Raw genomic sequence first — 111,300 nt, forward strand, 5'->3', positions numbered from 1 at the left:
CTGGCTGCGCCGCAGGCGCCGCATCCTCGAAGCCCGCGTCCCGCTGCGCGCCGCCCGCGACGCCTTCGACGCGCTCGGCCATCTCGCGCTCGGTGAGAAGGCCAGACACGAACTGCGGGCCTCAGGGGAGTCCAGCGACCTCCGGGCGCCCGAGACCGCCGACGCCCTGACGCCCCAGGAGCTGCACATCGCCCGGCTCGCCGCCGCGGGCCTCACCAACCGGGAGATAGGCCAGCAGCTCTACCTGTCGCACCGGACCGTCAGCACCCACCTGTACCGGCTGTTCCCCAAACTCGGCATCACCTCGCGGGCCCAGCTGCGCGACGCGCTCGGCGACGAACGACGTACGTCACCCTACTGATACCGCGGCGGCCGCCTTGCGCCGTACTTTCGCAGGCATGTGCTCATCCGCCGAGGAAGTCGAGGACGATCCGGTTCCACTGGTCCTGGTGGGTGTGCGACGCACCGTGGGGAGCGCCGGGAATCGTCGTGAGCACGCCGCCGCCGATCGCCGCCGCGACGCGGGCCGCGCCGTCCTCGGGCAGCACCAGCGCGTCGTCGGACGCCGCCAGCACGAGGACGGGCAGGGCGAGCCGGGCCAGGTCGGGCGAAGGGTCGGCGGCGCTCCACGCGGCGAGCGCGCCGAGCGTCGCGCGCGGCGAGGCGTCCTCGGCGGAGCGCAGCAGGTAGCGGCGGGTCGGCTCGTCCAGCGCGGGCTGCCCGGCGACGGCGAACATCCGGCGCAGCACGTCGTCGAGCACCGGCACCCTGTGCCGTTGCGCGGCCTCGCGCAGCTCGCCGGCGAGCGCGTCGGAGAACAGGACGGGGGCGGCGAGCACGAGCCGCGAGACGCGCCCCGGCGACGCGGCATAGGCGACCGCCTCGGCACAACCCGTCGAGAAGGCGACGACGGCGGGCCGGACGAGCCCCAGATGCGCCACCAGCGCGGCGAGATCGGCGGTGCGGTCGGCGACGCCGTGGCCGTCCCACGGCCGGTCCGAGCAGCCGAAGCCGCGCGGATCGTACGTCACCACCCGGTGGCCGGCGGCGGCGAACGCGGCGACCTGCGGCTCCCAGAAGCGCTGGGACATCGGCCACCCCGCCACGAGGACGACGGGGGCGCCTCCGCCCACGTCCTCGTAGGCGAGGCCCACTCGGCTTCCCGTTTCGAATCGAGGCACCGCCCCAGCATGGCCGCCGGCCGGGCTCCGGCAATCGGTCGAATGACTGCATCAGGAGAACAGCGATGGAGATGATCGGACGTGAGCGCGAGCTCGCGGCGTTGCGGCGGGCGATCGACAGGGCCCCGGGGGAGCTGCCGAACGTCGTGCTGCACGGTGACCCGGGCGTCGGCAAGTCGGTGCTGCTCCAGGCGGGCGTCGGCTACGCGCGGGAGCGTGGGGTGCGGGTCGTCGGCGGCAACGGCTTCGAAAGCGAGGCGAAGCTCGCGTTCGCCGGGCTGCACCAGCTGTTCGCGCCCGTCATGGAGTACCTCGACAAGGTCGAGCCGTTCCACCGCGACACCCTCCGCCGGGTCCTCGGCATGTCCGAAGGGCCCGCCCCCGACAGGCTCGCGGTGTCGGTGGCGTCGCTGGCCGTCATGGCGAAGGTCGCCGAGGACGGGCCGGTCCTCATCGCGGTCGAGGACGCGCACTGGGTGGACGTCCCGACCCGCGAGACCATGATGTTCATCCTGCTGCGGCTGCACCCCTATGACCTGCGGGCGATCTTCGCGCGCAGGCCGCTGACCGCGACCGAGCGGGTCACCCCCGGCATCAACATGATCGAGGTCCAGCCGCTCGACGCGGAGGCGTCCGGCCGGCTCCTCGACCTGCTGCACCCGGGGCTGCCGCCGTCCGTGCGCGCGCGGGTGCTCGACGAGGCGGCCGGCAACCCCCTCGCGATCACCGAGCTGCCCCAGACGTCGGTCGGGGTGGAGATGCTGCCCGCGGGCACCCCCCTGCGGACCAGGCTGGAGACCGGGTTCGCCGGGCGGCTCCTCGCCCTCGACCCGCACGTTCGCGAGACGCTGCTGGTCGCCGCGCTCGACGGCGACCGGCTGGAGCACCGGGCCGAGCTCACCGCGCACGACCTGGTCGAGGTCGAGCGGGCCGGGCTCGTCACCCGCGACTCCACCCCCTCCGGCCTGCGCTTCCGGCACCCGCTCGTCAGGTCGGCGATCACCCGGACCGCCTCGCCGGAGGAGACCCGCGCCGCGCACGCCACCCTCGCCGAGCAGCACCGCACCGACCCCGAACTGCGCATGTGGCACCTGGCCGCCGCGACCGTCGAGCCGGACGAGGGGGTCGCCGCCGAGATCGAGAAGGCGGCCCTCGCGGTGAGCCTGCGCGGCGGGAGCGGGCTGGCCGTCAAGGCGCTCCAGCGGGCCGCCGAGCTGACGCCCGACCCTTCGGCGCGCGCCATCCGCCTCGGCAACGCCGCCGAGCTCGCCGGGGAGTCCGGCCAGCTCGACCTCGCCCAGCGGCTCCTCGACGAGGCGCGCCGCCACCTCGACGACCCGTCCCGCGCGCTCGCCCTGCGCGCCCAGATCCTCATGCTCCGCGACGGCGACCTCGACGCCGCCCGCCGCCTCCTGCGCGGCGCGCCCGGCGCGGGCCCCCTTGTGCGCGTCATGGCCGCCTCCTACACCCAGGACCCCGCCGAATGGGAAGAGGTCGGCGGCGTCCTCGAAGGCTCCGACGACGAGCACGCGCGGCTCCTGCACGACGTGTTCCTCGGCAAAGGCACCGCCGACAGGGTGCGCGACGCGTTCGCCCGACTCCCCGACGAGGCGCCCGCCGGCCGCGTCGCGGCGCTCTGCCGCGCCGCGACCTGGCTCGACCTGCTGCCCGAGTACCGGCCGCGCATCCGCGCGCTCACCGAACGCGAGTCCGGGCAGGGCGCCGTCACGCACGCCGCCAGCGGCTTCTGGCTCGCCGCCCACGACGACTTCCTCGCCGGCCGCTGGGACGACGCCGAGACCGCCGCGAACGCAGGACTCGACCTGTGCGTCCGGCACGACCTGGAACTCCTCGCGCACGACCTGCGGTGCAGCCTCGGGTGGGTCGCCGCCGCGCGCGGCGACACCGAGACCGTCCGGGAGTACAGCCGGACCGTCGACCGGTGGGCCGCCCCGCGCGGCAGCGGCCTGCACCTGTCGCTGTCGGCCCGCAACCTCGCGCTCGCCGCGATGGCCCACGGCGACTACGAGGCGGCGTACGCCTACTGGACCGAGGTCGGCCCGCCCGGCGCGTTCCCGTCGCACGCGGCGTTCGCCCAGTGGGCGGTGTTCGACCTCGTCGAGTCGGCCGTGCGGGCGGGCCGGACGGCCGAGGCGCGGGCGCACGCCGAAGCCGCCGGGGCGCTCGCCGAACGGGCCACCCGGATGCGGCTGCACGTCATGGCGGCCCGCGCGCTGGTCGCGCCCGAAGAGGAGGCGGTCGGGCTGTTCAAGGCGGCGCTCGCGCTTCCGCGCGTCGAACGCTGGCCGTTCGACCACGCAAGGGTCCGCCTCGCCTTGGGCGAGCTGCACCGGCGGCGTCTCCAGCCCGGCGAGGCCCGCCCCGAACTGCGCAGAGCCGCCGACCTCTTCGCCGCGATGGGCGCGACGGTCTGGCAGCGCCGCGCCGAGCAGGAACTCCGGGCGACCGGCGTCGCCGTATCCCGCCGCGAGGGTGCCGCCCACGGCCTGACCTCCCAGCAGCTCGAAGTGGCCAGGCTCGCCGCCTCCGGCCTCAGCAACAAGGAGATCGGCGAGCGCCTCTTCCTCTCCGCCCGCACGGTGAGCGCCCACCTCTACCGGATCTTCCCCAAACTCGGCATCACCTCCCGCGCCGCCCTCCGCGACGCGTTGGAAGGCGCCGAGGGGGACGAGCCCCCCTGATCGGTGCTCCGCGGGCGGCCTCGCCTCCCGCCTCCGACCAGTCCTGCGCGAGGTCCTCGCCGCCCGTGCCGTGACCCGGCGGCGGGCGTCCGGCCCGGTATCCCGCCCGTCCCTGCGGCGCGGTGTTCCCTCCGCCGGCCGGATCTGCGGCGGGAGGCGTTGCCCGAGGTGAGAGCCCGCCGGTGGGGGTAGGGGACCGGAGAGGAAGATCGCGGAGGGGACGCCGAATGAGGGACACGATGCGCGCTGTCGCTTACACGCGCAGCCTGCCGGTTGACGACCCGGGCTGCCTCGTCGACGTGGAGCAGCCCGTTCCGCGGCCGGGCCCCCGCGATCTGCTGGTGCGGATCGAGGCGGTCGCGGTCAACCCCGTCGACGCCAAGACCCGCCTGGGCGACGACCCCGGAGGCGTGCCACGGATCCTCGGCTACGACGCCGCGGGCACCGTCGTGGAGGTCGGCGACGCCGTCGAGCTGTTCGCGCCGGGCGACGAGGTGTACTACGCGGGCGCGCTGGACCGGCCGGGCGCGAACGCCGAGTACCACGCGGTCGACGAGCGGCTCGTCGGCAGGAAACCGGCGACTCTGGCGTGGCACGAGGCCGCGGCGCTGCCGCTCACGTCGCTCACCGCCTGGGAGGGCCTGTTCGAGCGGCTCGGCCTCGCGGAGACGGGCGGCGCGGGAGTCCTGCTGGTGACCGCGGCGGCGGGCGGGGTGGGCGCGATGGTCGTGCAGCTCGCGCGGAGGCTGACGGGCCTCACCGTCATCGGCACCGCCTCCCGCAAGGAGACCGCGGAGTTCGCGCGGGAGATGGGCGCCCACCACGTCGTCGACCACCACAGGCCGCTGGTTCCGCAGCTGCGCGACCTCGCCCCGGACGGCGTCACGCACATCTTCGGCACGGCCGGGACCGCCCGGAACCTGCCCGCCTACGCCGAGGTCCTGCGGCCGTTCGGCGCGGTCGTCGCCATCGATGATGACACGACGCTGGAGCTCGGCGTCCTCAAGCGCAAGAGCGCGTCGTTCCACTGGGAGCTGATGTTCACCCGCTCCCTGTTCCAGACGCCCGACCGGGCGCTGCAGGGCCACTACCTCACCCGGGTCGCCGACCTCGTGGACGAGGGCGTCCTGCGCACGACCGCCCGGCGCGACCTCGGCCCGCTCACCGCGGCCTCGCTCCGCGAGGCCCACCGGCTCCAGGAGTCCGGCGCCTCGATCGGTAAGACGACCCTCACCGGCTTTCCCTGAGCGGCCCGGTGCGAGGCGGACGAGGTCTTTGCCCGTTCGCGGGGTGTGGCGGGCGCGGAGCGCGCCGCGCGGTTGATGGGCTGGGCGGGGGCGAGCGAAGGGCGGAGGGAAGTGGTCGGGGAGCCGGGGGCCGCGGCGATGTCCGCGGGGCGGGCGGCCGCGTCGCGCGCGAACGCGGCGGGCGCCGTGCTGCTCGCGGCGATGGTCGCCGCGCAGGTCGCCACCGGGATCGCCGAGCCGTCCGGCGAGGGGGTCGCGGCGGTGGTGGCACTGCTGGCGGGATGCGCGCTCGCCTTCACCGCGGCGTCGGCGGGCTGGCCGCGGGCGCTCGGCGCGTTCGGCGCGGCGGGGGCCGTCGGCTTCGCCGCCGAGTGGATCGGCACCAGGACGGGGCTCCCGTTCGGGGACTACGCGTACGGCGACGTGCTCGGCGGGAAGATCCTCGGCGTCCCTGCCGCGGTCGTCGCCGCGTGGGCGGGCATGGGGCTCGCGGCCTACGCCGTGGCCCCGGGCGAGGGCTGGAAGCGGATCGCGGCGGGCGCGGCGGCCCTCACCGCCTGGGACCTGTTCCTCGACCCGCAGATGGTCCGGCTGGGCGCCTGGAGCTGGGCCGACGGCGGCCCGTACCGGGGCGTCCCCTTGAGCAACTTCGCGGGCTGGCTCCTGGTCTCGGCGGTGGTGATGGCCGTGCTGGACCGGACGGGCGCGCGCCGGGCCGCGGGCGCGACGGGCCTCCTCGCGCTGTACACGGCCATGGCCGTCATGGAGACGGTCGGGTTCACCGCGGTGTTCCGGCCGCCCGACCGGCTCGTCGCGATCCTCGGCGGGGTCGCGATGGGCGTCTTCGCGGTGTGCGCCTGGCGCGCGAGGGCGCGCGGGAAAGGGAGGCTCGATGGTTGACACCGTGGTCGTGGGCGGCGGGGTCGGCGGCATGGTCGCCGCCCTGCTCCTGGCCCGCGACGGGCACGCGGTCCGCCTGCACGAGCGGCTGCCGCGCCTGGGCGGCAAGCTCGCGGAGCACCGCAGGGACGGATTCGCCTTCTCCCTCGGCCCATCACTGCTCACCCTCCCCGAGGTGTTCGCCGATCTCGGCGTCACCCGCCGGTTCGTCGAGCCCGCGCTCCTGGCCGACTACCGCTTCGCCGACGGGTCGCGCCTCGCCGCGCCGCGCGACCCGCGCCTGATGGCCGCCGCCGTCGACCGCCTCGCGCCCGGCGAGGGAGCGCGCTGGACCGCCTTCCACTCCTGGGCGCGCGGCTGCTGGGAGGCCTCGGCCCGGACGTTCTTCGCGGGCCCGCTCTTCGGCAAGGCCGCGGACGGCTTCCGGCCCGCCGACCTGCGCGCGATCGCGCCCGGACGCACCCTCGCCGGCCTGGCATATCGCGCCTTCGAAGACCCGCGCCTGCGCCAGTACGTCGGCAGGTACGCCACCTACGCGGGCTCCGACCCCTACCGGGCTCCCGCGGCGCTCGGCTGCGTCCCGGCGATCGAGCACGACTTCGGCGGCTGGTATGTGCCCGGCGGGCTGCCCTCCCTCGCCGACGACCTCGCCGAACTGCTCAAGGAGGCGGGCGTCGAGATCCACCTCGGCTCCGGGGTGGCGGAGGTCATCGCCGACACGTCCCGCGTGCGCGGCGTCCGCCTGGACGACGGCGAGGCGGTCCGCGCCGACGCGGTCGTCGCGAACATCGACGCCGCCGCGCTGTACGCCCGGCTGCTGCCCGACCGCCGCAGGCTCCGCCGGATCGCCGCGCTGGGCCCGTCGTCCTCGGCGTTCCTGCTGCTCGCCGGGGTCGAGGGCAGGACCGAGGGCCTCGCCCACCACACCGTCCTCTTCTCGGCCGACTACCGTGCCGAGTTCACCGACATCTTCCGGCGCGGGCGCCCGCCCGCCGACCCGACCCTCTACGTCGGGTGCTCGGCCGTCGACGACCCGGGCCAGGCCCCCGAAGGCTGCGAGAACTGGACGGTCCTGGTCAACGTGCCCGCCCGCGACCCCGGGCAGTGGGATCGGCCGCCGGAGGCCTACCGCGATCTCGTGCTGGAGCGGCTCGCCGAGCGCGGCCTCGACCTGGCCGGACGGCTGCGGTTCGCCGACCTGTTCACCCCCGCGGATCTGCGCGACCGCTACTCGGCATGGAACGGCGCCATCTACGGCACGGCCTGCAACGGGGTGCTCGCCCCGCTGCGCCGCCCCGGCAACCGCGGGCCCCGGCGCGGCCTGTACCTCGTCGGCGGCTCCGCCCACCCCGGCGGCGGTCTGCCGCTCGTGGCGATGGGCGGGCGCATCGCCGCCGCGCTCGTCGCCGAGGACTTCGGGACGGCGCGGTGAAGGCCGCCCGCGCCGCCGCGGTGCTGCTGACCGCGGCCCAGGCCGGAGCCGCCCTGACGGCCTGGACCCGGCTCGCCCGGGGACGCGACAGGCTGCCGCCGCTCGCCCCCGCGCACGCGCCCCCGGCGAAGGTGTCGGTGGTGATCCCGGCGCGCGACGAGGAGGCCAGGCTCGGCCCCTGCCTGCGCGCGGTGCTCGCCGATCCGCATGTCGCCGAGGCGGTCGTGGTCGACGACGGCTCGACCGACGGCACCGCCGCGCTCGCCGCCTCACTCGGCGCCCGCGTCGTGCCCGGCGCCCCACCGCCGCCGGGCTGGGTGGGCAAGCAGTGGGCGCTGCGCCAGGGCGTCGAGGCGGCGCGCGGCCCCGTCGTGGTCGCGCTCGACGCCGACACCCGGCCGCGCCCCGGGCTGGTGTCCGCGCTGTGCGCCGCCCTGGAGCGCCACGACCTGGTGAGCGCAGCGCCGCGCTTCGTCTGCGCCGGTCCGGTGGCCCAGGCGCTCCAGGCGGCCTTCCTCACCACCCTGGTGTACCGGTTCGGCCCGGTCGGGGCCGCCGTGCCGCCGCCCGCGCACCGGATGCTCGCCAACGGCCAGTGCACCGCCTTCCGCCGCGAGGAGATGCGCGCCGCGGACGGCTACACCGCGATCCGCGGGAACCTCACCGACGACGTCGCGCTCGCCCGCGCGTTGGCCCGCGGCGGCTGGCGGGTCGGGTTCCTCGACGCCGGGGGCCTGCTCGACGTGGAGATGTACGCCTCGCCCCGAGAGATCTGGCGGGAGTGGCCCCGCTCCCTGCCGCTGCGCGATGTCACCTCGCCCGTGGCCCTCGCGGGGGACCTCGCCGTCGTCTGGCTGACGTGCGGCCTACCCGTCGTGAGGCTGTTCGGCCGCCGGGCCGAGCCCCTCGACCTGGCCCTTCTGGCCACCCGCCTCCTGCTCACCGCGGCCCTGCGCGGCTCGTTCGCGCGGCCGGGCCCCGGCGTGTGGCTCTCGCCCCTCCTCGACCCGCTCGCCGCCGCCCGCCTCACCTGGACCGCCGTCCGGCCCGTCCGGACCTGGCGCGGCCGCGCCTACCCCGCGCCGGGGCGGCACCGGGCCGCCGCGCGCGCCGGGCGGCGAGGGCGGCCTGGCCGAACCGGAGCCCGATGAGGCACATGAGCAGGCCCGTCGCCGCGACCTCGGCCACGGGCGCGAACAGCAGTTGCAGCACCGGGAGCGCGAAGACCGCGACGCGGGCGCCCGCCGTGAACGACCACAGGGCGCCCACCGCCGCCAGCAGCACCAGGCCCAGCAGGAACGCCGGCGGGCAGAGGACCGCGAAGCCGCCCGCGAACGTCAAAATCGACCGCCCGCCCCGGAACCCGGCGAAGACCGGCCAGGCGTGCCCGGCCATCGCGGCGCCGACGGCCAGGTACACCGGGGCCTTGCCCGAGCCGGGCCACAGATCCGTGGGCAGGTCGCCGAGCACGCCCGCGGCCGCGCCCAGCAGACCCGCGGCCGCGCCCTTCAGCAGATCGCCCGCGAACACCGGCGCCGAGGACCGGGGACCGAGCTGCCGCTTCATGTTCCAGAAGCCGGGATTTCGGTCGCCGACGCGGCGCGGGTCGAACCCGTGCGCCCGCGCGACGAGCACCGCCACCGGCACCGAGCCGAGGAGATAACCGCCGATGACGGCAGCGGCCAGCCACACCATCGCGTCCTTCCACCTCCTGCGCTACGCCGATCTCCGGGCCGTCAAGCACATGGGCCTGGACCGCCCGGTGCTCGCCCGCACCCCCGGGCTGATGTTCTGGAAGCTGCTGGGCACCGGCAAGGGGGCCGCGGTGACGCTCGGGGCTGACCCGCGCCGGTGGGCGCTGCTCGCGGTCTGGCGTGCCGAAGCCGATCTCGACGCCTTCCTGGACCGCTCGCCGATCCCCCGCCGCTGGGCGGCCGAGGCGGTGGAGCGCTGGCAGGTCAGGCTCGTCCCGCTCGCCTCGCGCGGCACCTGGGGCGGCACCGACCCGTTCGGGCCCGGCCGCGGCGGCGCCGGATCCGGCGGGCCGGTCGCGGTCCTCACCCGGGCCTCGATCCGCCCGTCCCGGCTGCCCGCCTTCTACCGGTCGGCCGGCCGCGTCCAGCGCGCACTGCCGGCGCAGGAAGGGCGGCTGGCCTCGGTCGGGATGGGGGAGTGGCCGCTCCTGCGGCAGGCGACGTTCTCGCTGTGGCGCGATGCCGAGGCGGTCCGCGGCTTCGCCTACGCGGGGCCCGAGCATCGGGACGTCGTCCGCCGCGCGCACGCCGAGCGCTGGTACCGAGAAGATCTTTTCGCCCGGTTCGCCCCCTATGCCAGCGAGGGAGCCTGGGACGGCGCCGACCCCCTCGCCTGAGCCCGTCACCGGGCCGCCATCCGGGGCGGCGCGGCCGAGGCGAGGTCGTGCGCGACGACGCAGGCCCGCGCCAGGGTCGCCGCCTCCGACGCGCCGTGCGCGACGACGACCGTGCCGGCCAGGCCCAGGAGAGCGGCTCCGCCGTGCGTCTCGGGGTGGTAGCGGCGGGCGACCTCCGCCAGCGTCGCGGCCGCGGCGGGGTCCGCCGCCGCGGTCAGCGCGAGCAGCGTTCGCACCGTGCCCTCCACGTTCTTCAGCACCACGTTGCCGGTGAAGCCGTCGGTGACGACGACGTCGACCACGCCGGTCAGCAGGTCGTGCCCCTCGACGTTGCCGTGGAAGCGGACGGGCGCGTGCGGCAGGAGCGCGGCGGTGGCACGGGCCAGGCGGTTGCCCTTGCCGGGCTCGGCCCCGATCGTCAGCAGCCCCACCGCCGGGTCGGGCACCCCGAGGACCCGGCGGGCGTATTCGGCGCCCAGCGCGGCGAACTGGACGACCATGGGCGCGCTCGGATCGGCGGTGGCCCCGGCGTCGACCAGCACGGTCGCGCCGCCCGCGAGGTTCGGCAGCGCCACCGCGAGCGCGGGCCGCAGCACCCCTTCGGCGAGGCCGATGACCCGGACCGCGCAGCCGACGACCGCGCCGGTGGATCCGGCCGACACGAAGGCCGCGCCCTTGCCGTCGCGGACGAGGCCGCAGCCGACGGAGATGCCGCACGTCGGCGGGACGCCGGCGCCGCCCCGCGCGGCCATGGGCACCTCGTCGGGCGCCTCCACCACGCCGATCTCCCCGGCCGCGCCCGCAGCGGCGAGTTCGGCGCGCACCGCCGCGGTCCGCCCCACGAGGACCACCGGCACGCCGTGCTCGCGCAGGGCGGCCACCGCGCCCCGCACGGCCGCGGCCGGGCCGTGGTCGCCGCCCATGGCGTCCACCACCACGGGCGGCCCGCTCAGGCCCACTGCGGCGCCTCGCGTCCCGCCCTGCGGTCGGCGCGTCCGGCGAACGAGGCCGCGGCGAGGTGCCGCGCGAAGAGCGCGGCCCGGCGACGGCGCGGCACTCTGGCGCGGCGTGCCAGCACCTCATAGCCCGAGCGCTCGATCTCGGTGAGGATTCCGCCGTACAGCGCGTGCGCGGCCTGGACGCAGGGCCGCGACGACGGCGCGAGCATGGCGAGGCCGGGCAGCGCCGCGGCGTAGTGGGCCCGCGCCCGGTCGGCCTCGAACTCCAGGAGCGCCCGCAGGCCGGGGGACGCCTGCGGGGCGGCGAGGTCGGCCGCGGTCACCCCGAAGCGGGCCATGTCGTCGGCGGGCAGGTAGATCCTGCCGCGTTCGAGATCCTCGCGCACGTCGCGCAGGAAGTTGGTGAGCTGGAAGGCGAGGCCCAGCTGCCGAGCCGGCTCGCGCGCCGCGCGCTCCAGGCCGGGCAGCGGCTCCAGCACCGGAAGGGTCATCGTGCCGATGACGGCGGCGGAGCCCTCCATGTACTCCAGCAGCGCCTCGTAGGAGGTGTACCGGGCGACGGTGACGTCGGCGCGCATCGAGCGCAGGAACGCCTCGATGTCGGCGCGCGCTATCCCGAAGGACCGGACCGTGTGCACGAAAGCGGGCAGGACGCCGTCCCCGGCCGGGCCGCCGTCCAGGGCGTCGGCGGCCCGCTCGGCGAACGACGCCAGCGCCGCCCCGCGGTCGCCGCCGCCCGCCGCGTCGACGATCTCGTCGGCGTGCCGGGCGAACCCGTAGAGCGCGTGCACGTGCCTGCGCTTCCACGCGGGGAGCAGCAGGGTGGCCAGGTAATAGGAGCGCCCGAACCGCGCGTGCAGCACGCGGCAGGTCTCGTAGCTGGCGGTGAGCGTCATCGTCCCTCCCGCAGGACGCGCTGCGCGGCGAGCCTGCCGGAGACCAGCACGGGAGGCACCCCGACGCCCGGGGCCGTGTGCATCCCGGCGAAGTGGAGGCCGGGGACGCGGCGGGCCCTGCCGGACGGGCGGAACCACGCGGTCTGGGTGAAGCGGTGGTCCAGGGCGAAGGGCGTGCCCGCCGAGTGGCCCTCCCGCGCCCAGCCCCGCGGGTCCTGCACGAGCAGGAGGGAGTCCGACAGGTCGCCGTGGCCGAGGCGGTCGAGCCTGGCCAGCATCCTGTCGACGATCCGGGCGGTGCGCCCGTCCGGCCAGCCGCGGGCCAGGTTCGGCGCGGGCTCCAGCACGCTCAGCGTCGTCCCGCCCTGCGGAGCGGACTCGCCGTCGGGGGCCGGGCAGGTGACCAGCAGGCTCGGGTCGGGCTGGGGCAGGCCGTGGCGCAGCGCGTCGAAGGTCTCGTGCCAGCGCTCGCCGAAGTGCAGGGTGTGGTGGGCCTGGCCGCGGGGCGCGGCCTGGAGCCCGAAGTGCGCCACGACGCAGGACGGCGAGAAGCGGGGGCGGCGCAGCCGCCAGTCCCGCGCCGCCTCGGGCAGCAGCCGCTCGGCGTGCGCCGCGGGCAGATCGCAGGCGACGACGGCGCTCCGCGCGGCGAGCAGCTCCCCGGTGGCGAGCCGGACCCCGGTGACGCCGGAGCCGTCGGCCAGCACCTCGGCGGCCCGCGTCCCGTAGCGCAGCACCGCGCCCTTCTTCTCGGCGAGCGCGGCGAGCGCCCGGGGGATCGCGTGCATCCCGCCGGCCTCCGGGAAGTAGACGCCGCCGACGGTGTCCATGTGCGCGATGGAGGCGTACACGCCGAGCGCCCGCCGAGGACCGAGGCCCACGTACAGGGACTGGAAGGTGTGGGCGCGGATCAGGCGCTCGTCGGTGAGGTGGGACCGCACCAGCGCGTCCAGACGCCGGAAGCCGCCGAGCCTCGCGAGCCGCAGCAGCGCGACGGGGCGGGCCAGATCGCGCAGCGAGGTCATGTCCCGGTCGATGAAGTGCGCCCACTCCGCCTGGAACATCGCGCCGAGCAGTTCGCGGAACCTCAGGTAGCGGGCGGCCTCCTCGGGGCCGCACAGGGCGCGCACCTCTTCCGCCATCGCGCCGCGGTCGGCGTGGACGTCCAGCGCCGAGCCGTCGTGGAAGCGCAGCCGGTACGACGGGTCGAGGCGGCGCAGCGGAAGCCAGGACCCCATCTCCTCGCCTGCCGCGCCGAAGACGTCGGCGAGCACGGCGGGCAGGGTCAGCACCGACGGCCCGGTGTCGAACCGGTACGGTCCGGCCGCCGCGGTGCCGCAGCAGCCGCCCGGCCTTCCGCCCGCCTCCACGACGGTCACCTCCCGGCCCTCCGCCGCCAGCCGCACCGCGGCGGCGAGCCCGCCGAGGCCCGCCCCGATGACGACCGTCGCGCCCGCTCCCACCGTCACCGAGGTCCCCCGCTCGTCAGGCCTCGCCGGACGCGCCCCCGCCCCCGGTGAGATGATCTTGCTGTCTAGGGTTGCCCCGGGGAGAGCCGGTAAACGGTGCGGAGGGCCTCGGATTCAGGAAGGCGGGAACCTGCGGCGCGCCCAGGCCCGGACCCCGTAGGCCGCGGCCAGCAGCACGGCGGCGACGGCGAACCACGGCCAGTCCCCGGGTCCGTCGTACTGGTAGATGCCCACGATGAGCAGGATCATGGAGGCCCAGAACAGGACGGCCCCCAGAATGGTCGACCAGTGCACACGCCCACCCCCCTCGCTTCCACCCTAGACACCCGCTTCCCGGCACGGCCCCGCTGCCCCGGCCGGACGCCGGGACACCTTAGGGCGCCGAGGTCCCGGGCCCCCGGCCGCACCGGTCCGCGAGGGCGGGACGGAGCCGATGCGGCGCGAGGCGTGCCGGGTCAGCGGAGCCAGACCGCCGTGTCCCGGGGCAGGACGCCGTCGGGGACCGGGGCGCTGGACAGCAGCACTTCGCCGGTGAAGGGGACGGGTGCGGGGCCCAGGTTCACCAGGCAGGTGAGGCCGGACTCGCGAGTGAAGGCCAGGACGTCGGGGCCGCGGTCGAGCCAGGTGAGCGAGCCGTCCCCGAGGAGGTCGCGGCGCAGGTGGAGCGCGGTGCGGTAGAGGGCGAGCATCGAGTCAGGATCGGACTTCTGGGCCTCGACGGTGAGGGCCTTCCACTCGGCGGGCTGGGGGAGCCAGGGGGCGCCGCCGAACCCGAACGGGGACGCGTCGCCGGACCAGGGCAGGGGCACCCGGCAGCCGTCCCGGCCCCGGTCGGTGTGGCCGGAGCGGGTCCAGATGGGGTCGTCCAAGACGTCGTCCGGCAGGTCCTCGACCTCGGGCAGGCCCAGTTCCTCTCCCTGGTAGACGTAGACGCTGCCGGGCAGCGCCAGCGCCAGCAGCGCCGCCGCGCGGGCGCGCCGCAGGCCGAGCGCGAGGTCGGTGGGCCTGCCGTGGCCCCGGTCGGCGTGGTCGAACGACGTGTCGGCGCGGCCGTAGCGGGTGACGGGCCTCGTCACGTCGTGGTTCGACAGCACCCACGTCGCGGGGGCGTCGCCGAGCGTCGCGAAGGTGTCGTCGATGACGGCGCGCAGCGCGGGAGCGTTCCAGGGCGCGCCGAGGAACGGGAAGTTGAAGACGGTGTGCAGCTCATCGGGGCGCAGATAGCGCGCCAGGCGCTCGGCGTCGGGGAGCCACACCTCGCCGATGAGCATCCTGCCCTCGTAGGTGTCGGTGAGGGCGCGCCACGCTCGGTAGATGTCGTGGCAGCCGTCCCGGTCGGTGTACGGGTCGAGGCCGTCGGGCGCGGCGTCGGGGTCCTTGACGAGGACGGCCGCGGAGTCGATCCGGATGCCGTCGACGCCCCGGTCGAACCAGAACCGCAGCACGTCGAGGAAGTCGGCGTGCACGTCGGGGTGGGTCCAGTTGAAGTCGGGCTGCTCGGGCGCGAACAGGTGCAGGTACCACTCGCCGTCCGGCACCCGCGTCCAGGCGGGTCCGCCGAAGATCGACCGCCAGTCGTTGGGCGGCCCGTCGCCGACGCCGGGACGGAACCAGAACCTGGCCCGCTCGGGGGATCCAGGCCCGGCCGCGAGGGCCTCCTGGAACCAGGCGCTCTGCTCGGACGTGTGGTTCGGCACCACGTCGACGATGATCCGGATGCCGCTGCCGTGCGCCTCGGCGATCAGCGCCTCGGCCTCGGCGAGGGTGCCGAACGACGGGTGGATGCCGCGGTAGTCGGCCACGTCGTACCCGCCGTCGGCCAGCGGGGACGGGTACCAGGGGTTGAGCCAGATCGCGTCGATCCCGAGGTCGGCCAGGTAGGGGAGGCGGGCGCGCAGCCCCGCGAGGTCGCCGACGCCGTCGCCGTTCCCGTCGGCGAAGCTGCGCGGGTAGACCTGGTAGATCGCGGCTCCCCGCCACCACGTTTCGGGCATGCTGCCGCCTTCCATTCTGCGAGAGGAGTGGGTTCGCAAGGGCCGGGGCTCAGCCCTTGAGGCTGCCGGCGGTGAGGCCGGCCATGATGTGCCGCTGGAACGCCAGGAACACCACGATCGTCGGGATGCTGGCGATCACGAGCGCCGCCGTCATCGTCGTCTGCGGCATGTTGAACCGCAGCGAGGCGATGCCGACGCTGATCGTCATCCGCTCCGGGTCGGGCAGCACCAGCAGCGGCCACACGAAGTCCCGCCACACGTTGGTGACGGTGAGGATCGACACGACGCCGAGGATCGGCCGGGAGACCGGGAGCACGATCGAGCGCAGGATCCGCAGGGACGACGCCCCGTCGATCTGGGCGGCCTCGATGAGCTCGCGCGGGATCCCGTCGAAGAACCGCTTGAGCAGGAACACGGTGAACCCGTTGGCGACGGTCGGCAGCCAGATCGCCCAGGGGGTGTTGAGCAGGTCGAGTTGGACGAGCGGCAGGTCCTTCACCGTCAGGTAGGCCGGGAGGAGGATCACCGTCGGCGGGATCATCAGGGTGGCGAGCATCGCGAGCAGGACGGCGTTGCCGAAGACCGGGCGCAGCTTCGACAGCGCGTAGGCGGCGGCCACGTCGAACGCCAGCGTGAACGCGAGCGCGCCGAACGCGTACTGGAACGTGTTGAGCAGGAACTTCCCGAGCCCCATCAGCTCCCAGGCCTGCCGGTAGCTGTCGAGCGTCCAGTCCGACGGGAAGTAGGTGGGCGGCAGCCGCAGGAACTCCTCCTGCGTCTTCATCGCGCCCGTCATCATCCAGTACAGCGGGAACAGGAAGACCAGCGTGAACACGACGAGGACGAACGCCAGGACCGTCCAGTAGATCCGGCGGCCCCACAGCGTGTTCAGGTGGTGCGGGGAGACGACCGTGCGGTGCTCGGAGCCGAACGCCTTGCGCGGCTTTCGTGGCCCGCGCTCGGCCTGGGGTCGGGTGGCGGCGAGGCTCATGACCGCTCCTGGGGGTCGTCGCGGGAGAAGCGCAGATAGGCGGCGGAGAACACCAGCAGCACCAGCATCAGCATGACGCCGAGGGCGCTGCCCGCGCCGAAGTCGTCGTAGACGAAGGCGTACTGGTACATCAGGTAGACGACGCTCATGGTCGCGTCCTCCGGGCCGCCCCCGGTGAGGAGGTAGGGCTCGATGAAGACCTGCATCGTCGCGATGATCTGGAGCAGCAGCATGACGAGCAGGATCAGCCGGGTCTGCGGGACCGTCACATGCCAGATGCGGCGGAAGAAGCCCGCCCCGTCCAGTTCGGCCGCCTCGTACAGCTCGCCGGGGACGGTCTGGAGCGCGGCAAGGTAGATGAGCGTGCCCGTGCCGAGGTTCATCCACGTCGAGACCAGGACGAGCGAGACCAGCGCCGTCGAGGACGAGTCGAGCCAGCTCAGGCCGGGCAGCCCGACGAGGCCGAGGACCTGGTTGAACAGGCCGGGGCCCGGGTCGTAGAACCACTTGAACAGCAGCACCGCGACGGCCGGGGGCAGCATCACCGGCAGGTACACCACGAACCTGAGGTAGCCGCGCGCGTGCCGCAGCTCGTTCAGCACGAGCGCGACGACGAACGGCACCACGTACCCGCACAGCAGGGCCAGCAGCGTGTAGACGAGCGTGTTGACCCAGGCGGTCTGGAAGACGGGGTCGGCGAAGACCGTCCGGTAGTTGTCGAGGCCGACCCACTCGGGCGGGTCGACGAAGTTGCTGTGCTGGAGGCTCAGCACGAACCCCCGGACCATCGGGTACCAGGAGAAGAACGCGAAGCAGATCAGCGCCCCGCTGAGGAACCCGTAGGCGGTGAGGTTGCGGCGCACCGCGCGGCCCCACCGGCTGCCCGGTCGGGCCTTGCCGCGCGGGCTGCCGCTCTGCGGACCGGCCCCGCGGGGCCTGGTGGCGACGGCCATCGTCATCCCTTGCGTGCGGCTGGAGGCGCCTTCGCGGCGCCCCCGGCGGATTCGAGGAGGATCACCCGGGGACGGGCCCGGGGCGGCGGTCCCGCGCGCGGGACCGCCGGTCTACCGGGTCACTTCGTGCGGGCGAGGATCGCGTTGACCTTCTTCTCGGCCTCGGCGAGCAGCTCGTCGATGTCGGCGTCCTCCCGGGTGAGCACCGCGGACATCACCGAGTCGAGGACCGCGTACACGGCCTGGGCTTGCGGCGGCTCGGTCTTCGGTGGGATCGTCGCCGAACCCTGCTCGTAGGCGGCGAAGTTGCCCGGCGGGACCGTCGCGAACTGCTGCCGGAGCTCCTTCTCCTTCTTGCCCGAGGCGTTGTCGCCCCACAGGATGTTCTCCGGGATGCCGACGGGCCTGCCGCTCGCCTTGTTGCGCTCGTGGTTGAACTGGCCCTCACCGACGGTCAGCTCGTGGAACGACAGCCAGAGGATCGCGGCCTTGATCTGGTCCGGCGACGCCTTCGGGTTGATCATGTAGCCGTCACCGCCGAGCAGTGACGCCTTGGCCTCCGGCAGGGAGGTGGTGCCGAGGTCGTCGGCCTTGGCGCCGAAGTTGTTGAACGCCTCGGTCACCACGTCGGGCGCGCCGACCATCATGCCGAGCTTGCCGGACCCGAGGAGGCGCATCAGATCCTCCCAGCGGTGGCCCTGCTTGGCGCCCATCGAGTCGTCCGTCCAGCGCATGTCCTTGAGGTTCTGCAGGACGGTGCGGGCCTCGGGGGTGTTGAACGCGGCGCTCTTGCCGTCCGCCGACGCGATGGAGCCGCCCTGTCCGTACAGCAGCGACGTGAAGTGCCAGCCGCCCGTGTTGGCCGCGCTGTACTCGCCGTAGCCGACGGTGCCGTTCCCGAGCGCGGAGATCTTCTTGGCCGCGTCGCGGACCTCCGCCCACGTCTTCGGCGGCGCGTCGGGGTTCAGGCCGGCCTGGGCGAACAGCTTGCGGTTGTAGACCAGGCCCATGGTGTAGGCCTTGCGGGGCAGGCCGTACAGGCGGCCGCTCTCGTCCTTCAGCGTCTGGAGGAACAGGGGGTTGACGTCCTTCACGTTCTGGACGTTCGCCGTGTAGTCGGTGATGTCGGCGGCCTGCTTGTTGGCGATGATGCTCTGCGCGTCGGTGTAGTAGACGTAGTACACGTCCTCCATCTGGCCGCCCGCGAGCTTCGCCTGGAACGTCTCGGGGACGATGCAGGGGAACGCGTCCTTGCTGTCGATCGTGATGTTCGGGTACTTCGCCTGGAAGGCCTGCACGTCGGCGTCCCAGTCCGCCCGGAACTCCTTCGCCGTCTTCGGCGGCTGGCAGCCGACCGAGATCGTCACCTTCGTGTTCGGGTCGAGCGGCTCGGCCGCTTCGGCCGCCGCGCCCGACACCGCCTTGTCGTCCTTCTTGCTGGACTTGACGCCGCAGGCGCTCCCGGACAGGGCGAGGGCCGCGACGGTGAACAGCGCCGCCGCCTGACGTGATCTCATTCGGTTCCTCCTGGGGGGTGGATGCGAGGAACATACAGAGACGGGCATCGCATGGCAAGATCCGTGCATATCACTGCAAATTCGCGACATCAGCTCGCAGGGAATCGATTTTCGCAGGTGAAAAGCAGGAAGGCCGCCGACCGGGAGGCGGTCGGCGGCCTTCCGAGGCGCCGGATCAGGTCGTCACAATCACGTAACGGGCGAACGCGCGGGCGCCCCGTCCGCGGCGGGGCGCGCGGGCGCGGCGGAGCCGGGGGAGATGGGCCGGGCGGGCGCGGCGGAGCCGGCGGGCCGGGCGGGCGCCGTGGAGCCGCGCACGACGAGTTCGGGTTCGTACAGCAGCTCCTCGGCGGGCACGGAGCCGCGCTCGATCTGGCTCACCAGCATCGTCACCGCGGCCCGGCCCATCGCCTCGATCGGCTGGCGCACCGTGGTGAGCGGCGGATGGGTGCAGTTGATGAACGCCGAGTCGTCGAAGCCGACCACAGAGAGGTCCTCCGGCGCCGACAGCCCCGCCCGGCGGACGGCGCGGATCGCGCCGAGCGCGAGCACGTCCGAGGCGCAGATGACGCCCGTGTACCCGTCCTCGATGATCCGGGCCGTCACCGAGTGGCCGCCCTCGATGGAGAACATCGCGTGCCGGACCGCCCCCTCGTCGAAGACCAGGCCGGCGGCGGCGCCCACCGCGCGGAACGCGGCCAGCTTGCGCTGCGACGGGATGTGGTCCTCCGGCCCGAGCAGCAGCGCGACCCGCTCGTGGCCCAGCGAGGTCAGGTGCGTGAACGCCTGCTCGACCGCCACCGCGTCGTCGGTCGACACGCGCGGGAACGCAAGGTCCGGCACCGCCCCGTTGACGAGCACGACGGGCAGGCCGAGCTCCATCAGCCGGAAGTAGTGCTCGTGCGGCGAGTCCAGTTCCGCGTAGTGCCCGCCCGCGAACACCATCCCCGACACGTGCTGGTCGACCAGCATGTCCACATAGTCGGCCTCCGACAGCCCGCCCGCCGTCCGCGTGCACAGCACCGGCGTGAACCCGCGCTGCGCGAGAGCGCCCCCGATCACCTCGGCCAGCGCCGGGAAGATCGGGTTGCCCAGCTCCGGCAGCACCAGCCCGACCAGCCGCGCCCGCTCCCCCCGCAGCTGCGTGGGCCGCTCGTACCCGAGCACGTCCAGCGCCGTCAGCACCGCGGCCCGGGTCGCCTCCGAAACCCCCGGCCGCCCGTTGAGCACCCGGCTCACCGTCGCCTCGCTGACCCCTACCTTCTTCGCGACCTCCGCCAACCGCCGCGTCTTGGCCGACTCTCCCGTTCCCATCCCGCAAACATAGCGCCAAAACCCCGCAATTAACCGACAGGATTCCCCCTCTCCTCCGAAAACCTTGCACCTCCTCCGAAACCCGCCCCACCCTCAGCGTCCCCGCCCCGCCCGAGACCCGTCACCCGGGCCCCGTCCACTCGCCGACGGAGAGCGTGTAGCCGACTTCGCCATTGCCGCTGCCGCCCGCGCCGGTTCCTTCCTCCTTGCGGGCCGCGCTGTTTCCGCTGTCGTGGTCGGCCGCGCCGTCACCGCCGTCACCGCTGACGGTGTCGGTCCCGCCGGTTGCGGCGTGGGGTTCGGGGGTGAAGCCGAGGCGGGCGGCGAGCGCGCGGCTGCGGTGGTTGCCCGCCTCGGTGCTCAGGCGCACCTGACGCAGGCCCAGCTCGGTGAACCCGTAGTCGAGCAGCCCGGCCACCGCCCTGCGCGCCACACCCTTGCCCTCGACCTCCTGGCCGACCCAGTACCCGACCTCGGCCGTGCCCCGCCGCCCCACCCGAAGCGAGGCCCCGCCCACGATCCGCCACCCTTCCCCCTCCCGCACCACGATCGCCACCGGCACCCGCGTGCCCGCCAGCGCCGCGAAGGCGTCCAGCTCCATCCGCTCCCGCACCTTCGCCGCGGTCAACGGCTCCGGCATCGCCCCCGGATCCCACCTCAGCAGCCTCTCCCGATTCCGGACCAGCGCCCGGAAGTACTCCTCCGCCATCCCCGGCCCCCGCACCACGATCCCCACACCGCCCCCGACCTCCCGCACCCGACCGGACACCGCACCGCACCTCCCCGCTCACGCGCTTCCCACCTCACCGCTTTCCCTACTTCACCGCTTTCCCCACTTCACCGCTTTCCCCTCCTCACCGCATTCCCCTCCTCGCGGCTTCTTCTCACCGCTGCTCCGGCCCGGCCCTCGTCCCACTCCTACCCTCCACCCCGCGCCGCGCCTCTCGCCTCCCTCAGCTGAGGGAGATCGGGCGGGGCGGCCGGATCGTGTCAGGAAGGCGGTTCCGACTGCGCGCTTAGCGGGAGGGCGTCAGGCGCGCTAGAAATCTGTCCCACGGGCCCGTGTGCCCTTGCGGGGGAAGGGGCATCGCCGAGATGTTCATTCCGTGCTTCCCGCACTTCGTGTCCCGCACTTCCCGTCCCCCAGGAGGTTCCGTGTCGTCCGTGCAGCGCCCCCTTCCGGCTTCCCCGTTCATCGACACTCGGTGTCGCACTCCGCCCGGATCTGGGACTACTGGCTGGGCGGTACCGAGAACTACCCCGTCGCGGCCCGTTGCGTCTCGTCGCTTCGGGCCCGGAGCGTGCCCGCCCCCGCAAGAGTGCTGCCGAGTACTCCGGCGTTGGAAGGGCCCCATGTCACCGTCTCCCGGCACAGGCGAGCGCTCCGCGGACGGACCGCGGGACGGCGCGGAACGGACCCTGGCCCTCCTGCTGACGACCCACTGGATGCTGGTGACCGGACGCCGCCTGGCGGGACCGCCTCTGCTGCACCACCTGGACCGGGGAGCCCTCGAGGAGTTCTGGTGCGGCGGGTGAGCGCGGTCAGACGGTGATGGTGATGTCCAGGGCGGAGGCGAGGGTGTGGAGGAGGGAGTGGGCGTCTGAGGGGTCGATGGTGGCGCCGGCCAGGGAGGTGACGCCGGAGAGGGCGGTGAGGTCGCAGCGGGTGAAGGTGGCTGAGGTGAGGGTGGCGCCGCTGAACTGGGCGGAGGTGAGGGCGCAGTTCTCGAAGCGGGTGCCGGTGAGGTCGGCGTTCTGGAAGTTCGCCTCGGTGAGGGCGCAGTCGCGGAAGACGACGTTGCGGAAGCGGGAGAAGCGGAAGGAGGCCAGGTCGACGCGGCAGCCTTCGAAGAGGACGTCGCGGAACGAGGCCTCGGTGAAGGCCGCGCCCGTCAGGCGGGACTCCCTGACCTCGGCGTTGGCCACGAGCGTGTCGGCGAAGCGGGCGTTCGCGAGGTCCACGCCGGCGAAGACCACGTCGGTGAACTCGGCGCGGCGGGCCCGCAGGCCGGACAGGGCGGTGCCGTCGAACCTGCAGCGGACGAACTCGGCGGAGCCGACATCGCGGGCGCGCAGGTCATGGGCCCCGAACTCCTGGGACAGGTGCACCCGGTCGGGACCGTCCCCGACCGTCGCGGGGTCGGCCGGGACCAGCGCTCCGGGCAGTTTCGGGGCGGTCGGCTCGCGCACGGCCCGGGCGCCGCGCCTGCTGTTCGTGGACACCCGCCGACCCTACCGAGGGCCGACGGGTGCCTTGGCCGTGCCGGAGGGTCAGCGCGGTGTGTAGACGACGCCGAGCCTGTCGACCGCGGAGCCCGCGCGGCCGTGGAACCCGGCGATGCGCCAGCCCGCGGGAGCGGTACGGGTGACGCAGTCGGACGTCGTCGCGCCGCCCGTAAGGGTCCGGCCCAGCGACGTGGTGAGGGTCAGTGAGAAGACCCGCACGCTGCCGCTGTAGGTCCCCCGGCAGATCGTCGCGGACGTCACGTGCTCGCCCGCGCCGAGCGTCAGCGTCTGCGCCGTGCCGCCGGTGCCGCCATGCGCGAGCGTCGCGCCTCCGGCCAGTGCGACGGACACCTGGTCGAGCCGGGAGCCGCCGCGCACGGAGAAGGCCGTGGGCGCCCCGGTGAAGGCTGCCACGTCAGTGAAGGGCGTGCCTCCGGTGCCGCCGTACGGGTCGCTCTGCTGGACGGCGGGGTTGGTCGTCCAGGAGAGGGTCGTCGCGATGGGGTGGTGGTCGGAGAGCATGAGCCCGGTGCCCGCCTCGCGGAACAGGGCGCTCTCGTTGCGGTAGTCGGTGGCGGTCAGCGACACGGCGGCGTCGCCCCGGTAGAGGATCTTGTCCACGGTCTCGCAGGTGTCCGCGGGCGCGGCGTCGTCGCAGACCAGGGCCGCGGAGCCCTCGGCGGGCGCGGAGCCGCCGCGCTCCAGCTGCACCCACGCGTCGGTGAGCCCGTTGGCGGCGGCGAAGGCCGCGATGCCGTCTCCCGTGCGCGTGTAGCGCGTGTTGGTGTCGCCCATGACGATGACGGCCTTGCCCGCCGAGTACGTCTGGATGTAGGAGGTGACCTGCGCGAGGTTCTTGGCGCGCGCGCTGATGTCGGCGCTCTCCGAGCCCGCGTCCGCGTGCAGGTTGTACACGTCGACGTACACGCCCTCGGCGAGCCGGACGCGCAGGAAGGTGAACCCCTTGGGCGTCAGGCAGTCTCCGGAGCCGAGCGCGCAGTCCGCCCACTTGGTCCGGGACAGCTCGTCGAAGGGGTAGGACGACAGGGTGTTGAGCCCGCTGCCGATGCCGGCGCCGCCCGTCGTCGCCGTCCGGTACGGGTGCCCGTCGGCGGCGTAGAGGGCGGCGTGGTAGTTGAAGTCCTCCTGGACGTTGACGATCTCGTACGGCCCGATCCGCTGTCCGATCGCGGTGTGCGAGGTGGTCCGGTCGGTGGCGGCGCTGGAGAGGATCTCCGGCAGCCCCGCGACGTTGTAGGTGAGGACGTCGAAGACGCCGGCCTGTGCGGAGGCGGCGCCGGGTACCGCGAGTGCGGTGAGACATGACGACAGCAACAGAAGGGCCGCGAGGAACGCGCGGCGCATCGTGTGACCCATGTCTCTTATGTCAGAGGATGTGAAACTCTTTCGCAAGACCTCTCGGACGACCGTCACCGGCCGTTTTGAGAACGTTCTTCGGGCGGCACGGCCGCGGGGCCCGCGCTCGGTCGCGCGGGCCCCGCGGCCGTGCCGCGGCCGGATTACAGCAGCGGCTTCTTCTCGCGGATCACGATCTTCTTGAGCCTGGGCTTCTTGTGGCGCTTCTCGTGCTTCACGTGGTGGTGCGGGCGGCCGTGGTGGCGCGGCTTGCGGTGGTGGCGCTTGAAGCACGGCTTGCCGTCGTGCCAGTGCTTGCCGTGCCAGTTCTTGCCGTGCCAGTTCTTGCCGTGCCAGTGCGTGCCGTGCCAGTGCGTGCCGTGCGACGGACGGCCTTGGTCGCAGAACCCACCGAGGTACCAGGGCATGTCCCGGCAGGGCTCGAACCGCGGCTTGCACGGGCCGTCGTCCTCGCACGACGGGCGCGCGGTGATCCGGACCGTCGCCGTCGACGGGTTCGACCGCACCGGGGTCATGCCGCTGGTCGCGGTCGCGTGCGCGGTGTTGACGACGAGGCCCGCCCGCACGTCCGCCTCGGTGAGCTCGTAGGTGCCGGTGCAGTTCGCGGCCTCACCCGGCTCGAGGACCTCGCTCGGGGCCGGGCAGTCGATGTCGGTGATCAGCGGATCGGTCACGGCGAGGTTGGCGAGATCGGTGTCGCCGGAGTTGGTGAGCGTGAAGGTGTAGTCGACGTCGTCGCCCGCCTCCAGGCGGCCCTTCGGCGGCGTCGCCCGCTTCACGAGGCTGAGCGAGGCGGCCTCCTGCTGGGTCGTGCGGTCCTCCTCGACGACCTTCGGCGTCGCGGGCGCCGCGGGCCTCTCGGGCGCGGCGGGAGCCGCGGGAGCAGCCGGCGGGGTGAGGACGGGCACCTCGGTGGACGTCTGCCCGGTCGCGACGACCACGTTGCGGATGGTCGGGGCCGCGGCGAGCAGGCAGCCGCAGCCGGCGAACCCGATGTTGTACAGGTTCGGCACCGCGGCCGGAAGCTGCGTGGCCAGGGCGTTCTGGAACCCCACGCCGTCGCGCCGGTCGATGTCGACCGACAGCACCGGCACCGGGTCCGAGCTCACCGTGACCCGGACGGTCTGCGCCCCGGTGTCCGCCGGAAGGTAGACGAGCGGGGAGGCGGCCTGCGCCCCCGCCTGAACGGCGGTCTTGCCCTCGGAGAGCGCGTCGAGCCAGCAGTACCCGGTGGAGCCGTCGCCCGGGTCGGCCGCGGCGGCCGGACGGGGCATCAGCACGACGGTCCCGGCGGGGGACTGGCGGGAGCAGCCTGACGCCTGCGCCTGCCAGTCGCCGAGCGCCTTCAGGGTGTCCTGCGGGGCCGCCTGCACGGGAGCGGCGGGAGCCTGGGCGGTGGCCGCAGGCTGGGCGTCCGCGGCCTGCGGCGTGTCCAGCTCCGGCGTGTCCGCCTGGGGCGCGTTCACCTGCGGTGCGTTCGGTGTCGGCTGCGCGTCCGGCGCGGCCGGTGCCTCGGCGGACGCGGAGGCCGCCTTAGGTGCGAGGAACAGCCCGACGCCCTCGTCGGCGCTCCCCGCCTGCGTCGCCGCTCCCGTGCCGGCCCGCTCGAACGTCACCTGCACGCCGTCGTCGGCGCGCACCGTCTGGCCGACGATCACCGCCTCGTCCTCGACCGCCGCCCCCGCGGCGGTCCCGGCCACCCGGGTGCCCGTGCCGGAACCCGACGAGGACGAGCTGGAGCCGCCCGTCACGGGCCGCGATGCGACCAGGCAGTTCGCCAGGTCCTGGACCGGCTCCGTCACCGGGCAGTCGGCCGATCCGCCGCCGTCCGCCTGCGCCGCCGTCGCCGCGGGCGCGGCGACGACGGAACCGGCGAGCGCGGCGGCCAGCGCCACCCCTGCTACTCGACGTCTGTGCACTCTTCTGACCTCCCCGTCGTGGTCTGACGGGGGCACCTCTACCCGGCTGTCGATCAAGGTCACGGGGCGGCGGGTCAAGTCTCCGCCACTCCCGGTGTCGTCTTGGGAGGAGCGGGTAGAAAGGGCCCGGACCGGTGGTCCAGGGCCTATTCGGTCAGAACGGGTAGCGCTCGATCTGCGACTGGACGGTCACCCACTGGACCTCGGTGAAGGTGTCCAGGGTGGCCCGCCCGCCGAACCTGCCGCCCGTGCCCGAGGCCTTGGTGCCGCCGAACGGGGCGACCGCCTCGTCGTCGACGGTCTGGTCGTTGATGTGCACGGCGCCGGACTTGATCCGGTCGGCCAGCTCGTAGGCGGCGTACGGGTTGCCGGTGAGGATGGACACCGACAACCCGAACTCGGAGGAGTTGATGATCTCCAGCGCCTCCTCGACCGTCTCGTAGACCGTCACGGGCGCGACCGGGCCGAAGATCTCCTCGGTGAACGCGCGGGAGTCGCGCGGCACGTCGGTGAGGACCGTCGGGCGGTAGTACAGGTCCTCGTAGGTGCCGCCCGCGGCCAGCGTCGCGCCCTGCGCGACGGACTCGGTGACGATCTCGTGGATCTTGTCGCGCTGTCCGGCGTCGATGATGGGGCCGAGCGCGTTCGCCGGGTCGGTCGGGTCGCCGACGGGGATGTGCTTCGCCTTCTCGGCCAGCAGCTCGGTGTACTTCCCGGCGAGCGAGGAGTGCACGAGGTGGCGTCCTGTGGTCATGCAGATCTGGCCCTGGTGCAGGAACGAGCCCCACGCGCCCGCCGAGGCCGCGGCCTCCACGTCGGCGTCGGGCAGCACGAGCAGCGCGTTGTTGCCGCCCAGCTCCAGGTGGACCTTCTTCAGCAGCGGGGCCGCCGCCGTGGCGATCGCCCGGCCGGCCGGGGTCGAGCCGGTGAAGGAGACGCACGGGACGTCCGGGTGCGCGACCAGCGCCGCGCCCACGTCCGCGCCGCCCGGAAGGACGTGCAGGACGCCCTCGGGCAGGCCCGCCTCGGCGAGCAGTTCGGCCAGCGCCAGGCCGCCCGCGATCGGGGTGCGGGGGTCGGGCTTGAGCACCACCGCGTTGCCGACGGCCAGGGCCGGGGCGACGGAGCGCAGCGCGAGGATCGCGGGGAAGTTGAACGGCGAGATCACGCCGACGACGCCGATCGGCACCCGCCGCGCGACCGACAGCCGCGGCTTGACGCTGCGCAGGATCTCGCCGTAGGGCTCGGACGCGAGGGCGGCGCACTCGGCGAGTTCGGAGACCAGCAGGCCCACCTCGAAGGCGGCCTTGCCCTGCCCGGAGCCCGACTCGGGCACCAGCCAGCGGGCGATGCGCGAAGGGTCGCCCTCCAGCAGCGACGCCGCCTTGCGCAGGATCCCCGCGCGCTTGTCGTAGGTGAGGGCGCCCCACTCGCGCTGCGCCTTCTTGGCGGCGGCGACGGACCGGTCGAGGTCGGCCGCGGTCGCGTTGCCGACGGTGCCGACGAGCGCGCCGTCGGCCGGCGCGGTGACCTCGATGACGCCGCCGGACGCCTCGGTCCACGTGCCGTCGAAGATCTTGCCCTCCCAGACGGGAGCGGCGGGTGCCGGGGTGGTCATGGATGTCTCCTCGTTGAGAGATCGGGTGGGTGGGATCGGGCCGTCCGGTCAGACCAGCTCGTCGAGGCCGGGCATGGGCGGGCCGGTGTAGTTCTCGGCCAGCGAGGTGGCCGCGGCCTCGGACGTCGCGATGTACTCCAGCTGGGAGAGCTGGAGGCGGTGGTCGAACGCGTCGTCGTCGGGGGAGGTGTGCAGCATCGACGTCATCGAGTACGAGAAGTGCTCGGCGCGCCAGATGCGGCGCAGGGCCGTCGCGGAGTAGGCGTCGAGGCCCGAGGCGTCGCCGGAGGAGTGGTGCCGGACCAGCGCGGCGGCCAGCAGGGTGACGTCGGCGGCGGCGAGGTTCAGGCCCTTGGCGCCGGTCGGCGGCACGATGTGCGCGGCGTCGCCCGCCAAGAACAGCCGCCCGTGCCGCATCGGCTCGGTGACGAAGCTGCGCATGGGCGTGATGCCCTTCTCGGTGATCGGGCCGGTCTCCAGCTTCCAGCCGTCGGTCGCGAAGCGGCGGGCGAGCGCGTCCCAGATCCGGTCGTCGGACCACTGCGCGAGGTCGGTGTCGGGCGGCACCTGGAGGTACAGGCGGCTCACCTGCGGGGAGCGCATGCTGTGCAGCGCGAAGCCCTCTGCGCTGTGCGCGTAGATGAGTTCGTCGCAGGAGGGCGGGACGTCGGCGAGGACGCCGAGCCAGGAGAACGGGTAGACGCGCTCGAAGGTGCGCTTGCCCGCCTCGGGCATGACCTTGCGGCCGATGCCGTGGAAGCCGTCGCAGGCCACGACGTGATCGGCGGTGAGGGTGTGCTCCGCGCCCCCGCTCCGGTAGCGGATCTGCGGGGCTTCGCCCTCGATGCCGGAGATGTCGAGTGCCTCGGTCTCGAACGCCAGCGGCGCGCCGGCCTCCAGGCGCAGCGCGATGAGGTCCTTGACGACCTCGGTCTGCGCGTAGACCATCACCGAGCGGCCGGTCAGGGCCGGGAAGTCGATCCGGTGGGCCTGGCCGTCGAAGCGCAGTTCGATGCCGTCGTGGCGCAGGCCGCGGGCGTCCATCCCGGCCGCGGCGCCGGTGGCGCGCAGCACGTCGACGGTGCCCTGCTCCAGGATTCCGGCGCGCTGGCGCCGCTCCACGTAGGCGCGGTCCCGGTTCTCCAGGATGACGGTGTCGACGCCCTTGCGGTGCAGCAGGTGGCCGAGCAGCAGCCCGGCCGGGCCCGCGCCGATGATGGCGACCTGGGTGCGGGCGGGGATGGGGTGGGTCATGATTCTTCCTCGATCTCGTCCAGCACCCGCTGGGCGACGGCGAACGCTGAATTGGCTGCGGGGACGCCGCAGTAGATGGCGGACTGGAGCAGGACCTCCTTGATCTCCTGAGGGCTCAGTCCGTTGGTGACGGCGGCCCGCACGTGCATGGCCAGTTCGTCGTGGTGGCCGCGCGCGATCAGCGCGGTCATCGTGATGGCGCTGCGGGTGCGGCGGTCCAGGCCCGGCCGCGTCCAGATCCCGCCCCACGCGTAGCGGGTGATGAAGTCCTGGAAGTCGGCGGTGAAGGCGGTCTTGCGGGAGTTCGCCCGGTCCACGTGCGCGTCGCCGAGCACGGACCGGCGCACGGCCATGCCCGCGCGGTACCGCTCCTCGGCCCCGCGCTCGTCGACCCAGCCGCTCTGCGCGCCCGCGCCGTTCGTCTCGTCGCCCGCGCCGTCGGCCGCGTCGGCCTGTTCGGCGGCGGTGAGGTGGGCGAGGAGGGCGGCGGCGGAGGCGGCGGGGCGGTCGACGGGGGCCAGGTGGGCGGCGCGGGGGAGTTCGACCAGGGTCGCGCCGACGATGCCGTCGGCGAGTTCGCGGGCGTGCGCGGACGGGGTCGCCGGGTCGGCCTTGCCGCCGAGGATCAGGACCGGGCCCGTGATGCGGCCGAGGTCGGCGCGCACGTCGTAGCCGCCGAGCGCCTCGCAGCAGGCGGCGTAGCCCTCGTCGTCGGCGGCGGCGAGGTCGGCGAGCAGCCGGGCGCCGAGCGCGCCGGGCTCGCCCGCGAACCACTTGGGCGCGGTGCTCTGCGGCATGACGCCCGTGCCGTTCTCCCGGACGATCCCCGCCCGCTCCTTCCACGCGGCGGGCTCGCCGAACCTGGCCGAGGAGCACACCATCGCCAGGGAGGCGATCCGCTGCGGGGCGGTGAGCGCGAGGGTCGCCCCGATCGCGCCGCCGAGGGAGACGCCCGCGTAGTGGAAGCGCGTGAAGCCCGCCCGGTCCGCGGCCTCCAGGACGAGGCCGGCGAGCCCGTCCATGGTGGCGGTGCCGGGGACGGCGGGGGACTCGCCGTGCCCGGGCAGGTCGAACCGCAGCACCCGGTGGGTGCGGGTGAGCTCGCCGAGCACGGCGTCCCACACGTGCAGGGAGCAGCCGAGGGAGGGCCCGAGGACGAGCGGGACGCCCCCTTCGGGGCCGTCGAGCCGGTAGTGGAGCGTCATGAGTCTGCCTCGCGGGTCAGGGCGGCGTCGACGAGCGCGGGCGCCGCGCCGAGATAGGTGGTCGGATCGGGATCGAACGGGGCCTCGGTGCCGGGCGGCAGCAGCGCCGCGACGGCCTCGGCCAGCGGCACGCCGGTCGTGGCGGCGCGCGCGGAGGCCTCCTCCAGCAGGGCGCGGGCGGTGTCGCGGCCGAGCGAGGCGGCGAGCTGCGCCGCGGCGCGCTCGGACACGATCAGCCCATGGGTGAGGCCGAGATCGGCGCGCATCTTGTCCGGGTGCACGACGAGCCCCTCGACGAGGCCGCGCGCGGCCTCCGCCGCGCCGCCCGCGAGCCGCAGCGCCTCGCGCAGCGGCTGCCACTCGGCGTGCCAGGCCCCGGCGGGCCGCTCGTCCTCGGCCGCCAGCGCCCCCAGCAGCACCCCGGCGAGCGCCGGGAGCTGCCGCGCCGCCGCGGCGATCAACGTCGCCCGCACGGGGTTGCTCTTGTGCGGCATGGCCGACGACCCCCCGCCGCTCCCTTCGGCCACCTCCGCGACCTCGGTCCGCGCCAGCACCAGCACGTCGGCGGCGACCTTCCCGAGCGCCCCTCCGGCGAACGCCAGCGCGGACCCGAGGTCCGCCACCGGCGTCCGCAACGTGTGCCACGGGATCAACGGAACCGCCAACCCCGCCTCGGCCGCATAACCCGCGACCAGCCGCACCACGTCCTCCGACCCCCCAAGGCTCGCTCCGGCTTCGGCGGCGTCGTCGCCGGGCTCGCGGGTTCCGGAGGGTGCGGCGGGGGCGAAGGTGGTGAAGGCGGCGAGGGTGCCTGCGGCGCCGCCGAGCTGTGCGGGGAGCGAGCGGGCCGTCGCGAGGAGGCGGGCGTGGGCGTCGAGGACGAGGTGGCGCCAGCCCGCGGCCTTCAGGCCGAACGTCGTGGGGACGGCGTGCTGGGTGAGGGTGCGGCCGGGCATCGGGGTGGCGCGATGCGCGGCGGCCAGGGCGCGCAGGGCCGCCGCCGTCGCGGTGAGATCGGCGAGGACGGGGGCCAGCGCGCGCTGGGCGACGAGCATCAGGGCGGTGTCCATGATGTCCTGGCTTGTCGCGCCGCGGTGGACATAAGGCGAGGCCTCCGGGCCGACCGCCCGCTTCAGGTCCTTGACGAACGGGATGACCGGGTTGCCGCCGGAGCGGGCGCGCAGCGCGAGGTCCCGGGCGTCGAAGGAGTCCGGGGACAGCGCGTCGAGGGCTTCCGCCGCCGAGCGCGGCGCGAGCCCGAGCGCGGCCTGCGCCCGGGTCAGCGCCGCCTCGGCGTCCAGCAGGGCGCGCAGCACCGCGCCGTCGCCGGTGGCCGCCTCCACGGCGGCACCGGCGACGACCGGCGACAGCAGGCCGGAGTCCGCCGGATCAGGCGAAGTCAAGGAAGACCGTCTCCTCTCCCGCCCCGCCCTGGAGCCGGATGTCGAACCGGTACACGCCGGGCCGCTCCCCGACGGCGACGAGGGTCCGCCGCCGCTCCTCGGGCAGCCCACCGAACACCGGGTCGGCGGCCAGCGCAGCGGCGTGCTCCGGCAGGTGGATCCGGGTGAACAGGTGGTGCAGCAGGCCGCGCGCGAACACGCACACCGACAGGTACGGCGCCGCGCCCTCGCGGTGCGCCCCCGGCGCGAGCGTGCGGACGAACCAGCGGCCCGTCGCGTCGGTGGCGATCCGGGCGAACCCGGTGAAGTCCACCCCGTTGCGGCCGAGCACGCCGCCCGTCACCGGATCACGGCGCAGCGAGCCCGGGGCGCCCTCCAGGGAGCCCGTCTCGTCGGCCTGCCAGATCTCGACGAGCGCGTCGGGCACGGGCGCGCCCGCGCCGTCGTAGACGTACCCGTGGACGGTGATCGTGCCCGGGTGGCCCACCGGGGCGAGTTCCTCGCCGCCGGCGAAGGGCAGCGCGTACCCGTAGAACGGGCCGACCGTCTGCGAAGGGGTCGGCTCCAGCGGGGCCGGGGAAGTCGGGGTGCCCATCAGCGTCCCTCCTCGATCCAGGTGGCGGCGGGCCCGTCCAGCACGATGTCCCAGCGGAAGCCGAGCGACCACTCGGGCACCGACAGGTCGTGGTCGTAGGTGGAGATGAGACGGTTGCGCGCCGCCTCTTCCGTCACCGACTGCAGGATCGGGTCGTAGGGGAACAGCGGATCGCCCGGGAAGTACATCTGGGTGACCAGCCGCTGGGTGAAGGCCTGCCCGAACAGCGAGAAGTGGATGTGGGCGGGCCGCCAGGCGTTGGTGTGGTTGCGCCACGGGTAGGGGCCCGGCTTGATCGTCGTGAAGGAGTAGCGGCCTTCGTCGTCGGTCAGGCAGCGGCCGGCGCCCGTGAAGTTCGGGTCCAGCGGGGCCGGGTGGTCGTCGCGCTGGTGGGCGTAGCGGCCCGCGGCGTTGGCCTGCCAGATCTCCACGAGCTGGCCCCGCACGGGGCGGCCGTCGCGGTCGAGGACGCGGCCGGTGACCGTCATCCGCTCGCCCAGCGGCTCGCCGTGGTGCTGACGGGTGAGGTCGGCGTCCAGGTCGGTGATGTCGCTGACGCCGAACGCCGGGCCGGTGAGCTCGACCGCCTCGGGGTCCTTGACGACCACGAGCGGCTTGCCCGGGTGGCGCAGCACGCTGCTGCGGTACGGCGCGTATCCGCGGTCGGGATGGGCGAGTCCGGGACGGGAGCCGCTCAGCGCCGCGATCTCGGCGTTGATCTCCGCCTGGGTGGGCGTTTGCGGAGGAGCCATGTCCGGCCTCCTTTCGATGGGCAGGTGCGTGAGTGCGTGGGATGGACGCGCTCGCCGGGAGCGCGTGGGATTTCAGCGTTCGAGGACCAGCGCGAGCCCTTGGCCCACGCCGATGCACAGGGACGCGACGCCGACGCCGCTTCCCCGGGCGGCGAGCTGGTGCGCCACCGCCCCGGTGATGCGGGCGCCGGACGCGCCGAGCGGATGCCCGAGCGCGATCGCGCCGCCGCGCGGGTTGACGATCGACGGGTCGAGCCCTGGCAGCGCGGCGAGGCAGCCCAGCGCCTGGGCGGCGAACGCCTCGTTCAGCTCGACGACGTCCAGGGCGTCGAGGCCGACGCCGGCGCGGCCGAGGGCCTTGGTGACCGCGTCGACGGGGCCGAGCCCGAAGTACTGCGGCTCCAGCGCGGTGACGGCGCTCGCCCTGATCCGGGCCAGCGGCTCGCGGCCGAGTGCGGCAAGGCCCGCCTCGTCGGCCAGCAGCAGCGCCGCGGCGCCGTCGTTCAATGGGGAGGCGTTGCCCGCGGTGACGGTGCCGCCCTCGCGGAAGACCGGCTTGAGCCGCGCCATGGACTCCAGGGTGCCGCCCGGCCGGATCGTCTCGTCGCGGGTGAGGTCGGCACCCGCCACCGGGACGACCTCGGCGTCGTACAGGCCGGCGTGCCAGGCGGCGTCGGCCTTGGCGTGGCTGGACAGCGCGAAGGCGTCCTGCGCCTCGCGGCCGATCGCGTACTTGTCGGCGACGAGTTCGGCGCCTTCGCCCAGCGCGACCGTCCACTCTTCGCGCATCGCCGGGTTGACCAGCCGCCAGCCGAGCGTCGTGGACACCAGCTGCTGGTTGCCCGCGGGGAAGGCCCGTTCGGGCTTCGGCAGCACCCAGGGCGCGCGGCTCATCGACTCCACGCCGCCCGCGACCATGATCGAGGCGTCCCCGACGGCGATCGCGCGGTACGCCTGGATGACGGCCTCCATGCCCGAGCCGCACAGCCGGTTCACCGTCGCGCCCGGCACGCCGACGGGCAGGCCCGCCAGCAGCACGGCCATGCGCGCGACGTCCCGGTTCTCCTCCCCGGCGCCGTTGGCGTTGCCGTAGATCACGTCGTCGATCCGCGCGGGATCGAGGCTCGGGCTGCGCTCGACCAGGGCGCGCAGCACCCCGGCCGCCAGATCGTCCGGGCGGACGCCGGAGAGCGCCCCGGCGTACTTGCCGATCGGCGTACGGACCGCGTCGACGATGTAGACGTCGCCCATCACAGCACTCCTTCCGGCACGCGGACCTTCGCCCCCGTGCGCTCGACGACCTCGGCGACGGTGACGCCCGGGGCCGTCTCGACCAGCGCGAAGCCCTCGGACGTGACGTCCAGGACCGCGATGTCGGTGATCACCCGGTGCACACAGGCCTTCCCGGTGAGCGGCAGATCGCACTCCTCGACGAGCTTCGCGGACCCGTTCTTGGCGTTGTGCGTGGTCATGACGATGACGCGGCCCGCGCCGTGCACGAGGTCCATCGCGCCGCCCATGCCCTTGACCATCGCGCCCGGGATCATCCAGTTCGCGAGGTCGCCGCGGGCGGAGACCTGCATGGCGCCGAGGATCGCGGTGTCGATGTGGCCGCCGCGGATCATGCCGAACGACAGCGCGGAGTCGAAGAAGCTCGCGCCGGGCAGGACCGTGACGGTCTCCTTGCCCGCGTTGATGAGATCGGGATCGACCTCGGCCTCGCGGGGGTAGGGGCCGACGCCGAGCAGGCCGTTCTCGGAGTGCAGCACGACGTCGACGCCCGCGGGCACGAACCCCGGGACCAGGGTCGGCAGGCCGATGCCCAGGTTCACATAGGAGCCGTCGGTCAGCTCCAGCGCGGCGCGGGCCGCCATCTCGTTCTTGGACCAGGCCATCAGACGCGCACCGTCCTCTTCTCGATGCCCTTGTTCGCGGCCTGCTCAGGGGTGAGCGCCACGACCCGCTGGACGAACACGCCCGGCAGGTGGACCTCCTCGGGGTCGAGCCCGCCCGGCTCGACCAGTTCCTCGACCTCCGCGATGGTGATCCTCCCGGCCATCGCGGCGAGCGGGTTGAAGTTGCGGCTCGCCTTGGCGAAGACGAGGTTGCCGTGGCGGTCGCCCTTCACCGCGTGCACGAGGGCGAAATCGGTGGTGATGCCCTCTTCGAGGACGTGGTCCTTGCCGCCGAACTCGCGGACCTCCTTGGCCGGGGAGGAGACCGCGACCGAGCCGTCGGCCGCGTACCTCCAGGGCAGGCCGCCGTCGGCGACCGCGGTGCCGACGCCGGCCGGGGTGTAGAAGGCCGGGATGCCGCAGCCGCCCGCGCGCAGGCGCTCGGCGAGCGTGCCCTGCGGGATCAGCTCGACCTCGATCTCGCCGCCCAGGTACTTGCGGGCGAACGCCTTGTTCTCGCCGATGTAGGAGCCGGTGACCCGCACGATCTGCCCGGCCTCCAGCAGGATGCCCAGGCCCCCGCCGTCGACGCCGCAGTTGTTGGAGACGACCCGCAGCCCCCCTGGGCCCGCGCGGTGCAGCGCCTCGATCAGCACGTTCGGCACCCCGCTCAGCCCGAAGCCGCCGACGGCCAGGGACGCGCCCTCACCGACGTCGCGGACGGCCTCCTCCGCGCTCGCCACCACCTTGTCCATCGCCGTACCTCGATCTCCGTGCACCGGGATCCCGGATCCCGTGAGGGGTTGTTCGACTCAGCCTGTTCGCCTGGCACTTGTCAGGCCCGGAAACTTCGCCAGGCCCTGGCACTTGTTCGCTGGGTGAACTTTAGTTCATAATCGTGCCAGGTCAGTTTCCGCCGTCCGCTCGGGCGATGTCAAGAGCGCGGCGGTCGATAATGTGATCGGCGACACGAGAGGGGTGCCCAGATGGGGCTGGAGACGCCGCGCGCCGGGTCCTCGCGGATCGAGCCGGGCGCCGGACCGGGTGTCGGATCGGGCGTCGGATCGGGTGCCGAGTCCGGCGCGACGGGGCCGCTGGAGCGCGGTCTCGAGGTGATCAACCTCCTCGGCCGGGCGCGATATCCTCAGCGGCCCGCCGATCTCGTGAAGTCCACCGGGCTGGTCCGCTCGACCGTCGACAGGGTGGTGGGCACTCTCGTCCAGATCGGTTACGCGCGCTGGCAGGGCCGCGAGGTCGTCGTCGCGCCGCGGCTGATGGAACTGGGGAACGCCTATCTGGCGGGGGCAGGGTTGGCCGAGTCGCTCGGCCCGCTGGCCGCCGCGCTCGCCGACGAACTGGACGAATCGGTCTCGGTTGCGGTGCCGGACGGCGACGGCGTCCGCTTCGTCGTGCAGTCGACCCGGCGGCGGGCCATGTCGGTGGCCTTCCGCGTCGGCGATCTGCTGCCCGCCGAGCGCTGCGCGCCGGGGCCGATCTTCGCAGCGGACTGGAACGAGGCCCGCTGGGCCCGCTTCGAACGCAGGTTGAGCGGTGAGGGGGCCGAAGCGGAGGACACGCGGTACTCGGTGCCCGCGTTCCCGCCGGAGGGCGGCGTCGAGGGCTTCCGGCGCCGTGCCGAGGCCGCCGCGCGCGCGGGCTGGGCCGCCGACGACCAGCTCATCGAGCCGGGGCTGATCGCGGTGGCGGTGCCCCTGCGGGGGCCCTCGGGCGCGGTGGAGTGCGCGCTCAGCGTCGTCAGCCACACCAGCAGGCACGATGTGGAGTCGCTGCGCGCGCGGGTCGCCGAGGCGGCGGGCGCCCGGGTGGGCGCGATGGAGGAGGCGCTGCGCAGGCCGCGGCCGGAGGCCGCCCGCGTGGCGGGCACCGATCGCAGCCGCGACCCCAAGAAGGAACTCGGCCCGGGATTCCTGCAGTCCCTCGACCGCGGGCTCGCCGTGCTCGCCTCCCTCGGCGCCCGGCCCGGCGGCGTCACCATCGCCGAGGCCGCGGAGGCGACGGGCCTTCCTCGCGCCACCGCCCGGCGCTCGCTGATGGCCCTGGAATCCCTCGGCTACGCCCGGCAGGTCGACCGCCGCTACGTCCTGCTGCCCAAGGTCCTCGATCTCGGGTACGCCGAACTGAGCACCCTGTCGTTCGCGGAGATCGCGCACCCGCATCTGCGCGATCTCGTCGAGCGCGTGGGCGACTCGGCCTCCCTCGCCGTGCTCGACGGCCCCGACATCAGGTACGTCGCCCGGGTGCCCGCCAGCAAGATCATGCGGGTCGCCGTCGACGTCGGCACCCGCTTCCCGGCCTGGGCCACCTCCATGGGCCGCGTCCTGCTCGGCGCGCTGCCCGAGCCGGAACGGGCCGCGCTCCTGCCGACCGCGACCCCCGCTCCGTTCACCCCGCACACCCGTGTCGAGCCCGCCGAACTCCACGCGCTGATCGCCGCCGCGGCCGCCGACGGCCACGCCCTGGTCGACCAGGAACTCGACGCGGGCCTCCGCTCGGTCGCGGTCCCGGTCCGTGACTCCCGCGGCACCGTCATCGCCGCCCTCAACGTCGCCGCCCACGCCGGCCCGGAATCCCCCGCCGAGACCGTCGCCCGCCTCCTGCCCGCCCTCCGCGACACCGCCCGCACCCTGGAAGCAGACCTCTCCGCCTACCCTTCCCTCCCACCCCTGTAGCCCGCCCCCGCGACCCTCCGCCGACGACGCCCGACACCCGGCCGGACGAGGCGCATGCCGAACGCCGGCGGCCCGCGCAGCGGACGGCGCATCTCGGCGGTGTGCCCTGGCTGTTCGGGAGGGGTCAGTGGGGGAGGGCGTCGGCCTTGGACCGGAGGAAGGCGCGGTCGCGGGGGTGGGGGGCGAGGGACGCGGCGTGGAGGTAGGCGGCGCGGGCCTCGGCGGGGCGGTCCAGGCGGGCCAGGAGATCGGCGCGGACGGCGGGCAGGAGGTGGTAGTCGTGCAGGGACGGGTCGGCGGCCAGCGCCTCGACCAGCGGGAGGGCCGCGGCGGGGCCCTCGGACAGGGAGACCGCCACGGCGCGGTTGAGTTCGACGACGGGAGAGCGGACGAGCACGGCGAGCCGGTCGTACAGGGCGGTGATGCGGGGCCAGTCCGTCGTCTCCCAGCTCGGCGCGGTGGCGTGTCCGGCCGCGATGGCAGCCTGGACGGAGTAGGGGCCGTCGCCTGCTCGGGCCAGGGCGTCCAGGCCCCGGCGGATGAGCACGCGGTCCCACGCCGTGCGGTCCTGGTCGGTGAGCAGGACGGGGGAGCCGTCCGGCGCGGTGCGGGCGGGGAAACGCGAGGCCTGGAGGTCGAGGAGCGCCGCCAGACCGTGCACCTCGCCCTCCTCGGGCAGGAGGCCGACGAGGGCGCGGGCGAGGTGGATCGCCTCGTCGCAGAGAGCGGGCCGCAGCAGGTCGTCGCCCGAGGTCGCCGAGTAGCCCTCGTTGAAGATCAGGTAGACGACCTCCAGGACGGAGCCGAGCCTTGCGCGCCGGTCGTCGCCGGTGGGGGTCTCGAAGGCCACGTCGGCCTCGGCGAGCGCCCGCTTCGCCCGGGTGATCCGGCGGGACACCGCGGCCTCGGAGGTCAGCAGGGCGCGGGCGATCTCCCCGGTCGTCAGGCCGCCCAGCAGCCGCAGGGTGAGTGCGGCCCGGGAGGTCGCGGGCAGCAGCGGATGGCAGGAGGTGAAGACCAGCCGCAGCAGGTCGTCGTCGATCGCGCCGGGCTCCGCGGGCTCCGGCGGCGGCACGTCCCGCAGGCTCCGGCCGACCTCGGCGAGCTTGCGGGCGTAGGTCTCGCGCCGCCGGACCAGGTCGATCGCCCGGCGCCTGGCCGCGGTGGTCAGCCACGCGCCGGGCCTGGCGGGCACGCCCTCGACCGGCCACGCCTCGAGCGCCGCCACGACGGCGTCCTGGGCCAGCTCCTCGGCGATTCCGACGTCCCGGACCACCCCCGCGACGGTCGCGATGATCTTCGCGGCCTCCTGTCGGAACACCGCCTCGACCTGGGCCGCGCGTCACCCTCCGGCACACCCGCCATTATGCGCGGCGGGTGCGGCGGAGGGGACGGAAGCGTCAGATCTCGGGAGACTCGTCGATCTCGCGGAGCTGCACCGTGAAGGACCAGTCCTTCGGGTGGGCCGCCAGGAACCGCTCGATCCAGGAGACCGCGTCCGCCCGGTCCGCGGCTTCGAGCATGAGGTAGCCGCCGACGACCTCCTTGGTCTCGGTGAACGGCCCGTCGACCGCCGTCACGGCGCCGCCCGACCACCGCAGGCGCACGCCCCGCGCGGACTCGGTGAGCCCCGCGGTGTCGACCAGGGCTCCGGCTTCGCTCATCTCGCCCGTCACCCGCGCCATCCTGTCCAGGAACTCCGGATCGGGCGTGAACGCCTCCCGTGCGCCCTCGTCGATCTCGATCAGTGCAAGGAACCTGCTCATGACCCCTCCTTGAGGGCGGGCGGGGACCGTCCCCGTCCCGCACCCGCTCGTCGAACAGCGTGCCCCGGATCGGACACCGGTCGCCGGATTCTTTTCGGCGGCCGTCGGAGCGGGGCGGGGAGAATTCCTTGTTGGGATGGATTGGGGAAGTTTCTACCAAAAGGAGGTGATCAGTAGTTGGATGTCCCCGGAAGGTCGATGATCAACTAGTGAGGGAGCGCCCCCGTTGCCGAGCGAAGCCCCCGACGTGCCGCACACCGCCCGGATCTGGAACTACTGGCTGGGCGGGGAGGACAACTTCGCCGCCGACCGGCGGGCGGGGGACGAGATCCTCCAGACCGCTCCGGAAATGGCACTGTACGCGCACGCCACCCGGGCGTTCCTGAAGCGGGCCGTGCACCACCTCGCGGCCGATCTCGGGGTCCGCCAGTTCCTCGACATCGGCGCCGGCCTGCCGACCGCCGACAACACCCACCAGGTCGCGCAGCGCGCGGACCCGAAGGCCCGCGTGGTGTACGTGGACAACGACCCGTACTGCTTCGCCAAGGCGGGCGCCCTGTTCGAGGACGCGGAGGAAGGCGAGACGGCGTATCTGTCGGCCGACCTGCGCGACCCCGACAACATCATCGCCGCCGCCCACGACACCCTCGACTTCGGCGAGCCCATCGCGCTGCTCCTCATGGGCGTCCTCGGCCACATCCCCGACGACAACGTGGTCCGCGCCCTGCTCCGCCGCCTCCTGACCGCCCTACCGAGGGGCAGCTACCTCGCTCTCTACGACGGCACCAACGTCGTCCACCCTTCGTCCGACGAGGCCGTCGCCATCTGGAACCGCGACGCCACGCCCCCGTACGTCCTGCGCAGCCCGGCACAGCTCGCGACCTTCTTCGACGGACTCACCCTCCTGCCCCCCGGAATCGTCTCCTGCCCCCGCTGGCGCCCCGACCCCGGCGCGGACACCACCGAGATCGACGAGTTCTGCGGCCTGGGCCGCAAGATCTGACCGGCCCGGCTCAGGGGAGGTCCGGTTCAGGGGGCGACGCCGGATCTCACCGGGCTTCCCGCTGGGCCGATCGGGCGGAGAACCCGTGCACGGCGGGGGAATCGGGCGGTCCCGGAGGGCGCCGGGACCTCGCCGGACGCGCGGGTGAGACGGTGGAGGCATGGCCGTCGAGATCGTGAAAGCCGGGCCCGAGGCCGTCGAAGGACTCCGCGACCTGTGGCTCGAACTCCACCGTCACCACCAGCGGGTGCAGCCCGGCTGGCCGTACAAGGACGACGCGGCGTCCTGGGAGGCGCGAAGGGCCGAGTACCGGCGCTGGCTGCAAGGCGAAGGCTTCGTCCTCCTCGCCAAGGAGGGCGGCGAGACCCTCGGCTACGCTCTCGTGGACGTCCGGACCGACCCCGACGACACCTTCGCCGCCGACGACCGAGCGGCCCACATCCGCTCGCTCCTCGTCCGCCCCGAGGGCCGCGGCCAGGGCCTCGGCACCCGCCTCCTCGACGCCGTGGACGCCGAACTGGCCGCCCTGTCCGTCCGCGACGTCTGGATCGACGCCCTGGCCGACAACACCCAGGCCATCGCCCTCTACGAGAAACGCGGCTTCCGCCCCGCCGTCCTCTACCTGGCCCGCCTCCCCCGCTGACGTCCGGCCCCGTACCCCCGGGACGCCGTCAGTTCGGGGTGGGCGCGGGCAGGTCCGAGATCCAGTCGTTCCCCTCGCCGATGATCGTCTTACCGGACGAACCGGGGCGGATATTGACATAATTATCGATGAGATCGATTTCGACCCAGGCACGGGCGGTTACCTCGAACCGGGCGTTGAGGAGCCGCCTGCGGAAGGTTCCGTCGGCCTCCTGGGTGAGTGTGTTCCACCGCCGCATCGGCGTGCAGACCGGATGCTCGAACCGCACCTTGAAGGCGACCCCGACGCGCTTCCCGCCCATGAACCAGGGTCCTTCCTGCACGATCTCGTAGGAGACCCCGCCGGTGAACGCCCGCCACTCCTCGCTCCGCACCAGCACCCGCACGGCCTTGTCCCGATCACCGGTGCCGAGGCGCCCGTTCTCGGGACTCCGCGTCTTCCTCGTGACCCCCGGCATGGGCCGCGGGGCCTCGGTCGCCGTTGCCGCCCCTGCCTCGGCCCCGACCTCCACTGCCCAAGGTCAAGCGCATTCGGGCAGTCAAGCACCGCGACCGCCCAGGCGCCAAGCCCGCACATCCGCAACCCCGGTTGCGGCTGCGAGGCGCGCTCCACGGCGAACCTCCGCGGCGATCCTCGGCATGCGGGGTGTGCAGCAGGTCCGACCCCGACGAGTGGCCCGCGCGGATGCAGATCGCGTTCGGGTGGTCACGTGGGCTGGTCCTGGGAGGCGAGGTCGGATTCTAGGCGGGTGGTGGCGGAGGAGAGGGCGGTGGTCCAGGTGGGGAGGGCGTCTCGGGAGAAGCGGGCGGTGGGGATGGAGAGGGAGATGCCGGCTATGGGGGTGCCGGAGGGGTCGCGGACGGCCATGCCGAGGGCGGTGAGGCCGGTCTCGGTGCGCTGGTCGTTGATGGCGAAGCCGCGGCGGCGGATCTGGGTGAGTTCGCGGGTGAGGGAGTCGTCGTCGGGGTAGCGGGCGGCGACCTCGGCCGGGGGGAGGGCGGCGAGGATGGCCTTGCCGGCGGAGGCGTAGCGGGCGGGGAGGGTGCGGCCGACGCGGTCGCCGACCCGGAGGATCTGGTCGCATTCGACGGTGGCGATGATCCGGACCTCGTCGGCGGCGGGGACCATCAGGTTGGCGGTCTCGTCGGTGCGGTCGACGAGATCGCGCAGGCGGGGGAGGGCCAGGCGGCGGAGCAGCGCGACGGGGGCCTCGGTCAGGGGCGCGGGGCGCAGGAGCTTGCCGGGTCCGTAGCGGCGGTCGGGGAGCTGCTCGGCGAAGTCCCGGTAGACGAGCATCGCGAGCAGCCGATGGGCCGTGGAGACCGAGACCTCCAGGCGTTCGGCTGCGTCGGTGACCCGCATCGCGCCCTCGTGCTGGAGCAGGGCCGCGAGCTGGAGCGCGTGGTCCACAGAGCTGATCGCATAGGACGGCTTATTCCTCACAGCAGAAAAGCATATCCCTTGTCGTGGAAAACGCGGATATCCTGCGGAAACAACGAGGAAACACCCGCCGAGAGATCGACGGGCCGAGCGAAGGGCGTCCGATGACCACTCCCGTGACGATCCCCGTCTCCGACGCGCCCGACCAGCCCGAGCGGACCCCGGAGCTGGAGGCCCTGTACCAGGGCTTCGAGTCCGAGCTGCTGGTGCCGCTGTGGACCGAGATCGGCGACCTGATGCCGCCCGAGCCGCGCTCGAAGGCGCAGGCCCACGTGTGGCGGTGGAAGAACCTCTACGCCCTGGCCGAGCAGGCCGGCGCGCTGGTGCCGGTCGGCCGCGGCGGCGAGCGCCGCGCGATCGCGCTGGCCAACCCGGGCCTCGGCGGCCGCCCCTTCGCGACGCCGACGCTGTGGGCCGCGATCCAGTACCTGAACCCGGGCGAGGACGCCCCCGTCCACCGCCACACCCAGCACGCGTTCCGCTTCGTCGTCGAGGGCGAGGGCGTCTGGACGGTCGTGGGCGGCGACCCGGTCGCGATGCGCCGCGGCGACTTCCTCCCGCAGGCGGGGTGGAACTGGCACGGCCACCACAACATCACGGACCAGCCGATGGCCTGGATAGACGGCCTGGACATTCCCTTCCAGTACGCCACCGACGCCACGTTCTTCCAGTTCGGCCCCGCCGAGGTCGAGACCCGCGAGGCCCCCGACCGCTCCCGGTCCGAGCGCCTGTGGGCCCACCCGGGTCTGCGCCCGCTCACCCGGATCGCCCCGACCGGCGTCGGCACCCCGCTGCTGGCCTACCGCTGGGAGCACACCGACAAGGCGCTCACCGACCAGCTGGAGCTGGAGGCCGAAGGCCACCCGGTCACCCTGGAGCCGGGCCACGCCGCGATCCGCTACACCGACCCGCGCGACGGCTCCGACGTGCTGCCGACGGTCCGCGCCGAGTTCCACCGGATCGCGCCCGGCGTCCGGACGGCTCCGGCCCGCGAGGTCGGCTCCTCGGTCTACCAGGTGTTCGACGGCGTCGCCGAGATCACCGTGGCGGGCCGCACCTGGCGGGTGGAGCGCGGCGACATGTTCGTCGTGCCTTCCTGGCAGCCGTTCTCCGCCGCCTCCGAGAGCGGCGCCGACTTCTTCCGGTTCAGCGACACCCCGGTGTTCGAGCGCCTGGGCCTGGACCGCGACATCCGCTTCACCGAGCAGGAGGACTGACCCATGCGTCTCGCCACCATCCGCACCGGCGGCACCACCGGATCCCCGTCGACACGCGCGGTACGAGTGACCGACGCCGGCCTCGTCGACCTCGGCTTCCCCGACGTCAAGGCGCTGCTGGCCGCCGAGGACTGGCAGGCCGAGGCCGCCGCCGACGGCCCGCTGGTCGAGGCCGACGGGTACGCGCCGGTCGTCCCGGACCCGGGCAAGATCCTGTGCGTGGGCCTGAACTACCGCAACCACATCCTGGAGATGGGCCGCGACCTGCCCGAGTACCCGACCCTGTTCGCGAAGTTCACCGACGCCCTCATCGGCCCGGAGGACGACATCCGGCTCGCGCCGGAGTCCGACGCGCACGACTGGGAGGCCGAGCTCGTCGTCGTCGTGGGCAAGGCCGTCCGCCGCGCCACCGAGGAGGAGGCGGCCGAGGCGATCGCGGGCTTCACCGTCATGAACGACGTGACGATGCGCGACTGGCAGTTCCGCACCCGCGAGTGGCTCCAGGGCAAGACCTTCGAGGGCACGACCCCGCTCGGCCCCGTCCTGGTCACCCCGGACGAGCTGCCCGGCGGCGTCCGCCCGGCGCTGGAGATCTCCTGCTCGGTGGACGGCGAGGAGATGCAGCGCGCCAACACCGGCGACCTCGTCTTCGACCCGGTCGCGCTGGTGCGGTACCTGTCCACGATCATGACGCTGCGCCCCGGCGACGTCATCGCCACCGGCACCCCCGGCGGCGTCGGCCACGCCCGCAAGCCCGCCCGCTACCTCCAGGCCGGCTCCAAGGTCGTCGTCGAGATCGAGCACATCGGCCGCCTGGAGAACACCACGGCCTACGCCGGCGGCGCCGCGTGAGCACCCGCGACTGGATGGACACGGGCACCGCCCTGTTCCTGAAGACGCTCGACGGCCTCTCCGACGCCGAGTTCGACGCGCCCAGCGCGCTTCCGGGCTGGACCCGCAAGCACCTGGTCGCGCACGTCCACTACAACGCCGAGGCGCTCCGTCGTCTGGTGGGCTGGGCGGCCACGGGCATCGAGAGCCGCATGTACGCCGGGCCCGAGCAACGCGGCGCGGAGATCGAGGCAGGCGCGAGGCTGGAGGCCGCGCGGCTGCGCGAGATGGTCCACGCCTCGGCCGCCGCGCTCGCCGCCGACATGGACACCCTGTCCGACGACGCCTGGAAGAGCCCGGTCGTGACGGCCCTCGGCCGTACGGTCCCGGCCTCGGAGACGCCGTGGATGCGCACCCGCGAGGTGTCCATCCACGCCGTCGACCTGGCCGCCGGAGCCTCCTTCGCCGACCTTCCGCAGGACGTCAACGCGGCGATCGCCGCCGACGCCCTCGCGACCCACGCGAGCCGCGGCCACGCCGCGGACCTCGCCGCCTGGCTGACCGGACGCGCCCAGCAGGCGCCTTCGATCGGCTCCTGGATCTGAGAACCAAAGAGAGACGATCATGACTGATGTCGACGTGGTGGTGGTCGGCGGCGGTATCGGCGGCCTCGCCTCCGCCTACGCGCTGTCGAAGACCGGCAAGAGCGTGCGCGTGCTGGAGCGCTCGGCGGAGTTCGCCGAGGTCGGCGCGGGCCTGCAGATGGCCCCGAACGCGGCCCGCATCCTCAAGGAGTGGGGCCTGCTCGGCAAGGTCCTCGACAAGGGCGTCGCGCCGCGCCGCCTGCTGTTCAAGGACGCCGTCGACGGGTCGGTGCTGACCCGCCTGGACCTCGACGAGAAGTTCGTCGAGCGCTACGGCGCGCCCTACGTCGTCATCCACCGCAGCGACCTGCTCGACATCCTCGCCGACGCCTGCCGCGAGGCCGGCGTCGAGCTGGTGCCGGGCAGCAAGGTCGAGAGCGTCGACAACACCGCCGAGGGCGTCGTGGTGCGCGCCGGGCGGACCGAGCACACCGCGGGCCTCGCCGTCGGCGCGGACGGCCTGCACTCCAGGCTCCGCGCCCGCCTGTCGGACGACGAGCCGGTGTGCTCGGGCTACGTCGCCTACCGCGGCGCGTTCCCGATCGCCGACCTCGGCCGCGAGGTGGAGGAGGAAGCCCTGCACGAGGTCGTCGTCTACCTCGGCCCGGGCTGCCACCTCGTGCAGTACGCGCTGCGCGGCGGCGAGATGTTCAACACCGTCGCGGTCTTCGAGTCGCCCGCGTGGAAGCGCGGCGAGGAGGAGTGGGGCGGCCCCGAGGAGCTGGACGAGGCCTTCGCCGAGTGCTGCGACGAGGTCAAGACCGGTCTGAAGTCGCTCGGCCGGGTCCGCCGCTGGCCGATGTACGACCGCCTGCCGATCCCGACCTGGATCGACGGCAACATCGTCCTCACCGGCGACGCCGCCCACCCGATGCTGCAGTACCTCGCGCAGGGCGCCTGCCAGGCCGTCGAGGACGCCTTCTCACTGTCCGGGCACCTCGCCGAGGCGGAGCCGGCCGAGGCGCTGGAGGCCTACCAGGCCGAGCGGACCGCCCGTACCGCCCGCGTCCAGACGACGGCGCGCCTGTGGGGCGACATCTGGCACGTCGACGGCGTGGGCCGCGTCCTGCGCAACGAGCTGTTCCGCAGGCGCGACCTCGACGACCCGGTCTACGTGGACTGGCTGTACCACGCCTGATCCCCCCATCCGCCCCGTCCGCCTTGGATGGCCTCCCCACTGGGGAGGGGGACGGAGCGGATGGGACCACCTTGCGCCATGGCCCGAGGCCGCGCCGCGCGGCGGGGGAGCGCCGCCGACAAGGCGGCCGACGCCCGTCCTTCCTCGACCAGGAGGACGCACTGCGCGGCATTCCCGGAGCCATTCGTCCCGCACCCGCTTGCGCAGACCGCGGCGGCGGGTGCTCCGTGTTAGGGCAGGACGCCTGTGTGGCGCAGGAGCGGGGCGGCCGGGGCGCTCGGAAGGCAGGCCGCCCACTGCGCGCGCTTGGCGGAGTCGGCTTCCCCGTGCAGGAAGGCCGTGGACAGGCGCGGATGCCGGTCGGTGCGCCGCCACAGCTCCTCCCACTGGGGGAGGGTGAGGGTGAGCGATCGCAGCGCGGGGAGGTCCGCGAGGACCTCCAGATCGGTGACGGGGGCCCGTGCCACGTCCAAGGACTCCAGCAGAGGCAGGTCGCGCAGCAGCGCCAACCTGACGGGCACCGTGGTCGCCAGGGACAAGGCGCGCAAGGACGGATGTCCGGCGAGCGGCGCGAGGTCCACGTCGGCGACGAGGTCCAGGCGCTCCAGCGGGAGGGCGGCGAGGGGCGCGAGGTCGGCGCTTCCGCACGTCGCCCGCAGACTCCTGAGCAGCGGCGCCCCCGCGAGGGGCGCCAGGTCGAGGCGCCCCGCGATGCCGTGCACTGTGAGGTCCTGGAGGCGGGGGTCGGGCACGAGCGGGGTGCGCGCTTCCGTGACGATGCGCCTGCGGGCCGCTTGGAGGCCTTCGTGCCACAGGTCGGTTTCGAAGTCCAGGAACGGGTCGTCGCCTGGTTCGAGGGTGTACGCGCCCTCGCGGAGCCAGCCGAGTTGGAGGCGGAGAAGGGCGGTGACGGAGTCCGCGACGTAAGCCGGGCCGTCGTCTATGCCGGTTCCGGTCGCCACGATCTGACCGGGCCGGCCGAGCCGTGCGGGGGCCATGTCCGCGAGCATGTAGTTGCCGTCGCCGTCATAGGCGAAGGGGATCCAGGCATCGTGCGCCCGGACGCGGCGGACGGTCTCGGGCGGGTCCGCGTCGAGGACGGGATGGGCGTCGAGGTCGGCGTGGCTGATGTAGCCGTGCTCCCCGGGGATCTCCTCCGGCGGCAGCCACCGCCAGGGGAAGCCGTCGTCGTGGTGGCCCGCCTCGTACAGGGCCCGCAGGTCGGCGGGCAGGGCGAGGCCGATCCTGCGCTCGACGTCGTCGAGGAGCGCGGCGGGCGTGGGCGTCCGGGCGGCGGGAGGCTGCCCGAGGAGGCGGGCGCGTTCGGTGAGGACGGTGGCCATCAGGCGGACCGCCTCGGCCGGGTCGCCGGCGGGCGAGACGTCGTCAGGGCCGGGCTCGAGCCTTCCGGCGGGCCGGCGGGAGAGGCCGCGCTCCAGGAGGCAGGCAGTGCCGGACTGGCCGTGCGCCGACCGGGGCGTCACCGCGGCCGCATAGGCGCCGGAACGCTCGACGGTCAGGGCGAGATCGAGGCCGGGCGTCGGTCCCTTGGCCAGCTCGACCAGCTCCGCGATCGCGGCGTCGGCTCCGGCCAGCGGCTCGCGCAGCCGCCCGTCCGGAGTCTCGTGGACGACGTGCGCCGCCCCGCGCAGCCCTGTCGCGTGCGCCTTCAGGACGGTCCGCGCAGATCCTGGCGGCGCGGCGCTCCGGGCCGCCGCCGCCATCGCGGCGCAGATGCCGATGAGCCGTTCCCGCTGTGCGCTGTCCATGGTCCTCCCCGTGGTGATCCGCGGCGGAGGACCCGGTCATGATCGCACGATCCGGGCGGCCGCAGGGTCGGAAAGGCGGGAAACGAACGAGCGGCGTGCACAAGAAGAGAGCCCCGCCCTGGGAGGGGCGGGGCTCAAAAGGGCGCGGTGGGTCCGCGGCCCGGGGGCGGGGCCGCGAACCTTCTCGTCCGGCGGGCGCGGTGCCCCGCCCCGGGGTGTGGGCGGGGACCCGCGAAGGACGGTCCGCAGGGGGAAGGGTCAGACGATCAGCGGGTCGCGGGGCAGGCCGAGGATGCGCTCGCCGATCTGGTTGCGCTTGATCTCCGAGGTGCCGCCCGCGATGGCCATCGCGCGGTGCCACAGGACCATGCCCGCGGCGAGGCCGTCGCCGTCGGCGAACGCTGTGTTCGCGCCGCCCAGTTCGGCGAGGATCGCCGATGCCTCGTGGCCGTTCTCGCTCAGCACGAGCTTGGCGATCGCGCCCTCCGGGCCGGGGCCGGCGCCGGTGACGGCGCGGATCGCGGTCCGCAGGTTCATCGCCTTCTGGGCCTCGTCGGAGGCCAGGTAGCGGCCGAGTCGGCCCGCGCCGCCCGACAGGTTCCCGGGAGCGGCGTCGAAGGCGCCGAGGAACACGGGGTGCGGGATGGTCGCGCCGCCCTGGCCGCCGCCGATGCTCACCGACTCGTTGCCGAGGGTGGCGCGGGCGACGGTCCAGCCCTGGTCGATCGGGCCGACGACGTCGGCGTCGGGGATGAAGACGTCGGTGAAGAACACCTCGTTGAAGTCCGCGCCGCCGGTGGACTGGCGCAGCGGCCGGACCTCCACGCCGGGGGCCTTCATGTCGATGACGACCGTGGTGATGCCCTTGTGCTTGGGCGCGTCCGGGTTGGTGCGGACGGTGGCGAGGCCGTAGGACGCGAGGTGGGCGCCGGACGTCCAGACCTTCTGCCCGTTGAGGACCCAGCCGCCGTCCACCCGCACGGCCTTGGTCTTGACGCCGGCGGCGTCCGATCCGGCGTCCGGCTCGGAGAACAGCTGGCACCAGATGACCTCCTGGAGGAGGCCGGGGCGCAGCCAGCGCGCGACCTGTTCCTCGGTGGCGTGCTGGGCGAGGGTCAGCAGCACCCAGCCGGTGATGCCGTAGGCGGGCTTGCGCAGGCCCGCGGCCTTGAACTCCTCGTCGATGACGAGCTGCTCGACGGCCTTGGCGTTCCGGCCGAAGGGCGCGTCCCAGTGGGGGACGGCGTAGCCCTCGTCGACCATCGCGGCCTTCTTGGCGGAATCGTCGAAGTCCTTGATCTTGTCGGCGAACGCGCGGACCTCGGCCCGGAACGTCTCGGCCTCCGGCGGCAGCTCGACCGTGCGCTCCAGCTTCACGCCCGCGCGCGAGTGCGCGGTGACGTCCTGGGCGGCGGCCTCGGCCGGGAACACCGCGGCGACGGCCTCGGCGCGCCGGATGTACAGGTGGGCGTCATGCTCCCAGGTGAAGCCGATGCCGCCCTGGACCTGCATGTTGAGCTGGCCGTTGCGCTGCGCGGCGGGCAGCGCCAGGGCCGCGGCGATCGCGGCGGCGTAGGAGCGCTGCGCCTTGTCCTCGGTGCGGGCGGCGTTCCAGACGGCGGCGGTGGACATCTCGGCGGCGACCAGCATGTTCGCGCAGTGGTGCTTGACCGCCTGGAAGGTGGCGATCGGGCGGCCGAACTGGACGCGGATCTTGGCGTACTCGGCGGCCAGGATGGTGGTCTCGCGGGCGAGGCCGGTGGCCTCGGCGGCGAAGACCAGGCGGGCGAGGTCCGTCAGGAGCGCGCGGCCGCCGGGGATGACGGCGGCGGGGGCGCCCGCGAGGGTCACGCGGGCGGCGCGGCGGGTCTGGTCCAGGTTGCCGGGAACCTCGACGGTGACGCCTTCGCCGACGCGCACGACCGCGACGTCGTCGCCCGCGGCGACCAGCAGGATCTGGGCGAGGCCGCCGCCGATGACCACGCCGGCGTCGCCGTCGGCCTTGCCGCCGGAGACCGTCGCGGAGCCGCCGAGCGCGACGGCGCCGATGACGGAGCCGTCGGCGAGGCCGGGCAGCAGTTCGGCCTGGAGCTGCGCGGGGGCGGCCTCGGCGAGGAACGCCGAGGCGATGACGGTCGGCACGAACGGTCCGGGCGCGACGGCCCGGCCGAGCTCCTCGACGACCACGACGAGCTCGCTCAGGCCGAAGCCGGAGCCGCCGTGCTCCTCGGGCAGGTGGAGGCCGAGCCAGCCGAGCTCCCCGAGCTCCGGCCAGAACGCGGGCAGGCCCTCCTCGGGCGCGTCCAGCAGTGCGCGAGCGGCGCCGCGCGCGTCGCGCCGTCGCAGCAGGTCGGCGACGGTTTCCGCGAGAGATCGGTGCTCTTCCGAGATGGCAATCGACATGGCCCGAACCTTATACGGTATGACGTGGGTCGCCTAGAGCCTGGCGGGAGATTCCGTAATGGGGTACTTATTGGCCGATCTTTTCTTACACTCTTAGCCGGAATCCTCGGCTTGGGCGAGGAGGCCGGATGGATCCGCAGGAACTCGTGACCCGGGAGCTGATCCGCGACACCTTCGTCAGGTACGCCGCCGCCGGAGACGGCGGGCGGCCCGCCGACCTCGCCGCCCAGTTCACCGAGGACGGCGTCCTCACCATCAAGCCCGACCCGCCGCTCGTCGGACGGGCCGCGATCGCCGCGGCCCTCGCGCCGGACGAGATCGGCGTCCCCGCGGACGGGACCCGCTTCTACACCCGGCACATGGTGACGAACCTGGAGTTCCGCACCCTCACCGCGCGACGGGCGGAGACGACCGCGTACTTCCTCGTCGTCACCCCCGGCGGACCCGACCACTGGGGGCGCTACTTCGACGTCCTCGTGCCCGAAGGAGACCGCTGGCTCTTCGCGTCCCGGACCGTCGTCATCGACGGCGACCGGCCCGAAGGCTGGCGGGCCACCTCACGCGGAGCGCGATGAGCGCGGCGGGGAGCGAGGTGACCGATGGGGCGCGGAGCGCGGTGAGCGGCGCCGAACGGAGCGGTACGCTTCCGTCGCGTGGCCGCGCGGCCACCCGCCCGCCTGGGGAGGCCATGCCGCACGCCGACGCCAAGCTCGCGCTGCGCACCGCGCGCCGCATCGAGAAGGAGATCGCGCTCGCCGGCTGGCCGGTGGGCGCGCCCCTGGGCTCCGAGGAGGAACTGCGGGTCAGACTTGAGGTCAGCCGCTCGGTCCTGCGCGAGGCCCTCGTCCTCGTCGAGCACCACCGCGCGGCCCGGATGCGGCGCGGCAACGGCGGCGGCCTGTACGTCACCGCGCCCGACCACGGGCCCGCCACCCGGGCGATCATCCTGTATCTGGAGCACGGCGGCACCCGCGTGGCCGACCTCGTCCGGGCCCGGCTGCTGCTCGAACCCCTCGCCGCCGCCGGAGCCGCCGCCCATATCGGGGAAGACGACATCGCCGCCTTGCGCGCCATGGTCCTGCCACCCGGGCAGCGGCGAGGCGCGCCCGCCGACATCCCCGCCATGGACGTCTTCCACGCCACCCTCGGCGCGCTGTCCGGCAACCCCGTGCTCCGGCTGTTCCTGCACGTCCTGATCGAGCTGACCGACAGGTTCGCCGCGGGATCGGCCGGGACGCCCACCGGGCCGGTGGACGCGCCCGTCGAACGCGCCAGAAGGCTGATCGTGGAGGCGGTCATCGCCGGGGACGCCCACGAGGCGCGCGCCGCCACGTCCCGGTACCTGGAAGGCGTGGTCGAGTACGTCGCTTCCGGGCCGTCCCGCGACCTCCGCCAGGGGAGGCCCGCACCGGCCCCCGACGGCGACGCCAAGATGAGCGAGCTGCTCGCCGTCCGGATCCACAACGAGGTCGTGCACCGGGGCTGGCCCGAGGGCGAACTGCTCGGCACCGAGACCGAACTCCTCGCCCGGTACGGGGTCAGCCGCGCCGTGCTGCGCGAGGCGATCCGCGTCCTGGAGCACCACGCCGTCGCGACCATGCGGCGCGGCCCGGCCGGCGGACTCGTGGTGACCGAGCCCGAGCCGTCGGCGGCCGTCGAGATGATGGCCCTGTACCTGGACTACCGCCGGGTCACCCGCGAGGACCTCCACGCCGTCCGGGAGGCGATCGAACTCGGCTGCCTCGACCTCGTCCTCGCCCGCCGCGGCGAACCCGGAGTCCAGCGCGCGCTGGAGTCCGCGGTCGCCTCGGCCCGCGCCTCCACCGGCCGCGCCACCTTCACCGAGATCGCCGAACTCGCCGGGAACCCCGTCCTCACCCTGTTCCTGCACATCGTCACCGAACTCGCCGGACGCCACCTGCGGGAACTGCGCGCGGAAGGCGGCGCCCGCGGGGTGGAGGTGCCCGACGCCGTCGAACTCTCGCGCTGGTCCCGCTACTCCCAGGGCCGCATCGCCGAGGCGGTCCTCGCCGGCGACGCCTCCCTGGCCCGTCACCGCCTGCGCCGCGACCTCGCCGAGGCCTTCGCCCGCCTCTACTGAGGCAGAGTCGCAACGTGCCCATGGTGTTCGTCCTTAGGCGCCTGCCTGAGGGTTCGCACGGGTTCCCCGCCTTGGGCCGTCGCCGCGCGGGACGCCTACCGGGGCTCGTCTTCGGGCAGGCCCAGCGCGCGGCACACGAACGACAGGAGGTCGGCGCGGGTGCGCTGCTGCACCTCGGGGTCGGTCTCGTCGCGCAGCAGGGCAAGGGTCTCCCAGGTGGCGGCGCTCACCAGGCGGGCGTCGGACTCCGGCCGGGCCGCCGGGAACGTCCCGTCGGCAGCGCCCGTCCGGAGCGCCTCGGTGAGCAGCGCGATGAGCGGCTCGTAGGTGCGCTGGTGGTCGTCGGCGGCGTGCCGCTGCGCCGCCGCGTCGGGCGAGGCGAACACCTGGGCGCGGCGCGCCTTCGACGGGCTGAGCGCGAGCGCGAGGATCTCGTCGACCCACGTCACCAGGGCCTCGCCGGGCGACGGCGCGGCCCGCACCGCGCGCGTCACCGCGGCGGTGAACCGCGCGGCCTCCCGCCGGAACATCGCCGTGATCAGCTCGTCCTTCGACCCGAAATGCCGGTAGAACGACCTGCGCGCCACCCCCGCCTCGGCCAGCACGTCCGCCACGGTCACCTCGGCGTACCCCTTGCGCCGCACCGCCCGAAAGGCCCCCTCGAAGATCACTTCAAGCTCTTCGGCCTCCCCGTACCGCCGCGGCCTCCCCGGCCCGGTGCGCCTACCCGCGCCCGTGCGCACTGCGGCATCATCGCGAGAAGGCACCCTCCGAGCGTACCCACCCCGCCCCCCGCTAAGGCGGGGCGGGGCGGGCGCCGGTAAGGCTCAGCCGAAGACGTCCGCGGCGTGCTCGGCGGTGGCGGCGCGGACGATCCACCGGTTGACCTGCTCGACGTCCGTCGTCTCGGTGATCCGCAGCCGCTGTTCGTCGCTGAGCGTGACGCCGCGACCATCGAGCACGAGCAGCAGACTCTTGACGGCCTGCTCCGAGCGTCCCGCCTTGATGCCTTGGGCGCGGGTTTCGGAGACGTAGGTGTACGGCTTGGTCGCCATGAGGGTCCTCCACTTCTGGCGGGCGGGGCCTTGGCCGAGTCCGCCCTCGGTGAATTCGGCCAGGTGACCGGCCTGGCGCGGGTCGCCCCTTCTTCCCAGGGACGGGCCACGACGGGCGACGGTCACGGCTCAGCCGAAGATGTCCTCGGCGCGCTCGGCGGTGGCGGCGCGGACGATCCACCGGTTGACCTGCTCGACGTCCGTCGTCTCGGTGATCCGCAGCCGCTGTTCGTCGCTGAGCGTGACGCCGCGACCATCGAGCACGAGCAGCAGACTCTTGACGGCCTGCTCCGAGCGTCCCGCCTTGATGCCTTGGGCGCGGGTTTCGGAGACGTAGGTGTACGGCTTGGTCGCCATGAGGGTCCTCCACTTCTGGCGGGCGGGGCCTTGGCCGAGTCCGCCCTCGGTGAATTCGGCCAGGTGACCGGCCTGGCGCGGGTCGATGGTGGCGAGCACGTCCGCGAGCACTTCCAGTATGGCACCCGCGTTCGGGGACTCACCGTGGATGAGGGCTGAGAAGATCGTCAAGGGGATGTCGCGGAGGGCCTCGTCGTAGGTGGTGATCACCGGGACGTTGTCCGGGCCGAGCACCAACGGGATGACGATCATCGCCGGGAACGCGGCCGGGCCGATCTTGAACGGCTCGGCCGCCCACCGTGCCGTCGCCGCCTTGCGGCAGGTGACGACCAAGGAGACGTCGCAGTCGTAGACGTCCTGGAGGTGCGCGATATAGCGGGCCCACCTGCGTCGTTTGGTCGTGGACGTGTCCGTCTGCGACTCGACGATGACGACCAGCGGTCCCGCCGCGGATTCGAGCCGCAGGAGCGTGTCGGGCCAGCGGGAGACCGGCTCTAGGTCGGTCAGGTCGACGTTCAGGACTTCGATCTTGTCGAAGGTCGGTAGGGCGAGATGCAGCACGTTCTCCAGGACTCTGGCCACCAGGCCGGTGTCCTCCTGGAAGCCGCGGTGCAGCGCCTCGTGTTGGGGAGTGACCACGAGGGGGACATTACCGAAAGGAGTGAAACCTGTGCAGTGCGTATTCCTTATGTGGTTTCTGCTGGTAGATGCGATATCTGGGTCGGGCTTGTCCTGGGGTGTGGGGGGTCAGGGGGTGGGGCGTTCGGTGAGGGGGAGGTGGGCGGTGAAGGTGGTGTTGCCGGGGGTGGAGGTGACGGTGAGGTCGCCGCCGTGGCGGTTGACGATGATGCGGTAGGAGATGTCGAGGCCCAGGCCGGTGCCCTGGCCGACGGGCTTGGTGGTGAAGAAGGGTTCGAAGACGCGGCGGAGGTTGGCCTTGGGGATGCCGGGGCCGGTGTCGGAGATGTCGACGCGGACGCGGTCGGCCTCGCGCGAGGTGCGCAGCGTGAGGGTGCCGGAGCCGGCCATGGCCTGGACGGCGTTGTCGATGAGGTTCGTCCAGACCTGGTTGAGTTCGCCCGCGTAGATCGGGACGGGCGGGAGCGTCCGGTCGAAGTCGGTGACGACGTCGAGGCCCGCCAGCTTGCCGTTGAGCATCACCAGGGTGCTCTCCAGCCCCGTGTGGACGTCGGCGCGTTCGAACGGGGAGCGGTCCATGTGCGAGTACTGCTTGGCGGCCTGGACGAGCCCGGAGATGCGGCTGACGGAGTCGGTGATCTCGCCGAGGAGCAGCTCGGACTCCAGGGTGTAGGCCAGCCAGCGCAGCGAGCCTTCGAGGAGTTCGGGCGGCGCGTCGGCTTCGACCCGGTCGAGGAAGTCGGTGCCGAGTCCGGCCGCGACGAAGATCGGTGCGGTCTCCCACGGGGAGGAGCAGTGGTGGTCCTCCAGCCAGTCGGCGATCTCGTCCTCGCGTTCGGACTCCTGCACGGCGCTGAGCTTGGGCGCGTCCGCGATGCCCCGGACCGCCTCCTCCTGCACGTCGACGAGCAGGGTCAGCAGCCTCGGGTCGATCTGGTCGTGCGCGAGCATCGACAGCTTGTGCCGCATCCCGGCGACGCGTTCGCGCAGCCGGGACGTCGCCCGCACCGCAGCCGCGGCCGGGTTGTTGAGTTCGTGGGTGAGGCCGGCGCTGAGCGAGCCGAGCGCGAGGAGCTGCTGGCGCTGGTTGACGATGTTCTGGGTGTTGGAGAGCCCGAGGAACAGGCCTTCCAGCAGGTGCGTGGCCATCGGGAACCAGGTGCGCATCAGCCAGGCGAAGTCGACGCTGGGCAGCACGAAGAACCGGCAGTCCGAGCACGCCTTGACCGAGGCGGGGTAGCCCTTGGGCGATTCGGCGTCCACGTAGGAGCGGACGGCGCCCGCGTAGACGCCGACCTGGCTCGTCCGGTTCGTCTCGACCTCGTCGGCGCCGATCCGGCGGCTGAGCGCGATCGTCCCCTCCAGCAGGAGGATGAGGTATTCGCCCGGTTCGCCTTCGGCCATCACCACGGTGTCGGCGGGCGCGGAGGCCGTCCAGCCGTGCTCGGCGAGCCAGCCGAGCTGCGCGTCGTCCAGGGACTCGAAGAGGAACAGGCCGCGCAGCTCGGCGGGGGAGAGGGCGCCCTCCTTGTCGGCGAGGCTCATGCCGACCCCAGGTAGCGGTGGGCGAGCGAGACGGCCATCGCGCCGTCCCCGACGGCCGAGGCGACCCGCTTCACCGACTCCGCCCGCACGTCTCCGGCGACGAACACGCCGGGAAGGCTCGACTCCAGCGGCCACGGATCCCGGTCCAGGGGCCAGCCGCGCGGCATCCTGCCGTCCACGACGAGGTCGGTGCCGGTCCTGATGAACCCGTGCTCGTCGCGTTCCAGCACTTCGGCGAGCCACTCGGTGCGGGGCCTGGCGCCGATGAACACGAACATGTGGCTCGCCGCGACCCGCTCCTCGGACCCGTCGGACGTGCGCAGCGTCAGCGCCTCCAGCCTGTCCTCGCCGTGCGCCTCGGTGACGCTGGTCTCCAGCCGGACGCGCACGTTGCCGATGGCGCGGAGCTGCTCGATCAGGTAGTACGACATGCTGTCCTCCAGCGACCGCCCCCGCACCAGGAGGGTGACGGACTTGGCGACCCGCGAGAAGAACACGGCGGCCTGCCCGGCGGAGTTGGCGCCGCCGACGATGTAGACGTCGTCGCCCTGGCAGGACGCGGCCTCGGTCATGGCAGAGCCGTAGAACACGCCGCGCCCGGTGAGGTCGGCGACGCCGGGGGCGTCGAGTTCCCGGTACTGGACGCCGGTCGCGATGATGACGGTGTGCGCGGTGATCTCGCGTCCGTCGCCGAACGCCAGGATGCGGGCGGGTCCGTGCGGGCGCAGGCCGACGGCGTCGCGGCTGGTGAGGATCTCGGTGCCGAACTTGACGGCCTGGCGCCGCGCCCGGTCGGTGAGCTGCCCGCCGGAGACGCCGTCGGGGAATCCGAGGTAGTTCTCGATGCGGGACGACTGCCCGGCCTGCCCGCCCGTGGAGTACCGCTCGACGAGCAGGGTCCGCAGCCCCTCCGACGCCCCGTACACGGCCGCGCCGAGCCCGGCGGGCCCTCCGCCGACGACGACGAGGTCGTACAGGTCGGTCTCGGGCGTCGTCGCGAGCCCGACCGCCGCGGCGAGCTGCGCCGTCGACGGGGCCACCAGGGCGCCTCCGTCGGGCGTGACGACCACGGGGAGCTCCGCGGCCGGGTCGAGGTTCGCGGCCTGGAGCAGCCGCAGCGCCTCGGGCTCCTCGATCTGGAACCACCGGTAGGGGACGGCGTTGCGCGCGAGGAAGTCGCGGACCTCGAACGACGGGGGAGACCACCGGTGCCCGATGACCTTGGTCTCGGCGGCGTTCACGTCAGGCTCGTCGAGGTAGGAGTCGATCATCGCGTCGACGACCGGGTAGAGCTTCTCCTCCGGCGGGTCCCACGGCTTGAGCAGGTAGTGGTCGACGTCGACGACGTTGATCGCCGCGATGGCCGCGTCGGTGTCCGCGTACGCCGTCAGCAGCGCCCGCCGGGCCCGCGGATACAGGTCCATGGCCGATTCGAGGAACTCGATCCCCGACATCTCCGGCATCCGGTAGTCGGCGAGGATCACCGCGACCCGCGCCCCCTTGAGCTTGAGCTCCTTGAGCGCCTCAAGCCCCGTCGCGGGCGTCTCCGCCCGCACCACCCGGAAGTCCTGCCCGTACTTCCGCCGCAGATCCCGGGCCACCGCCCGCGAAACCGCCGGATCGTCATCGACCGAAAGCAGCACAGGCCGCTCAGCATCACTCATGGGTGTGAGAAGTCCTCTAGGCCTTGGACTTGGAAGCCCGTGTCGTCGATGTAGCACCAGGACCAGCCCTCGCCGGGCTCGTAGGAGCTGATGAGGGGGTGGTCGGTGGCGTGGAAGTGGGCCGTGGCGTGTTTGGACGGTGAAGAGTCGCAGCAGCCGATGTGGCCGCAGGTGCGGCACATGCGGAGGTGCACCCAGCGGCCCCCGGTGCGCAGGCAGTCTTCACAGCCGTCAGCCGACGGCCGGGCGGCGGCCTCGATCTGATCCAGATGTGTGCAGGTCTGTCCCATGAAACGATCATACGTTCCGGTCGGGACCGGAGGCGTCGCCTGATCGCCCGATAATGGCGGCATGACCAGCCTTTTTGTTCCGGGACCCCTCCTCTATGCCGTCATCGTGGGGCTCGTGCTGGCCGGTGCGGCCGTGGCGGCCCTGGCCGGGCTGGGGCACGGGCGGGCCGTGGTGACGGCGGGGATCAGGGCGGCGCTGCAGCTCGGGGTGGTCGCGCTGCTGATCACCCAGGTGGCGACGCGGCTCTGGGCGACGGCGCTGTTCGTGCTGGCGATGTACGCGGTCGCGGGCTGGACCGCGGCCTCCCGGCTGGGGACGCAGGGGAAGTCCCGGCGGCGGGCCTGGTGGGCGCCGCTGCCGATGCTCGGCGGGACGGTCCCGGTGCTGGCGCTGCTGCTCGGCACGGGCCTGGTGCCGCCGCGCGGGCTCGCGGTGATCCCGGTGGCGGGCATCCTGCTCGGCGGGGCGATGACCGTCACCGCCCTGTGCGGGCGGCGCTGCCGGGACGAGCTGGAGATCCGCAGGGGCGAGGTGGAGGCCGCGCTCGCCCTGGGCTTCACCGACCGTCAGGCGGCCCTGGAGATCTGCCGCCCGGCCGCCGCGACGTCGCTGATCCCGGCGCTCGACCAGACCCGCACGGTCGGTCTGGTCACCCTCCCCGGCGCTTTCGTCGGCATGCTCCTGGGAGGTGCGAGCCCGGCCCAGGCGGCGGTCGTCCAGCTCGTCGTCCTGGTCGGCCTCCTCGCCGTCCAGTCGGTGGCCGTCGCGCTGACGACCGAACTGGCGGTCCGCGCGTTCCGCTGACCACCGGGCGCGGTGTGAGGTGACGCAGGACACTCTAAATCCTACTTTGCAGGTCTGGAAATCGGTCTTACTGATCACTAACCTCCACTGCACCAGTGGAGATTTCCTCCGAAGTATCGGCATAAGGGGAAAACGTGATCAGTTCGATCGGCCATGCCGGTCTCCGGGCACGTGCCGCGGTGGCCGCGGCGGCGCTCGCGGCCGTCGCCGGTCTCGTGGGCGCGGCGCCGCACGCGGCCCGCGCGGACACGTCGGACGGGTACGTGAACCCCGTCTCGTCCGGCGCCGTGGACACCCTGCCCGACCCCACGATGATCAAGGCCAAGGACGGCTACTGGTACGCCTACGGCACGACGAACGCGGTGTTCATCGAGCAGGGCGACGACCGCGAGCGCATCCTCCCGGTCGTCCGCTCCGCCGACATGGTCCACTGGACCTACGTCGGCGAGGTGTTCCCGTTCGCGCAGCGCCCGTCCTGGTGGCCCACCGGGACCCGGCCCTGGGCCCCCGACATCCGCTACGTCGACGGGCGCTACCACCTCACGTACTCGCTCTCCAACGGCGGCGTCGGCCTCGCCGTCGGCGACGGCGCCGCCGGACCGTGGACGGACAAGGGAAGGCTCATCCCCGCGGGCGGCAGCGGCTGCCCGACGGGCAACATCGACCAGTCCCTGTTCACCGACGAAGGCGGACAGCACTACCTGTACTGGGGCAGCTACGACACGATCTGCGTCGCGAAGACGAACGCCGACGCCACCGCCCTCACCGGCCCGGTCACCCAGATCGCTCGGGGCCGCCGCGCCGAGGGCGGCTACGTGGTCCACCGGGACGGCTGGTACTACCTCTTCTACTCCGACGGCGGCTGCTGCGACGGCGCGTTCAGCGGCTACACCGTCAAGGTCGGCCGCGCCGACAACCCCCTCGGCCCCTTCCGCACGCCGAGCGGCACCGACCTGATGGCGCTCACCAGCAAGGACGGCATCGTCCTCGCGGCCAACGGCGACAAGTGGATCGGCCCCGGCCACAACGCCCTCCAGACCGACCTGTCCGGCCAGGACTGGCTCGTCTACCACGCGATCGAAGCGGACGAACCGGACTTCCCGCCCGTCATCGGCCCGTGGGGCGGCACGATCACGAACCTGAGCCGCCGCCCGATGCTCGTCGACAGGCTCGACTGGATCGACGGCTGGCCCGTCGTGCGGGCCGGCGCGGGCCCGTCGACCACGCGGCAGGACGCCCCCGTGACCTCCTTCGAGACCGGCGGCGACTTCAACGGCGCGGACCCGCTCGACGGCTGGTTCACCACCTGGACGGCCGGCCGGGACGCCGACGCGGGCGGCCACCTGGCGTCCCCGGAGTCGGGGGCTTCGCTCCAGCTCGCCAAGAAGCAGGTCAAGGGCGACGTCCGCGTCGAGGGCGACCTCCGGCTCGGCGCGGGCTCCGGCGGCGGGGCGGGCCTCGTCGTCGCGCACAAGAACGACAAGAACTCGATCACCGCCTGGATCGACCGGGGCCGCGGCCTGTTCACCGTCGCGACGACCGTCAAGGGCGCGACCACCGAGAAGAGCACTCCGCTCCCGGCGGGCTTCTCCTACACCACCTGGCACAACGTCGCCGTTGAGCGGCGCGGGACCACGCTCACCGCGGCGCTGTCGGCCGACCGGCTGCGCGACGCGGTCGCCGAGGTCACCGTGGCGCTTCCCGAGGGGGCGCCGGACTTCGGCAGGATCGGCGCGGCGACGTCCGGCGGCCGGGTGGACGCCGACAACCTGGGCGCGGCCGCGCTCTACGAGCCGGCGGTCGAGCGGGTCCCCGAGCCGCGGCCGGGCGCCCTGCTGCCCGCGTATTCCGACGAGTTCGACGGCACGGGCCGTCCCGAGGCGTCGGACGCGGCCTGGAGCTGGGTCCGCGGTGCGAAGGCCGCCGCGGCCGTCACCGGGGGCGGCGAGCTGACCTGGCCGACCCAGGCGGCCGAGCTGTACCGGACGGACAACACCGCCTCGGTCCTGCTCCGCGACGCCCCCGAGGGCGACTACCTCGTCGAGACGAAGCTGACCTTCGACGGGCGGACCGGCAACCAGCAGGCGGGGCTGGTGCTCTACGAGAACGACGACAGGTTCTTCAAGCTGGCCCACTCGGTCCTGCCGCTCCAGAACGGGGGCGGCCTGCTCCTGCACCAGACGGAGTTCAACAAGGAGGCGGAGCGGCCGACGACGACGCCGCCCGAGGCGGTCTCCAGCGGCCCGATGTTCGGCGGCCCGGCCACGTCGGTGCTCTGGCTGCGCCTGGCCTACACCGAGGTCGACGGGCAGAACCGGGTCCGGGCGGGGTCCAGCACCGACGGCGTGCACTGGACGTGGGCCGGATCATGGTCGACGGCCAGGCGGGACGATCTGCGGATCGGCCTGATCTCGCTGAACGCCGCGGGGGCCACCGCGAAGTTCGACTATGTCCGGACGTACGAACTGGCCGGTTCGTAGGGAAATAGCGTTATGTGGCGAAGGCCTCCCGGAGTATGCGGTCAAAGCCACAGAGGTCTGTTATTTCCTAGCTCAAGGCAAAGGTGCGGGAAAAAGCGAAAGCGCGCCGCTCTCGATGGAGAGGGACGCGCTTTCGCTCTTGCTCCCGCGAACCACCGGTTCAAGGCGGAAGGTGTCTCGGCGGATCGCGGGAAGTCCTGGGGTGGCGGGTTTTTCTGAGGGGTGGTGCGGGGGCTGCGCTCGGGGCCGGTCAGGAACCGAAGGCGGTGCACTCGACCTCGGCCCTCCGCTCGGTCATGCCCTGGTCGACGGCGGCCTTCACGCACTTGCTCTGCTGGGCGTCGAGCTTGACCTCGCCGCAGACCGAGATGCTGGAGTAGGTCCTGCAGTCGGCCTGCTGGGGGGCCGCGCTGGCGGCGGGGGCTGCGATGAGTCCGCTGAGGGCGAGGGTCGCGGCGGCGACCAGCGGCATGACCTTCATGGTGATTCCCCTTAATTCTTCTTTCTCTGCCACGAACAACGCTATATGCGCCTATGGGGTGAAAGAAGTGGGCCTGGCCTTTCATTGCCCGGACTTGGCAGACCGCACTGCGCGGACATGACCCGCCGCCCTGTTCCTATCGGGCCGTCTGCGCCTTTCCGCGCTCGATGATGGCCTGCCTGCGCGCCTCGACCTTCGCCGGGTCGAAGGTCGCCTCGAGCCAGCCGGTGGAGGTCTCGGACTCCACCCGGTAGCCCTCGCCGATCTGGGCCTCCTCGATCGCCTTGTAGGAGGCGAGGTAGGTCTGGACGGCCGCCGGGTCGTTCCGGGCGATCGTCTCGGCCAGCGCGAGGGCGGTCGGCACCAGGTCGTCGGCCGGGACGACCTCGGTGAGCAGCCCCACCCGCAGGGCCTCCTCGGCGCGCACGTAGTCGCCGGTCAGGCTCATCCTGCGGGCCGTGCCGCGGCCGACGACCAGCGGCAGCAGCACCGACAGGCCCCACCCGGGCAGCACCCCCACCCGGGCGTGCGTGTCGGCGAACGAGGCGTGCTCGGAGCCGATCAGGATGTCGCAGTTCAGGGCCAGCTCGAACCCGCCCGTGACGGCGGGGCCGTTGATCGCGCCGATGAGCGGGGTGCGCAGCTGCGGCCATGGCAGGTTGGGCGCGGCGCCGGGGCTGGGCGTGCCGAACCCGAGGTTCCCGCCGCTGGAGCCCAGCTCCCGCAGGTCGAGGCCCGCGCAGAACGCCTTGCCGGTGCCGGTGAGCACGATCGCGTGGACGCCGGGGTCGGCGTCGAGTTCGGCGAGGGAGCCCAGCAGGGCGGTCATCAGGGCGGTGTTGAGCGCGTTGCGCGCCTCGGGCCGGTTCAGCCGGACCAGGGCCACCGCGCCGGACCGTTCGACGATCACGACGTCCTCGGCAGGGGAAGTCGGGGCGGTGTCGGTCATTTCAGGCTCCTCGCGCTCAAGGCCCCGAGGGGCCGGTGATCGTATCGATCCTGGCAAAACCCGGTGTGGGCCGCGTCACCGGGGCCCGGAAACGCGAAAGGGGCGGATCCTTGCGGATCCGCCCCCATCGGGCGATGTCACTTGCGCTTGCCGTAGCGGCGCTGGAACTGCTCGATGCGGCCCGCGGTGTCGATCGTGCGGCCGCGGCCCGTGTAGAACGGGTGGCTCGCGGAGGAGACGTCCACGTCTACGACGGGGTAGGTCTTGCCGTCCTCCCACTCCACGGTCTTGTCGCTCGTCATCGTCGAGCGCGTCAGGAAGAGCGCGTCTGCGCTCTTGTCGCGGAACACGACGGGGCGGTACTCGGGGTGGATTCCCTTCCTCATGCCGGCTTCCTTTCGTGGTCGGGACGAACCGTCACGCCCGCACAACACGCCCGGCCCCTCCGGCATTCCCGGGGCTCGACCGCCGTTCCCAGGGGCTCAGCCGCCCCTGAGCGCGTCCTTCAGGGACACCCGGCCGCCCATGCGCAGGACGGAGTAGCCGTAAACGCGGCCCGCGAACCAGACGAGCGCGGCGATCACCGCGAGGGCGGGCAGGAGGGCGAGGGCCTGCTCCCACCACGGGACGCCGAGCGCGCCGCGGACCGGCATGAGGATGGGGGCGAAGAAGGGCACAAAGGACAGCACCCGCGCGGTCATGCCGTCGGGGTCGGCGGGCACGACGGCGAAGGCCAGCATGTAGGGGATGATCAGCAGGATCTGGACGGGGCCGGTGACCCCGCCGATCTCCTCCTGCCGCGAGACCGTCGCCGCGGCCGCCGCGTACAGCAGCGCGAAGATCGTGTAGCCGACGAGGAACCACAGCAGCGACCAGCCCGCCGTCCCGAGCACCGAGCCGAGCGACATGTCGAGCGCGCCCGTCCCGGCCTGGACCGCGACGCCGGTCGCCGCGACGAGCCCGATCTGGACCAGCCCGACGACGCCGAGGCCGAGCACCTTGCCGGCCATCAGCCGCCACGGCCGGACCGCGCTCAGCAGCAGCTCGACGACCCGGCTCGCCTTCTCCTCCACGACGCCCTGGGCGACGAGGATCCCCGTCGTCTGGAGCACGATGAAGAGGATCGCCGCCAGGCCGATGGACAGGGCCAGCCGCTGTTCGCGCAGTTCGTCGGCGCCCTCCAGGGAGACGACCTGGACGTCGGCCCCGCCGACGGCGGCCGCGACCGCGTTCGGGTCGAGGCCGGCTTCGGTGAGCCGCGCGTCGAGCGCGCTCTGGCGGGCCAGTGCCGAGAGCACGGCGCGCAGGTCGTCGTCGGGCTCCTCCCGGACGACGAGGCGCAGCGGCCCGTCGAGGACGAGCGCGTCGAGTTCGCCGTCGGACACCAGCCGCTCACCGGCCGGCTCGTCCTCGACCGAGCGCGGCGCGACGTCGAGGCCCGCCGCCTCGGCCACGGCGACGACCTGGGCGCGGGTCGCGGAGTCGGCGAAGCCGACGGCGACGGGCGCGGAGCCGCCGAGCAGCTTCACCGCGACGAGGGCGCCCGCGACCAGCGCCATCATCCCGCCGGTGACGATCAGGAACATGCGGGTCCGCAGCCGGGCGAGCTCGCGGGAGGCGACGAGCCGGATCTCCGTGAACGCGTTCACGCGGCCACCTCCGCGGCGGTCTCGGACCCGGAGGGGTCGGACCCGGCGTCCTCGGACCGGACGACCTCGCGGAACAGCTCGGTCAGCCCGGGACTGCGCCACGCGAACTCGGTGACGCGGCCCGCGTCGAGGGCGGCGCGCAGGAGCTCCTGCTCGTCGGCTCCGGGGGCCGGGGCGTACGTGCCGTCCTCCTCGCGGGTGAAGCCGGGGACCGCGTCGGCCCAGCCGGGCGCGGCGCCCTCGACCTCCACGACGAGGCGGGCGGCTCCGCCGGCGCGCAGCTCCGGGACGGTGCCGAGCGCGACCATCCGCCCGGCCCGCACGATCCCCACCCGGTCGCAGAGGCGCTCCACGAGGTCGAGCTGGTGGCTGGAGAAGACGACGGGGACGCCTTCGGCGGCCTTCTCGCGCAGGACGTCGCTCATCACGTCGACGGCGACGGGGTCGAGGCCGGAGAAGGGCTCGTCGAGCACGAGGAGCCGCGGGTCGTGCACGAGCGCCGCGGCGAGCTGGACCCGCTGCTGGTTGCCGAGGCTGAGCTTCTGCACCTCCTCGGCCGCGCGTTCGGCGACGCCGAGCCGGGCCGTCCAGGTGTCGGCGGCGGCGCGCGCGGCGGGCGCGGACAGGCCGCGCAGCCGGGCGAGGTAGACGAGCTGCTCCCGGACCTTCATCTTCGGGTAGAGGCCGCGTTCTTCCGGCATGTAGCCGATGGTCCGGCGGACGGCGTCGTCGAGGGGCGCGTCGTCCCAGCGGAGTTCGCCGGAGTCGGCGGCGAGGACGCCGAGGATGATCCGCATGGCGGTGGTCTTGCCTGCGCCGTTGCTGCCGACGAACCCGAAGATCTCTCCTTCCCTCACCTCGAAGCCCAGTCCGTCCAGCGCGCGGCGCGGACCGTAGCTCTTGGAGACACGGTCGAGTACGAGATTTCCCATGACATGGAAAATGTCCGACCAGCGGGGAATGTCAAGCTTGGTGATCTTGTCCGCGTGTCGCGGGGATGCTCATGGCAGGGTGGGACGGCTGCGGCGTCCGCCCGGAGCGGACCGCGGTGAACGCGGCGAGGGCCGTGGTGAGCGGGACCGCGGCGATCAGGCCGAGCGTTCCCGCGGCGCTGCGCACGATCTCCTGGGCGACCACGGGATTGGTGAGCACCTCGCCGACCGACTGCTCGCCGATCCGGAACAGCAGCAGCAGCGGCAGCGACGCGCCCGCGTACGCCAGCACGATCGTGTTGATCACCGAGGCGATGTGCGCGCGGCCGACCCGCGCCCCCGCCCGGTACAGCGCGCCGAACCCCGCCGACGGGTCCGCCGCGGCGAGTTCCCGGACCGTCGCCGCCTGGGTGACGGTCACGTCGTCCAGCACGCCGAGGGAGCCGATGATGATGCTCGCGAGCAGCAGCCCCTGCGTGTTGATGGAGTAGTTGTAGTCGAGGTAGAAGCTGCCCTCGTCGGTGATCCCGTTGAGGTGGGCGAGGCCGATCGCCGCGGTGGCGAGCAGCCCCGTCAGCGCGAGGGCGGCGAGGGTGCCGAGCACCGCGAGCGTGGTCGTCGGCGTGAACCCGTGCGTCAGGTAGAGCACCGCGAGGATGATCGCGGCGGCGCAGACGATCGCGACGAGCAGCGGCGGGCTGCCCGCGAGGATCGCCGGGATGAGGAACAGCACGAGGAGGGCGAACGTGAGGCCGAGCCCGGCGAGCGCGGCGAGCCCGCGCCACCGGCCGAACGCGACGACGGCCAGCACGAACGCGGCGGCGACGATCCACAGCGGGTCGGACCTGTCGTGGTCGGACAGCTGGTAGCGGTCGACGCCCTCCACACCGGGCGTCTCGATCACCAGGACGTCGTCGCCGCCCTCGTACACGTGCGTCCCGGGGCCGGTCGGCAGGTTCACCGTGGCGTACTGGCCTTCGAGCGGCCCGGAGGAGAACTGGAGCGTCGCGGTGCCGCAGCGGCGCGGGTCGACGGGCGTGGCGGCCTCCGTGGACCCGCTCAGGTCGATGGGTGCGTCGGCGGCCTTCGCGCACGCGCCCAGGACCACGTCCACGACGGTCGCCTCGTGCCGGGCGAGGGTGCCGCCCGCGGGCGTGCCCGAGGAGTCGTCCGACGGCCACAGCCACGCCAGCCCGGCGAGGGTGGCCAGGGCGAGCGGGACGATCAGGGCGAGCGCCCACCGCAGGGTCCCCGGCGCCTCGGCGGAGGAACCCCCGGACGGCCCGTGGTGGTGGCCTGCGCCCATGCGTCGCCGCTCCTCGTGCGTCGGTCCGATCGGTCAGGGCAGGCTACCGCGCGGCTCCGGGCCGGGCGGACGATCCGGGAGGAAGATCAACAAAGGGCTCACTCGCCCGGGGCGTCGGGCTCCCCAGGGGTGATCTTTCCGGTCGGCGCGGTGCTGCCCGAACCGTCGGTGCTGTCCGGACCGTCGGCCTCCACGGCCGAAGCGTCCGCGGCATGGCGGGCGCGCCGGATCAGCGCGACGGTCACCGAGGCGATGGGCGCGGCGAGGAACGCGCCCGCGATGCCCGCGACGGCGCTGCCCAAGGCGATCGCCAGAAGAATGACGGCCCCGGGCAGCGCCAAGGCACGCCCGTAGATCTGCGGGGCGAGGATGTGCCCCTCTATCTGCTGGACGGCCACCGTCACGCCCACGACGATCAGAGCCACCACCCAGCCCTTGGCGACGAACGCGACGACCGCCGCGAGCGTCCCGGCGAGGAACGCGCCGACCAGCGGCAGGAACGCCCCCACCCAGGTGAGGACGGCCAGCGGCACCGCGATCGGCACGCCGAGGATCCACAGGGCGAGGCCGATGAAGAACCCGTCGACGAACCCCACCACCGCGACGCCCCGCACGTATCTGCCCATGACGTCGAAGACGACCTCGGCGCCGTCGTGCAGCCTGCCGCGCGCGCCCGGCGGCAGCAGCTCGGCGAGCCAGCCGATGAGCCGGGTGCCGCCGTGCGTGAAGTAGATCGCCAGGACGAACGCCAGGACCGCGCCGACCAGCACCTCGCCCGTCGCGATGACCCCGGTGAGCGCGCCCCCCGCGATGTTGCCGGAGTGCCCGGCCGCCCACTCGCGGGCCTGCTCGGTGTAGTCGGCGATCCGGGCCGCGTCGAGGCCGAACCGTTCGCCGAGGTCCTGGAGCGTCACGGTGAAGGAGTCGAAGCTCGCGGCGAGCTGAGACAAGCCGCTGACCGTCGGGGGCACCAGCAGCAGCACCAGCACCGCCGCGGCGGCGATCAGCGCCAGCCACACGATCGCGGTCGCCGCGGCGGGGTTCATGCCGCGCCCGATCAGCCGGTTGGTCGGCGGGATCGTCACCGAGGCGATGAGGACGGCGATCATCAGCGGGATCGCCACCTCCCTGACCTGCCAGACCGCCCAGAGCGCCAGCGCCCACAGCAGGACGACGAGCAGGCGGTGGACTGCCTTCAGCGTCTTGGTCCGCAGTTCCGGATCTTGGAAGGCCACCCTGAAAACCTGCCCCGCGGCAGGTACCGCCCAAACCGGACCGACCCACGCGCACGCCGGCGAAGCCGGGTTCCCAGAGCGCCTGCGGGCCGGGCCCAGCAAGCACGGACCGGTTCGCGGCCCGGGTGATCAGGCGGGCAGGCGTCGCACGAGGACGGTGTTGTCCCTGCGGGTGGCGCGCTCTCCGTCGGGCCGGAACACCTCCTTCTCGTGCTCGGCGGCCTGGAGCACCTCCCAGCCTTCGGCGGGCAGGCGGAGGTCGGCGACGATCTCGTCCGGGGTGGGAAAGTGGACGTCCTCGTGCTTCTCACCCTCGTGCCAGGACGGGAATCCGGCGTGGCTGACGATCAGCAGCCGCCCGCCCGGGGCGAGCGCGGCGGCGGCCTTGCGCAGGATCTCCTCCCGCTCCAGCGCGGCGAAGGAGTGGAAGAACATGGCCGAGATCAGGTCGAACTCCCCTTCGGGGAAGGACGTGTCGAGGTCGTGCCGCTGGAAGTCGACCTCCACTCCGGCGTCGGCCGCGTGGCCGGCGGCGCGCTCCAGCGCGACGGCCGAGATGTCGGTCGCGGTGACCTTCCAGCCCCGCCCGGCCAGCCAGACGGCGTCGGCGCCCTCGCCGCAGCCGAGGTCGAGGGCCCGGCCCGCGGGCAGGTCCGCGGTCTCCTCGACCAGGACGCGGTTGGGCTGTCCGCTCCAGATCCGGTCACTCCGGCGGTAGCGCTCGTCCCAGGCCTCGGCGCTGCTCGCCGCGGCGGTCTCCCCGGTGTTCACAGTCGGTGCTCCTTCACGTTGGTGCCGTACCCGAGGATCGCCCGCGCGGGCGCTTTTCGCCAAACGGCCTTGCCGTTCCGGCAAATCGGCGCGACTACAGGCCGTCGGAGATCCGCGCATACGCGCGGAGGACGACATCCACTTTGCGGGGCGAAAGTACTTCGGTGCGGCCGGGCTCGGCCGCGGCTCAGGCGGCTGTAGCAGGCTTTGGGGGGTATCTGCGGCGGGTGGCGGCGATGAGCCCGTTGACGGCGGCGGCCCCGGCCTCCGCGTCGGGCACGGAGACGGAGAAGGTGCCCCCGGTGCGGTACGTCAGGAGGAGGGCCTGGCCGCTGCGCAGTCGGAGATGGGCGTCGCCGGGGAAGCCGCGCAGGCCGAGCGCCAGGAACCATGGCTTGCCCATGGGGACCGCCTCCGCGGAGGCGATCGTCTTCAGGGGCCGCCTGCGCCGGATCAGCCCGAACGGGCCGTAGCCGAACCGCACCCCCGAGCCGTCGACGGTCACCACGACGGTGGAGGTGAAGCAGAAGAGCAGGCCGATCGCGATCGTCTCGGGCCGCCGCTCGGTCCCGGGGAGGGTGGCGGTGTACGCGCCGAACTGCATGAGGAGCTGGAGGGCGCCCGCGGCCATCAGCCAGGTGTTGTGCGCCCGGGCCGTCCAGAGCGGGCCCTCCAGGCGGGCGCGCCGACCGGGTGGCGGGCCGCTCAGGCGGGCGGCCTTCCAGAAGGCCACGATCACCGCGGCGCCCAGGATGAGGAAGGGCAGGTTCGTGGAGCGCGACAGGGTCCGTGCCGCGAGACCGTCCGTCTGGTCGACGCTCGCCCAGAGCATGAGCGCGTTCTCGTAGGCGAGGAGGAGAGTGAACGCCCAGACGGAGACCTGTGAACGGCGCAGGAGGACGGGGCCGAAGAACGCGGCGCCGAGCGCGGCGGCGAGGAATCCCGCCTTGGAGACCGCGTAAGAGGGCGCGCCGGAGTTGTTCCAAGCGGCGGCGACCTCGGACGGCAGCCGGGACCAGACGGCGAGGGTGGGGACGGCGATCGCCAGGGCGGCGGTCAGGGCCGGGAGCAGCGCGGTCGGAAGGGGATGCCGGGGCGGGGCGGTCATGGGTGATGGATACCAGCGCCGCCGGGGTGATCCATGCCTAAATGGGCGTGTTTGTCGTGATTCGTGGTGAGACTGTGATGCCCTGGGCATGAGCGCGCCCGGTGGCCGCGGTGTCTAGCGCCGTGCCTGCCGGGCGTGGCCGCCGTGAGCGTGCCATGAGGTCTTCAGTGGCCCCGCGCTTGGAGGTCTTTGGTGACCCCCCATTCACGGTGGTACCTACCAGTGTAGGAAGGGTCGCCGAAAACGGGGCAAAGGCCACCACCCGGTTGTTCCCGGCTTCCGTGACGTTCGGTGCCGGAGGCGTCAGGGCCGGGTGGCGGCGACGAGCGTCTCGGCCGCGGCGCGGGCGTGGCGGACGGAGTCGGCGCGGCCCCCGGCGGACGCCACGGCGATCGCGCCGTCCACGAGGACGAGCAGCTGCTCGGCCGGCCGGGCGGGATCGGGCGCGGGCAGGGCGCGCGCGAGCTCGGTGAGCTGGTCAGGAGGGCCGGCTTGTGGTCGCGCACAGCCCGCGCGACGCCCGCGGAGACCGCGCCCAGCTCGCCGAACGCGTTGCGGAAGGCGCAGCCCGGAAGTCCGGATCGGCGACCACTCCGCGAGCAAGCCGAAGACCGCGGCGGGCGCGTCGCCCCGCGAGGAGCTGTGGGGTTTCCGCGGCTCCCGCATGGCGGTCCGCTTTCAGTATGAATGGCGTGACTCGTCCGATCAGTGGTGGCGGAGCTACGGCAACGAATTGTGGGAGTTCACCCCGAAGGCCTGATGTCCCGCCGCGAGGCGAGCATCAGCGACCTGCATCTCCGAGGTCGACCGCCGTATCTTCGGCCCCGCCCGGAGCACGAACGCGGGACGCCCCTGCCACTGCGCTGAGCGCGGCGCGCGGGGGTGCGGGGGAGGGCGGGGGCCGCCTCGACGCGCGGCCTCGCGCCGGTCCGGGGAAGGGGCTTGGACGAGATGCCTGCGTGTGGGTTGCTATTTGGTGAATTGCCGAAAATTGTCGGGTCGGGCGTCTTACGCTCGCCGCAGTTTCATCCGGGGCCGACGGCTCGATCGGGACTCTACGGCGAGGGGCGTGCGTTTTGATGGTGGACGAGAAATCCGGGACGAACCAGGCGCGAGAAGGAGAGACCACCCCCGAGCAGGTCCTGGAGATCCTCCGGGGCGTGCTCCCCGCGTCGGTCGAAGGAGCGCGCCGGGTCCTCGCCGCGCTCCAGGACGGGGCGCGTCCCGCCGACCCCGACATGGCCGCGCTGACCCAGGTCGTCGCCGCCTTCGACGCGGCAGTCGCCGCCCTTCCGGAGGCCTCGCCCACCCTCGCGGCCCTTGAGGACGCGGCCGTCGCCGAAGCGGCCCGCCGCCGCGTCGCCGCCCTCGCGGCCCTCACCGGCCCGTCCCGCTACGCCGACCTCCTCGCCGAGATCCACGCCGCCTCCAGCGCCCCCACCCCCGACCTCCTCCTGCTCTGCGACCTCCTCGACGCCGCCGCCGGCCTCCGCCCTGACGAGGACGCCCTGGTCGCCGCCGCCGAATCCACCTGGCCCCCCGCCTGGCAACGCCTCCTCTGGCCCGTCTCCAAACGATCCATCACCCTCCCCACCCAGAGCGAGGCCCCCACCACCCCGCCGACCCCCGAGGTTTCCGAGGCCGCCCCGGCGGTCTCCGAGTCCGCGGCCGCCGCCGAAGCGGCGCCGGCCCCGGCCGAAAGCGAGACGCTCGCCGAGCCGGCCTCGTCCGAGATCACCGAAGCCGCCCCCGCCGTCGCGGAGACCGCAGCGCTGGTGGGCAGAGACGACGCGGAGTTCGACGAAGGCGCGGAGGCCGTTGCGCCTCTCGACGCGGAGACCACCTCCGAGAGCGACCAGAACGCCGAATCCGCGGAAGGCACCGCAGACCCCGTGCCGCCCACCGCTGACGTCGCCTCCGCGACCGCTCCTCCGGAGCCCGATGCGGACCGCGCCACCGCGCAGGCCTCCGCCACGCCGTCCGACGACACCCCCGCCCCTGTCCACCCTGAGCCGCCGGACGCCCCCACCGCCTCCGCCGAAGCCGGAGACGACGAGGAGGCCGAACTCACCGCCGCCCCGGCACCGTCCGCCGAAGCGGCCCAGCCCGCCGCGCCGTCCGACGACGCCCCCCTGCCGTCCGAGCCGGAGGCCGAGCCCGGCTCCGTGCCGGACACACCCACCGCCGAAGACTCCTCGCCGGAAGGACACTCCTCCGAAGCGCGCGCGCTCGAAGGAGACCCCCTAGATCACCCAGAAGCCCTAACCGCTCCAGAGGACCCCAAGGGCGACGAAGCCCCGGACACCTCTCCGTCGGCTGCCGAAGTCGCCGCCCCCGAAGACGCGGAGACCGTTTCCTCCCGCGCGCCCGAGCCCGTGACCGAGCCCGAGTCCGAAGGCGCCGCCTCCGACGACGAGGAGAACATTTCCTCCGGCGCGCCCGCGCCCGCGCCCGAGTCGGAGTCGGAGTCCGAAGGCGCCGCAGCCGAAGGCGAAGACGCGGTGGCCTCCGCCCCATTCGCCGCCGACGCCCGCTCTGAGAGCCCCTCATCGGAGTCCGGATCATCGCCCGCCGACGTCACCGCCGCCGAGCCCGAAGCCGCTTCCGAACTCCCCGCCCTTCCCGAACAACCGGCCTCAGCAGCCGCCGCCGAGCCCGAGCCCGAGTCGCCCGCCTCAGCGACCTCCGACACCGAGGCGTCCGCCCCCGAAGAGGAAGCCTCCGACGCCGAGGCAACCGCCGCCCCGTCCGAGCCCGAGCCCGGCGAGGCCGAGGAACCCCCTTCGCCACGCGACGAAGGCCCCACCCCCGACGACGCCGCGTCCCAGCCGGGTACGCCCACCGGGCCAGACCCCGTCGCGGAGGCGCCGAGCTCGTCCGCCGAAGCGTCGCCCTCACAGGAGCCCGCTCCCGAAGCGCGCGCGCTTGAGGGTGCCGTCTCTGACGCCGCGGATTCCGCCGCTTCGCCCGAGGCCGACCCCCGCGACGGCTCCGCGCCGCTTGGCGGAGTCGCCGCCTCCGAGTCCCTGTCGCACGCGGAACCTTCGAGTGCGTCCGGCTCCGCCGCAGAGGAGGGCCCCGAGTCTTCGGCGGACCAGCCGGGGGCGGAGGAGTCCGCTCCTGAAGCGGGCGCCGATGCCTTGGTGATCGGCGAGCCGGCTGAGGCTGAATCCGGCCAGGGCGTTTCGGCGCACGGCGGGGATGCTGCCTCCGACTCTGTGAACACCGCTGCTCCGTCCGAGTCCTTGCTCGGCGAGGCCGAGGAACTCCCTTCGCCGCGCGACGAAGTCTTCGCTTCCGAAGCTGTCCCGTCTGAGCCGGGTACACCCATCGATTCCGACCTCACCGCTGCGGAAAACCCGGGCTCGCCCGTTGAAGAGCCGCCGTCGGAGGAGTCCGCTCCTGAAGCGGGCGTGCTTGGCGGCGCCGACGCCTCGGTGATCGGCGAGCCGGCTGAGGCTGACGCCGGAGGGGGCGGTTCGGTGCTCGGCAGGGATGCCGGCGATGAGGCCGGGGCGATCGATGCCGCGTCCGAGCCGATCGAGGTTGAGGAACCTTCTTCGCCGGGCGGCGAGGTCTTCGACGACGCCGTGTCTCAGCCGGGTATGCCCGCCGAGCCGGGCGCCGTTGCGGAAGTGCCGGGTTCGGCCGGCGAAGTGTCGGCGTCTGAGGAAGCCGGTCTCGGAGCGGGCGGGCTGGAGGACGTCGTCTCTGACGCCTCGGAGTTCGTTGCGCCGTCCGAGGTCGAGACCGGCGAGGGCGCTCTGCCGGTCGGCGGGGTTACGGCCTCAGGGGGTTCGTCGTCGGCGGGTGCGTTCGCCGAGTCCGGGTCCGCTGTTGCGGAGGGGAGTGGAGCTTCTGCCGAAGGGCCGGGCTCGGAGGGGGTCGCTCCTGAGGCGCGCGCGCTTGAGGGGGTTGTTTTCGAGGGCTCGGCGACCGCCGACGCGGCTGAGGGGGCTCCCGAAGAGCGGGCGCTTGAGGAAGCTGGTCCTGAGGCGCGGGCGTTCGGTGGGGCGGCCGAGGTCGCGTCCGGTACCCGCCTGGGCGTGGATGTGGGGGCTGAGAGGTGGGGGCCCGGGGTCGGGCGGGTGGTGCGGGAGGAGGCCGTGGTGCATCTGGTGGCCGGGTCGGAGGCGCTCGGGCTGCTGGAGGTGGCGCGGGTGCTGGAAGGGGAGGGGAAGCGGCGGGAGAAGGTGGCGGTGTGGACGGTCGGGACGGGGCAGCGGGAGCCGGTCTTCGCCGACGCGGTGGAGCGGGCCGGGCGCAAGAAGGGGCTGACCCTTGTCGTGCTCGACCTCGCCACGAGCCGGACGGCGGACGCGGCGAGGGCGGGGCTCGCGGAGGCGTTCGAGGCGGTCGGCGGGAACGCCGGGTACAAGGGGACGCTCGCCGTCGTCGCCGTGGTGCCGCCGAGGTACGCCGCGCTGTGGACGCGCCTGAAGGACACGCCGCCTGCGCGGGTCCTGGAACTCGTGCCCTTCTCGGCGGAGGAGATCGCCCGTAGGGTCGCCGCCGATCCTGCGCTCGGCTTCGGCCTCGGACCGGACGAGCTGTTCCGGCTGACCGGAGGCTGGCCGTCGCTGCTCGACCTCCTCCTCAGGGCGGGCGTCCGCGACGCCGAAGAGGCCCGCGACGTCTGCGCGCGCCACCTCTCCGGCGAGCCGCGCGGGTTCGTCCGCTCCACCGGGGTCCTGGACGACCCGACGCTGGAGGCCGCCTGGACGGTCCTGACGCGCCAGTCGGAGGACGGTCCCGCGCAGGACCTCGCGGTGTGGCTGGAGGTGGCGGGGGAGTCCGACCAGCCTGCGCTGTCCCTGAGCGCGCTGGCCGCCTCGGGCTACGCCGACCACGCCGAGGTCGTGGAGGTCCTGCGGGTCCTCGGGGCGCTGCGCGCGCAGGGCGGCGAGAAGCCCGTGCTGGCCTGCGAACCGCTGCTGTCCGCCGCCTGGGCCGCCCTGGACTAGGCCCGTCCCCGGGTCCCCGCGGCACTGCGCGGGGGCCCGGAAGCCCGCGGCGTCCGGCCAAGGCCGCCGTCCTCGCCGGTTCCGGGAGGAGCGGCGCGGGACGTCAGCGGTCGGTGGAGCGGCGGGAGTGCAGCCACGGCGCGGTGAGCGCGAGCCGCCGCGGCGTGCTGAGGTTCAGCTCGTAGATCGCGTCCATCATCGCCTTGACGCGGGGCGGGATCTCGCGGAGCTCGGCGTCGAAGAGGTCGTCCTCGCTGGTGTGGTAGAGCAGGTGGGTGTACCCGTCGTCCGGGTGGAAGGCGAGGGTGGAGCCCAGGAGGTCGGTCCGGGAGCCGTACATCTCCTTCTCCATGCTGCGCAGAAGGGTCCGCATCAAGGCGGGGTCCTTCACCCGCCCCTGGACGATCTCCACGTAGCGGGCGGTGTCGATCGCGTCGGGGTCGGGGGCGAACACCTCGACCTCGCGACAGTTGATGAACCGGGCGTCGCCGGCGAGCCCGCCGAGCGTGTCGGCCCACCAGCGGCGGCGGCCGGGCCGACCGTTCTCCACCCAGGCCTTCTGCTCGGATTCGAACCGCTCTGCGCTGATCCAGATGCCGTCGTCGGTGACGCCCCCGGTGCAGCCCAGCCAGCCGACGGAGGTCGCGCCGAGCCTGTCCGCCCAGCGGTAGGAGGCTTCGCGCAGGGCGTCCGCGTCGCTCGCGGGAGCTTCGATGACCTGTATGAACACCACGCCTCCGTCCGCGCGCCTCTCCGTTGCGTCCACCGTATCGGGAACGGAGAAACCGCGGCAGGTTCCGGCAAACCCCGCAGGGCGCAGCCAAAGTGACGCAGCACACACCGATTTCAGGTAGAAAAGGTATGGATTGTCGGTTGTCTGGCTGTTAATGTCCCTTTCCACCAGCGGTGATTTCATCCGGAGTCCCGGCCGAACCTTCTTCCGGAGAGTGCGCAGAATGCCCGAGACCGAACCAGGCGTGCTCGCCCGCGTCCGCCTCGGGCACGAGGAACGCGTGGTCGCGCTGCTGCGCGAGCGCGGCGCGCTGAGCCGGGCGGAGCTGGGCGCCCTGTCCGGGCTGTCCCGCTCGACCCTGTCCGACATCACCGGCGCGCTCCTGCAGCGCGGCACCGTCGTCGTCACCACGCCGGAGTCCGCAGGCCGCAGACGCCCGCCCGGCAGGCCCGCCGAGCTGCTCGCGCTGAACCCGGACACCGGCCAGGCCATCGGCGTGGACTTCGGCCACCGACGCGTCCACGTGGCCGTCGCCAACGCGGCCCAGGAGGTCATCGGGACCGCCGCCCTAGGGTATGCGCGGACGACGTCCTGGCAGCGCAGGCTGGAGATCGCCTGCGGCCTCGTCGACTCCCTGCGGACCGGTCTCGGGCCGCTCCACGGCATCGGCGTGGGCGTCACCGGGCAGCTGGGCCGCGGCGCGGAGCAGGCCCGCAACGTCGCCGCGCTCACCGGCGCCCTCGGCGAGCGGTTCGGCGTGCCGGTCGCGGTCGACAACAACACCCGGCTCGCCGCGCTCGCCGAGATGGTGCGCGGCGCGGGCAAGGGCTTCTCGGACGTCGTCTACGCGCGCCTTTCCGAAGGCGTGGGCGGCGGGATCGTCGTCGGCGGAAGGCTGCTGCGCGGCGGGGGCGGCGGCGCGGGCGAGATCGGCCACATCCCGGTCGACCCGGCCGGGGCGGCCTGCGCGTGCGGCGGCCTGGGCTGTCTGGAGACCGTCGCGTCGGTCCCCGCCGTTGTCGCCGCATCCGGAGCCGCCGACCTGCCTAGCGCGCTTCAAGCGCTGGAAGAAGGCGAGCCCAAGGCCGTCGCCGCGTTCGACCGGGCAGGACGGGCCCTCGGCTTCGCCCTGGCGGCGGTCTGCAACACGGTGAGCCCGGACCGGATCGTCATCGGCGGGGAGGTCGCGGTGCCGCGGGTGCTGGCCGCCGCCGAAGCCGCCCTGGCCGTACACCTTCCACCCGCGCAGCGCCTTCCCGCACACCCCGCGGCGCTCGGCGACGAGGTGGGCGCGCTCGGCGCGCTCGCGCTCGTCGCGCACGACTCGCCGCTCCTCATCGGCTACCCCGGCGGCACAGGCCGCGGAGAGGACCTTTCATGACATCCGCGATCGCGATCCCCGTCTTCGACCCGGAGGCCGGGACCACCGTGTTCACCCCCGAGCGCGCGGAGGCCGGCTACTGGGTGGGCTGCGCGAGCGTCCTGCAGGACGAAGGCCGCTACCTCCTGACCTACCGGCAGCGGCGGCCGCGCGGCGACGCCCGCACCGAGCGGGGCTGGCGCTGCGCGATCGCGGTCAGCGACGACGGCGTGGACTTCCGCGACGTGTGGGCGGTGGAGAAGTCCGCGCTGGACTCGCCCTCGATGGAGCGCTTCTGCCTGCACCGCCGCGCCGACGGCGGCTACCAGCTCTACCTCAGCTACGTGGACCCTGCCGACAACCGCTGGCGCGTCGACGTCGTCGAGGCCGCCTCGCCCGACGCCTTCGACGTGGCGGCCCGCCGCCCGGTCTTCACCGCGGCCTCGACCGGCACCGAGGGCGTCAAGGACCCCCGGGTCCAGCGCACCGCGGACGGCCGTCTGATCATGCTCCTCAGCGCCGCGCAGGGCACGTTCGACGCGGCGGGGGCCGGCGCCGCCCACGCGACCGCCGACATCTACAACACCGGCCTGTCCCTCTCGGTCACCGCGCTCGCCGAGAGCACCGACGACGGCGCGACCTGGCAGTGGCGCGGCGTCGTCTTCACGCCCGGCGACGGCTGGGACTCCTGGGCCGCGCGGATCAACAGCGTCGTGGAGACGCCCGCCGGTTTCCTCGGCTTCTACGACGGCGAGTCCCACTTCTCCCGGAACTACGAAGAGAAGACCGGTCTGGCATTCTCGCCCGACCTCGTCCACTGGGAGCGCCTGACGGTCGACGGCCCCGCCGTCACCACGCCGCACGGCACGGGCTCCGTGCGCTACGTCGACGCGGTCCCCGACGGCGAAGGACTGCGCCTCTACTACGAGGTCAGCCGGGCCGACGGCGCGCACGAGCTGCGCACCGTGAGGATCGGCAGGCCCGCGTGACAGCCACCGTGCGCAAGGCCGCGCCCGCGCCGCGCGCGGAGCGGAGCGCGATCCTCCCCGGCCCCGCGCTCAACGCGATCGCGCTCGCCGCCGGCGTCGGCGTGTGGGCCGCGCTCGCGGGCGCCGGGGTGCAGGGCCTGCCGGGCCCGGTCGAGGTCGCGAAGCAGGGCTGGACGCTGATCTCCGACGGCACCCTTCTCGACGACGCCCTCGCCAGCCTCCGCCGCGTCTTCATCGGCTTCGCCCTCGGCACCGCCCTGGCCGTGCCCGTCGGCTTCCTGATGGGCTGGTACGGGACCGCGCGCGGCCTGCTGGAGCCGTGGGTGCAGTTCTTCCGGACGATCCCGCCGCTGGCGATCATCCCGCTGGCGATCGTGCTTCTGGGGATCGGCGAGACGCCCAAGCTCGTCGTCATCGGCCTCGGCGCCTTTCTGTCGTGCGTGATCTCTACTTTTCAGGGCGTCATTGGGGTCGACACCACGCTGATCAACGCGGCCCGCGTCCTGGGCGCCAATGATCGGGTGATCTTCGCGCGGGTCGTGGTGCCCGCCTCGTCGCCCTTCATCATCGTCGGCATGCGCGTCGGCCTCGGCAGCGCCTGGGCGACCCTCGTCGCCGCCGAGCTGATCGCGGCCCAGGAGGGCCTCGGCTTCCGCATGCAGCAGGCGCAGATCTACTACGACCTGCCGACGATCTTCGTCGGCCTCATCACCATCGGCGTCCTCGGCCTGCTCATGGACCGGCTGCTGATGGCCGCCGAGCGCCGCCTCACCGGATGGCAGGACCGCAGATGAACAAGATCGAGTTCCGCGGCGTCGGCAAGGTCTACCCGCTCGGCGCCGACACCGTGACCGCCCTCGCCGCCGTCGACCTGGGCCTCGCCGACGGCGAGTTCGTGACGGTCGTCGGACCCTCCGGCTGCGGGAAGAGCACCCTGCTCGGCATCGCCGCCGGGCTCGTCACGCCCACCGGCGGCACCGTCACCGTCGACGGGTCGCCCGTCACCGGGCCCGGCCCGGACCGCGGCGTCATCTTCCAGCAGTACGCGCTCTTCCCTTGGCTGACCGTCCGGGGCAACGTCGAGTTCGGGCTGAAGATCGCCGGAATGGGCAAGGCCGAGCGCCGCGCCCGCGCCGAGAGGTACATCGACCTCGTCGGCCTCACCGACTTCGCCGACGCCCTGCCGAAGGCGCTGTCGGGCGGCATGCGGCAGCGCTGCGCCATCGCCCGCGCCTACGCCGCCGACCCGCGCGTCCTGCTCATGGACGAGCCGTTCGGCGCCCTCGACGCGCTCACCCGCGTCCGCATGCAGGACCAGCTCCTGGACACCTGGAGCCGGGAGCGCCGCACCGTCCTGTTCATCACCCACGACGTCGACGAGGCCGTCTACCTCGGGAACCGGGTCGTGGTCATGGCCGCAGGGCCGGGCCGCGTCCAGGAGGTCATCGACGTCGACCTGCCCTACCCGAGAACCGAGCAGACCCGGCTCTCGCCCGAGTTCGCCGCCCTGCGCAACCGCGTATGGCGCGCCGTCTACCACCAGCCCGTTCCCCAGCGGCCCGTTCCGCAGCAGACCCCCGCGAAAGGTTGACCCATGAGAGCCCGCATCGCCCTCGCCGCCCTGACCGCCGCCGTCCTCGGCCTCGCCGCGACCGCCTGCGGCGGCGACGACTCCTCGGCCGAGTCCGGCGCCCAGAAGGTCGACTTCGGCTACATCGCCGACTACAACGGCTCCGCCCTCCTCGCCGTCGCCGACCAGGAAGGCCTCTGGGAGAAGAACGGGCTCGACCCGAAGCTCTCGGTCTTCACCAACGGCCCCCTCCAGATCCAGGCGCTCGGCGCGGGCGACCTCGACTTCGGCTACATCGGCCCGGGCGCCCTCTGGCTGCCGGCCACCGGCCAGGCCAAGGTCGTCACCGTCAACTCGCTCGGCCTCGCCGACCGCGTCATCGCCCAGCCCGGCATCACCTCCCTCGCCGACCTCAAGGGCAAGAAGGTGGGCGTCCCCGAAGGCACCTCCGGTGACATGATCCTCACCCTCGCGCTGAAGAAGGCAGGGCTGACCGCCGCCGACATCGAGCGCGTCCCGATGGACCCGGCGACGATCGCGTCCGCGTTCGCCTCCGGCCAGATCGACGCCGCGGGCATCTGGTACCCGATGATCGACACGATCAAGAAGAGCGTCCCGGACCTGGTCGAGCTGGCGAAGAACGCCGACTTCGACCTGAGCTTCCCCACCGCCTACGTCGCGGGCAACGACGTCGTCGAGAAGGACCCCGAGCTGGTCGAGAAGGTCGTGAAGGTGCTCCAGGAGGCCAGCGACTACCGCTCGGCCAACCCGGAGGAGACCGTGAAGGCCACCGCCTCGTTCCTCAAGCTCACCGAGGACCAGGTCAAGGCCGACCAGGCCAACAGCCGGCCGCTGAACACCGCCGACATCGCCGCCAAGACCGCCGACGGCTCCGTCGAGGCGTGGCTGAAGGGCATGTCCGAGCTGTTCGTCGGCGCGGGCAAGCTCAAGGAGGTTCCCGAGCCCTCCACGTACTACCTGGGCGACGTCTACGGCAAGGTCGCCGGTAAGTGATGTCCGAGCAAGGCCCCAGGAACATCCTGTTCCTCATGACCGACCAGCACCGGGTGGACACGCTCGGCTGCCACAACCCCGGGGAGGTCTCCACCCCCGCGCTGGACGGCCTTGCCGCGTCCGGGACGAGGTTCGAGCGGGCGTACACGCCGACGGCGATCTGCACACCCGCCCGGGCCAGCCTCCTGACCGGCAAGCTGCCCTTCCGGCACAGGCTGCTGGCCAACCACGAGCGCAACGTCGGCTACATGGAGGACCTGCCGCGCGAGGAGTTCACCTTCTCCGCGGCGCTCTCCGCCGCCGGCTACCGGCTCGGGCTGATCGGCAAGTGGCACGTCGGAACGCACCGGAACGCCGCGGACTTCGGGTTCGAGGGCCCGGACCTGCCGGGCTGGCACAACCCGGTGGACCACCCGGACTACCTGAAGTACCTGGAGGACAACGGGCTGCCTCCTTACGAGATCAGCGGGCACGTCCGGGGGACCCTGCCCAACGGCAACCCCGGGAACCTCCTGGCCGCACGGCTGCACCAGCCCGTCGAGGCGACGTTCGAGCACTACCTGGCGACGCGCGCGATCGAGCGGCTGCACGAGTACGCCGACGAGTACCGGACGGGCAAGCGGCCGTTCTTCCTCGCGACGCACTTCTTCGGGCCGCACCTGCCGTACCTCCTGCCGGAGGAGTACTACGACCTGTACGACCCGGCGGAGATCGAGCTGCCCGCGTCCGTCGCGGAGACGTTCGAAGGCAAGCCGCCCGTCCAGCGCAACTACAGCGCGCTGTGGACGTACGACACCCTCGCCGAGGACGTCTCCCGGAAGCTCATCGCGGTCTACCGGGGCTACGCCGCGATGATCGACATGGAGATCGGCCGGATCCTCGACACGTTGCGCGAGCTGGGCCTGGACGACTCCACCGCGGTGTTCTTCACCGCCGACCACGGCGAGTTCACCGGAGCCCACCGGCTGCACGACAAGGGCCCGGCCATGTACGAGGACATCTACCGCATCCCGGGCATCGTCCGGGTGCCGGGGGCGCCCGCGGGCCAGGTCAGGGACGAGTTCGTCGGGCTCACCGACTGCACCGCAACCCTCCTCGACCTGGCCGGTCTCGACCCGTCCCAGGCCGTCGACGGGCGGAGCCTCCTGCCCCTCATCGAAGGCGCAGCCGTCGAGGGCACAGCCACCGAGGGCGCAGACGTATCGGGCACAGCCGTCGAGTGGCGCACGGAGGTGACCGCGGAGTTCCACGGCCACCACTTCCCGTACCCGCAGCGGATGATCCGCGACGACAGGTACAAGCTCGTGGTGAACCCGGAGTCCCGCAACGAGCTCTACGACCTGCGCACGGACCCGCACGAGCTGAGCAACCGCTACGGCCATCCGGAGCTCGCGGGGGTGCGCCGTCGTCTGACGGTCCGTCTGTACGAGATCCTCCGGGAGCGCGGAGACAACTTCCACCACTGGATGTCGGCCATGGCCGATACCGGAGCGCTCGACCACGACCCTTCGCTCGCGGTCTTCGAGACCGAGAGCGAGGTCTACAAGGGCGCCTAGCCAGGCGCGGAAGGCCCCGGCCCCGGTGGGGGAGCCGGGGCCTTCGGCGTGCCCGTCAGTTCCGCACGGCGATCGCGGCGGTGAGGGCGGTGGCGAAGCCCGTCCAGGCCGCGTAGGGGAGCAGGAGAAGGCCGGCCGTCCGGTCGGCGCGCAGGGCGCGGCGGATGAGGACGGCGTTGGAGGCGTTGAGCAGGAGGATCTCCGCCAGCGCGGCCTCCGGAGAGCGCAGCACGAAGAACGCAGGGGTCCAGGCCGCGTTGAGCGCCAGGTTCACCCCGAAGGCGCGCACCAGAGCGGGGCGCGCCTCGGACGGCGCACGGTCGATCGCCCGGGCGCCCGCGTAGGCGATCGCCGCGTACAGGGGCGTCCAGACCAGTCCGAAGGCGGCCGGAGGAGGCTGCCACGAGGGCTTCTCCAGCTCCTGGTACCAGCCTTCGTCCGGGCGGGTGGCCAGCGAGCCCGCGACGGCGGTGGCGGCGACCGCCAGCGATGTCTTGACCAGTGTCTTCAGCATGTCGCTCCCCCTGAGGTCCTTGCCTTGTCCCTACCCGGGCGGGCCCGCCTTGCCCCGGCGGGCCCGCCCGGCTTCTTGCGTCATGGTGCGTCGGCGAGCTCCTTGGCGGGCTCCTCGTCGATCCGCCTGGCGGGCCTGGCGGGCCACCAGAAGCGGTCGCCCAGCAGGACGACGAGGGAGGGGACGAGGATGCTGCGCACGAGGAGGGTGTCGAGCAGGACGCCGACCGCGACGATGACGCCGATCTGGGTGAGCGTCAGCAGCGGGAGGACGCCGAGGACGGTGAAGACCGATGCCAGCACGATCCCTGCGCTGGTGATGACGCCGCCCGTCAAGGCGAGGCCGCGGACGACCCCCGCCCGGGTGCCCAGGGCGCCTGCCTCTTCTCGGGCCCGGGTGATGAGGAAGATGTTGTAGTCGACTCCGAGGGCCACCAGGAACAGGAAGGCGAGCAGGGGTACTTCCGCGCCGAAGGCGGGGAAGCCGAGCAGGCCGTGGAAGATCATCCAGCCTGCGCCGACGCTGGCGGCGAAGCTGGCCACGACCGTGCCGATGAGCAGCACCGCCGCGACGACCGAGCGCAGCAGGACCAGCAGGATCGCCATGACGATGGCGAGGACGAGCGGCATGATGACGCGCTGGTCGCGCGCGGCGGCCTCGCGCTTGTCGAGGTCCTCGGCCTGCGCGCCCCCGACGAGCGCCGCGGAGCCGGGCACGGAGGAGACCGCCGTGCGCAGGTCCCGCAGGGTCTGGAAGCTGTCCTCGGTGCCGGGCTCGGCGGTGAGGACGGCGCTGACCTTGGTGAGGTCGCCGTCGCTCTCGCCGACGGTGGCCGCCGCGACGCCCTGGACGCCCGCCGCCGCCGTGCGCACGGCCTCCGCGGCGGGGGCCTTGGCGAGGATGACGACGGGGTCGGCCGTGCCCGCGGGGAAGGCCGCCGCGATGGTCTGCTGGCCCTCGGTGGCCTCGACGGGCGTGCGGAACTGCTCGGTCTGCGCGAGGCCCGTGGTGATGCCCGTCGCGGTGAGCGCGAGCCCGGCCAGCACGACGGCGGAGGCGGCGGCCACGACGGCGGGCCGCCGGGCGACGAAGCGCCCCGTCCTGCCCCAGACGCCCTCGCCGGTCTTGTCGTCCTGCCCGACGCGCGGCGTGAACGGCCAGAACAGCCCGCGCCCGAACAGCAGCAGCGCCGACGGCAGCACCACGAGCGCGTACACGACGGCGACCGCGATGCCGACGGCACCCGCGAGCCCGATGTTGCGGCTGAAGGGCGTGACGGCGAACGCGAGCGAAAGGAGGGCGAGGAACACGGTGCCGGAGCTGGCGAGAACGGCAGGCCCGGCCCCGGCGAGGACCCTTCGCATGGCGACGTGCCGGTCCTCTTCGAGCCGGAGCTCTTCCCGGTACCGGGCGATGAGGAGGAGGGCGTAGTTGGTGCCCGCGCCGAAGACGAGCACCGAGGTGATGCCGAGGGTGGAGCCGTCCACGGTGAGCAGCCCCCAGCGGGAGAACGCCGAGACGGCCTTGGTCGCCACCTGGTCGCCGATGGCGACGACGATGAGGGGCACCAGCCACAGCCACGGGCTGCGGTAGGTGATGAGCAGCAGAAGCGCGACGACGAGGGCGGTCGCGGCGAGGAGCGCGGTGTTGGCGCCGTCGAAGACCGAGGACAGGTCGACGGAGAAGGCTGCGCCGCCGGTCACCTGCGCGGTGACGCCGTCGGGCAGGCCCGCCTTGGCGTCGTCGCGCAGCCCGTTCACCGCGTCGGCCAGGGCGTCGTCGCGCAGGTCGCCGCTCAGGGGGACGAGGATGAGGGCGGTGCCGCCGTCCTCGGCGTAGATGGCGCGGCCGACCTGGCCGTTCAGGGCGGTGCCGGCGAAGGCGGCGGAGCGCTCGGCGACGAAGGCCTTGTCGGCTTCGGTGAGGGGCCCCGAGGCGCGGTCGAACACGGCCATCGCGGTCTGGATCTCGGCGCCGGGCAGCCGCTCCTTCAGCTCGGCGACGGCGGCGGACTCGGCGCCCTTGGGCAGCGCCGCGGCGGGTCCGGTGTCCTTGGACGCCGAACCACCGAAGCCGAGCGCGAGGACGGACGCGATGAGCGCGAGCGCGACGACGGCCCACTTGGACCGCCGCCCGGTGACCGCCGCGATGACCGGCGCGGCCAGACGCGCGGCGACCGACGGGGCGCGCGACGCGTCCCCGGAGGTGGTAGTTCGATCGTCGAATGATTCCATGGTGGAAAGACTATGCTGTGACGGTGCCGAACTCAACGCGACCCCTTCCCGACGGGAACGAGCCCGCGGATCTCGTCCAATGGCTGCATCTGGTCGCCACCGAGACCGACCACTACCGCGAGGCCGTCGGGGCGCACCACCGGGTGCACAGGACCGATCTGAGCGCGCTCTCGGTGATCATGCGCGCGGTGCGCGACGGCGTCCCGCTCACCCCGCGCCGCCTGGGCGAGGCGCTGCACCTGAGCCCTCCGGCCACCACGGCCCTCCTGGACCGCCTGGAGCGGGCCGGTCACATCGAGAGGCACCGGGAGCCCGGCGACCGCCGCCTCGTGCATCTGAGCGCCACCGACACCGCGCACGACACCGGCAGGCGGATGTTCGGCCCGCTCGCGCGGCGGATCGACGAGGCCGCCGCGAAGTACACGCCCGCCGAGCGCGCCGTCATCGCCGCCTTCCTGCGCGACGCCGCCGAGGCGACGGTCGCGGCCCGCGAGGAGGCCACCGGGCCCTGACCCGCCGTGCGGCGGCCTCACGCCCGCCGCCGGGGAGGCAGCGGGACGAACGCGCTCGTCCGGTCCATGTAGTCGCGGTAGCCGGGCTTGCGGGCGGCCATCCGGGCGTCGGACAGGCTCACCCCGGTGACCCGGGTGAGGAACCAGAGCATCGCCAGCGGGGACACGACCGTCAGCCATCCGAGCGGCTCGTCGCAGGCGGCGAAGAAGAGCCCGAACCAGACGACGGCGTCACCGAAGTAGTTCGGATGCCGGGTGTACCGCCACAGTCCGGTGTCCAGGACGCGCCCCCGGTTGGCGGCGTCGGCCTTGAACGCCGCGAGCTGCCGGTCGCCGACGGCCTCGAAGGCGAGCCCGACGGCCCACAGCGCCGCGCCCAGCCACAGGAAGGGCCCCGGCGCGGACTCCTGGCACATGGCGACCTGGACGGGCAGCGACACCAGCAGCACCGAGGAGCCCTGCGGAAGGTAGACCTTTCGCAGCGAGTACCTGTTCCGCCGCCCGGGGGGCGCCGCCGAGAGCAGTTCGGTGTAGCGCGGGTCCTCCTCGGCGTTCCAGTTGCGCCGCCCGAGGTGCACGGCCAGGCGCAGCCCCCAGAAGACGGTCATGGCCGCCACCGTCCAGCGGCGCACCGGATCCCCGTGCCCCGAGGACAGGGCGAGGCTCACCAGCGCGACGGCGGAGAACGCCGCTCCCCAGGTGATGTCGATGAGCGCGTGCGACCCCTTGCGCACGCCCAGCGCGTAGGTGACGCCCATGAGGACCGCGACGGTGGCGGCGCTCAGGACGAGGTTCAGCCAGAGCACCTCACTCACCCCGGGAAAGGACGAGTTGGCGGACGTCCAGGTAGCCGGAGCGGAAGCCCGCTTCGGAGTAGGCGAGGTAGAACTCCCACATGCGCCGGAACACCGCGTCGAAGCCGAGCGCCTCGACCTCGGCCTCCCGCGCGGTGAAGGCGGCGCGCCAGAGGCGAAGCGTCTCCGCGTAGTGCAGGCCGAAGCAGTGGTCTTCGCGCACCCTCAGCGACGTGCCTTGCAGTGCCTGTTCCAGCGCCCTGGCGGACGGGATGAGGCCGCCGGGGAAGATGTACTTGTGCACCCAGGTCCGGGTGCCCCGGGTGGCGCGCATGCGGTGGTGCGGCATCGTGATGGCCTGGAGCGCGACCGTGCCGCCGGGAGCGAGCAGCCGGTCCAGGGTGCGGCAGTACACGCCCCAGTGGCGCTCGCCGACGGCCTCGATCATCTCGACGCTGACGATCGCGTCGTAGGAGCCGGCGGCGTCCCGGTAGTCCCGCAGTTCGACCGCCACCCGGTCGGCGGCCCCGGCCGCCGCCGCGCGGCGCAGGGCGAGGTCGCGCTGCTCGGCCGACAGGGTGATCGTGGTGACCTCCGCGCCCCGGCGGGCGGCGCGCAGGGCAAGTTCGCCCCAGCCGGTGCCGATCTCCAGCAGCCGGGTGCCGGGACCGACGCCGGCCCGGTCGAGCAGCCGGTCGATCTTGCGGTGCTGGGCGGCGGCCAGGTCGCCGGAGACCGGGCGGCCGTCCGCCTCGGGGAACAGCGCGCTGGAGTAGGTCATGGTCTCGTCGAGGAACAGCGCGAACAGGTCGTTGGACAGGTCGTAGTGGCTGCTGACGTTGACGCGGGCGCGCTCCTTGGTGCCGTCCTCGTCCGGGCCGCGGCGGGGCAGGACCAGCGGGCGCAGCCAGGCGGTCGCGCGGGGCGCCATCGTGTCCAGTGCGGTGGCGAACGCGCCGAGCACGCCAGGCAGGTCGTCGGCTTCCCACTCTCCGGCCATGTACGACTCGCCGAAACCGATGAGCCCGTCTCGGCCCAGCCGCGCGAAGAACGCCTCGGGCCGGTGGACGCGCAGGGCGGGCCCGCCCCTTCCCACGACGGTGTCCGGCAACGCCACCCGGAGGGGCAGGCGGCGGGCCGTGCGCAGGAACAGCAGGCGGGCCGCCCGCGCGCGCAGGGTGCTGTCCGGGACGGCCTCCAAGGAGGGCCATCGGGTGGCGGTTTCGGCGAGCGCGGTCATGGTGCTCTCCAGATCTTGTCTCGGGAGGTGGTCTTTCTGGGGCGTCTCTAGGGGGCGGTCTCTCGGGAGACCCGGGGGACGACGGGGACGCCGCGCGCCCACAGCCCGATCCCCTTGATCCGGATGCGGGCCGCCCCCGCCAGCGGCGCCATGGGGTGCCGGAGGAAGGCGGCGGCGACGGCGGCCCAGGTGGCAGGGCGGCCTTCGCCCCGCACGGACGCCGTGAACGGAGGGGAGTCCGGGAGGTGCAGGGCGACGGTCAGGGCGAGCCGTCCGTCGGGTTCGGGAAGGCTGAGCCGGTAAACGCCGTCGACGGGCAGGAACGGGGAGACGTAGAACTCCTTGGCCGTCTCCGCGCGGCCCCGCTCGTCGGGGCGCAGCAGGTAGCGGTGCCGGCCGCCGTAGGTGTTGTGCACCTCGGCGACGGTGCAGAGCGGGGAGCCGTCCTTGGCGCGGCACCAGAAGACCGTCAGGGGGTTGAACACGTGCCCGAGGACCCGCGCGTGGCAGAGCATCAGGACGCGGCCGGGACGGGCCACGCCGTGCCCGGCGAGGAAGGCGGCGAGGTCGTCGCGCAGGTCGCCCCCGTCGCCGTGGTCGCGGCCGAGGAAGCGGGCCAGTGGGCCGCGCGAGGGCACCTGGTCGAGGTCGACCAGCCACAGGTAGGTGCGGTGCGTGAACACGTTGCGGACGGGCGCGTTCCTCGCATGGGTGATGACGCACTCGTACAGGGCGGGTGTCACGGGGCCGCTCCCAGCGCGCGGGCCGCCTCGACGCCGGAGCGGCAGCCGTCCTCGTGGAAGCCCCAGCCGTGGTGGGCGCCGGCGAACGCGAGCCGTCCGCCCGAGAGGCCGGGCAGCGCCTTCTGCGCGGCGACGGACGCGCGGGTGAAGACCGGGTGCTCGTAGACCATCCGGGCATGCACTTGGCGGTCGGGGACCTCGCCGTTCAGGGTGACGAGGTACCTTCCGCCGTCGGGCAGGCCCTGGAGGCGGTTCATGTCGTAGCTGACCCGGACGCGGTCCACGTCGGCCGCGCAGAGGTCCATCGTGTAGTTCCACGCGGCCCGCGCCGCGGCGGCGCGGGGCAGGACCGAGGTGTCGGAGTGCAGGACCGTGGGGTTGCGCGAGTAGGTGAAGGCCCCGAGGATGCGCTTCTCCTCCGGCGACGGATCGGGCAGCAGGGCCAGCGCCTGGTCGGCGTGGGTGGCGATCACCACGGCGCCGTGGCGGCGGGTCGTGCCGGAGGCGTCGATGACGTCCACGCCGTCGGTGTGCCGTACGACCGCGCGTACGGGGGTGCCGCGCAGGACCTCAGGCAGGCCCGCGGCTATCCGCTCGACGTACACGCGCGATCCGCCGACGACGGTCTTCCACTGCGGGGATCCGCTCACCGACAGCATCCCGTGGTTGGCCAGGAAGGCGAACAGATGCCTTGCCGGGTAGTCCATCGCGGTGGCGGGCGGGCACGACCACACCGCGGCGATCAGGGGCTTGGCGAAGTGCGCGGTGAAGTAGCGGGTGAAGGCGCCGGCCCGGAGGAACTCCCCGACGGTCGGGTCTTCACCGAGCCTCCCGTCGAAGACCTCCTCGCCCGCCAGCAGTCCTCGCGCCGCGCGATGGAAGCGCGGGACCTGGCTGAGCAGCGCCAGGTAGGGCCGGGTGGGGCGGGTGGCGAACAGGCCGCGCAGGCCGCGTGCGCCCGCGTACTCCAGCCCGCAGCCCGCGCACGACACCGACATGCTCATCCCGGTGTCCCGGGTGGCCACGCCCAGTTCCCGGAACAGGCCGGTGAGCAGCGGATACGTCCGGTCGTTGTGGACGATGAAGCCGCTGTCCACCGGGACGGAGCGCCCGCCGGCACCGAGGTCGTGGGTGTGGGCGTGGCCGCCGAGCCGGGCGTCGGCCTCGTACAGGGTGGTCGTGCCGCGGCGGCGCAAGAGGTGCGCGGCCGTCAGGCCGGACACCCCGGCGCCGATCACGGCGAAGTCGGAACGGGCCACGGGGGGACCTCCATCACAGGCGGTGCCGCAGGGGGAGCGCGGACGGGAACGGTTCGAGGAAGGTCTGCTCGGTGAGGTAGGCCAGGCCCTCGGCTTCGGCGTCGTGCCGCAGCAGCGCCACGGGGAGGCTGAGCGGCGCCTCGCCGGCCGAGAACGCCGCGATCGAGGCGACGATCCCCGCCCGGCGCACCGGGCCGATCCGGCGGCTCAGCGGGCCGAGCACGTGGTGCAGCGCGTTGACCTGGCGGCCCCGCACGGGCCGGACCGCCAGGGCCTCGGCGAACACGCGGGAGTAGGCGGGCACGAGCACCGCGGGCGCGTCCGAGCCCGCGCGGGCGACGACCCTGCCCGCCTCGCGGTACCGGACGGGGTCGTGCGCGAGGATCTGCAGCTTGTGCCGGCTGTGGAAGGCGACGAGGTCGCGCGGCCGCCAAGGCGCCTCGAACAACGCGCGCATCCGGGCGCGGGCGAAGACGCGTTCGACGAAGTGCTCGCGGAGCAGGGGGTCGTTGAGGCGTCCTTCCTCCTCCACGGGCAGGTCCGGGTAGGCCTCGACCAGGGCTGCGGTGAACGCGCCGCGGCCCTTGCGGTCCACGGGCTGGCCGTCAGTCCGCTCGCCGGGGAGCCCCGAGGCGTACCGGGGCACCCCGAACAGGCCGCAGGACGGCGAGCGGGACTTCACCACGAAGCCATCGAGTCCGGCGAAGCGCGGCATGACCCGGTCGTTCACCGCGGCGACGCCCTCGGCGTGGTCGACGGTCCCGTCGCGGCTGATCAGGTGGCCGTCGCTGCGCAGCCGCAGGGTGGGCCGCGGCGCGCCCAGGCCGAGCTCGATCTCGGGGCAGACCGTCACCCAATCGACCAGCGGGTCGAGTTCGTCGGTGAGGAACCTGGACCGGGCGTGGCCGCCGTTGTAGCGCACGGGCTCGCCCAGCAGGCACGCCGAGGCGCCGATCCTGGGCCGGACGGGAGCGGGCGGCGGGGTGGCGGGCGCGGCCGGGGTGTCGCCCCGCCTCGGGCCGGTCACAGCAGCTCCCCGAGCCGCCGCAGGCCGCGGGCCGTGCGGGCCTTGACCGTGCCGAGCGGGACGTCGAGCCGGTCGGCGATCTCCCGCTGGGTGAGCCTGCCGAAGTGGGCGAGCACGACCGCCTCGCGCTGGACCCGCGGGAGGCGTGCCAGCGCCGCCCTGACGTCCTGCGCGGTTCCGACGGCCGCGGTGTTGTCCCAGGACCCGGCCGCCGCGCTGAAGGGCGCGTTGTGCCCGGTGTGCCGGGACTCGCGGCGGAGGACGTCCACCGCCCTGCGCCGGGCGATCGCCAGGACCCAGGCCTCCAGGCTGCGCGCCGGGTCGAACCGCGCCCGGCAGCGCCAGAGCTCCAGGAACACGAGCTGGGCCACGTCGTCCACGGTCGCCTGCGGCACGGTCCTGCGGACGTATCTGCGGACCTCGGGGCCGAGCCGCGCGTACGCCTCGGCGAGGGCCGCCTCGTCGCCGAGCGAGATCCGCTCGCCGATCTCGGTGAGGGCGTCAGGCCCTTCGTACGTCGTCGTCATGTCCGGGCACCTCCTTAGAACCTCTTCAAAACTTATTCATAGTCGGCCGCCAGGGCGTGCGCAACCCGCGCACGGCAAAAACGCGCGAAAGGCGCCCGCATTGGACGCCTTGTCAATTGTTGGTGATCAGGAGGGGAGCAGTCCCAGAGCCCCGCGGACGGCCTTCACGGCCTCCTCCAGCGAGGCGACGTACCTGACGCGCTCCGGGAACGGCGGACGCCACCCGGGGCCTCCGGCGAGCACTCGCAGCGCCGGACGGCCCACCGGGAGCCGGTCCAGCACCCCGGTGTCCCCGGTGAAGCGCATCTGCGACCAGACGAACACCGCGGCAGGCCCGGTCCGCCCGACGGCGTCGGCCAGCGCCTTCTCCGGGACGCGCATCCCGAGGTTGCGGGCCCCGACCCCGGTCTCTGCCAGCGCCGCGGCCAGTGCGTACAGCGGCAGGCTGTGCTGCTCCTCCGGCGCGCACGCGAGCAGCACCGGGCGGACGCCGGAGGGATCGGCGGGCTCGGCGCGTTCGGCCAGGCAGGCGAGGATCAGCGCCGAAAGGAAGTGCTCCACCTCGACGGCCTCTCCCGTGGCCGCGTAGCGCTCGCCGATCCCGCGCAGGACGGGCGCGAGCACCTCCTGCCAGGCCGGGACCACCCCGTCCTCGCCGAGGACCTCGCGGACGGCGGTCAGCACGGCCGGCCCGTTCATCGCCATCGCCGCCCTGGCCAGGCCGCGCGCGCGGTCCGAGGCGTCGGGCAGAGGCACCCGCCTGCCTCCGGCTCCGTGCCCGCGCGGCTTGCGGGGGGTCTCGGGCGGCGGGCTCCCCAGGGCGGCCCTCGCCGCCTCGCCGGGCGGGGCGCCTTCGAGGATGAGGCGGTTCATCACCTCCAGGCGCGCCACGTCCTCGGCGCTGTACCTGCGGTGGGCGCCTTCGCTGCGCCTGCTGGGCCCGATGCCGTAGCGGCCCTCCCAAGTGCGCAGCGTGGAGGCCGACACGCCGAGGCGGCGCGCCACCGCCCCCACGCCAAGTCCGGGACCCTCCACCTCCACCCTCGCCTCCCTAAGGGTTCGCCACGACGACGCCCTATCTTCGCGCGGAAACCCCCGGGCGGACGCAACCGGTCGTGGGAGGGGGCACGAATAGGGGGTGATGAACACCTCGATCATGCTCTTCACCAGGGATCTGCGGCTGCATGACAACCCGGCCCTGGCCGCCGCCTGCGCGGGCGGGAACGTCGTCCCGCTCTTCGTCGCCGACGCCCGCATCCTGGCCGGGCCGATGGCCGCGCCCAACCGGCTGCGCTTCCTCGCCGACTCCCTCGCCGACCTGCGGGCCAATCTGCGCGCCAAGGGCGCCGACCTGGTCGTCCGCGAAGGGGACCCGGCCGAGGAGGCCGGCCGCCTTGCGCACGAGACCGGTGCGAGGTCCCTGCATCTCGCCGACGACAGATCCCGCTACGCGCTGAGCAGGCTCGCCGCCCTGCGCGATCTGCCCTTGGAGGTCACCGCCCACCCAGGGACGACCGTGGTGCCCACCGGGGACCTGCGGCCCACGGGAGGCGACCACTACAAGGTCTTCACTCCGTACTGGCGCGCCTGGGCGTCGGCGCCTCGCCGCGACGTCCTGCGCGTCCCCCGCGAGATCTCCCTTCCGGACGGCGTCTATCCGGGGGAGCTGCCCGACCTGGCACGCGACGGAGTCTCCCCGGGCCTGGCCGAGGGAGGGGAGACCGTCGCCCGGAAGCTGATGAGGGCCTGGCTCGCCCGCGGCGTCGAAGGCTACGAGGACACCCGCGACCTCCTGGCCGACGACAAGGGCACGTCCCGCCTCAGCGCCCACCTCAGGTTCGGCTGCCTGTCCCCGCTGGAGCTCGCGGTGGCCGCGGCCGAGTACGCGCCCTACACCCGCCAGCTCGCCTGGCGGGACTTCCACCACCAGGTCGCCGCGGCCTTCCCCGACCTCTCCCGGCGCGACTACCGCCCGCGCGGAGGCCGCTGGCGCTCGGACGACGACGCCCTCAAGGCCTGGGAGGAGGGCCGCACCGGGGTCCCCATCGTCGACGCGGGGATGCGCCAGCTCAGGCATGAGGGCTTCATGCACAACCGCGCCCGCATGATCACGGCGTCCTACCTGACCCGGGACCTCGGCCTCGACTGGCGGCACGGCTACCGCTGCTTCCGGCACTGGCTCGCCGACGGCGACCTCGCCAACAACCCGGGCAACTGGCAGTGGGTGGCGGGCACCGGCAACGACACCCGCCCGAACCGGACGATGAACCCGCTCCGCCAGGCCGACCGCTACGACCCCGACGGCTCCTACGTCCGCCGCTGGGTCCCCGAGGTCGCCCACCTGCAGGGCAGGACCGCGCACCGCCCCTGGGGCGCCCTGGACGAGCCCGCGGACTACCCGCCGCCGCTCAGCCTGCCCAAGGGCGGCTGAGCCGACCGACCGGCCGGTCAGGTCCGGAGGCGGTCAGGTCCAGGAGGCGTCGGCCAGGCGGTGCAGGCGGTTGACGACCAGGGGGTGCTTGCTCGCGACGTTGCTGGACTCGCGCGGGTCCTTGTCGATGTTGAACAGCTCGACCCGCCAGCTCCGGCGGCTCTCCGGCCGGGTGCGGCCCGGCGCGTAGCGGATGAGCTTCCACTCGTCCTGCCGGACGGCCTCGGCGAGCCGTGTCACGCTGCCGCCCTCGACCCGGTTCGCGCGCCGCGTCTGCGACTTCTCATTGCGGTACCAGTACAGGTGCCCGGCGGGCGGCGCGTTGCGCTGCCCGGACAGGACGCCGGCGACGGAGACCCCGTCCAGCGGCCTGGGGTTCCCGGCCCCGGCGAACTCCGCGAGGGTCGGGAAGAGGTCGAGCTGGGAGGTGACGCGGCCGGTGACGCCCTTGCGGACGAGGCCGGGGCCCCAGGCGATGAGCGGGACGCGCAGGGCGCCCTCGTAAAGGTTCCGTTTGTAGCCGCGGAACCTGCCGTTGGCGTCGAACCTGTCCGGGTTGAAGCCCTGCTCCTCGTGCGGGCCGTTGTCGGCGGTGACGATGACGAGGGTCGGCCGGCGCTTGGGCAGCGCGTCGATCAGCTTGCCGAGGTCGCTGTCCAGGCGGGTGACCTGGGCGGCGTGCGCCCGGTCGGAGCGCGGCCAGGGCTTGTCGGCGTAACGGCCGAGGCTGGGCACCTCGCCCGGCGCGTGCGGAAGGTTGGTGGCGTACATGAGGAAGAAGGGCTCGTCGCCGCCTTCGGACGCGAAGTCGCCGGCCCGCCTCCGGAAGAGGTCCGGCGCGAAGCTGCCCTTTCGGCTCCCCGCGTTGCCCGCCAGCCGGACCTTCTCGCCGTTGTGCCAGAGGTGGTCGGGGTAGTAGTCGTGGGCGGCGCTGTGGGTGATGTAGCCGTAGAACTCGTTGAAGCCGCGCGAGTTCGGGTGCGACACGCCCGGGCGTTCGGGGCCGAAGCCCCACTTGCCGAACAGGCCGGTGCGGTAGCCGACGCTCTGGAGCACCTCGGCGAAGGTGGTGTCCTGCTGGCGCAGGTCGCCGGGGAACCCCGTCTGGGGGTTCTGGCGGACCCGGGAGTGGCCGGTGTGCAGGCCCGTCATGAGCGAGCACCGTGACGGGGCGCAGACGGGCGCCGCCGCGTAGGCCTGGGTGAAGCGCAGGCCCTGCGCGCTGAGCCGGTCGAGGACCGGCGTCTTGATCTTGCTCTGGCCGTAGGCGCCCAGTTCTCCGTAGCCCAGGTCGTCGGCGACGACGAGGACGATGTTCGGACGGTTGTCGGGCGCGCGGCCGAGAGCAGGGAGGGCGTCGGCCGGGGCCGCGCCGCGGGACACAACCTGGCTCCCGACGCCGAGGACTACCGAACTGCTCAGCAGTTGGCGGCGGGTGAGCATTGTGGTTCACACTCCTGGGCGCTAGGTGGTCTGACCTGCGCCCGGGTGCGTTTTCAGAGGGCGCGGCACTTATGATCTCCCATGAAAACCTATCAAGTCAATAGGAATTATCGAGAATGTGCCGCGTCAAGGTCCGACTTGGTCGATGGCTTCCGGTTTCAGCAGGCGAAGACCTCCTCCGGCGCGTAGCGGCAGGTGTCGACGGACGCGTCGGGGGTGCGCAGCGTCACCGTCGCCCCGCCGCCGGGGAGCGCGGGCACGCGCCCGCCCCAGTACAGGTCCGAGCCCGAATCGCGGCCCTTCCCGGTGTGGACGCGGACGGACTGCCCGGGTTCGAGCCGGTACGGCCCGAACTCGTACGCCGCCCCGTTTCCGGCGCGCAGCCGCCATCCGCGCAGGTCGCGGCTGCTTTCGGTGTGATTCTTCAGCTCCACCCACTGCCCGCCGGCTCCGGACGAGGCCTGCCGCACGCGTTCGATGCGGACGGGCGGACCCGACGACCGGGACGGGAGAAGGCCGCCCGACGGGGATCCCGCGGACGGGTAGAGCACTCCGGCGATGAGGAACACGACTACCAGATCACGTACGGCCATAACAGAAAGTAATCAGGGCATCGTCTCCCAAACCATCGACCGCACGGGCAGCTCCCCTTGTCCTTGCGGAAAGTGTTCTCTTCCTTACGTGGAGTTCGTTCGGGGAATTCAGCGGGAGGCCACGCGCAGGCCGTCCGCGGGACTCCGGCGCGTTGCGGCAGAAGGGGACGTTCCGGGCATGCGTCTGTTCGCCGCCCTCGTGCCCGTGCTCGCCGCGCCCGCCCTGCTCGCCGTCCCCGCGCCCGCCCTCGCCGCGGGCTGCGGCGGCGCGCGCGACCTCGACGGCGACGGCCGTCCCGACCTCGCCGCCGGAGCGCCCTCGGCGACCGTCGGCGGCCAGCGCCGCGCGGGCCAGATCGCCGTCTCCTATGCCGACGGCCGCACCGCCTGGCTCGCCCCCGCTTCCGCCCGCGCCCTCGACGGGTTCGGCGCCGCCCTGGCCACCGGCGACCTCGACGGGGACGGCTGCGCCGACCTCGCCGTCGGCGCGCCCGGCGCGAAGACCGTCCGGGTGTACCTCGGCGGCTCGGACGCGCTGAGCGAGGGACCCGTGCTGACCGGGCGGCCCGGTTTCGGCACCGCCGTCGCGCTCGCCGACCTCGACGGGGACCGCGACGCCGAACTCGTCGTGGGCGCCCCCGAGGCGTCCGGCGGAGGCGAAGTCGTCGTCTACGGGCTGCGAGCGCACGGGGTGAGAGGCCGCAGGACCTTCCCGGCGCGGCTGGGTCGCGCCGGGCAGCGCCGCGCCCAGACCGACGCGTTCGGCTCCGTCCTCGCCGTCGGGGACTTCGCCGGGACGGGCCGCGCCCGCATCGCCGTGGGCGTCCCCGGGGCGGGTCACCGGGGCGAGGGGGCGGTGACGGTCATCGACCCGCTGCGCGGCACCGCACGGGTGCTCTCCCAGGGCGGAAAGGTTCGCGGCGGCCCCGAACGCGACGACGGCTTCGGCACCGCACTCGCCTCGGCCGACTTCGACGGCGACGGCCGCGACGACCTCGCCGTGGGCGTCCCCGGTGAGGCGCTCACCGACCGCGACCTCGGCGCGGGCGAAGGCGCCGTGCACGTCTTCTACGGCCCCTCCTTCCGCGAGAAGGGCCCCATGTGGTCCCGCGCGACCAAGGCGGTCCCCGGGAGCCTCCACCGCAAGGACCTCTTCGGCGCGGCGCTCGCCGCCGGCGACCTCACCGGCGACGGCCTCCCCGACCTGGCCATCGGCATACCCGGCGCCGCCTCCGCGCAGATCCTCCGCGCCCGCAAAGGCAAGCCCCTCACCTCCGGCCGCCTCCTGGCCCCCGGCCTCCCCGCCGCCTCCCACTACGGCCTGGCCCTCCGCATCACCGGCGGCACGCTTTACGTCGCGGCCCCCGGCGCCTCCTCCTTCACCGGCGCCCTCTACCGCCGCACCACCCGGCTCTCCCTGCCCGGCCGCGGCCTGACGGGCTTCGCCCTCTCCTGAGCGCCCTTCTTCCGAGCGCTCCTCGCCTGAACGCCGGCAGGGCGGTCAGGCGAGAGCGCGGGCCGTGTCCGGGACCACGAGGCGGGCCGCGCGTCGGGCGGGCGCGCCTCGGCGGGAGATGCGGTCGAGGGTGTGGAAGTCGGCGGTCAGGGAGTCGGGGGTGAGGCGGCCGAGGAGGTAGCCGCGGCGCTGGTCGGCGAAGGCGAAGTGGGGGTTCTCGGCCAGGAGGGCGGCCATCGCGGCGGTGTCCCGGTAGCCGTCTCCGTCGCTGGCGATCGAGGTGGCGACGAGCTCGACGCCGACGCGGGCGGAGCCGGGATCGTCGAAGTCGCGCAGGAGGTCGGCGGCGAACGCGGTGTGCACGTCGCCGGTGAGGACGACGGGGTTGCGGGCGCCGGAGGCGGTGAGCACGTCGAAGAGGCGGTCGCGTTCGGCCGTGTAGCCGTCCCAGGCGTCCATGCCGACCTTCAGCGCGGGGCCGAGCGCCATGTCCCGCTGCGCGAGGAAGATCTGCTGCCCCAGCACGTCCCAGCGGGCTCCTGAGCCGCGCAGCGAGCCGTCCAGCCAGGACAGCTGGGTCTTGCCCAGAACGCGCCCCGAGGGGTCGTTCCGGGCGTCGCAGCCGGTGCGCAGCCAGTCGTCGCACGGCTGGTCGGTGCGGTACTGCCGGGTGTCGAGCAGGTGGAACGAGGCGAGCGCGCCCCAGGTGAGCCGCCGGTACAGCCGCATACGCGTCCCGGACGGGCGCGCGGAGGCCCGCAGCGGCATGTTCTCGTAGTAGGCGCGCACGGCGTTCCGCTTGCGCGCGCCGAAGCCGGGCACCGACGAGCCGGGCACGCTGCCCGTCCAGTTGTCCTCGACCTCGTGGTCGTCCCAGACGACCGCCCAGGGCGCCACCGCGTGCGCGGCTTGAAGATCGGTGTCGGCCTTGTACTGCGCGTGGCGGCGGCGGTAGTCCGTCAGGCTCTGGCACTTGCCTTCGGTGTGCCGCCGCACCGCCCCATTGGCCCCGCCGTACGAGCCGGGGGCGTACTCGTAGAGGTAGTCGCCCAGATGGATCACCAGGTCGGGGTCCTGCTCGGCGAGCCGCTTGTACGCGGTGAAGTAGCCGTGCTCGTAGTGCGCGCAAGACGCCGCCGCGAACGTCATCGGACCCATCGCGCCCCTGGCGGGCGCAGTACGGGTCCGGCCGACACGGGACAGGTGCCCGTCCGCGCGGAACCGGTAGAAGTACTCCCGCCCCGGCTCCAGCCCCGAGGGCGTCACGTGCACCGCATACCCGCCGGACGCCTTGGCCGTGACCGTGCCCTTCCGGACGATCCTGCGGAACCGGGCGTCCTCGGCGAGCTGCCACGCCACCTGGACGTTCCGGGACCCGAGGCCGCCCAGCCCGTCCTCGGCGAGGGGCCGCGGGGCGAGCCGGGTCCACAGGACCACCGAGTCGGGCCACGGGTCGCCCGAGGCCACGCCGAGCCGGAACGGGTCGGGCCTGCCCGCGGCGCTCCCGCCGAGGGGGGCGGTCGCGGCCGTCGCGGGCCCGCAGCCCGCGCCGAGCGCGACGATCCCCGCCGTGCCGAGTGCCTGCCTGCGCGAGAACGTCATGCCCCCAGTGCAGACGCCGGACGCGAACGCCGGGTGAAGCGGGCGGGAGCACCGCACGGCACGGGGGAAACAGCATGTCCGCAGCGGGGGTTTCCGGCCCGTCAAGATCCACCGGAACCATGCCCGATGGCCATGATCTGCTGACCTGGGCGGGGAAATGTGTGTACGGCGGGTTCTGCGGGGCTTCGGGGTGGTAGGCAAGGGCTGTGGGGCTAGATGAGGCTACGGAGGAGCTGTACCGGGGGGCTCCGGGGGAGTTCGTCCAGACGCGGCGGAGGCTGGCGGAGGCGGCCAAGGCGGCGGGGGACGCGGCGACGGCTCAGCAGATCAAGGCATTGCGCCGCCCGACGGTGTCGGCGTGGGCGGTGAACCTGCTCGTGCGCGAGCGCCCGCCGCTCGCCGGGGAGGTGCTGGCGCTCGGCGAGCGGCTGCGCGACGCGTGGGAGCACGGCGGCGACACCGCCGAACTCGACCGCAGGCGCACCCCGCTGATCGACAAGGCGGTCCGGGCCGCCGCGGCGCTGGTGGAGGAGGCCGGGCGGCCGCTCGGCGACCAGGCGCGGCACGAGGTCGAGGAGACCCTGCACGCGGCGGTCGCCGACGCCGGCGCGGCGGCCGACGTCGCCTCCGGAAGGCTGACGCATCCGCGCGCCTACGTGGGCTTCGGCCTGCCGTCGGCGTTCGGTGAGGACGAGCCGGCCGAGGACAGGGACCGCGAAGGCGGACCCCGCGAGCAGGGCGGCAAGGAGCACGGGGCCAAAGAGCACGGGGCCAAGGACGTCGGGGCCAAGGAGCACGGCGGCAAGAAGAAGCACGACAGGCCGGCCGAGACCGAGGACCGCCGGGCCGAGGAGCAGCGGAAGGCCGAGGAGCGCAAGCGCGCGGCCGAGCGGCGGAGGTTCGAGGCGCGCAGGCACGCCGCCGACCTGCGCGCCAGGGCCGACGCGCTCGCCGCCGAAAGGGATCAGCTGCGCCGCGCGCTGGAGGAGGTCGAGCAGGAGGAGGAGACCCTCCGGCACCGGCTCGACCAGGTGCGGGTGCACCGGGCCGCGGCGCGCAAGTCCTTCGAGGAGGCCGACCAGCTCGCCTCCGCCGCCGCCGGGGCGGCCGCCGAGGCCGAAGCCGGGCTCACCTGAGGCGCGTCATACGCATCGGGCACGGCCGGTTATCGTCTGATCCCATGACGATCGACCCCTCGGTGACCGCCCGCACGACAGTCCGCAGGGTCATGTGGGACCACCCCGACGCGGTGGCGCTGCGCGCGGCCATGGCCGAGGAGCTCGACGCGCGGTACGCCGACCGGATCGCCCTCGGGATCGCCGGGGTCGAGGAGGCGCTGCGCATCGACCCCGCCGAGATGGAGTTCGTCGGCGTCGCCTACACCGCCGACGGCAGCCCCGTAGGGCACACCGCGCTCCGCCGACGCGGCCGCGACCTCGAACTCAAGCGCGTCTACGTGGCCCCGGACTCGCGGGGCCACGGCGTCTCCGCGGCCCTCATGGACTGGAGCGAGGCCACGGCCCGCGAAGCGGGCGCCGAACGCGTCATCCTCCAGACCGGCGACCGCCAACCCGACGCCATCCGCCTCTACGAGAAGGTCGGCTACCTCCGCATCCCCGACTTCCCGCCCTACGACACCGTCCCCGAACTGAACTCCACCTGCATGGCCAAGCCTCTGCGCTAGCCGTTCCAGTCGAGTTGGTGGCGGATTTCGGCTATGGCGTGGAGGGAGGGGGTGGCCAGCCAGTCGAAGGAGGCGCCTTCGGCGGAGAGGGGGATGTCGGTGGTGACGGTGGCGGAGGCGGTGCCCACCTCGAAGGTGCGGGTGGTGACGGGGCGGGCCTCGGTGCCGTCCGGGCCGGAGACCGGGACCGTGGTGGAGCCGCGGCCGGTGGACAGGGTGCTGAGGTGGGGGCGGAAGAACTCGTGCGTCGTGGCGTACCGGAAGCCGCCGGACGCCATGTTCAGCTCGCACTGGAAGACGCAGAGCTTGCGGTCGGTCAGGTAGAGCACGGTCACCTGGTAGGCGTTGAGCCGGAGCCTGCCGTCGGGGCCGACCCGTCCGACGACGCCCGGGAACCGCTTCGGCACCCCGACGAGCTGGAGTTCGGCCGAGCCGAGCCCGCCGAACGGGCCCTTCATGCCCAGTTCGCGCCAGCCGACGTCGACCGCGCGGCGCAGCGACGCCTCAAGCCAGGCGTCGAGCCGCGCCTCGCCGGGCCTGTGCTCGGTCGCCTCCTTCGCGGCGGCGTAGCGGCGCCGCGCCTCGGCGGCCTCCGCCCGCTGCGCCCGCAGCCGCCGGCCCGCCGAGACGGCCAGGGCGATCGCGGACGCCGTCAGCAGCACCCCGAAGGGCGGCGCGGCGAAGAGCAGCACGATCCCGACGACGCCCAGGGCGCCCGCGCACAGCAGGACGGTCCGTTCGGCCTCGGTGCCGCGCACGGCGGGCGCGGCGGGTTCGGGCGTGTAGTACCGGCGGACGCCGTCGGCCCGCTCCTCGGCGTCGAGGGCTCTGTCGTCGGCCATGGGCGTCCTCTTCCGGTGGTGGGACCGAAAGCGCGGTGACCGCCATGATCGGGCACCCGCGCCGAGAGCCGCAAGGCCCCCGCGGATCCCGGTCTCACGGCCGGGGCAGGTGCTCGCCCTCCCTGAGCCGCTCCAGGCCGAGCCAGATGAAGTCCAGCGCGGCCGACTCGGCGCGTCCGCGCGGCACCTCGGGGTGCTCCAGCCACCAGGAGATCTGCGAGAAGAGCGACCCATAGATCAGCGGGATGAGCAGCGGGGCGCGCCGCTCGTTCTTGGCGAGCTCCTCGGGCGCGAGGACCTTGCGGCGGCGCGACAGCAGCCTTCCGGCGGCGGCCTCGCCGAACCTGTCGCGCAGCTCCCGCAGCTCCACGCCCACTTCGGGTTTGTCGAGGTGCCGGATGATGACGGCCCAGGCGTCGGGCTCGGCGGTGGCGTAGTCGAAGAGGGTGCCGACCATGCCGGAGATGCGCTCCAGCGATGTCGAGCTCTCGACGTCGACCGCCGACAGACGGCCGTTGACGTCGTCGACGATGCTCTGCGCGACCTCGCCGAACAGCTGCTCCTTGGATTCGAAGTGCTGGTAGAGCAGGGCCTTCGACACGCCCGCCGCCGCCGCGACGTGCTCCATCTGGGTCAGGTGGAAGCCGCGCCGGCCGAACTCGGTGAGCGCGACCCGCATCAGCTGCTCCCGCCGGGTGGCGGCGGACAGTCTCTTGGCCATGGGTGTTCTCGTCCTCCCGGACTCTATTTTCCGAGATAAGGCGCGAGCTCGGTACGCGCGACGGAGCGCAGGTGCACCTCGTCGGGCCCGTCGGCGAGGCGGAGGGACCGGGCGCCCGCCCACATCGCGGCGAGCGGGAAGTCGTCGGAGACGCCGCCTCCGCCGTGCACCTGGATGGCCCGGTCGATGACCTCGCCCGCGACGCGCGGCGCGACGACCTTGATCGCGGCGACCTCCGCGCGGGCGCCCTTGGGCCCGACGGTGTCGATCAGCCAGGCCGTCTTGAGGGTGAGCAGCCGGGCCTGCTCGATCGCGATGCGCGACTCGGCGATCTGCTGCTGCACGACGCCCTGCTGGGCGAGCGGCTTGCCGAAGGCGACCCTGTCGACGGCGCGCTCGCACATCAGCTCAAGCGCGCGCTCGGCCATGCCGATGGCCCGCATGCTGTGGTGGATGCGGCCGGGCCCGAGGCGCGCCTGGGCGATGGCGAAGCCGCCGCCCTCCTCGCCGATGAGGTTCCCGACCGGCACCCGCACGTCCTCCAGGACGATCTCGCAGTGCCCCTGCTGGTCGTGGCGGCCGAAGACGGGGAGCGACCGGACGATGGTGAGGCCGGGGGCGTCCATGGGCACGAGGATCATCGACTGCTGGAGGTAGGGGTGTCCCTCGGGGGCGGTCTTGCCCATGAGGATCATCACCTTGCAGCGCGGGTCGGCCGCGCCGGTGGTCCACCACTTGCGGCCGTTGATCACGTAGTGGTCGCCGTCGCGGACGATGGAGGTGGCGATGTTGGTGGCGTCGGAGCTGGCGACGTCGGGCTCGGTCATGCCGAAGCAGGACCTGATCTCGCCGTTCAGCAGGGGCTCCAGCCACTGCTCCTTCTGCTCGGGCGTGCCGAACAGGTGGAGCACCTCCATGTTGCCGGTGTCGGGAGCGGCGCAGTTGGTGGCCTCGGGGGCGAGGTGCGGGGAGCGGCCGGTGACCTCGGCGAGCGTGGCGTACTCGGTGTTGGTGAGGCCCGAGACGTCGGGCAGGAAGAGGTTCCACAGGCCCGCCTCGCGGGCGAGGACCTTCAGCTCCTCGACGATCGGGGGCACCTCGTGCGGCCTTCCGGCGGCCACCAGCTCGGCGTGCTGGGTGGCGTAAACCGGTTCGGCCGGGTAGACGTGCTTCGTCATGAAATCTTCGAGCCGGGCCAGATACGACGCGGCCCGCTCACTCAACGCGAAGTCCATGGCGGTATCGTAACTGACCCGTCAGTTACTTGAAGGAGGGGTCCCATGGAACTCCACGGGAAGGTCGCCTGGATCACCGGCGGCGCGGCCGGCATCGGCGCCGCGGTGGCCCGTCGGCTGGCCGGGCTCGGCGCGCACGTGGTCCTCGCCGACGTCGACGCCGCCGGGGGCGAGAAGCTCGCCGCCGAACTCGGCGGCCTGTTCGTGCGCTGCGACGTGCGCGAGCCGACCGAGAGCGTCAAGGCGGTCGAGGCTGCCGTCGCGCGCTTCGGCGGACTCGACATCGCCTTCCTCAACGCCGGCGTCGCCACCGGCTCGGGGATGGGCGAGTTCTTCGACGTCGAACGCTACCGCCGCGCCATGTCCATCAACCTCGACGGCGTCGTCTACGGCGTCAACGCGGCCCTGCCCGCGCTGCGGGCGCGCGGCGGCGGCCAGATCATCGCCACCGCCTCGATGGCCGGGCTCACCCCGATGCCGGTCGACCCCCTGTACGCGGCGAACAAGACCGCGGTCGTCGGCCTCATCCGCTCGCTCGGACCCGCCTACGAGCCCGAGCACATCCGGGTCAACGCGCTGTGCCCGTCGTTCGCCGACACCGCCATCCTGGAGGGGCTGCGCGAGGCCCTCGGCACCTTCCCCATCCTGGACGTCGAGACCGTCGCCGACGCCTTCCTGAAGATCCTGGACTCCGACCTCGTCGGCCAGGCCTGGCCGGTCGTGCCGGGCCGCGACATCGAACCTTTCCGCTTCCGGGGCGTCCCCGGACCGAGGAGCTGACATGCGCGCCATCCAGATCACCGAGTTCGGCGGACCCGAGGTCCTGACCCTCGCCGACCTTCCCGAGCCCGTCGCGGGGCCCGGCCAGGTCCTCGTGGACGTGACGCGGGCGGGCGTCAACTACGCCGACACCCACCAGGCGGAGAACACCTACCTGGCCGCCTCGAAGCTGCCGATGGTCCCGGGCGGGGAGATCGCCGGGACGGTCGGGGGCCGCCGCGTCGTCGGGCTCACCGCCGACGGCGGAGGCTACGCCGAGAAGGCGCTCGCCCTCGAAGGGGCGCTCTACGACATCCCGGACGGCGTGGACGACATGACGGCGCTCGGCCTCATCGTCCAGGGCGCGACGGCGTGGGTGATGCTGCGCAAGAGCGTCCACCTGGAGCCGGGGGAGTCGGTCGTGGTGCACGCGGCGGCGGGCGGGGTCGGCACGCTGGCCGTCCAGCTCGCCAAGGCCTTCGGGGCGGGGCGCGTCATCGCGACGGCGTCCAGCGCGCAGAAGCGGGAGCTGGCGTTGAGCCTCGGCGCGGACGTCGCCCTGGACCCGGCCACCCCCGAGCTGCGCAAGGCGCTCATCGAGGCGAACGGGGGGCGGCGCGTCGACGTCGTCCTGGAGATGACCGGCGGCACGGTGACCGACCAGTCCCTCGCGGCCCTCGCCCCCTTCGGGCGGCTCGCCTTCTACGGCATGGCCTCCCGCGAGCAGCCTTCGCCGATCTCCGCGCCCTCGCTCCTGCGCCACTCCACGGCGGTCGTAGGCATGTGGCTGCCCCACGTCCTCACCCTTCCGGGCGACATCATGCGCCGCGCCATGACGGAGCTCTTCGACCTCGCCGCCGCGGGCACCCTCAAGGTCATCAACGGCGGCGAGTACGCCCTGTCCGACGCCCGCGCCGCCCACGAGGCCCTCCGCTCCCGCAAGACCGCCGGAAAACTGGTCCTCGACCCGTCCCGCTGAGGTCGTTCCGTCCGCGCCCGCCCGGCCGGGCGCGGACGGTTCGGGCCCCGCAGGGCAGGTTCGTCCCGTTCGCGACGCCTGAGGCGCACCATGTTTCCCGTTAATCAGAGCTTTCCGATTGACTCGATAGGAAATGCAGGCCAGGATGGTCGCCATGACAGTGACGACCACGGAGGTCGGGGCTCCGACGCTCGCCGAGCGCGCCCGCCTCTTCGCCGAGACCAGCGACGAGTGGCTGCACCGCGTGCGGCTCGACCCGCAGGGGCGCTGGTACGAGCGGCTCGAAGGCGACGACGACTACGAGGTCTGGATCATCAGCTGGCTGCCCGGCCAGAGCACCGGCTTCCACGACCACGGCGGGTCCGCCGGGGCCTTCTCGGTCGTCCTGGGCGAACTGGAGGAGGCGACCCCGCGCTCCGAGCAGGTCCTCTCCGGAGGGCGGGTCAGGCACTTCGGCACCCACCACGTCCACGACGTCCGCAACGTCTCCACCGCGCCCGCCGTGAGCGTGCACGTGTACTCGCCGCCGCTGTCCACGATGAACCGCTACGACCTGAGCCCCGAAGGCGAACTCGTCGTGCTGAAGACCGAGTCGGCGGACGAGTGGTGACCACGTCGGCCGTGATTCGCCCCGCAGTAACACGCCCCGCAGTAACACGCCCCGCAGTAACACGCCCCGCAGTAACACGCCCCGCAGGGGCACGCTCCATCGACGAGATCCTCGCCGAGGCCCGCGCCCGCCTCGTCCGCCTGTCGCCCGAGGAGGCGCACGCCGAGCACACGGCGGGGGAGGCCCTGCTCATCGACATCCGCCCGGCCGCGCAGCGCGCCGCCGAAGGCGAGATCCCCGGCGCCCTCGTCATCGAGCGCAACGTCCTGGAGTGGCGCCTCGACCCCGAGAGCGACGCCCGGATCGCCGAGGCGACCGGCTACGACGTCCGCGCCGTCGTCTTCTGCTCCGAGGGCTACACCTCAAGCCTCGCCGCCGCGGCCCTCCAGGACCTCGGCCTCTCCCGCGCCACCGACCTCGAAGGCGGGATCACCGCCTGGCGGTCCGAGGGCCTGCCGGTCGCCGGGACCGTCAGCGCGCAGGCCCCGCCCGCACGCCCCGAGGTGCTGCACTGACCCGTCGGCGCGCAAAAGCGATCTGCGGCGTGCCCGAACAGCGCTAGACTGTGCGCATGGCAGCAGCGCTAGAGACGACGACGCCGGGGCACCCCCGGCACTCGGAGCACGCGCGCTGACCTCCGAGACACCATGAGGCCCCGGGAGACCACTCCCGGGGCCTCAGTCGGTTCCTGACAGATTTCGAGCGATCAAGGAGTTCCCGTGTCCGAACTGCGCGTCACCCTCGGCGGAGACGAGCGAGCGGTGGCCGCCGGCACCACGGCGGGCCAGGCGCTCGACGACGCCGGGCGCGGCGGCCCCAAGATCGTCGCCGCCCGCGTGAACGGCGACCTGCGCGACCTGGAGTACGCCGTCGCCGACGGGGACGAGGTCGAGGGCGTCGAGATCGACTCCAAGGACGGCCGCGACATCCTGCGGCACTCCACCGCGCACGTCATGGCCCAGGCCGTCCAGGAGATCTTCCCCGAGGCCAAGCTCGGCATCGGGCCTCCCGTGGAGAACGGCTTCTACTACGACTTCGACGTGGCCGAGGCCTTCACCCCCGACGACCTGAAGAAGATCGAGCGCCGCATGCGCGAGATCGTCAAGCAGGGCCAGAAGTTCGCCCGCCGGGTCGTCTCCGACGACGACGCCCGCGCCGAGCTCGCCGGGGAGCCCTACAAGCTCGAGCTCATCGGCCTCAAGGGCGGCGCCGGCGTCGACGACGAGGAGTCGGTGGAGGTCGGCGGCGCCGAGCTCACCATCTACGACAACCTCGACGCCAAGACCGGCGACCTGTGCTGGAAGGACCTCTGCCGGGGCCCGCACCTGCCGACCACCCGCACCATCCCCGCCTTCAAGCTGATGCGCTCCGGCGGCGCCTACTGGCGCGGCAGCGAGAAGAACCCGCAGCTCCAGCGCATCTACGGCACCGCCTGGGAGTCCCGCGACGAGCAGGACGCCTACCTCAAGCGGCTGGAGGAGGCCGAGAAGCGCGACCACCGCAAGCTCGGCGCGGAGCTCGACCTGTTCTCCTTCCCGCCGATGATCGGCTCCGGCCTGCCGGTTTTCCACCCCAAGGGCGGCATCATCCGCCGCGAGCTGGAGAACTACTCCCGCCTCCGGCACGAGCAGGCGGGCTACAGCTTCGTCAACACCCCGCACATCACCAAGGGCGCCCTGTACGAGACCTCCGGGCACCTCGGCTGGTACCGCGACGGCATGTTCCCGCCCATGGAGCTGGAGGGCGCCGAGTACTTCCTCAAGCCCATGAACTGCCCCATGCACAACCTGATCTTCGACGCCCGGGGCAGGTCGTACAAGGAGCTGCCGCTGCGCCTGTTCGAGTTCGGCACCGTCTACCGGTACGAGAAGTCCGGCGTGGTGCACGGCCTCACCCGAGTGCGCGGCCTCACCCAGGACGACGCGCACATCTACTGCAGCAGGGAGCAGACCCAGGACGAGCTGCACTCGCTCCTGAAGTTCGTGCTCGACCTGCTGCGGGACTACGGCCTCGACGACTTCTACCTGGAGCTGTCGACCCGCGACCCGAAGAAGTCCGTCGGCTCCGACGAGGAGTGGGAGGAGGCGACCGAGATGCTGCGGGTCGCCGCCGAGAACTCCGGCCTCGCGCTCGTCCCGGACCCCGAGGGCGCCGCGTTCTACGGCCCGAAGATCTCCGTCCAGGCCCGCGACGCGATCGGCCGCACCTGGCAGATGTCCACCATCCAGATGGACCTCCAGCTGCCGAAGCTGTTCAACCTGGAGTACCAGGCCGCCGACGGCACCCGCCAGCGCCCCGTCATGATCCACCGGGCCCTGTTCGGCTCCATCGAGCGGTTCTTCGGCGTGCTGCTGGAGCACTACGCGGGCGCGATGCCGCCGTGGCTGGCCCCCGTCCAGGTCATCGGCATCCCGATCGCCGACGAGCACGTGCCCTACCTGGAGCAGGTCGCCGCCAAGCTCCGCGACCTGGGCGTCCGCGTCGAGGTCGACTCCTCCAGCGACCGGATGCAGAAGAAGATCCGCAACGCCCAGAAGCAGAAGGTCCCCTTCATGCTCCTGGCGGGCGACGACGACGTCGCCAAGGACGCGGTCTCCTTCCGCTACCGCTCCGGCGACCAGAACAACGGAGTCCCCGTCGACCAGGCCGTCGCCGAGATCCTCAAGGCCATCGCCGACCGCGTGCAGGTCTGAGAGGTGACCGTGTTCGCCGGCCCTACCTCCGGCCCTGGGGGCCTGCGGTAGGGCGGTGATCGGGCGCTTTCGCGCTGTGTTTGCTGGCCTTACCTCCGGCCCTGGGGGCCTCCGGTAAGGCGGTGATCGGGCGCTTTCGCGCTGTGTTTGCTGGCCTTGCCTCCGGCCCTGGGGGCCTGCGGCAAGGCTGTGATCGGGCGCTTTCGCGCCCTGGGCTGCCCCTCCGGCCCTGGGGGGCCTACGGGGCAGCCCAGGGGCGCCCGATCACGTGCGGGGCCGCGCCTTCGGCGCTCCCTGGAATCCTGTGGTTTGACCGGATCGAGTCGTTCGAAGATCGTCCGGGATTGCCGGGTGTCAGTAGGATTCGGCGTGTGACGGGGACCACGACGCCGCGGACGCCCGCGCGGGAGAAGCTGCTCGACGCCGCAGGCCGCCTGATCCTGAAGAGCGGGTGGCAGCGGCTGCGCGTCTCACACGTGGCGGTCGAGGCGGGGGTGAGCCGCCAGAGCGCCTACAACGAGTTCGGCTCGAAGGAGGCGCTCGGCGAGGCGCTGGTGATGCGCGAGTTCGAACGCCACCTCGACGGCCTCACCGAGCAGCTCCTCGACCGGCGCGACGACGTGGGGCTCGCGGTCGAGGAGGCCGTGCTGTACACGTTCCGGTCGGCGTCGGCCAACCCCGTGCTGAAGGCGGTGCTGACCAGCGCCCGCACCGGCCTCGTCATGGGCGAGCTCGCCGAGGTCGTGCGCAACCGCGAGGTGCCGCCGCTGCCGCAGGCGATCGTCGCGGTGGGCACGCTCGTCGCCCGCCACCGGCCCGACCTCGACCCGCTCTCGGTCCGGCTCGCCATCGACATGGTGTTCCGGGTGACCGTCAGCTACCTGGTCACCCCCGAGGGCACGCACGAGGACGCCGCGTCCCGGATCGCGCTCATGGCGACCCGGGTCCTGGGCGTCCCGGTGCGATAGCCTCGGTTCTCCTTCCCTACCCCTCGGTAATGCCCATGGGAGCGCACATGCCGGAGACCCCCCTGGTCGACCGGGTCCTCCGCCGGTCCGGTTACGTCTTCGCCGCCTTGCTCGTCCTGGTGGCGGCCGCCGTCCTCGCGTGGCCGATGCTGTCCGAAGGCGAAGAGACGCAGGTCGGCGCGGCGCCGAGCGCGCCCGCGGCAGGGGAGTCGCCGGAGGTCGCGGCGAGCGACTACTTCCCCGACCTCGGCGGGAGCGGCCAGACCCAGGGGAGCGGGACCTCCGGCGCGAACTCCGGCAAGAACGCCGGGCAGAACGGCGACGGCCCCTGCGGCACCCGGAAGGCGTTCTACAAGCGCTCCGGAGACGACGTCGAGGTCACCGTCGTCTTCCCCGGCGTCGGCGCCGTCCGCGCCGTCGTCGTCCCCACCAACGGCGAGCCCAGCATGCAGAGCTACACCACCGCCGGGGACCCCACCCCCCACGTCTTCACCTTCCCCGACGCCTCCGCCCAGGCCGTCAAGAAGGTCGGCCTCACCGTCACCACCGTCGACGGATCGCGGGACTGCGAACTCCAGCGCCGCTGAGGGTCAGGACAGGGGCTGCTCGTCGGGCATGCGGACGTCCTCCACGGTGACGTTCACCGAGGCGACGCGCATGCCCAGCATGAGGCCGACGATGCGGGCCACGTTGTTCTTGACGACCTTGGCGACCTCCATGACGACGCTGCCGTACTCGACGATGAGGGCGATGTCGACGGAGATCTCGTTGTCCAGGACGCGGGCGCGGACCCGCGGCTCGCCGCGGTCGCTCATGCCGATGCGCTGGCGGACCGCCTCCATCGCCTCGGAGGTGCGGCCCTGGCCGCCGAGCGCGGCGACCCCGGTGACCTCCAGCGCGGCCAGCGCGGCGATCTTCTCGACGACCTCGTCCTCGATCTTTATCTGGCCCTGCACGCCGACGGAGCGGTGCGGCTCCTCGGCAGGGGGAGGCGGCGGGGCGGGCGCGACGGGCTCGGGCGCGTAGACCTCGGGGGCCTTGTAGACGTCGGCGGGCGCGGCCTCGGCCGCGTAGCCCGCCTGGGCGTAGGACTCCTGCGCGTAGGACTCCTTCGGGTACGTCTCCTGGGCGTAGGACTCCTGGGCGTAGGACTCCTGGGAGTACGCCTCGGGCGCGAACGGGTCGGCGACGCGGCGGCGTCCCGTCGCGGCGAACTCCGCGGGGGCCTGGCCGGGCGGCAGGACGGTTCCGGTGGACATCGCGGGCATCGCCCCGGTGGCGTGGCCCGGCTGCGGGGCCGCCTGCTGCGCGGGGGCGGCCTGCTGCGCGGGAGGGGCGGGCGGCGCGGCCGACGGGGCGGGGAAGTAGGGCATCGGCGGCCTGGCCTCGGCGCGGTGTTCCCCGCCGTAGGGGCGGTCGAGATCGGTCATCGCGGACTCCTCACCTGCGTGGCCTGGTCGCGTGGCCATCATGGCGGAGAAAGCTTGAGAAGCACCCATGAATAACCGTATTCGTGATGATTTGGTGCTAAAAGGTCAGCGACCGGTCCGGTTTCGCCCCGCGGGGACGGTCCGCCTATTCTGGGCAGGCCTAGGAAAGGGGACACGGTGGGACACGACCCGGCTGACATGGAGGAACAGCTAGGCGTCGGCACGCCCGACGGCTTCCAGCGGCTGTGGACCCCGCACCGCATGGCCTACATCAAGGGCGAGAACAAGCCCACCGGACCAGGCGAATCCGACGGCTGCCCCTTCTGCGAGATCCCCAAGGGCCCCGACGAGGACGGCCTCGTCGTCCGCCGCGGCGAACACGTGTACGCGGTCCTCAACCTCTACCCGTACACCTCCGGCCACCTCCTCGTCTGCCCCTACCGCCACGTCGCCGACTACACCGAACTCGACGACACCGAGGCACTCGAACTCGCCAGGTTCACCCAGGCCGGCCTCGTCGCCGTGCGTCGCGGCACCGGCGCCCAGGGCGCCAACATCGGCATGAACCTCGGCCTCGCCGGCGGCGCAGGCATCGAAGCCCACCTGCACCAGCACATCGTCCCCCGCTGGGGCGGCGACACCAACTTCATGCCCGTGGTGGCCCACACCAAGGTCATGCCCCAGCTCCTGCGCGACACCCGCAAGGTGCTCGCGGAGGCCTGGCCCGCCTGATCCCCGGGTCAGGGCGCCTTTCTCGGGGGGAGGGCGCAGGCGGGGGTGCCGCCGGGCAGGCGGTGGCGGTTTCGGGCGGTGATGCGGTAGGCGGCGTGGGCGGCCCAGGTCAGGGGCGGGAGGGTCAACAGGCGGCCCAGGGGGCGCCAGGGGGCAGGGGACGAGCGGAGCATCGCGGCCACGGCCCTCGCGCCGCCGAGGATCTCGCCGGACGGGGTGATCCAGAGGATCTCGTCGGCGGCGCGGTCGGCGGTGGTGCCGTAGGAGGCCAGGTCCTGCCATTGGTGGGGCAGGATCTCGGCGTCGGGTCTGATCCGGCGCTCGATGAAGGCGACGCACGTGGTGCAGAAGCCGCAGTCGCCGTCGAACAGCAGGACGTTCCTCTCGCGCATGCCCCCGAGCGTACGCGCCGCGTTGAACGCGTTCAAGATCGAGAGGGCGAAGGCGCGGGCATCAGCTCGTGGCGGTGGTAGGCGCGGTGGAACGTGGCGGTGCCGTGGGAGAGGGAGCGGAGGTCGGTCGGGTAGCGGGTGAGTTCCTGGGCCGGGACCTCGGCGTGGATGAGGGTGCGGCCGCCGGGGACGGGCTCGGAGCCGAGGACCCTGCCGCGCCGGGCGGAGAGGTCGGACATCACGGATCCGACGTGCTCGTCGGAGATGAGGACCTCGACCTCGTCGACGGGTTCCAGCAGGGAGATGGGCGCCTTGGCCGCGGCGTCGCGCAGGGCGAGGGCGCCGGCCGTCTGGAAGGCGGCGTCGCTGGAGTCGACGGGGTGGGCCTTGCCGTCGTGGAGGGTCACCCGGACGTCGACGAGCGGGTGCCCGGACGCGGTGACGCCCTTCGCCGCCTGCGCCCGCACGCCCTTCTCGACCGACGGGATGAACTGGCGCGGCACGACCCCGCCGACGATCCGGTCGACGAACTCGATGCCGGAGCCGGGCGGCAGCGGCTCGACGGTGATCCGGCAGATCCCGTACTGCCCGTGCCCGCCGCTCTGCTTCACGT

The 111,300-nt window shown here is 73.4% G+C and carries 104 protein-coding genes and 2 pseudogenes (2 of these 106 only partly in view); 41 read left to right on the plus strand and 65 right to left on the minus strand.

From position 1 onward, the window contains the following. Positions 1-361 carry the 3' end of an ATP-binding protein gene (locus tag ACYVOM_RS30255; RefSeq protein ID WP_460306951.1) on the plus strand. 2,366 nt of this gene lie to the left of the window's left edge, so only the last 361 of its 2,727 coding nucleotides appear in the window; its start codon lies beyond the left edge, outside the window; it ends in the stop codon at positions 359-361. 43 nt (positions 362-404) lie between these two features. On the opposite strand, the gene ACYVOM_RS30260 is transcribed toward ACYVOM_RS30255, so the two are convergent. After that, positions 405-1,181, minus strand: coding sequence for an alpha/beta fold hydrolase (locus ACYVOM_RS30260; RefSeq protein WP_460306952.1), 777 nt, complete (start codon positions 1,179-1,181; stop codon positions 405-407). A 65-nt stretch (positions 1,182-1,246) separates the two neighbouring features. Here ACYVOM_RS30260 and ACYVOM_RS30265 point away from each other — a divergent pair, with 65 nt between their 5' ends. The 5 genes and pseudogenes from ACYVOM_RS30265 to ACYVOM_RS30285 all read left to right on the plus strand — a co-directional run. Then, positions 1,247-3,883, plus strand: a complete 2,637-nt coding sequence (locus ACYVOM_RS30265; protein WP_460306953.1) for an ATP-binding protein — start codon at positions 1,247-1,249, stop codon at positions 3,881-3,883. A gap of 239 nt (positions 3,884-4,122) precedes the next feature. Next, positions 4,123-5,130 (plus strand): zinc-binding alcohol dehydrogenase family protein, encoded by a 1,008-nt coding sequence (locus tag ACYVOM_RS30270; protein ID WP_460306954.1) that lies wholly within the window; start codon positions 4,123-4,125, stop codon positions 5,128-5,130. 111 nt (positions 5,131-5,241) lie between these two features. After that, a complete protein-coding gene (locus ACYVOM_RS30275) occupies positions 5,242-6,030 on the plus strand; it encodes a carotenoid biosynthesis protein (RefSeq protein ID WP_460306955.1) in 789 nt (262 codons plus the stop codon). Then, the gene (locus ACYVOM_RS30280) at positions 6,023-7,462 is read left to right on the plus strand and encodes a phytoene desaturase family protein (RefSeq protein ID WP_460306956.1); all 1,440 of its coding nucleotides are present in this window, start codon (positions 6,023-6,025) and stop codon (positions 7,460-7,462) included. Before ACYVOM_RS30275 ends, ACYVOM_RS30280 begins: the two co-directional genes overlap by 8 nt. 137 nt (positions 7,463-7,599) lie before the next feature. Next, a pseudogene (locus ACYVOM_RS30285) lies at positions 7,600-8,178 on the plus strand (glycosyltransferase family 2 protein); the annotation flags it as partial. 310 nt (positions 8,179-8,488) lie between these two features. On the opposite strand, the gene ACYVOM_RS30290 reads toward ACYVOM_RS30285, so the two are convergent. Next, the gene (locus tag ACYVOM_RS30290; RefSeq protein ID WP_460306957.1) at positions 8,489-9,157 is read right to left on the minus strand and encodes a glycerol-3-phosphate acyltransferase; all 669 of its coding nucleotides are present in this window, start codon (positions 9,155-9,157) and stop codon (positions 8,489-8,491) included. Between ACYVOM_RS30290 and ACYVOM_RS30295 the strand changes: the two genes are divergently transcribed. After that, positions 9,132-9,833 carry a spheroidene monooxygenase gene (locus tag ACYVOM_RS30295; RefSeq protein WP_460306958.1) on the plus strand — a complete coding sequence of 234 codons (702 nt, stop codon included), beginning with the start codon at positions 9,132-9,134 and terminating at the stop codon, positions 9,831-9,833. The genes ACYVOM_RS30290 and ACYVOM_RS30295 overlap by 26 nt on opposite strands. Before the next feature lie 5 nt (positions 9,834-9,838). On the opposite strand, the gene ACYVOM_RS30300 is transcribed toward ACYVOM_RS30295, so the two are convergent. The 10 genes from ACYVOM_RS30300 to ACYVOM_RS30345 form a co-directional block, all read right to left on the minus strand. Beyond that, positions 9,839-10,792: a phosphate acyltransferase PlsX gene (locus tag ACYVOM_RS30300; protein ID WP_460306959.1), complete on the minus strand. Its 954-nt coding sequence runs from the start codon at positions 10,790-10,792 to the stop codon at positions 9,839-9,841. Further along, the gene (locus tag ACYVOM_RS30305; protein WP_460306960.1) at positions 10,783-11,688 is read right to left on the minus strand and encodes a phytoene/squalene synthase family protein; all 906 of its coding nucleotides are present in this window, start codon (positions 11,686-11,688) and stop codon (positions 10,783-10,785) included. Before ACYVOM_RS30305 ends, ACYVOM_RS30300 begins: the two co-directional genes overlap by 10 nt. Further along, positions 11,685-13,157: a phytoene desaturase family protein gene (locus ACYVOM_RS30310; RefSeq protein ID WP_460306961.1), complete on the minus strand. Its 1,473-nt coding sequence runs from the start codon at positions 13,155-13,157 to the stop codon at positions 11,685-11,687. Before ACYVOM_RS30310 ends, ACYVOM_RS30305 begins: the two co-directional genes overlap by 4 nt. A 114-nt stretch (positions 13,158-13,271) precedes the next feature. After that, entirely contained in the window at positions 13,272-13,451 is a 180-nt protein-coding gene (locus ACYVOM_RS30315; RefSeq protein ID WP_460306962.1) for a hypothetical protein, read from the minus strand. Positions 13,452-13,612: 161 nt separating this feature from the next. Further along, complete coding sequence (locus ACYVOM_RS30320; protein WP_460306963.1) at positions 13,613-15,151, minus strand: glycoside hydrolase family 13 protein; 1,539 nt, start codon at positions 15,149-15,151, stop codon at positions 13,613-13,615. A gap of 49 nt (positions 15,152-15,200) precedes the next feature. Next, positions 15,201-16,142, minus strand: coding sequence for a carbohydrate ABC transporter permease (locus ACYVOM_RS30325; RefSeq protein WP_460306964.1), 942 nt, complete (start codon positions 16,140-16,142; stop codon positions 15,201-15,203). Next, positions 16,139-17,095 carry a carbohydrate ABC transporter permease gene (locus tag ACYVOM_RS30330; protein ID WP_460306965.1) on the minus strand — a complete coding sequence of 319 codons (957 nt, stop codon included), beginning with the start codon at positions 17,093-17,095 and terminating at the stop codon, positions 16,139-16,141. The genes ACYVOM_RS30325 and ACYVOM_RS30330 overlap by 4 nt, the downstream gene beginning before the upstream one ends. 119 nt (positions 17,096-17,214) lie before the next feature. Beyond that, positions 17,215-18,612 carry an ABC transporter substrate-binding protein gene (locus ACYVOM_RS30335; protein WP_460306966.1) on the minus strand — a complete coding sequence of 466 codons (1,398 nt, stop codon included), beginning with the start codon at positions 18,610-18,612 and terminating at the stop codon, positions 17,215-17,217. 189 nt (positions 18,613-18,801) lie between these two features. Continuing rightward, positions 18,802-19,926: a LacI family DNA-binding transcriptional regulator gene (locus tag ACYVOM_RS30340; RefSeq protein ID WP_460306967.1), complete on the minus strand. Its 1,125-nt coding sequence runs from the start codon at positions 19,924-19,926 to the stop codon at positions 18,802-18,804. A 121-nt stretch (positions 19,927-20,047) separates the two neighbouring features. Next, positions 20,048-20,695 carry a GNAT family N-acetyltransferase gene (locus ACYVOM_RS30345; protein ID WP_460306968.1) on the minus strand — a complete coding sequence of 216 codons (648 nt, stop codon included), beginning with the start codon at positions 20,693-20,695 and terminating at the stop codon, positions 20,048-20,050. A gap of 436 nt (positions 20,696-21,131) precedes the next feature. Between ACYVOM_RS30345 and ACYVOM_RS30350 the strand changes: the two are divergent. Then, a pseudogene (locus tag ACYVOM_RS30350) lies at positions 21,132-21,209 on the plus strand (SAM-dependent methyltransferase); the annotation flags it as partial. Positions 21,210-21,279: 70 nt separating this feature from the next. Beyond that, entirely contained in the window at positions 21,280-21,462 is a 183-nt protein-coding gene (locus ACYVOM_RS30355; protein WP_460307103.1) for a hypothetical protein, read from the plus strand. Positions 21,463-21,468: 6 nt separating this feature from the next. Here ACYVOM_RS30355 and ACYVOM_RS30360 read toward each other — a convergent pair whose 3' ends face one another. The 12 genes from ACYVOM_RS30360 to ACYVOM_RS30415 form a co-directional block, all read right to left on the minus strand. Continuing rightward, positions 21,469-22,149: a pentapeptide repeat-containing protein gene (locus tag ACYVOM_RS30360; RefSeq protein ID WP_460306969.1), complete on the minus strand. Its 681-nt coding sequence runs from the start codon at positions 22,147-22,149 to the stop codon at positions 21,469-21,471. Between the two features lie 48 nt (positions 22,150-22,197). Continuing rightward, positions 22,198-23,529: a jacalin-like lectin gene (locus tag ACYVOM_RS30365; RefSeq protein WP_460306970.1), complete on the minus strand. Its 1,332-nt coding sequence runs from the start codon at positions 23,527-23,529 to the stop codon at positions 22,198-22,200. 143 nt (positions 23,530-23,672) lie between these two features. Beyond that, the gene (locus ACYVOM_RS30370; protein ID WP_460306971.1) at positions 23,673-25,424 is read right to left on the minus strand and encodes a DUF7507 domain-containing protein; all 1,752 of its coding nucleotides are present in this window, start codon (positions 25,422-25,424) and stop codon (positions 23,673-23,675) included. A gap of 178 nt (positions 25,425-25,602) precedes the next feature. Continuing rightward, the gene (locus ACYVOM_RS30375; protein WP_460306972.1) at positions 25,603-27,066 is read right to left on the minus strand and encodes an aldehyde dehydrogenase family protein; all 1,464 of its coding nucleotides are present in this window, start codon (positions 27,064-27,066) and stop codon (positions 25,603-25,605) included. 48 nt (positions 27,067-27,114) lie between these two features. Further along, positions 27,115-28,320, minus strand: a complete 1,206-nt coding sequence (locus ACYVOM_RS30380; protein WP_460306973.1) for a 4-hydroxybenzoate 3-monooxygenase — start codon at positions 28,318-28,320, stop codon at positions 27,115-27,117. Beyond that, positions 28,317-29,525 carry a bifunctional 3-oxoadipate enol-lactonase/4-carboxymuconolactone decarboxylase PcaDC gene (pcaDC, locus tag ACYVOM_RS30385; protein WP_460306974.1) on the minus strand — a complete coding sequence of 403 codons (1,209 nt, stop codon included), beginning with the start codon at positions 29,523-29,525 and terminating at the stop codon, positions 28,317-28,319. The genes ACYVOM_RS30380 and pcaDC overlap by 4 nt, the downstream gene beginning before the upstream one ends. After that, complete coding sequence (pcaB, locus tag ACYVOM_RS30390; protein ID WP_460306975.1) at positions 29,522-30,928, minus strand: 3-carboxy-cis,cis-muconate cycloisomerase; 1,407 nt, start codon at positions 30,926-30,928, stop codon at positions 29,522-29,524. The genes pcaDC and pcaB overlap by 4 nt, the downstream gene beginning before the upstream one ends. Then, the gene (gene pcaG, locus ACYVOM_RS30395) at positions 30,915-31,523 is read right to left on the minus strand and encodes a protocatechuate 3,4-dioxygenase subunit alpha (protein ID WP_460306976.1); all 609 of its coding nucleotides are present in this window, start codon (positions 31,521-31,523) and stop codon (positions 30,915-30,917) included. The genes pcaB and pcaG overlap by 14 nt, the downstream gene beginning before the upstream one ends. Next, positions 31,523-32,275, minus strand: a complete 753-nt coding sequence (pcaH, locus tag ACYVOM_RS30400; protein WP_460306977.1) for a protocatechuate 3,4-dioxygenase subunit beta — start codon at positions 32,273-32,275, stop codon at positions 31,523-31,525. The genes pcaG and pcaH overlap by 1 nt, the downstream gene beginning before the upstream one ends. Before the next feature lie 72 nt (positions 32,276-32,347). Next, on the minus strand, positions 32,348-33,526 hold the full coding sequence (locus tag ACYVOM_RS30405) for a thiolase family protein (protein WP_460306978.1): 1,179 nt from the start codon (positions 33,524-33,526) through the stop codon (positions 32,348-32,350). Continuing rightward, the gene (locus ACYVOM_RS30410; protein ID WP_460306979.1) at positions 33,526-34,170 is read right to left on the minus strand and encodes a 3-oxoacid CoA-transferase subunit B; all 645 of its coding nucleotides are present in this window, start codon (positions 34,168-34,170) and stop codon (positions 33,526-33,528) included. The genes ACYVOM_RS30405 and ACYVOM_RS30410 overlap by 1 nt, the downstream gene beginning before the upstream one ends. Continuing rightward, complete coding sequence (locus tag ACYVOM_RS30415) at positions 34,170-34,925, minus strand: CoA transferase subunit A (protein ID WP_460306980.1); 756 nt, start codon at positions 34,923-34,925, stop codon at positions 34,170-34,172. Before ACYVOM_RS30415 ends, ACYVOM_RS30410 begins: the two co-directional genes overlap by 1 nt. Positions 34,926-35,156: 231 nt before the next feature. Here ACYVOM_RS30415 and ACYVOM_RS30420 point away from each other — a divergent pair, with 231 nt between their 5' ends. Then, entirely contained in the window at positions 35,157-36,860 is a 1,704-nt protein-coding gene (locus tag ACYVOM_RS30420) for an IclR family transcriptional regulator domain-containing protein (RefSeq protein WP_460306981.1), read from the plus strand. Positions 36,861-36,984: 124 nt separating this feature from the next. Here the strand turns inward: ACYVOM_RS30420 and ACYVOM_RS30425 are convergent, their stop codons facing one another. Together ACYVOM_RS30425 and ACYVOM_RS30430 are read right to left on the minus strand one after the other, a co-directional pair. Continuing rightward, complete coding sequence (locus tag ACYVOM_RS30425; protein WP_460306982.1) at positions 36,985-38,181, minus strand: RNA polymerase sigma factor; 1,197 nt, start codon at positions 38,179-38,181, stop codon at positions 36,985-36,987. A gap of 79 nt (positions 38,182-38,260) precedes the next feature. Continuing rightward, on the minus strand, positions 38,261-38,626 hold the full coding sequence (locus ACYVOM_RS30430) for a YciI family protein (protein ID WP_460306983.1): 366 nt from the start codon (positions 38,624-38,626) through the stop codon (positions 38,261-38,263). A 226-nt stretch (positions 38,627-38,852) separates the two neighbouring features. Here ACYVOM_RS30430 and ACYVOM_RS30435 point away from each other — a divergent pair, with 226 nt between their 5' ends. Together ACYVOM_RS30435 and ACYVOM_RS30440 are read left to right on the plus strand one after the other, a co-directional pair. Next, complete coding sequence (locus ACYVOM_RS30435) at positions 38,853-39,629, plus strand: SAM-dependent methyltransferase (protein ID WP_460306984.1); 777 nt, start codon at positions 38,853-38,855, stop codon at positions 39,627-39,629. A 160-nt stretch (positions 39,630-39,789) separates the two neighbouring features. Further along, the gene (locus ACYVOM_RS30440) at positions 39,790-40,272 is read left to right on the plus strand and encodes a GNAT family N-acetyltransferase (RefSeq protein WP_460306985.1); all 483 of its coding nucleotides are present in this window, start codon (positions 39,790-39,792) and stop codon (positions 40,270-40,272) included. A 28-nt stretch (positions 40,273-40,300) separates the two neighbouring features. Here ACYVOM_RS30440 and ACYVOM_RS30445 read toward each other — a convergent pair whose 3' ends face one another. Both ACYVOM_RS30445 and ACYVOM_RS30450 read right to left on the minus strand, forming a co-directional pair. Further along, positions 40,301-40,729, minus strand: a complete 429-nt coding sequence (locus ACYVOM_RS30445) for a hypothetical protein (RefSeq protein WP_460306986.1) — start codon at positions 40,727-40,729, stop codon at positions 40,301-40,303. 248 nt (positions 40,730-40,977) lie between these two features. After that, positions 40,978-41,715, minus strand: coding sequence for an IclR family transcriptional regulator (locus ACYVOM_RS30450; protein ID WP_460306987.1), 738 nt, complete (start codon positions 41,713-41,715; stop codon positions 40,978-40,980). Between the two features lie 101 nt (positions 41,716-41,816). Between ACYVOM_RS30450 and ACYVOM_RS30455 the strand changes: the two genes are divergently transcribed. From ACYVOM_RS30455 to ACYVOM_RS30470, 4 genes are read left to right on the plus strand one after another with little or no spacing between them, the layout of a single operon-like run. Continuing rightward, a complete protein-coding gene (locus ACYVOM_RS30455) occupies positions 41,817-42,929 on the plus strand; it encodes a cupin domain-containing protein (protein WP_460306988.1) in 1,113 nt (370 codons plus the stop codon). Between the two features lie 3 nt (positions 42,930-42,932). Continuing rightward, positions 42,933-43,781, plus strand: a complete 849-nt coding sequence (locus ACYVOM_RS30460; protein ID WP_460306989.1) for a fumarylacetoacetate hydrolase family protein — start codon at positions 42,933-42,935, stop codon at positions 43,779-43,781. Beyond that, positions 43,778-44,365 (plus strand): maleylpyruvate isomerase family mycothiol-dependent enzyme, encoded by a 588-nt coding sequence (locus ACYVOM_RS30465; protein WP_460306990.1) that lies wholly within the window; start codon positions 43,778-43,780, stop codon positions 44,363-44,365. The genes ACYVOM_RS30460 and ACYVOM_RS30465 overlap by 4 nt, the downstream gene beginning before the upstream one ends. A 19-nt stretch (positions 44,366-44,384) precedes the next feature. Further along, complete coding sequence (locus ACYVOM_RS30470; RefSeq protein ID WP_460306991.1) at positions 44,385-45,542, plus strand: FAD-dependent oxidoreductase; 1,158 nt, start codon at positions 44,385-44,387, stop codon at positions 45,540-45,542. A 230-nt stretch (positions 45,543-45,772) separates the two neighbouring features. Here ACYVOM_RS30470 and ACYVOM_RS30475 read toward each other — a convergent pair whose 3' ends face one another. Continuing rightward, positions 45,773-47,311: an SMI1/KNR4 family protein gene (locus ACYVOM_RS30475; protein WP_460306992.1), complete on the minus strand. Its 1,539-nt coding sequence runs from the start codon at positions 47,309-47,311 to the stop codon at positions 45,773-45,775. A gap of 258 nt (positions 47,312-47,569) precedes the next feature. Continuing rightward, complete coding sequence (locus ACYVOM_RS30480; RefSeq protein ID WP_460306993.1) at positions 47,570-49,714, minus strand: acyl-CoA dehydrogenase; 2,145 nt, start codon at positions 49,712-49,714, stop codon at positions 47,570-47,572. A gap of 128 nt (positions 49,715-49,842) precedes the next feature. Between ACYVOM_RS30480 and ACYVOM_RS30485 the strand changes: the two genes are divergently transcribed. Both ACYVOM_RS30485 and ACYVOM_RS30490 read left to right on the plus strand, forming a co-directional pair. After that, positions 49,843-50,289: a nuclear transport factor 2 family protein gene (locus ACYVOM_RS30485; RefSeq protein WP_460306994.1), complete on the plus strand. Its 447-nt coding sequence runs from the start codon at positions 49,843-49,845 to the stop codon at positions 50,287-50,289. Between the two features lie 113 nt (positions 50,290-50,402). After that, on the plus strand, positions 50,403-51,815 hold the full coding sequence (locus ACYVOM_RS30490; RefSeq protein WP_460306995.1) for a FadR/GntR family transcriptional regulator: 1,413 nt from the start codon (positions 50,403-50,405) through the stop codon (positions 51,813-51,815). 95 nt (positions 51,816-51,910) lie between these two features. Here ACYVOM_RS30490 and ACYVOM_RS30495 read toward each other — a convergent pair whose 3' ends face one another. The 6 genes from ACYVOM_RS30495 to ACYVOM_RS30520 form a co-directional block, all read right to left on the minus strand. Beyond that, positions 51,911-52,486 (minus strand): TetR/AcrR family transcriptional regulator, encoded by a 576-nt coding sequence (locus ACYVOM_RS30495; protein WP_460306996.1) that lies wholly within the window; start codon positions 52,484-52,486, stop codon positions 51,911-51,913. 156 nt (positions 52,487-52,642) lie between these two features. Then, entirely contained in the window at positions 52,643-52,870 is a 228-nt protein-coding gene (locus tag ACYVOM_RS30500; protein ID WP_460306997.1) for a hypothetical protein, read from the minus strand. 129 nt (positions 52,871-52,999) lie between these two features. Then, entirely contained in the window at positions 53,000-53,866 is an 867-nt protein-coding gene (locus tag ACYVOM_RS30505) for a hypothetical protein (protein ID WP_460306998.1), read from the minus strand. Positions 53,867-53,974: 108 nt separating this feature from the next. Next, a complete protein-coding gene (locus tag ACYVOM_RS30510; RefSeq protein WP_460306999.1) occupies positions 53,975-55,411 on the minus strand; it encodes an ATP-binding protein in 1,437 nt (478 codons plus the stop codon). Continuing rightward, positions 55,408-57,075 carry an NAD(P)/FAD-dependent oxidoreductase gene (locus ACYVOM_RS30515; RefSeq protein WP_460307000.1) on the minus strand — a complete coding sequence of 556 codons (1,668 nt, stop codon included), beginning with the start codon at positions 57,073-57,075 and terminating at the stop codon, positions 55,408-55,410. Before ACYVOM_RS30515 ends, ACYVOM_RS30510 begins: the two co-directional genes overlap by 4 nt. Beyond that, complete coding sequence (locus ACYVOM_RS30520; RefSeq protein WP_460307001.1) at positions 57,072-57,365, minus strand: ubiquitin carboxyl-terminal hydrolase 14; 294 nt, start codon at positions 57,363-57,365, stop codon at positions 57,072-57,074. Before ACYVOM_RS30520 ends, ACYVOM_RS30515 begins: the two co-directional genes overlap by 4 nt. Positions 57,366-57,426: 61 nt before the next feature. On the opposite strand from ACYVOM_RS30520, the gene ACYVOM_RS30525 reads away from it, so the two are divergent. Together ACYVOM_RS30525 and ACYVOM_RS30530 are read left to right on the plus strand one after the other, a co-directional pair. Then, positions 57,427-58,170 carry an ABC transporter permease gene (locus ACYVOM_RS30525; RefSeq protein ID WP_460307002.1) on the plus strand — a complete coding sequence of 248 codons (744 nt, stop codon included), beginning with the start codon at positions 57,427-57,429 and terminating at the stop codon, positions 58,168-58,170. A gap of 134 nt (positions 58,171-58,304) precedes the next feature. After that, positions 58,305-60,650 carry a family 43 glycosylhydrolase gene (locus tag ACYVOM_RS30530; RefSeq protein ID WP_460307003.1) on the plus strand — a complete coding sequence of 782 codons (2,346 nt, stop codon included), beginning with the start codon at positions 58,305-58,307 and terminating at the stop codon, positions 60,648-60,650. 250 nt (positions 60,651-60,900) lie between these two features. Here the strand turns inward: ACYVOM_RS30530 and ACYVOM_RS30535 are convergent, their stop codons facing one another. From ACYVOM_RS30535 to ACYVOM_RS30580, 10 genes are all read right to left on the minus strand, one after another. Beyond that, positions 60,901-61,131: a hypothetical protein gene (locus tag ACYVOM_RS30535; protein WP_460307004.1), complete on the minus strand. Its 231-nt coding sequence runs from the start codon at positions 61,129-61,131 to the stop codon at positions 60,901-60,903. A gap of 136 nt (positions 61,132-61,267) precedes the next feature. Further along, positions 61,268-62,080: an enoyl-CoA hydratase gene (locus tag ACYVOM_RS30540; RefSeq protein ID WP_460307005.1), complete on the minus strand. Its 813-nt coding sequence runs from the start codon at positions 62,078-62,080 to the stop codon at positions 61,268-61,270. 137 nt (positions 62,081-62,217) lie between these two features. Then, positions 62,218-62,466: a type B 50S ribosomal protein L31 gene (locus tag ACYVOM_RS30545; protein WP_460307006.1), complete on the minus strand. Its 249-nt coding sequence runs from the start codon at positions 62,464-62,466 to the stop codon at positions 62,218-62,220. A 96-nt stretch (positions 62,467-62,562) separates the two neighbouring features. Further along, positions 62,563-63,729 (minus strand): ABC transporter permease, encoded by a 1,167-nt coding sequence (locus ACYVOM_RS30550; RefSeq protein ID WP_460307007.1) that lies wholly within the window; start codon positions 63,727-63,729, stop codon positions 62,563-62,565. Continuing rightward, on the minus strand, positions 63,726-64,661 hold the full coding sequence (locus ACYVOM_RS30555; RefSeq protein WP_460307008.1) for an ABC transporter ATP-binding protein: 936 nt from the start codon (positions 64,659-64,661) through the stop codon (positions 63,726-63,728). Before ACYVOM_RS30555 ends, ACYVOM_RS30550 begins: the two co-directional genes overlap by 4 nt. Before the next feature lie 31 nt (positions 64,662-64,692). After that, positions 64,693-65,967, minus strand: a complete 1,275-nt coding sequence (locus tag ACYVOM_RS30560; protein ID WP_460307009.1) for a YibE/F family protein — start codon at positions 65,965-65,967, stop codon at positions 64,693-64,695. A 98-nt stretch (positions 65,968-66,065) separates the two neighbouring features. Further along, complete coding sequence (locus ACYVOM_RS30565) at positions 66,066-67,202, minus strand: AI-2E family transporter (RefSeq protein ID WP_460307010.1); 1,137 nt, start codon at positions 67,200-67,202, stop codon at positions 66,066-66,068. 129 nt (positions 67,203-67,331) lie between these two features. Continuing rightward, positions 67,332-67,973, minus strand: coding sequence for a class I SAM-dependent methyltransferase (locus tag ACYVOM_RS30570; RefSeq protein WP_460307011.1), 642 nt, complete (start codon positions 67,971-67,973; stop codon positions 67,332-67,334). 187 nt (positions 67,974-68,160) lie between these two features. Then, on the minus strand, positions 68,161-69,081 hold the full coding sequence (locus ACYVOM_RS30575; protein ID WP_460307012.1) for a hypothetical protein: 921 nt from the start codon (positions 69,079-69,081) through the stop codon (positions 68,161-68,163). Between the two features lie 303 nt (positions 69,082-69,384). Beyond that, positions 69,385-69,747 (minus strand): hypothetical protein, encoded by a 363-nt coding sequence (locus tag ACYVOM_RS30580; protein ID WP_460307013.1) that lies wholly within the window; start codon positions 69,745-69,747, stop codon positions 69,385-69,387. Here ACYVOM_RS30580 and ACYVOM_RS30585 point away from each other — a divergent pair. Next, positions 69,746-69,841: a DUF1348 family protein gene (locus ACYVOM_RS30585; RefSeq protein ID WP_460307014.1), complete on the plus strand. Its 96-nt coding sequence runs from the start codon at positions 69,746-69,748 to the stop codon at positions 69,839-69,841. The two genes, ACYVOM_RS30580 and ACYVOM_RS30585, sit on opposite strands and share 2 nt — an antisense overlap. A gap of 319 nt (positions 69,842-70,160) precedes the next feature. Next, positions 70,161-74,045, plus strand: a complete 3,885-nt coding sequence (locus ACYVOM_RS30590) for a hypothetical protein (RefSeq protein WP_460307015.1) — start codon at positions 70,161-70,163, stop codon at positions 74,043-74,045. Between the two features lie 103 nt (positions 74,046-74,148). Here the strand turns inward: ACYVOM_RS30590 and ACYVOM_RS30595 are convergent, their stop codons facing one another. Next, positions 74,149-74,778 carry a hypothetical protein gene (locus tag ACYVOM_RS30595; RefSeq protein ID WP_460307016.1) on the minus strand — a complete coding sequence of 210 codons (630 nt, stop codon included), beginning with the start codon at positions 74,776-74,778 and terminating at the stop codon, positions 74,149-74,151. A gap of 223 nt (positions 74,779-75,001) precedes the next feature. On the opposite strand from ACYVOM_RS30595, the gene ACYVOM_RS30600 reads away from it, so the two are divergent. The 6 genes from ACYVOM_RS30600 to ACYVOM_RS30625 are packed head-to-tail and all read left to right on the plus strand — an operon-like array spanning position 75,002 to position 81,267. Further along, entirely contained in the window at positions 75,002-76,159 is a 1,158-nt protein-coding gene (locus ACYVOM_RS30600) for an ROK family transcriptional regulator (protein ID WP_460307017.1), read from the plus strand. Further along, a complete protein-coding gene (locus tag ACYVOM_RS30605) occupies positions 76,156-77,127 on the plus strand; it encodes a hypothetical protein (RefSeq protein WP_460307018.1) in 972 nt (323 codons plus the stop codon). Before ACYVOM_RS30600 ends, ACYVOM_RS30605 begins: the two co-directional genes overlap by 4 nt. Continuing rightward, complete coding sequence (locus ACYVOM_RS30610) at positions 77,124-77,921, plus strand: ABC transporter permease (protein ID WP_460307019.1); 798 nt, start codon at positions 77,124-77,126, stop codon at positions 77,919-77,921. The genes ACYVOM_RS30605 and ACYVOM_RS30610 overlap by 4 nt, the downstream gene beginning before the upstream one ends. Further along, positions 77,918-78,718 (plus strand): ABC transporter ATP-binding protein, encoded by an 801-nt coding sequence (locus ACYVOM_RS30615; protein WP_460307020.1) that lies wholly within the window; start codon positions 77,918-77,920, stop codon positions 78,716-78,718. Before ACYVOM_RS30610 ends, ACYVOM_RS30615 begins: the two co-directional genes overlap by 4 nt. Before the next feature lie 3 nt (positions 78,719-78,721). Then, on the plus strand, positions 78,722-79,711 hold the full coding sequence (locus ACYVOM_RS30620) for an aliphatic sulfonate ABC transporter substrate-binding protein (RefSeq protein ID WP_460307021.1): 990 nt from the start codon (positions 78,722-78,724) through the stop codon (positions 79,709-79,711). Further along, complete coding sequence (locus ACYVOM_RS30625) at positions 79,711-81,267, plus strand: sulfatase-like hydrolase/transferase (protein WP_460307022.1); 1,557 nt, start codon at positions 79,711-79,713, stop codon at positions 81,265-81,267. The genes ACYVOM_RS30620 and ACYVOM_RS30625 overlap by 1 nt, the downstream gene beginning before the upstream one ends. 55 nt (positions 81,268-81,322) lie before the next feature. On the opposite strand, the gene ACYVOM_RS30630 is transcribed toward ACYVOM_RS30625, so the two are convergent. Together ACYVOM_RS30630 and ACYVOM_RS30635 are read right to left on the minus strand one after the other, a co-directional pair. After that, on the minus strand, positions 81,323-81,781 hold the full coding sequence (locus tag ACYVOM_RS30630; RefSeq protein WP_460307023.1) for a TspO/MBR family protein: 459 nt from the start codon (positions 81,779-81,781) through the stop codon (positions 81,323-81,325). A gap of 80 nt (positions 81,782-81,861) precedes the next feature. Beyond that, positions 81,862-84,015 (minus strand): MMPL family transporter, encoded by a 2,154-nt coding sequence (locus ACYVOM_RS30635; protein WP_460307024.1) that lies wholly within the window; start codon positions 84,013-84,015, stop codon positions 81,862-81,864. Positions 84,016-84,038: 23 nt separating this feature from the next. Here ACYVOM_RS30635 and ACYVOM_RS30640 point away from each other — a divergent pair, with 23 nt between their 5' ends. Next, a complete protein-coding gene (locus tag ACYVOM_RS30640; RefSeq protein WP_460307025.1) occupies positions 84,039-84,527 on the plus strand; it encodes a MarR family winged helix-turn-helix transcriptional regulator in 489 nt (162 codons plus the stop codon). A 17-nt stretch (positions 84,528-84,544) separates the two neighbouring features. Here ACYVOM_RS30640 and ACYVOM_RS30645 read toward each other — a convergent pair whose 3' ends face one another. The 7 genes from ACYVOM_RS30645 to ACYVOM_RS30675 all read right to left on the minus strand — a co-directional run bounded on the left by ACYVOM_RS30645 (position 84,545) and on the right by ACYVOM_RS30675 (position 91,158). After that, positions 84,545-85,342: a DUF1295 domain-containing protein gene (locus ACYVOM_RS30645; protein WP_460307026.1), complete on the minus strand. Its 798-nt coding sequence runs from the start codon at positions 85,340-85,342 to the stop codon at positions 84,545-84,547. Next, positions 85,335-86,561 carry a class I SAM-dependent methyltransferase gene (locus ACYVOM_RS30650; protein ID WP_460307027.1) on the minus strand — a complete coding sequence of 409 codons (1,227 nt, stop codon included), beginning with the start codon at positions 86,559-86,561 and terminating at the stop codon, positions 85,335-85,337. Before ACYVOM_RS30650 ends, ACYVOM_RS30645 begins: the two co-directional genes overlap by 8 nt. Positions 86,562-86,608: 47 nt before the next feature. Next, positions 86,609-87,304 (minus strand): DUF1365 domain-containing protein, encoded by a 696-nt coding sequence (locus tag ACYVOM_RS30655; protein ID WP_460307028.1) that lies wholly within the window; start codon positions 87,302-87,304, stop codon positions 86,609-86,611. Continuing rightward, positions 87,301-88,563 (minus strand): NAD(P)/FAD-dependent oxidoreductase, encoded by a 1,263-nt coding sequence (locus tag ACYVOM_RS30660; protein ID WP_460307029.1) that lies wholly within the window; start codon positions 88,561-88,563, stop codon positions 87,301-87,303. Before ACYVOM_RS30660 ends, ACYVOM_RS30655 begins: the two co-directional genes overlap by 4 nt. A gap of 13 nt (positions 88,564-88,576) precedes the next feature. Further along, positions 88,577-89,590: a YbgA family protein gene (locus tag ACYVOM_RS30665; RefSeq protein ID WP_460307030.1), complete on the minus strand. Its 1,014-nt coding sequence runs from the start codon at positions 89,588-89,590 to the stop codon at positions 88,577-88,579. Next, positions 89,587-90,117, minus strand: coding sequence for an RNA polymerase sigma factor (locus tag ACYVOM_RS30670; protein WP_460307031.1), 531 nt, complete (start codon positions 90,115-90,117; stop codon positions 89,587-89,589). The genes ACYVOM_RS30665 and ACYVOM_RS30670 overlap by 4 nt, the downstream gene beginning before the upstream one ends. 126 nt (positions 90,118-90,243) lie before the next feature. Further along, the gene (locus ACYVOM_RS30675) at positions 90,244-91,158 is read right to left on the minus strand and encodes a MerR family transcriptional regulator (protein ID WP_460307032.1); all 915 of its coding nucleotides are present in this window, start codon (positions 91,156-91,158) and stop codon (positions 90,244-90,246) included. A 100-nt stretch (positions 91,159-91,258) separates the two neighbouring features. On the opposite strand from ACYVOM_RS30675, the gene ACYVOM_RS30680 reads away from it, so the two are divergent. Continuing rightward, entirely contained in the window at positions 91,259-92,548 is a 1,290-nt protein-coding gene (locus ACYVOM_RS30680; RefSeq protein WP_460307033.1) for a cryptochrome/photolyase family protein, read from the plus strand. A gap of 33 nt (positions 92,549-92,581) precedes the next feature. Here the strand turns inward: ACYVOM_RS30680 and ACYVOM_RS30685 are convergent, their stop codons facing one another. After that, on the minus strand, positions 92,582-93,991 hold the full coding sequence (locus tag ACYVOM_RS30685) for an arylsulfatase (RefSeq protein WP_460307034.1): 1,410 nt from the start codon (positions 93,989-93,991) through the stop codon (positions 92,582-92,584). Between the two features lie 158 nt (positions 93,992-94,149). Further along, positions 94,150-94,584 (minus strand): lamin tail domain-containing protein, encoded by a 435-nt coding sequence (locus ACYVOM_RS30690; RefSeq protein WP_460307035.1) that lies wholly within the window; start codon positions 94,582-94,584, stop codon positions 94,150-94,152. 178 nt (positions 94,585-94,762) lie between these two features. Here ACYVOM_RS30690 and ACYVOM_RS30695 point away from each other — a divergent pair, with 178 nt between their 5' ends. Further along, a complete protein-coding gene (locus ACYVOM_RS30695) occupies positions 94,763-96,040 on the plus strand; it encodes an FG-GAP-like repeat-containing protein (RefSeq protein ID WP_460307036.1) in 1,278 nt (425 codons plus the stop codon). Positions 96,041-96,085: 45 nt separating this feature from the next. Here ACYVOM_RS30695 and ACYVOM_RS30700 read toward each other — a convergent pair whose 3' ends face one another. Continuing rightward, a complete protein-coding gene (locus ACYVOM_RS30700; RefSeq protein ID WP_460307037.1) occupies positions 96,086-97,642 on the minus strand; it encodes an alkaline phosphatase D family protein in 1,557 nt (518 codons plus the stop codon). Between the two features lie 206 nt (positions 97,643-97,848). Here ACYVOM_RS30700 and ACYVOM_RS30705 point away from each other — a divergent pair, with 206 nt between their 5' ends. After that, the gene (locus ACYVOM_RS30705; protein WP_460307038.1) at positions 97,849-98,778 is read left to right on the plus strand and encodes a hypothetical protein; all 930 of its coding nucleotides are present in this window, start codon (positions 97,849-97,851) and stop codon (positions 98,776-98,778) included. Between the two features lie 44 nt (positions 98,779-98,822). Beyond that, positions 98,823-99,326, plus strand: a complete 504-nt coding sequence (locus ACYVOM_RS30710) for a GNAT family N-acetyltransferase (RefSeq protein ID WP_460307039.1) — start codon at positions 98,823-98,825, stop codon at positions 99,324-99,326. Here ACYVOM_RS30710 and ACYVOM_RS30715 read toward each other — a convergent pair. The 3 genes from ACYVOM_RS30715 to ACYVOM_RS30725 all read right to left on the minus strand — a co-directional run bounded on the left by ACYVOM_RS30715 (position 99,323) and on the right by ACYVOM_RS30725 (position 102,124). Next, a complete protein-coding gene (locus tag ACYVOM_RS30715; protein WP_460307040.1) occupies positions 99,323-100,168 on the minus strand; it encodes a hypothetical protein in 846 nt (281 codons plus the stop codon). The genes ACYVOM_RS30710 and ACYVOM_RS30715 overlap by 4 nt on opposite strands. A gap of 94 nt (positions 100,169-100,262) precedes the next feature. After that, complete coding sequence (locus ACYVOM_RS30720; RefSeq protein ID WP_460307041.1) at positions 100,263-100,889, minus strand: TetR/AcrR family transcriptional regulator; 627 nt, start codon at positions 100,887-100,889, stop codon at positions 100,263-100,265. A gap of 23 nt (positions 100,890-100,912) precedes the next feature. Beyond that, entirely contained in the window at positions 100,913-102,124 is a 1,212-nt protein-coding gene (locus ACYVOM_RS30725) for an acyl-CoA dehydrogenase family protein (protein ID WP_460307042.1), read from the minus strand. A 45-nt stretch (positions 102,125-102,169) separates the two neighbouring features. On the opposite strand from ACYVOM_RS30725, the gene ACYVOM_RS30730 reads away from it, so the two are divergent. The 7 genes from ACYVOM_RS30730 (at position 102,170) to ACYVOM_RS30760 (ending at position 108,720) form a co-directional block, all read left to right on the plus strand. Next, positions 102,170-102,904 (plus strand): SDR family oxidoreductase, encoded by a 735-nt coding sequence (locus ACYVOM_RS30730; RefSeq protein ID WP_460307043.1) that lies wholly within the window; start codon positions 102,170-102,172, stop codon positions 102,902-102,904. Position 102,905: 1 nt separating this feature from the next. Next, entirely contained in the window at positions 102,906-103,862 is a 957-nt protein-coding gene (locus ACYVOM_RS30735) for a quinone oxidoreductase family protein (protein WP_460307044.1), read from the plus strand. A 154-nt stretch (positions 103,863-104,016) separates the two neighbouring features. Next, complete coding sequence (locus ACYVOM_RS30740; protein ID WP_460307045.1) at positions 104,017-104,472, plus strand: cysteine dioxygenase; 456 nt, start codon at positions 104,017-104,019, stop codon at positions 104,470-104,472. Further along, positions 104,469-104,987: a rhodanese-like domain-containing protein gene (locus ACYVOM_RS30745; RefSeq protein ID WP_460307046.1), complete on the plus strand. Its 519-nt coding sequence runs from the start codon at positions 104,469-104,471 to the stop codon at positions 104,985-104,987. The genes ACYVOM_RS30740 and ACYVOM_RS30745 overlap by 4 nt, the downstream gene beginning before the upstream one ends. A gap of 204 nt (positions 104,988-105,191) precedes the next feature. After that, on the plus strand, positions 105,192-107,165 hold the full coding sequence (gene thrS / locus ACYVOM_RS30750) for a threonine--tRNA ligase (RefSeq protein ID WP_460307047.1): 1,974 nt from the start codon (positions 105,192-105,194) through the stop codon (positions 107,163-107,165). Between the two features lie 371 nt (positions 107,166-107,536). Next, positions 107,537-108,133, plus strand: coding sequence for a TetR/AcrR family transcriptional regulator (locus ACYVOM_RS30755; RefSeq protein WP_460307048.1), 597 nt, complete (start codon positions 107,537-107,539; stop codon positions 108,131-108,133). 47 nt (positions 108,134-108,180) lie between these two features. Further along, complete coding sequence (locus ACYVOM_RS30760; protein ID WP_460307049.1) at positions 108,181-108,720, plus strand: hypothetical protein; 540 nt, start codon at positions 108,181-108,183, stop codon at positions 108,718-108,720. 3 nt (positions 108,721-108,723) lie between these two features. On the opposite strand, the gene ACYVOM_RS30765 is transcribed toward ACYVOM_RS30760, so the two are convergent. Further along, positions 108,724-109,563 carry an Asp23/Gls24 family envelope stress response protein gene (locus ACYVOM_RS30765; RefSeq protein WP_460307050.1) on the minus strand — a complete coding sequence of 280 codons (840 nt, stop codon included), beginning with the start codon at positions 109,561-109,563 and terminating at the stop codon, positions 108,724-108,726. Positions 109,564-109,761: 198 nt separating this feature from the next. Between ACYVOM_RS30765 and ACYVOM_RS30770 the strand changes: the two genes are divergently transcribed. Then, a complete protein-coding gene (locus ACYVOM_RS30770; protein ID WP_460307051.1) occupies positions 109,762-110,295 on the plus strand; it encodes an HIT family protein in 534 nt (177 codons plus the stop codon). An 8-nt stretch (positions 110,296-110,303) separates the two neighbouring features. Here ACYVOM_RS30770 and ACYVOM_RS30775 read toward each other — a convergent pair whose 3' ends face one another. Next, on the minus strand, positions 110,304-110,687 hold the full coding sequence (locus ACYVOM_RS30775; RefSeq protein ID WP_460307052.1) for a thiol-disulfide oxidoreductase DCC family protein: 384 nt from the start codon (positions 110,685-110,687) through the stop codon (positions 110,304-110,306). A 32-nt stretch (positions 110,688-110,719) separates the two neighbouring features. Next, positions 110,720-111,300, minus strand: the 3' end of a protein-coding gene (locus tag ACYVOM_RS30780) for an elongation factor G-like protein EF-G2 (RefSeq protein WP_460307053.1). It continues 1,561 nt past the right edge of the window; the window shows 581 of its 2,142 coding nt (coding positions 1,562-2,142); its start codon lies beyond the right edge, outside the window; it ends in the stop codon at positions 110,720-110,722.

The organism is Actinocorallia aurea, from assembly GCF_054783995.1.

Bases quoted from the DNA above. Each gene is read 5' to 3' on its own strand.
- ACYVOM_RS30365 (WP_460306970.1), bottom strand. From the start codon at position 23,529: ATGGGTCACACGATGCGCCGCGCGTTCCTCGCGGCCCTTCTGTTGCTG.
- pcaG (WP_460306976.1), bottom strand. From the start codon at position 31,523: ATGGGCACCCCGACTTCCCCGGCCCCGCTGGAGCCGACCCCTTCGCAG.
- ACYVOM_RS30560 (WP_460307009.1), bottom strand. From the start codon at position 65,967: ATGGGCGCAGGCCACCACCACGGGCCGTCCGGGGGTTCCTCCGCCGAG.
- ACYVOM_RS30475 (WP_460306992.1), bottom strand. From the start codon at position 47,311: ATGGACAGCGCACAGCGGGAACGGCTCATCGGCATCTGCGCCGCGATG.
- ACYVOM_RS30490 (WP_460306995.1), top strand. From the start codon at position 50,403: ATGCCGCACGCCGACGCCAAGCTCGCGCTGCGCACCGCGCGCCGCATC.
- ACYVOM_RS30375 (WP_460306972.1), bottom strand. From the start codon at position 27,066: ATGACCACCCCGGCACCCGCCGCTCCCGTCTGGGAGGGCAAGATCTTC.
- ACYVOM_RS30680 (WP_460307033.1), top strand. From the start codon at position 91,259: ATGAACACCTCGATCATGCTCTTCACCAGGGATCTGCGGCTGCATGAC.
- ACYVOM_RS30700 (WP_460307037.1), bottom strand. From the start codon at position 97,642: ATGACGTTCTCGCGCAGGCAGGCACTCGGCACGGCGGGGATCGTCGCG.
- ACYVOM_RS30630 (WP_460307023.1), bottom strand. From the start codon at position 81,781: ATGCTGAAGACACTGGTCAAGACATCGCTGGCGGTCGCCGCCACCGCC.
- ACYVOM_RS30620 (WP_460307021.1), top strand. From the start codon at position 78,722: ATGAGAGCCCGCATCGCCCTCGCCGCCCTGACCGCCGCCGTCCTCGGC.
- ACYVOM_RS30525 (WP_460307002.1), top strand. From the start codon at position 57,427: ATGACCAGCCTTTTTGTTCCGGGACCCCTCCTCTATGCCGTCATCGTG.
- ACYVOM_RS30580 (WP_460307013.1), bottom strand. From the start codon at position 69,747: ATGCGGGAGCCGCGGAAACCCCACAGCTCCTCGCGGGGCGACGCGCCC.
- ACYVOM_RS30335 (WP_460306966.1), bottom strand. From the start codon at position 18,612: ATGAGATCACGTCAGGCGGCGGCGCTGTTCACCGTCGCGGCCCTCGCC.
- ACYVOM_RS30690 (WP_460307035.1), bottom strand. From the start codon at position 94,584: ATGGCCGTACGTGATCTGGTAGTCGTGTTCCTCATCGCCGGAGTGCTC.
- ACYVOM_RS30280 (WP_460306956.1), top strand. From the start codon at position 6,023: ATGGTTGACACCGTGGTCGTGGGCGGCGGGGTCGGCGGCATGGTCGCC.
- ACYVOM_RS30460 (WP_460306989.1), top strand. From the start codon at position 42,933: ATGCGTCTCGCCACCATCCGCACCGGCGGCACCACCGGATCCCCGTCG.
- ACYVOM_RS30670 (WP_460307031.1), bottom strand. From the start codon at position 90,117: ATGACGACGACGTACGAAGGGCCTGACGCCCTCACCGAGATCGGCGAG.
- ACYVOM_RS30305 (WP_460306960.1), bottom strand. From the start codon at position 11,688: ATGACGCTCACCGCCAGCTACGAGACCTGCCGCGTGCTGCACGCGCGG.
- ACYVOM_RS30615 (WP_460307020.1), top strand. From the start codon at position 77,918: ATGAACAAGATCGAGTTCCGCGGCGTCGGCAAGGTCTACCCGCTCGGC.
- ACYVOM_RS30430 (WP_460306983.1), bottom strand. From the start codon at position 38,626: ATGAGCAGGTTCCTTGCACTGATCGAGATCGACGAGGGCGCACGGGAG.
- ACYVOM_RS30685 (WP_460307034.1), bottom strand. From the start codon at position 93,991: ATGCTCACCCGCCGCCAACTGCTGAGCAGTTCGGTAGTCCTCGGCGTC.
- ACYVOM_RS30470 (WP_460306991.1), top strand. From the start codon at position 44,385: ATGACTGATGTCGACGTGGTGGTGGTCGGCGGCGGTATCGGCGGCCTC.
- ACYVOM_RS30405 (WP_460306978.1), bottom strand. From the start codon at position 33,526: ATGGGCGACGTCTACATCGTCGACGCGGTCCGTACGCCGATCGGCAAG.
- ACYVOM_RS30720 (WP_460307041.1), bottom strand. From the start codon at position 100,889: ATGGCCAAGAGACTGTCCGCCGCCACCCGGCGGGAGCAGCTGATGCGG.
- ACYVOM_RS30600 (WP_460307017.1), top strand. From the start codon at position 75,002: ATGCCCGAGACCGAACCAGGCGTGCTCGCCCGCGTCCGCCTCGGGCAC.
- ACYVOM_RS30770 (WP_460307051.1), top strand. From the start codon at position 109,762: ATGGAGGAACAGCTAGGCGTCGGCACGCCCGACGGCTTCCAGCGGCTG.
- ACYVOM_RS30520 (WP_460307001.1), bottom strand. From the start codon at position 57,365: ATGGGACAGACCTGCACACATCTGGATCAGATCGAGGCCGCCGCCCGG.
- ACYVOM_RS30270 (WP_460306954.1), top strand. From the start codon at position 4,123: ATGCGCGCTGTCGCTTACACGCGCAGCCTGCCGGTTGACGACCCGGGC.
- ACYVOM_RS30480 (WP_460306993.1), bottom strand. From the start codon at position 49,714: ATGTCGATTGCCATCTCGGAAGAGCACCGATCTCTCGCGGAAACCGTC.
- ACYVOM_RS30725 (WP_460307042.1), bottom strand. From the start codon at position 102,124: ATGGACTTCGCGTTGAGTGAGCGGGCCGCGTCGTATCTGGCCCGGCTC.
- ACYVOM_RS30635 (WP_460307024.1), bottom strand. From the start codon at position 84,015: ATGGAATCATTCGACGATCGAACTACCACCTCCGGGGACGCGTCGCGC.
- pcaH (WP_460306977.1), bottom strand. From the start codon at position 32,275: ATGGCTCCTCCGCAAACGCCCACCCAGGCGGAGATCAACGCCGAGATC.
- ACYVOM_RS30500 (WP_460306997.1), bottom strand. From the start codon at position 52,870: ATGGCGACCAAGCCGTACACCTACGTCTCCGAAACCCGCGCCCAAGGC.
- ACYVOM_RS30545 (WP_460307006.1), bottom strand. From the start codon at position 62,466: ATGAGGAAGGGAATCCACCCCGAGTACCGCCCCGTCGTGTTCCGCGAC.
- ACYVOM_RS30585 (WP_460307014.1), top strand. From the start codon at position 69,746: ATGGCGGTCCGCTTTCAGTATGAATGGCGTGACTCGTCCGATCAGTGG.
- ACYVOM_RS30605 (WP_460307018.1), top strand. From the start codon at position 76,156: ATGACATCCGCGATCGCGATCCCCGTCTTCGACCCGGAGGCCGGGACC.
- ACYVOM_RS30420 (WP_460306981.1), top strand. From the start codon at position 35,157: ATGGGGCTGGAGACGCCGCGCGCCGGGTCCTCGCGGATCGAGCCGGGC.
- ACYVOM_RS30710 (WP_460307039.1), top strand. From the start codon at position 98,823: ATGACGATCGACCCCTCGGTGACCGCCCGCACGACAGTCCGCAGGGTC.
- ACYVOM_RS30410 (WP_460306979.1), bottom strand. From the start codon at position 34,170: ATGGCCTGGTCCAAGAACGAGATGGCGGCCCGCGCCGCGCTGGAGCTG.
- ACYVOM_RS30440 (WP_460306985.1), top strand. From the start codon at position 39,790: ATGGCCGTCGAGATCGTGAAAGCCGGGCCCGAGGCCGTCGAAGGACTC.
- ACYVOM_RS30355 (WP_460307103.1), top strand. From the start codon at position 21,280: ATGTCACCGTCTCCCGGCACAGGCGAGCGCTCCGCGGACGGACCGCGG.
- ACYVOM_RS30590 (WP_460307015.1), top strand. From the start codon at position 70,161: ATGGTGGACGAGAAATCCGGGACGAACCAGGCGCGAGAAGGAGAGACC.
- ACYVOM_RS30380 (WP_460306973.1), bottom strand. From the start codon at position 28,320: ATGACCCACCCCATCCCCGCCCGCACCCAGGTCGCCATCATCGGCGCG.
- ACYVOM_RS30555 (WP_460307008.1), bottom strand. From the start codon at position 64,661: ATGGGAAATCTCGTACTCGACCGTGTCTCCAAGAGCTACGGTCCGCGC.
- ACYVOM_RS30650 (WP_460307027.1), bottom strand. From the start codon at position 86,561: ATGACCGCGCTCGCCGAAACCGCCACCCGATGGCCCTCCTTGGAGGCC.
- ACYVOM_RS30575 (WP_460307012.1), bottom strand. From the start codon at position 69,081: ATGACCGCCCCGCCCCGGCATCCCCTTCCGACCGCGCTGCTCCCGGCC.
- ACYVOM_RS30510 (WP_460306999.1), bottom strand. From the start codon at position 55,411: ATGAGCCTCGCCGACAAGGAGGGCGCCCTCTCCCCCGCCGAGCTGCGC.
- ACYVOM_RS30535 (WP_460307004.1), bottom strand. From the start codon at position 61,131: ATGAAGGTCATGCCGCTGGTCGCCGCCGCGACCCTCGCCCTCAGCGGA.
- ACYVOM_RS30695 (WP_460307036.1), top strand. From the start codon at position 94,763: ATGCGTCTGTTCGCCGCCCTCGTGCCCGTGCTCGCCGCGCCCGCCCTG.
- ACYVOM_RS30735 (WP_460307044.1), top strand. From the start codon at position 102,906: ATGCGCGCCATCCAGATCACCGAGTTCGGCGGACCCGAGGTCCTGACC.
- ACYVOM_RS30330 (WP_460306965.1), bottom strand. From the start codon at position 17,095: ATGGCCGTCGCCACCAGGCCCCGCGGGGCCGGTCCGCAGAGCGGCAGC.
- ACYVOM_RS30740 (WP_460307045.1), top strand. From the start codon at position 104,017: ATGACAGTGACGACCACGGAGGTCGGGGCTCCGACGCTCGCCGAGCGC.
- ACYVOM_RS30765 (WP_460307050.1), bottom strand. From the start codon at position 109,563: ATGACCGATCTCGACCGCCCCTACGGCGGGGAACACCGCGCCGAGGCC.
- ACYVOM_RS30775 (WP_460307052.1), bottom strand. From the start codon at position 110,687: ATGCGCGAGAGGAACGTCCTGCTGTTCGACGGCGACTGCGGCTTCTGC.
- ACYVOM_RS30415 (WP_460306980.1), bottom strand. From the start codon at position 34,925: ATGGACAAGGTGGTGGCGAGCGCGGAGGAGGCCGTCCGCGACGTCGGT.
- ACYVOM_RS30320 (WP_460306963.1), bottom strand. From the start codon at position 15,151: ATGCCCGAAACGTGGTGGCGGGGAGCCGCGATCTACCAGGTCTACCCG.
- ACYVOM_RS30325 (WP_460306964.1), bottom strand. From the start codon at position 16,142: ATGAGCCTCGCCGCCACCCGACCCCAGGCCGAGCGCGGGCCACGAAAG.
- ACYVOM_RS30485 (WP_460306994.1), top strand. From the start codon at position 49,843: ATGGATCCGCAGGAACTCGTGACCCGGGAGCTGATCCGCGACACCTTC.
- ACYVOM_RS30455 (WP_460306988.1), top strand. From the start codon at position 41,817: ATGACCACTCCCGTGACGATCCCCGTCTCCGACGCGCCCGACCAGCCC.
- ACYVOM_RS30445 (WP_460306986.1), bottom strand. From the start codon at position 40,729: ATGCCGGGGGTCACGAGGAAGACGCGGAGTCCCGAGAACGGGCGCCTC.
- pcaDC (WP_460306974.1), bottom strand. From the start codon at position 29,525: ATGACGCTCCACTACCGGCTCGACGGCCCCGAAGGGGGCGTCCCGCTC.
- ACYVOM_RS30540 (WP_460307005.1), bottom strand. From the start codon at position 62,080: ATGACCGACACCGCCCCGACTTCCCCTGCCGAGGACGTCGTGATCGTC.
- ACYVOM_RS30625 (WP_460307022.1), top strand. From the start codon at position 79,711: ATGTCCGAGCAAGGCCCCAGGAACATCCTGTTCCTCATGACCGACCAG.
- ACYVOM_RS30265 (WP_460306953.1), top strand. From the start codon at position 1,247: ATGGAGATGATCGGACGTGAGCGCGAGCTCGCGGCGTTGCGGCGGGCG.
- ACYVOM_RS30730 (WP_460307043.1), top strand. From the start codon at position 102,170: ATGGAACTCCACGGGAAGGTCGCCTGGATCACCGGCGGCGCGGCCGGC.
- ACYVOM_RS30760 (WP_460307049.1), top strand. From the start codon at position 108,181: ATGCCGGAGACCCCCCTGGTCGACCGGGTCCTCCGCCGGTCCGGTTAC.
- ACYVOM_RS30290 (WP_460306957.1), bottom strand. From the start codon at position 9,157: ATGGTGTGGCTGGCCGCTGCCGTCATCGGCGGTTATCTCCTCGGCTCG.
- ACYVOM_RS30715 (WP_460307040.1), bottom strand. From the start codon at position 100,168: ATGGCCGACGACAGAGCCCTCGACGCCGAGGAGCGGGCCGACGGCGTC.
- ACYVOM_RS30340 (WP_460306967.1), bottom strand. From the start codon at position 19,926: ATGGGAACGGGAGAGTCGGCCAAGACGCGGCGGTTGGCGGAGGTCGCG.
- ACYVOM_RS30295 (WP_460306958.1), top strand. From the start codon at position 9,132: ATGACGGCAGCGGCCAGCCACACCATCGCGTCCTTCCACCTCCTGCGC.
- ACYVOM_RS30515 (WP_460307000.1), bottom strand. From the start codon at position 57,075: ATGAGTGATGCTGAGCGGCCTGTGCTGCTTTCGGTCGATGACGATCCG.